At 67.2% G+C, this 89,249-nt stretch carries 75 protein-coding genes and 1 riboswitch (1 of these 76 running past the window's edge); of the genes, 35 read left to right on the top strand and 40 right to left on the bottom strand.

What is annotated here, in order from left to right; all coding sequences use genetic code 11:
• Positions 1–450, top strand: partial view of a c-type cytochrome gene (locus AC3A3X_RS08775; protein WP_487582643.1) — the 3' portion only. Its footprint begins 804 nt before the window's first position; only the last 450 of its 1,254 coding nucleotides appear in the window; its start codon lies off the left edge, out of view; the stop codon is at positions 448–450.
• Positions 451–558: 108 nt separating this feature from the next.
• Here the strand turns inward: AC3A3X_RS08775 and AC3A3X_RS08780 are convergent, their stop codons facing one another.
• Positions 559–1,032 (bottom strand): helix-turn-helix domain-containing protein, encoded by a 474-nt coding sequence (locus AC3A3X_RS08780; protein ID WP_487582644.1) that lies wholly within the window; start codon positions 1,030–1,032, stop codon positions 559–561.
• Between the two features lie 511 nt (positions 1,033–1,543).
• Between AC3A3X_RS08780 and AC3A3X_RS08785 the strand changes: the two genes are divergently transcribed.
• The 3 genes from AC3A3X_RS08785 (at position 1,544) to AC3A3X_RS08795 (ending at position 6,678) form a co-directional block, all read left to right on the top strand.
• Positions 1,544–3,637, top strand: a complete 2,094-nt coding sequence (locus AC3A3X_RS08785) for a glycosyl hydrolase family 18 protein (RefSeq protein WP_487582645.1) — start codon at positions 1,544–1,546, stop codon at positions 3,635–3,637.
• A 354-nt stretch (positions 3,638–3,991) separates the two neighbouring features.
• The gene (locus AC3A3X_RS08790) at positions 3,992–4,402 is read left to right on the top strand and encodes a DUF2946 family protein (protein ID WP_487582646.1); all 411 of its coding nucleotides are present in this window, start codon (positions 3,992–3,994) and stop codon (positions 4,400–4,402) included.
• A 68-nt stretch (positions 4,403–4,470) separates the two neighbouring features.
• Positions 4,471–6,678 (top strand): TonB-dependent receptor, encoded by a 2,208-nt coding sequence (locus AC3A3X_RS08795; protein ID WP_487582647.1) that lies wholly within the window; start codon positions 4,471–4,473, stop codon positions 6,676–6,678.
• Positions 6,679–6,726: 48 nt separating this feature from the next.
• Here the strand turns inward: AC3A3X_RS08795 and AC3A3X_RS08800 are convergent, their stop codons facing one another.
• From AC3A3X_RS08800 to metX, 4 genes are all read right to left on the bottom strand, one after another.
• Complete coding sequence (locus AC3A3X_RS08800) at positions 6,727–7,272, bottom strand: peroxiredoxin (protein ID WP_487582648.1); 546 nt, start codon at positions 7,270–7,272, stop codon at positions 6,727–6,729.
• 800 nt (positions 7,273–8,072) lie between these two features.
• Positions 8,073–9,170 (bottom strand): homoserine dehydrogenase family protein, encoded by a 1,098-nt coding sequence (locus tag AC3A3X_RS08805; protein WP_487582649.1) that lies wholly within the window; start codon positions 9,168–9,170, stop codon positions 8,073–8,075.
• Positions 9,167–10,357 (bottom strand): O-succinylhomoserine (thiol)-lyase, encoded by a 1,191-nt coding sequence (locus AC3A3X_RS08810; protein WP_487582650.1) that lies wholly within the window; start codon positions 10,355–10,357, stop codon positions 9,167–9,169. The genes AC3A3X_RS08805 and AC3A3X_RS08810 overlap by 4 nt, the downstream gene beginning before the upstream one ends.
• Positions 10,354–11,436 carry a homoserine O-succinyltransferase MetX gene (metX, locus tag AC3A3X_RS08815; RefSeq protein WP_487582651.1) on the bottom strand — a complete coding sequence of 361 codons (1,083 nt, stop codon included), beginning with the start codon at positions 11,434–11,436 and terminating at the stop codon, positions 10,354–10,356. Before metX ends, AC3A3X_RS08810 begins: the two co-directional genes overlap by 4 nt.
• Before the next feature lie 77 nt (positions 11,437–11,513).
• Positions 11,514–11,651, bottom strand: a riboswitch (SAM riboswitch).
• Positions 11,652–11,769: 118 nt separating this feature from the next.
• Between metX and AC3A3X_RS08820 the strand changes: the two genes are divergently transcribed.
• From AC3A3X_RS08820 to AC3A3X_RS08835, 4 genes are all read left to right on the top strand, one after another.
• The gene (locus AC3A3X_RS08820) at positions 11,770–12,891 is read left to right on the top strand and encodes a phytase (protein WP_487582652.1); all 1,122 of its coding nucleotides are present in this window, start codon (positions 11,770–11,772) and stop codon (positions 12,889–12,891) included.
• Between the two features lie 4 nt (positions 12,892–12,895).
• On the top strand, positions 12,896–13,816 hold the full coding sequence (locus AC3A3X_RS08825; RefSeq protein WP_487582653.1) for a peptidoglycan DD-metalloendopeptidase family protein: 921 nt from the start codon (positions 12,896–12,898) through the stop codon (positions 13,814–13,816).
• 206 nt (positions 13,817–14,022) lie between these two features.
• On the top strand, positions 14,023–15,627 hold the full coding sequence (locus AC3A3X_RS08830) for a peptide chain release factor 3 (RefSeq protein ID WP_487582654.1): 1,605 nt from the start codon (positions 14,023–14,025) through the stop codon (positions 15,625–15,627).
• A gap of 9 nt (positions 15,628–15,636) precedes the next feature.
• Entirely contained in the window at positions 15,637–15,897 is a 261-nt protein-coding gene (locus AC3A3X_RS08835) for a DUF1294 domain-containing protein (protein ID WP_487582655.1), read from the top strand.
• Positions 15,898–15,960: 63 nt separating this feature from the next.
• Here the strand turns inward: AC3A3X_RS08835 and AC3A3X_RS08840 are convergent, their stop codons facing one another.
• Positions 15,961–16,614, bottom strand: coding sequence for a sulfotransferase family 2 domain-containing protein (locus AC3A3X_RS08840; protein ID WP_487582656.1), 654 nt, complete (start codon positions 16,612–16,614; stop codon positions 15,961–15,963).
• A 113-nt stretch (positions 16,615–16,727) separates the two neighbouring features.
• On the opposite strand from AC3A3X_RS08840, the gene trhA reads away from it, so the two are divergent.
• Positions 16,728–17,426: a PAQR family membrane homeostasis protein TrhA gene (gene trhA / locus AC3A3X_RS08845; RefSeq protein ID WP_487582657.1), complete on the top strand. Its 699-nt coding sequence runs from the start codon at positions 16,728–16,730 to the stop codon at positions 17,424–17,426.
• A gap of 84 nt (positions 17,427–17,510) precedes the next feature.
• Here trhA and AC3A3X_RS08850 read toward each other — a convergent pair whose 3' ends face one another.
• From AC3A3X_RS08850 to mtgA, 3 genes are all read right to left on the bottom strand, one after another.
• A complete protein-coding gene (locus tag AC3A3X_RS08850) occupies positions 17,511–17,939 on the bottom strand; it encodes a CBS domain-containing protein (RefSeq protein WP_200604237.1) in 429 nt (142 codons plus the stop codon).
• Complete coding sequence (locus AC3A3X_RS08855) at positions 17,899–18,915, bottom strand: glycosyltransferase family 2 protein (protein ID WP_487582658.1); 1,017 nt, start codon at positions 18,913–18,915, stop codon at positions 17,899–17,901. The genes AC3A3X_RS08850 and AC3A3X_RS08855 overlap by 41 nt, the downstream gene beginning before the upstream one ends.
• A 232-nt stretch (positions 18,916–19,147) precedes the next feature.
• Entirely contained in the window at positions 19,148–19,906 is a 759-nt protein-coding gene (gene mtgA / locus AC3A3X_RS08860) for a monofunctional biosynthetic peptidoglycan transglycosylase (protein WP_487582659.1), read from the bottom strand.
• Positions 19,907–20,010: 104 nt separating this feature from the next.
• On the opposite strand from mtgA, the gene hslO reads away from it, so the two are divergent.
• From hslO to AC3A3X_RS08875, 3 genes are all read left to right on the top strand, one after another.
• Positions 20,011–20,940 carry an Hsp33 family molecular chaperone HslO gene (hslO, locus tag AC3A3X_RS08865; RefSeq protein ID WP_487582660.1) on the top strand — a complete coding sequence of 310 codons (930 nt, stop codon included), beginning with the start codon at positions 20,011–20,013 and terminating at the stop codon, positions 20,938–20,940.
• Positions 20,941–21,045: 105 nt separating this feature from the next.
• Positions 21,046–21,912: an XOO1806 family protein gene (locus tag AC3A3X_RS08870; protein ID WP_487582661.1), complete on the top strand. Its 867-nt coding sequence runs from the start codon at positions 21,046–21,048 to the stop codon at positions 21,910–21,912.
• 363 nt (positions 21,913–22,275) lie between these two features.
• On the top strand, positions 22,276–25,092 hold the full coding sequence (locus AC3A3X_RS08875; protein WP_487582717.1) for a TonB-dependent receptor plug domain-containing protein: 2,817 nt from the start codon (positions 22,276–22,278) through the stop codon (positions 25,090–25,092).
• A 192-nt stretch (positions 25,093–25,284) separates the two neighbouring features.
• Here the strand turns inward: AC3A3X_RS08875 and AC3A3X_RS08880 are convergent, their stop codons facing one another.
• The 7 genes from AC3A3X_RS08880 to AC3A3X_RS08910 all read right to left on the bottom strand — a co-directional run bounded on the left by AC3A3X_RS08880 (position 25,285) and on the right by AC3A3X_RS08910 (position 33,558).
• On the bottom strand, positions 25,285–26,859 hold the full coding sequence (locus tag AC3A3X_RS08880) for a sulfotransferase family protein (RefSeq protein WP_487582662.1): 1,575 nt from the start codon (positions 26,857–26,859) through the stop codon (positions 25,285–25,287).
• The gene (locus tag AC3A3X_RS08885; protein ID WP_487582663.1) at positions 26,856–28,436 is read right to left on the bottom strand and encodes a tetratricopeptide repeat-containing sulfotransferase family protein; all 1,581 of its coding nucleotides are present in this window, start codon (positions 28,434–28,436) and stop codon (positions 26,856–26,858) included. The genes AC3A3X_RS08880 and AC3A3X_RS08885 overlap by 4 nt, the downstream gene beginning before the upstream one ends.
• A 102-nt stretch (positions 28,437–28,538) precedes the next feature.
• Positions 28,539–29,456, bottom strand: a complete 918-nt coding sequence (locus tag AC3A3X_RS08890) for a DUF4097 family beta strand repeat-containing protein (RefSeq protein ID WP_487582664.1) — start codon at positions 29,454–29,456, stop codon at positions 28,539–28,541.
• 81 nt (positions 29,457–29,537) lie between these two features.
• Complete coding sequence (locus AC3A3X_RS08895) at positions 29,538–30,056, bottom strand: hypothetical protein (RefSeq protein WP_487582665.1); 519 nt, start codon at positions 30,054–30,056, stop codon at positions 29,538–29,540.
• A complete protein-coding gene (locus AC3A3X_RS08900) occupies positions 30,053–30,628 on the bottom strand; it encodes an RNA polymerase sigma factor (RefSeq protein WP_487582718.1) in 576 nt (191 codons plus the stop codon). The genes AC3A3X_RS08895 and AC3A3X_RS08900 overlap by 4 nt, the downstream gene beginning before the upstream one ends.
• A gap of 438 nt (positions 30,629–31,066) precedes the next feature.
• Entirely contained in the window at positions 31,067–32,899 is a 1,833-nt protein-coding gene (locus AC3A3X_RS08905; RefSeq protein ID WP_487582666.1) for a phosphoenolpyruvate carboxykinase (GTP), read from the bottom strand.
• Positions 32,900–32,931: 32 nt separating this feature from the next.
• On the bottom strand, positions 32,932–33,558 hold the full coding sequence (locus AC3A3X_RS08910) for a TetR/AcrR family transcriptional regulator (protein ID WP_487582667.1): 627 nt from the start codon (positions 33,556–33,558) through the stop codon (positions 32,932–32,934).
• 394 nt (positions 33,559–33,952) lie between these two features.
• On the opposite strand from AC3A3X_RS08910, the gene AC3A3X_RS08915 reads away from it, so the two are divergent.
• Positions 33,953–36,421: an acyl-CoA dehydrogenase gene (locus tag AC3A3X_RS08915; RefSeq protein WP_487582668.1), complete on the top strand. Its 2,469-nt coding sequence runs from the start codon at positions 33,953–33,955 to the stop codon at positions 36,419–36,421.
• A 74-nt stretch (positions 36,422–36,495) separates the two neighbouring features.
• The gene (locus AC3A3X_RS08920; protein WP_487582669.1) at positions 36,496–36,972 is read left to right on the top strand and encodes a hotdog fold domain-containing protein; all 477 of its coding nucleotides are present in this window, start codon (positions 36,496–36,498) and stop codon (positions 36,970–36,972) included.
• Positions 36,973–37,041: 69 nt separating this feature from the next.
• Here AC3A3X_RS08920 and AC3A3X_RS08925 read toward each other — a convergent pair whose 3' ends face one another.
• The 3 genes from AC3A3X_RS08925 to AC3A3X_RS08935 are packed head-to-tail and all read right to left on the bottom strand — an operon-like array spanning position 37,042 to position 38,970.
• Positions 37,042–37,434, bottom strand: a complete 393-nt coding sequence (locus AC3A3X_RS08925) for a GFA family protein (protein ID WP_487582670.1) — start codon at positions 37,432–37,434, stop codon at positions 37,042–37,044.
• Positions 37,435–37,448: 14 nt separating this feature from the next.
• Positions 37,449–37,835 (bottom strand): VOC family protein, encoded by a 387-nt coding sequence (locus AC3A3X_RS08930; protein WP_487582671.1) that lies wholly within the window; start codon positions 37,833–37,835, stop codon positions 37,449–37,451.
• A 37-nt stretch (positions 37,836–37,872) separates the two neighbouring features.
• A complete protein-coding gene (locus AC3A3X_RS08935) occupies positions 37,873–38,970 on the bottom strand; it encodes a Gfo/Idh/MocA family protein (protein ID WP_487582672.1) in 1,098 nt (365 codons plus the stop codon).
• A gap of 320 nt (positions 38,971–39,290) precedes the next feature.
• Between AC3A3X_RS08935 and AC3A3X_RS08940 the strand changes: the two genes are divergently transcribed.
• On the top strand, positions 39,291–39,824 hold the full coding sequence (locus tag AC3A3X_RS08940; RefSeq protein WP_487582673.1) for a hypothetical protein: 534 nt from the start codon (positions 39,291–39,293) through the stop codon (positions 39,822–39,824).
• A 76-nt stretch (positions 39,825–39,900) separates the two neighbouring features.
• On the opposite strand, the gene AC3A3X_RS08945 is transcribed toward AC3A3X_RS08940, so the two are convergent.
• The 8 genes from AC3A3X_RS08945 to AC3A3X_RS08980 all read right to left on the bottom strand — a co-directional run bounded on the left by AC3A3X_RS08945 (position 39,901) and on the right by AC3A3X_RS08980 (position 48,475).
• Positions 39,901–40,566: a DUF1287 domain-containing protein gene (locus AC3A3X_RS08945; RefSeq protein WP_487582674.1), complete on the bottom strand. Its 666-nt coding sequence runs from the start codon at positions 40,564–40,566 to the stop codon at positions 39,901–39,903.
• 199 nt (positions 40,567–40,765) lie between these two features.
• On the bottom strand, positions 40,766–41,359 hold the full coding sequence (locus AC3A3X_RS08950) for an energy transducer TonB (protein WP_487582675.1): 594 nt from the start codon (positions 41,357–41,359) through the stop codon (positions 40,766–40,768).
• Between the two features lie 146 nt (positions 41,360–41,505).
• Positions 41,506–44,211 carry a DEAD/DEAH box helicase family protein gene (locus AC3A3X_RS08955; protein WP_487582676.1) on the bottom strand — a complete coding sequence of 902 codons (2,706 nt, stop codon included), beginning with the start codon at positions 44,209–44,211 and terminating at the stop codon, positions 41,506–41,508.
• Between the two features lie 101 nt (positions 44,212–44,312).
• Complete coding sequence (locus AC3A3X_RS08960; RefSeq protein WP_487582677.1) at positions 44,313–44,960, bottom strand: DUF6151 family protein; 648 nt, start codon at positions 44,958–44,960, stop codon at positions 44,313–44,315.
• Positions 44,961–45,007: 47 nt separating this feature from the next.
• Positions 45,008–46,267, bottom strand: a complete 1,260-nt coding sequence (locus AC3A3X_RS08965) for an RNA polymerase sigma factor (RefSeq protein ID WP_487582678.1) — start codon at positions 46,265–46,267, stop codon at positions 45,008–45,010.
• A 4-nt stretch (positions 46,268–46,271) separates the two neighbouring features.
• Positions 46,272–46,625 (bottom strand): YciI family protein, encoded by a 354-nt coding sequence (locus AC3A3X_RS08970; RefSeq protein WP_487582679.1) that lies wholly within the window; start codon positions 46,623–46,625, stop codon positions 46,272–46,274.
• A gap of 117 nt (positions 46,626–46,742) precedes the next feature.
• Positions 46,743–47,093, bottom strand: coding sequence for a DUF1304 domain-containing protein (locus tag AC3A3X_RS08975; RefSeq protein WP_487582680.1), 351 nt, complete (start codon positions 47,091–47,093; stop codon positions 46,743–46,745).
• A 50-nt stretch (positions 47,094–47,143) separates the two neighbouring features.
• Positions 47,144–48,475: an NTP/NDP exchange transporter gene (locus AC3A3X_RS08980; protein WP_487582719.1), complete on the bottom strand. Its 1,332-nt coding sequence runs from the start codon at positions 48,473–48,475 to the stop codon at positions 47,144–47,146.
• 290 nt (positions 48,476–48,765) lie between these two features.
• Here AC3A3X_RS08980 and AC3A3X_RS08985 point away from each other — a divergent pair, with 290 nt between their 5' ends.
• Positions 48,766–50,346 (top strand): GMC family oxidoreductase, encoded by a 1,581-nt coding sequence (locus AC3A3X_RS08985; protein ID WP_487582681.1) that lies wholly within the window; start codon positions 48,766–48,768, stop codon positions 50,344–50,346.
• 204 nt (positions 50,347–50,550) lie between these two features.
• Entirely contained in the window at positions 50,551–51,924 is a 1,374-nt protein-coding gene (locus tag AC3A3X_RS08990) for a serine hydrolase domain-containing protein (protein ID WP_487582682.1), read from the top strand.
• A gap of 369 nt (positions 51,925–52,293) precedes the next feature.
• Here AC3A3X_RS08990 and AC3A3X_RS08995 read toward each other — a convergent pair whose 3' ends face one another.
• The 6 genes from AC3A3X_RS08995 to AC3A3X_RS09020 form a co-directional block, all read right to left on the bottom strand.
• Entirely contained in the window at positions 52,294–52,743 is a 450-nt protein-coding gene (locus tag AC3A3X_RS08995) for a hypothetical protein (protein ID WP_487582683.1), read from the bottom strand.
• A 1,239-nt stretch (positions 52,744–53,982) separates the two neighbouring features.
• The gene (gene gcvH, locus AC3A3X_RS09000) at positions 53,983–54,378 is read right to left on the bottom strand and encodes a glycine cleavage system protein GcvH (protein ID WP_487582684.1); all 396 of its coding nucleotides are present in this window, start codon (positions 54,376–54,378) and stop codon (positions 53,983–53,985) included.
• Positions 54,379–54,588: 210 nt separating this feature from the next.
• Positions 54,589–55,710, bottom strand: a complete 1,122-nt coding sequence (gene gcvT, locus AC3A3X_RS09005) for a glycine cleavage system aminomethyltransferase GcvT (protein WP_487582685.1) — start codon at positions 55,708–55,710, stop codon at positions 54,589–54,591.
• A gap of 210 nt (positions 55,711–55,920) precedes the next feature.
• Positions 55,921–56,442, bottom strand: coding sequence for a hypothetical protein (locus tag AC3A3X_RS09010; protein WP_487582686.1), 522 nt, complete (start codon positions 56,440–56,442; stop codon positions 55,921–55,923).
• Between the two features lie 7 nt (positions 56,443–56,449).
• Positions 56,450–56,884, bottom strand: a complete 435-nt coding sequence (locus tag AC3A3X_RS09015; RefSeq protein ID WP_487582687.1) for an NfeD family protein — start codon at positions 56,882–56,884, stop codon at positions 56,450–56,452.
• Positions 56,885–56,904: 20 nt separating this feature from the next.
• On the bottom strand, positions 56,905–57,858 hold the full coding sequence (locus AC3A3X_RS09020; protein ID WP_487582688.1) for an SPFH domain-containing protein: 954 nt from the start codon (positions 57,856–57,858) through the stop codon (positions 56,905–56,907).
• Between the two features lie 96 nt (positions 57,859–57,954).
• Here AC3A3X_RS09020 and AC3A3X_RS09025 point away from each other — a divergent pair, with 96 nt between their 5' ends.
• The 3 genes from AC3A3X_RS09025 to AC3A3X_RS09035 are packed head-to-tail and all read left to right on the top strand — an operon-like array spanning position 57,955 to position 60,732.
• On the top strand, positions 57,955–58,617 hold the full coding sequence (locus AC3A3X_RS09025) for an RNA polymerase sigma factor (protein ID WP_487582689.1): 663 nt from the start codon (positions 57,955–57,957) through the stop codon (positions 58,615–58,617).
• Positions 58,610–59,458: a hypothetical protein gene (locus AC3A3X_RS09030; protein ID WP_487582690.1), complete on the top strand. Its 849-nt coding sequence runs from the start codon at positions 58,610–58,612 to the stop codon at positions 59,456–59,458. Before AC3A3X_RS09025 ends, AC3A3X_RS09030 begins: the two co-directional genes overlap by 8 nt.
• A 50-nt stretch (positions 59,459–59,508) precedes the next feature.
• The gene (locus AC3A3X_RS09035; RefSeq protein ID WP_487582691.1) at positions 59,509–60,732 is read left to right on the top strand and encodes a PDZ domain-containing protein; all 1,224 of its coding nucleotides are present in this window, start codon (positions 59,509–59,511) and stop codon (positions 60,730–60,732) included.
• Positions 60,733–61,047: 315 nt separating this feature from the next.
• On the opposite strand, the gene AC3A3X_RS09040 is transcribed toward AC3A3X_RS09035, so the two are convergent.
• The 4 genes from AC3A3X_RS09040 to AC3A3X_RS09055 form a co-directional block, all read right to left on the bottom strand.
• Positions 61,048–61,938, bottom strand: coding sequence for a DUF6607 family protein (locus tag AC3A3X_RS09040; protein WP_487582720.1), 891 nt, complete (start codon positions 61,936–61,938; stop codon positions 61,048–61,050).
• Positions 61,939–62,036: 98 nt separating this feature from the next.
• Positions 62,037–64,334 (bottom strand): TonB-dependent hemoglobin/transferrin/lactoferrin family receptor, encoded by a 2,298-nt coding sequence (locus AC3A3X_RS09045; RefSeq protein WP_487582692.1) that lies wholly within the window; start codon positions 64,332–64,334, stop codon positions 62,037–62,039.
• Between the two features lie 208 nt (positions 64,335–64,542).
• Positions 64,543–64,764, bottom strand: coding sequence for a hemin uptake protein HemP (hemP, locus tag AC3A3X_RS09050; protein ID WP_487582693.1), 222 nt, complete (start codon positions 64,762–64,764; stop codon positions 64,543–64,545).
• An 84-nt stretch (positions 64,765–64,848) separates the two neighbouring features.
• Positions 64,849–65,817 (bottom strand): potassium channel beta subunit family protein, encoded by a 969-nt coding sequence (locus AC3A3X_RS09055; RefSeq protein ID WP_487582694.1) that lies wholly within the window; start codon positions 65,815–65,817, stop codon positions 64,849–64,851.
• 349 nt (positions 65,818–66,166) lie between these two features.
• On the opposite strand from AC3A3X_RS09055, the gene AC3A3X_RS09060 reads away from it, so the two are divergent.
• The 9 genes from AC3A3X_RS09060 (at position 66,167) to AC3A3X_RS09100 (ending at position 76,243) form a co-directional block, all read left to right on the top strand.
• Complete coding sequence (locus AC3A3X_RS09060) at positions 66,167–66,727, top strand: TMEM165/GDT1 family protein (protein ID WP_487582695.1); 561 nt, start codon at positions 66,167–66,169, stop codon at positions 66,725–66,727.
• A 130-nt stretch (positions 66,728–66,857) separates the two neighbouring features.
• Positions 66,858–67,994 (top strand): GGDEF domain-containing protein, encoded by a 1,137-nt coding sequence (locus tag AC3A3X_RS09065; RefSeq protein WP_487582696.1) that lies wholly within the window; start codon positions 66,858–66,860, stop codon positions 67,992–67,994.
• A gap of 126 nt (positions 67,995–68,120) precedes the next feature.
• Positions 68,121–69,416, top strand: a complete 1,296-nt coding sequence (locus tag AC3A3X_RS09070) for a NupC/NupG family nucleoside CNT transporter (protein WP_487582697.1) — start codon at positions 68,121–68,123, stop codon at positions 69,414–69,416.
• Positions 69,417–69,429: 13 nt separating this feature from the next.
• Complete coding sequence (locus AC3A3X_RS09075; RefSeq protein ID WP_487582698.1) at positions 69,430–70,404, top strand: ribokinase; 975 nt, start codon at positions 69,430–69,432, stop codon at positions 70,402–70,404.
• 171 nt (positions 70,405–70,575) lie between these two features.
• The gene (locus AC3A3X_RS09080; RefSeq protein ID WP_487582699.1) at positions 70,576–72,693 is read left to right on the top strand and encodes a TonB-dependent receptor; all 2,118 of its coding nucleotides are present in this window, start codon (positions 70,576–70,578) and stop codon (positions 72,691–72,693) included.
• Entirely contained in the window at positions 72,693–73,766 is a 1,074-nt protein-coding gene (locus AC3A3X_RS09085; protein ID WP_487582700.1) for a PepSY-associated TM helix domain-containing protein, read from the top strand. Before AC3A3X_RS09080 ends, AC3A3X_RS09085 begins: the two co-directional genes overlap by 1 nt.
• 26 nt (positions 73,767–73,792) lie before the next feature.
• On the top strand, positions 73,793–74,806 hold the full coding sequence (gene dusB, locus AC3A3X_RS09090; protein WP_487582701.1) for a tRNA dihydrouridine synthase DusB: 1,014 nt from the start codon (positions 73,793–73,795) through the stop codon (positions 74,804–74,806).
• Positions 74,807–74,861: 55 nt separating this feature from the next.
• Positions 74,862–75,695, top strand: a complete 834-nt coding sequence (locus tag AC3A3X_RS09095; RefSeq protein ID WP_487582702.1) for a class I SAM-dependent methyltransferase — start codon at positions 74,862–74,864, stop codon at positions 75,693–75,695.
• A 230-nt stretch (positions 75,696–75,925) separates the two neighbouring features.
• Positions 75,926–76,243 carry a hypothetical protein gene (locus AC3A3X_RS09100; RefSeq protein ID WP_487582703.1) on the top strand — a complete coding sequence of 106 codons (318 nt, stop codon included), beginning with the start codon at positions 75,926–75,928 and terminating at the stop codon, positions 76,241–76,243.
• A gap of 123 nt (positions 76,244–76,366) precedes the next feature.
• Here the strand turns inward: AC3A3X_RS09100 and AC3A3X_RS09105 are convergent, their stop codons facing one another.
• Positions 76,367–77,449: a metal-dependent hydrolase gene (locus AC3A3X_RS09105; RefSeq protein WP_487582704.1), complete on the bottom strand. Its 1,083-nt coding sequence runs from the start codon at positions 77,447–77,449 to the stop codon at positions 76,367–76,369.
• A 199-nt stretch (positions 77,450–77,648) separates the two neighbouring features.
• Here AC3A3X_RS09105 and AC3A3X_RS09110 point away from each other — a divergent pair, with 199 nt between their 5' ends.
• The 5 genes from AC3A3X_RS09110 to AC3A3X_RS09130 all read left to right on the top strand — a co-directional run bounded on the left by AC3A3X_RS09110 (position 77,649) and on the right by AC3A3X_RS09130 (position 84,967).
• On the top strand, positions 77,649–78,293 hold the full coding sequence (locus AC3A3X_RS09110; protein ID WP_487582705.1) for a hypothetical protein: 645 nt from the start codon (positions 77,649–77,651) through the stop codon (positions 78,291–78,293).
• 200 nt (positions 78,294–78,493) lie between these two features.
• Positions 78,494–79,183 (top strand): RNA polymerase sigma factor, encoded by a 690-nt coding sequence (locus tag AC3A3X_RS09115; protein WP_487582706.1) that lies wholly within the window; start codon positions 78,494–78,496, stop codon positions 79,181–79,183.
• Positions 79,180–83,454, top strand: coding sequence for a WD40 repeat domain-containing serine/threonine protein kinase (locus AC3A3X_RS09120; protein ID WP_487582707.1), 4,275 nt, complete (start codon positions 79,180–79,182; stop codon positions 83,452–83,454). The genes AC3A3X_RS09115 and AC3A3X_RS09120 overlap by 4 nt, the downstream gene beginning before the upstream one ends.
• 35 nt (positions 83,455–83,489) lie before the next feature.
• Positions 83,490–83,993 (top strand): response regulator, encoded by a 504-nt coding sequence (locus tag AC3A3X_RS09125; protein ID WP_487582708.1) that lies wholly within the window; start codon positions 83,490–83,492, stop codon positions 83,991–83,993.
• Positions 83,990–84,967, top strand: a complete 978-nt coding sequence (locus AC3A3X_RS09130; protein ID WP_487582709.1) for a hypothetical protein — start codon at positions 83,990–83,992, stop codon at positions 84,965–84,967. The genes AC3A3X_RS09125 and AC3A3X_RS09130 overlap by 4 nt, the downstream gene beginning before the upstream one ends.
• 32 nt (positions 84,968–84,999) lie before the next feature.
• On the opposite strand, the gene AC3A3X_RS09135 is transcribed toward AC3A3X_RS09130, so the two are convergent.
• Positions 85,000–85,824 carry a UDP-2,3-diacylglucosamine diphosphatase gene (locus AC3A3X_RS09135; RefSeq protein WP_487582710.1) on the bottom strand — a complete coding sequence of 275 codons (825 nt, stop codon included), beginning with the start codon at positions 85,822–85,824 and terminating at the stop codon, positions 85,000–85,002.
• Positions 85,821–87,599 carry a bifunctional ornithine lipid synthase OlsF gene (olsF, locus tag AC3A3X_RS09140; protein ID WP_487582711.1) on the bottom strand — a complete coding sequence of 593 codons (1,779 nt, stop codon included), beginning with the start codon at positions 87,597–87,599 and terminating at the stop codon, positions 85,821–85,823. The genes AC3A3X_RS09135 and olsF overlap by 4 nt, the downstream gene beginning before the upstream one ends.
• A gap of 228 nt (positions 87,600–87,827) precedes the next feature.
• Here olsF and metK point away from each other — a divergent pair, with 228 nt between their 5' ends.
• Positions 87,828–89,051, top strand: a complete 1,224-nt coding sequence (metK, locus tag AC3A3X_RS09145; protein ID WP_487582712.1) for a methionine adenosyltransferase — start codon at positions 87,828–87,830, stop codon at positions 89,049–89,051.
• The last annotated feature ends 198 nt before the right edge of the window (positions 89,052–89,249 follow it).

Consider the following 89,249-nt stretch of genomic DNA (forward strand, 5'->3'; position numbering starts at 1 on the left):
GAGATGCTGCGCGTGGTGAGCCTGTCGACCAGTCGCCTGCGCCGCGACGACGTGCATGCGATCGCGGTGTACCTGCTCGGCGACGCTCCGCTGCCGCCGAAGGTGGTTGCTGCTGCCGCGACGGCCACGGGTCCGGGGCATCGCCACTACCTGGATCTGTGCTCCGGCTGCCACGGCCGCGATGGCGAAGGCGTACCCAACGTCGCCGTGAGCCTGCAAAGCAACACCGCCGTGCACGACAGCAATCCGCACAACCTGATCGTCGCGATCCTCGACGGCTTGCCGGAGCACGACTTCCCCGGTCTTGCCCGCATGCAGGACATGCCCGGCTTCGCCGACGACCTCGACGATGCGCAGGTCGCTGCGCTCGCCACCTGGCTGCGACAACGGCACGGCGGGCAAGCGAAGGCGGTCGATGCCGCAGCGGTTGCCGACCTGAGGCAACCGTGAATCAAGTCGAATGTTGTCGCGAGCGTAGCGGGGGACCTGTTTTTTTGCCGCGGAAAACAGATCCCTCGCTGCGCTCAGGATGACAAACAAGACTTGATCAGCGTTGCCTTAACTGCGGCCGACAAGGCGCCGCCGCGGGACCGTCTTGGCGCCCTTTGTCTCGCCGCTCACGACCTTGGCAGCCTTGATGACCTGCGTTCTTCCACCCTTGCGCGGTCGAGGCGCCTTGGCAGTTGGGACCTTTGCGCCCACGACCTCGGTGACAGGCGCCGCACTGCTGATGGCTTCGTGCACCACGTCCGGGCGAATGGCGGCGATCCTGATCAGCGCCCGCGCCGCACCCGAGGGCTGGCGGCGCTTTTGCTCCCAATCCTGCAGCGTGCGCTTGGAAACGCCCAGCACGGCCGCGAACTGGGCTTGGGACAAGCCCAGCCGCTGGCGCGCCTCCTGGGCGATCGACACCGGGACCATGTGCACCTGACCGACGTCGCCGGCCTTCACGCGGCGCACTGCGTCGAGCAGTTCGGCGCCGATGTCGCGCTTCGCGTCTCGCGCCAGCAGCTCTTTCTCATTCATCGGCATGGCCGAATTCCTCCGCAATCTGTCAGTCCTTGGAGAACAGCGGAATGACGGTCAATAGCTGCACGGCGAAACTATACGGCGCTGCCGTATACGCCGCAAGCACCCGCTTCGCCCATGCGTACGCGCTTCCGCGGAGAAGGGAAAGGTCACTCGTGTCCCGCCGAAGTGTCCCGCGGCCTGTCGATTGTCTACAGGACAATTGTTAAGTCGCGACGCTCATCAGGGTTCCAGCACAGGTCAAACGCAGCCGTTCATCGCCTTGCCTTGCGCCGTGACGAAAACTGAGTACATGGACACATATTCGCCTGACCTGAGCTGACAACGTTGTCACCAGACGCACGGCCCCACGGCCGTCGACCTTCCCGGAGGCCAGACGTGTTGGATCAACAAGGATCGGATCAGCACCGCCATTCGCCCCGCGCACGCAGGCACCGCCGCGTCGCCGCATCGACTTCTGCAAGGAAATAGGAGCCAGCCCGGAAGGGCCGGCATGTGTGGTGGTCAATCTCGTATGGGAGGGATGCTCGTGAGATACGCACCAGGGAAAGCTGCACGACCCGCCGGTTTGTTGCTGTCCGGCATGCTCGCACTCGTGGCCTTGCCCACGGCCCAGGCCCAGTCCGCGTCCTGCGCGGCGGTGCCGGCGTGGACCGCCTCCACCATCTACAACCCGGGCGACAAGCTCGTCTACCAGAACCACCTGTACCAGGCCAACATCCAGATCTGGAACGCACCGCCGACCCACTGTCCCAGCTGCGGCTGGTACACGGACCTGGGCGTGTGCGGCACCGGCGGAACCAACCAGCCGCCGAGCGTCGGCCTCACCGCGCCGGCCAACGGCGCCAGCTTCGCCGCCGGCAGCAACATCGCCGTCAGCGCCAATGCCAGCGATAGCGACGGCAGCATCAGCCAGGTCGAGTTCTTCCGCGGCACGGCCTCGCTGGGCGTCGACACCAGCGCGCCGTACGCGGTGACCTGGGCCAACGCCAGCACCGGCACGCACGCGTTCAAGGCCGTCGCCACCGACAACCAGGGCGCCACCACGACGTCGGCCACCAACACCATCACCATTACCGGCACGCCGCCCGTCGATACCACGCCTCCGAGCGTGCCGACCGGACTGGCCGCCAGCGCGCTGTCGTCGAGCAGCATCGGCCTGAGCTGGAACGCCTCCACCGACAACACCGGTGGCAGCGGCGTGGCCGGTTACGACGTCTACCGCAACGGCAGCCTCATCGCCTCGCCCACCGCCACCAGTTACACCAGCAATGGCCTGGCGGCGAACACGACCTACTCGTTCACCGTGCGCGCACGCGACAACGCCAGCCCCGCCAATGCCTCGGCACACAGTGCCGCGGTCAGCGCGACCACGCTCACCGGCGGTGGCGGCGGCAACAAGCGGGTGATCGGCTACTTCGTGCAATGGGGCATCTACGGCCGCAATTACCGCGTCAAGAACATCGACACCAGCGGTTCGGCGGCGAAGATGACGCACATCAACTACGCCTTCGGCAACGTCCGCAACAACCGCTGCGAAGTCGGCGTGACCCAGGCCTCCGATCCGAATACCGGCGTCGGTGGCGATGCGTTCGCCGATTACACCAAGGCGTTCGGCGCGGGCGAAAGCGTCAGCGGCACCGCCGACACTTGGGATCAACCGCTGCGCGGCAGCTGGAACCAGCTCAAGCAGCTCAAGGCCAAGCATCCGAACCTGAAGGTGCTGATCTCGCTCGGCGGCTGGACGTATTCGCGCAACTTCTCCAGCGCCGCCAGCGCGGCCAACCGCCAGGCCTTCGTCGCCTCCTGCGTGGATGCCTACATCAGGGGCAACCTGCCGGTGACCGACGGTGCCGGTGGCCCTGGTGCGGCAGCCGGTGTGTTCGACGGCATCGACATCGACTGGGAGTACCCGGTCGCCTGCGGCCTGAGCTGCGGCACGCCCGCCGACAACGCCAACTTCACCGCGCTGCTGGCCGAGTTCCGCCGCCAGCTCGATGCGGTGCGGCCGGGCCTGCTGCTGACCATCGCCGCCGGCGCCGGCGTCGACAAGGTCCGCGTCACCGATCCGGCGGCCTACTCGCAGTACCTGGATTACATCAACGTGATGACCTACGACTTCCACGGCACCTGGGATCCGCAGACCAACCATCACTCGGCGCTGTTCGACTCGCCCAACGATCCGTCCACCGGCGACCAGAAGTTCTACAACAGCAACGATGCAATCGAGGCGTTCCTGAGCCGCGGCGTGCCGGCGGCCAAGCTCAACATCGGCATCGGCTTCTACGGTCGCGGCTGGACCAACGTGCCCAACGTCAACAATGGCCTGTACCAGAGCGGTACCGCGGCGCCGGGCACGTATGAAGCCGGCAACGAGGACTACAAGGTGCTCAAGGACCGTCCCGGCACGATCTACACCGATGCAAATGCGCGTGCGACCTGGAAGTACGACGGCAACACGTTCTGGAGCTACGACACGCCGGCCATGGTCACCGAGAAGATGGGCTACGCGAAGGCACAGAACCTGGGCGGCGCGTTCTTCTGGGAATTCAGTGGCGACGATGCACAGGGCACGCTGGTCAACACGATGTCCAACGGCCTCAAGTAACCCCCTCTCCAGAACCCTCCTCGGGTTTTGACCCTCAGCGCCGATCCCTTGATCGGCGCTCTTTTTTTTGGTGGGGCTCGTGTCTGCGGAAGGGCGTCGTCCGCCGGGTCGGCGCTTTGTTGCACGGTCTTCGGTGGCCCTCACCCCAACCCCTCTCCCGCAAGCGGGAGAGGGGCTCCGTTACTGAAAGACCGTCATCCCCGCGAAGGCGGGGACCCAGCGACGTTGCTCCCGGCGCTTCGCGAAAGCGTGTCGGGAACACGTGCGCTACGCTCCGGACAAACGATTTTGTGGCAACCGGCGAAACCGTCGCAGGCCGACCAGGCAACCTGGTCCGCTATAATTCGCCACCCCATGCGCCATTCCCCCTTCCACCGTCGAATGAGCCTGCTGGCGCTGGCCGCCATGCTGCTGCTCCTGCTCATGCCGACGGCGGGTCGACTGCTGGCCGGGATGTCCGGCGCCCGCGACGGCGGCGTCTGGACGCAGATGTGCACCATGGCCGGCCTGAAGCTGGTGAAGGTATCGGCAGGAGACGCCAACCACGTCGATCCGATCACGCCCGAACCCGGCGGCGATCTACCGATGCAGGACTGCGCTTATTGTCCGGTCCTTAACACGCTCGTCGCGCTGGTGCTGTGCGTGGTGTTCGCGTTTGCCGCGGCGACGCGGTCACGACAGACGCCTCCGCGACGGACACCGTTGCCCTGGACACGCTGGCACCCCTGCGGACTGGGCTCGCGCGGCCCCCCGCTCGCACTCTGAAACACAAGACGCCTTCCTGATCCCTGCATGCGGCGACGCCGCGTGCTCCTTGTGCTTTGGAGTTTTCCATGTCTTCCATTTTCCGTTCGTCGCGCCTGTGCGCGGCGGTCTCGACCGCGCTTGCCTGCGCACTCCCGCTTCTAACCTACGCGGATATGGCCCATGCCGACGACCTCACCGGCGATGCCAACCGTGATGCCACTACGCTCGATCGCATCGAGGTCGCCGCCATGGCAGCCAATCCACTCGATGCGTCAGCCGCCACCGGCACGCGCCTGAAACTGACCGTGCAGGAAACGCCTGCCTCGATCACCGTCATCGACCGTTCGACCATGGACGACCGCGGCGTCCGCAACACCCAGGAAGCGCTGTTCGGCATTCCCGGGCTGGCGGTGGCCTCGCCGCCGGGCAACGGCAACGCGGTGACCTGGCGCGGATTCTCCGGCGCGCAGATCACGCAGCTGTTCAACGGCATCGGCGTCCAGTACGACGCGATCGCCGCGCGCCCGGTCGATGGCTGGATCTACGAGCGCGTCGAGGCCATCGGCGGCCCGTCCAGCTTCCTCTACGGCGCCGGTGCGGTGGGCGGTTCGATCAACTACGTCAGCAAGGTTGCCCAGCTCGATCGTGACAGCACGCAACTGCTAGCCACTGCCGGCTCCTTCGGCAGCGCCGTGATCGCCGGTGGAACCAACCAGCACATCGGCGGCGACAATGCCCACAACGCCATCCGCGCCGACGCGGCGTGGTCGCACAGCGATGGCTGGGCCGATCGCAACCGGCGTGAGTCGGCCACGCTGGCGCTGTCGTGGCTCGACCAGATCCGCGACAACCTCAGTCATACGCTCGCGCTGGAATACCAGGACGAAGACAGCGAGCGGCCGTACTGGGGCACGCCGGCCTACCGCGAAGACGGCCACCTGCGAGTGCTCGACGCCACCCGCACCAGCAACTACAACGTCGCCGACGGCCATTACGGCCAGCAGGTGCTGTGGGCACGTTCGCTGCTGGAATGGCAAGTGTCGGAGCGCACCCAGCTGCGCAACACGCTCTACCACTACGATGCGCTGCGCGACTACCGCAACGTCGAGTCGTACCGGCTGACGCCCGATCGGCAGGGCGTGATCCGCTCCAGCGCACTGTTGCAACGGCACGACCAGCAGCTGTTCGGCGACCGCGTCGAATGGTCGCACGAGGGCACGCTGGCAACGCTGCCGACGCAGTGGAGCGCCGGCGTCGACGTCAGCTACAACCGGCAGACGCGCTTCCCGCTGTCGCTGCCGGGCGTGGTCGATACGGTGCCGGTGGATGCGGTCACGCCGGGCAGCTTCTTCGACGTGCCGGGCGCGGAACAGGTCTACCAGCCGGACCGCACCAACCGGCTGCACAGCCAGGCGCTGTTCGTGGAGAACCTGACCCATCTTGGCCAGCAACTGTCACTGCTGACCGGCCTGCGCCACGACTGGATCGACCTGGATGTCGTCAACCATCGCGCGGTCAATGCGACCAACCCGGCGCGCTTCCAGCGCGACTACTCGCCGACGACCGGACGTGTTGCGCTGGATTACGCATGGACGCCTTCGATGAGCACGTATGTGCAGGTCGCCACCTCCGCCGATCCACCCGCGGGCATCCTGTCCACGGCCAACTTCGCGACATTGCGCGATTTCGACCTGAGCACCGGCCGCCAAGAGGAAATGGGCGCCAAGTTCCAGTCCGCCGATGCCCGCAACTACGTCACGCTGGCCGCGTACCGGATCGTGCGCGAGAACCTGGCGATCACCGACCCGGCCAACCCGGGGCAGACGCTGCCGGTGGGCCAGCAATCGTCGCGCGGCGTCGAGCTCGCCTTCGGCATGAAGCCGCTGCAGGACCTGTCGATCAACGGTAACCTGGCCTGGGTCGACGCCACGCTCGATGACTTCTACGAGAGCGTCGGCGGCGTGTCGGTGTCGCGCGCCGGCAATCGCCCGACCAATACGCCTTCGCGGATCGCCAACCTGTGGCTGGACTATGCGTTCGCGCCGCAATGGACGGCCGGCATCGATCTGCGCGCGCTCTCGTCGCGCTACGCCGATTCGGCCAATACGACCAAGGCCGCGGGATATGGCGTGTTCGGTGCGCACCTGCGCTGGCAGCTGGATGCGGCCACCAGCCTGACCGTGCGCGGGCGCAACCTGGGCGACCGCGACTTCATCGCCTATGCGATCAGCAACGACATGGCCTATCTCGGCGAGCCGCGCTCGTGGGAACTGGAACTGCGCAAGGAGTTCTGAGTGCAATGCCCGGGGCAGATCCTCTGCCCCGGGCCAGCGCAGCGGAAGTTACTTCTTCAGCGCCTTGACGGCGTCGAGGGTTTCCTTGACGTGCTGGTTCGGCTTGAGCTCGGAGTAGGCATGCACGATCGTGCCCTGCTGGGAGATCACGTAGGACGTGCGATCGGACCACTCCGGCTTCTGCGCCAGGATCGCGTCGTACTGCCTGGCGATCTTGGCGCCGTTGTCGGCGGCGACCGGGAACTTGCCGCCGCAATGCTCGGTTTCCTTCGAGAAGGCGGCCAGCTCGCTGGTGTTGCCGGCGGTGATGCCGATCAGGGTGGCGCCCTCCTTCTTGAACTGGTCGGCGGCCTCGGAGAACAGGTGCGCCTCGAGGTTGCAGCCCGGCGTGTGTGCGGCCGGGAAGAAGTAGACGACGACCGGGCCCTTCTTCAGGGCATCGGCGAGCTTGAAGGTGAAGGGCTCGCCGGCGAGGTAGGCCGGGGCGGTGAAATCGGGAGCCTTGGCGCCGGTCTTGAGCGCGGCGTAGGTTGGTGCGGCGAATGCGGCGGCGGCGATGAAGCCGGCGACGGAGAGCTTGAGCAGGGAGTTCATGGCGGACGTCCGGGTGGCGGGTGCGGCATACGATACGACCGCGCGGGTAAAAAAGGGTTCTTCTCCCAAGCGAGAGAGGGCTTGTAGAGCCCCTCTCCCGCTTGCGGGGTGAGAGGACACTGCTTGCGAGCCACTGGCTCGCGTGTCCTCGAACGCCCGAGCGCTATGCGCTCGGGCCGGGGTGCGGGTTGGGGTGAGGGCAAACGGTCGCGTGCGTGGTCGAGAGGAGGAGGTGGGGTGTATTCCGCGAACCTCCGCTTCGCTCCGTTAACAGTTCGCGAAATACACCCCACCCCCTCCTTCCTGAAGCTGCAGTTGTTTTATCGACTTCACGTGTCGGGTCGGTGCGCTGCCCGCGTGAGTTGGCTGCAAGGGCGGGACTCGGGCTGTGCCGTTACGGGGCGGTGTCCGTGCCCTCCCTCATTCGCACGGCTGCTCGGTGAGGTCGGGCCCGGCCGCCCGCTAGAGGTTCATGTTGTTTCAAACCCGGCATGGAGCAGAGTCACTGGGTTCCCGCCTTCGCGGGAATGACGGGCAAGAACAAAGTCCATGGGTTCCCGCCTTCGCGGGAATGACGGGCATCAGAACAACGTCGCTGGGTCCCCGCCTTCGCGGGGATGACGGTTTTCCAATGACGGTGGAAGCCCCTCTCCCGTTTACGGGAGAGGGGTTGGGGTGAGGGCCGCCGAAGACCGGGAAACAAAGCGCCGAAGCGTCGTCCGCCGGGCCGGGGAGGCAAGCCCACACGCAACGGCAAGTCCTCACTACGTTCGGGACGACAAACAACGCCAACGTTCACGTCATTGAGCGGCCAGCCTCAGCGCGTCGTCCAGCAGTCCCGCCGCGGTGACCTCCGCACCCGCACCCGGCCCCTGGATCACCAGTGGCTGGTGGCAATAACGATCGGACCAGATCGCCACGCGGTTGTCGGTGCCGGCGCCACCGGCCAGCGGATGGTCGGCCGGCAACGACTCCAGGCCGACGCGGGCGACGCCGTCCTGCAGTCGGGCGATGAAGCGCAGCTTCTCGTGCCGCTTGTAGGCGCTGGCGTAGCGGTCGCGCAGCGGCGCATCGAGCGCGGGCAGCGCGGCATCGAGCGCTTCGCGAGACAGGATCGCCAGTTCCGGTGGCACCAGCGAAGTGACCTCGACATCACCGGCGTCCAGTTCGACACCGGCACTGCGCGCAAGGATCAACAGCTTGCGCCGCACGTCCTCGCCAGAGAGGTCATCGCGCGGATCCGGCTCGGTGTAGCCGGCATCGCGCGCCTGACGCACCAGCGAGGAGAACGGTCGCATGCCGTCGTAGTGATTGAACAGCCAGGCCAGCGAACCTGAGAGCACGCCTGCCACGGCATGGATGCGATCCCCGCCCGCCTGCAACTCGCGCAGCGACCGCAGAAGGGGAAGCCCCGCGCCGACCGTCGCGCTGTCGCCGTAGCCGGCATCGCCGATCGCCGCAGCGGCGCGGATCGAGCGCCAGCGCGAGAGCGAGGTCCCCTGCCCGATCTTGCAGGCGGTGGCGACATGGATGCCCTGCTGCAACCAGTGCGCGTGACGCTCGGCGACCACCTCGCTTGCAGTCGCATCGATGACGATTCGGGCACCATCGCCTTTCAGCGCGGCATCGATGGTCTCAAGCGAACTGCGCTGCGGCGCCAATGCCAGCCGCTGTGCGGCCTCGGCGGGCGCCAGGCCGGAACGGTCGCTGGCCGACTTGCGTGAGTTGGCGACATGCACCAGCTGCAGGCGTTGGCCGAGGCTGTTTCCCTGCCACGCCGCCAGACGTGCCAGCACCGCGCTGCCGACCGTACCGGTGCCGAGCAAGGCCACTCGCGCCGGCGCATGGCGCGGTTGCGCGATGACGGCGCGGGCGACGTCGAGCGCGGCGGCGCTCATCGTTTGGCACGCTCTGCGGTGGCCACCGCGAGTTCGGCACGGGCAAGCGCGGCTTCGAGGTCGGCGACCAGGTCGTCGGCATGCTCGATGCCCACCGATAGCCGCAGCAGGCCGTCGCCGATGCCGGCGGCAGCGCGCGCCTCGGCCGACATCGCCGCGTGCGTCATCGTCGCCGGGTGCGCGATCAGGCTTTCAACGCCGCCGAGCGACTCGGCAAGGGTGAAGCATTCCAGTCCTTCGACGAACGCACGCACCGCTTCCTCGCCGCCTTCGAGCTCGACGCTCAACATCGCGCCGAAGCCGAGCTGCTGCCGCGCCGCGAGGGCGTGGCCGGGATGCGACTCCAGGCCCGGGTAATGCACGGTGCGCACCGACGGGTGCCCATCGAGCAACGCCACCACCGCCTCTGTGTTCTCCTGGTGCACGCGCAGGCGCGCATCCAGCGTGCGCAGGCCGCGCAGGGTCAGGAAGCTGTCGAACGGCGAGCCGGTCAGCCCCAGCGCGTTCGCCCACCAGACCAGTTGCTGGTGCTGCTCGGCGTCACGCGCAACCACGGCACCCCCGACCACGTCGCTGTGGCCGTTGATGTACTTGGTGGTCGAATGCAGGACGAAGTCGGCACCGAACTGCAGCGGCTGCTGCAATGCCGGCGACAGGAAGGTGTTGTCGACCACGGTCAGCGCGCCCTTGGCCTGCGCGGCTTCGATCACGAAGCGCAGGTCGGTGATCCGCAGCAGCGGGTTCGACGGCGTTTCGATCCAGACCACGGTCGGGTCGGTGGCGAGCGCATCGGTCAGCGAGCGCGGGTCGGTGAGGTCGGCTGTGATCAGCTCGAACGCGCCCTTGGCGGCAAGTGCATTGAACAGGCGCCAGCTGCCGCCGTAGCCATCGTGCGGCACCACCAGGCGGTCGCCGGGCTTGAGCAGTGCGTGCAGCAACAGCGTGATCGCGCCCATGCCGGTGGCGGTGACGACGCCGCCGGCGCCACCTTCGAGTTCGCTCAGCGCGTCGGCCAGCAGGTCGCGGGTCGGGTTGCCGCTGCGGGTGTAATCGTACTGACGCTTCTCGTTGAAGCCGGCGAAGCTGAAGTTCGACGACAGCACGATCGGCGGGGTGACCGCGCCGAAGGCCGGGTCGCGGTCGATGCCGGCGCGGACGGCGGCGGTACAGCGGTTGCGCGTGCTCATGCCAGCACCTCCGCGCGTGCATCGGCAACGCAGTCTTCAAGGGCCTCACGCAGGACGGCGGCGACTTCGGCTTCCTCCTTGAGGAACGCATCGTGGCCGTACAGCGAACGCAGCACGCGCAGGCGGGTTTCGCCGCGCAGGCGCTCGACCAGATCGTAGGCATCCGACAGCGGCACCAGCCGGTCCTCGGCAACCGCGATCACGGTCACCGGCAGGCGGATCGCACCGGGGTCGAGGGCTTGCAGGTCGATCGACTCGGACAGGCGCAGGTAGGCAGTCGGCGAGGTGCGCTCGACATACGTCGCACCGCAATGGTCGAGGTAGTCCTCGGCACCCACGCGCACGCGGCCGTCGCTGACCTGGGCGGCGTCGAAACGGGCGGCGAATTCCTCCGGCGTGCGGTAACTCAGGATCGCCAGCTGGCGTGCCAGCGCCAGGCCGTGGGTCTCGTCGCACTGCAGCGCGCCCAGCGCGACGGCACGGCGCTGCAATGCGCGCCAGGCACTGGCGTAGGGATGGGCGCGGTGCACGCCGCTGATCGCGACGAGCTGCTGCAGACGTTCGCCATGACGCGCGGCGAACTGCAGGCCGACCATCGCGCCGTAGGAGCAGCCGACGAAGGCCTGCAGGCGGTCGATGCCAAGCACGTCGAGCAGCGCGGCGATCGCGTCGGCCTGGTCGGCCGGATCGATCGGCGCATCGAGGCTACCGTCGGCGCCGAGCCAGTCGAAGGCGACCACGCAGTGCTGGCGCGGATCGATCGTACGACCCTCGCCGACCTGGCCCTGCCACCAGCCGGCTTCGCCGAAGGCCGCGGTGGCGGCGACATGACGGTGCGCGGAAATGCCGCCGGCGACGAACACCGCCGGCAGCGCGCGGTCACCGGCGATCTCGTAGCGCAGAGTCAGGCGCTGGCGACCGGCATGGCGCAACTGCAGTTCGATCGTGCACTCGCCACGCTCGGCAGCAACGGTGGGGGCAATCGCGCCTTTCACCCAGGCAGCGGCATGGGCGATGGCATCCAGCGTCGCCGCGGTGTCGTGTTCGTGGGTGGTGGTGGGGGCGTTGGCGAGACTCATGGCGGGCATCCGAAGTGACGGGGCCATCGAGCCTGCGAGTCGCGGTGCACCCGACCATCAACGGCGGGTGCACGTCGCAACCATCTTCCGACCGGCGCGGACGCCTGTCGCAGGAATTGGCACCTTCACCTCGCTGCCCCTGCAATTGCGGCGGGGTAGCAGGTTGGGTTGCCCCGGCTTCAAAGGGCCTGTCCCTCTGCCGGTCTCGATGGATGGCCGCAGTCTGCCAGCGTCCGTCGGCGAGTGTCAATCGCTCCATCCGCATATAGCGATTTATTATGTCGATCACGTCCTGGCGCCACATTGTTAAGGCCACGCGAATACACTTCGCCCATGACTCCACGCCTCCTTCCCCCCGTCGCCACTGCTGCATTGCTGGCGACCTTGATGTGCGCCTGCTCGACCACGCCGCCCGCCGCCGCACCGGCGCAGACGTCGCCCGTGACCCCGGTCGGCGCGCCGGCGACGCTGACCGTGCCGGAGCGCTATGTCTCGGCTGAAAGCCCCCAGGACGAACTCGATTCGCTGGCCACCTGGACCAGCGAGGAAGGCCGCACCCTGCTGATCGCCTCGGCCAAGTCGACCCACCGCCTGGTCGTGTTCGATGCCGACTCCGGCAAGCGCCTGCGCGAGGTCGGCGGCGAAGGCCAGGCAGCGGGCGAGTTCAACCGTCCCAACGGCGTCGCGGTCTATGGCGACACACTGTTCGTGGTCGAGCGCGACAACCACCGCGTGCAGGTCTTCACCCTGCCCGACTTCAAGCCGCTGGGCAGCTTCGGCGACCAGGAACTGCGCAGCCCCTACGGCCTGTGGCTGACCGAGACCGAGCCGGGCGAGCTGGAGATCTACGTCACCGACAGCTTCATGTACGGCAAGAAGTTCGACGAAGTGCCGCCGCTGGCCGAGCTCGACCAGCGCGTGCGTCGCTACCGCGTCCATTTCGACCAGAACGGACGCCTGCGCAGCAGCTATGGCGGCTCCTTCGGCGATACCACGCAGGCCGCCGGCCTGCGCATGGTGGAGTCGATTGCCGGCGACCCGGGCAACGATCGCCTGCTGGTCGCCGATGAAGACCGCCGCCACGAATCGACCCTGCGCGAGTACAGCTTCAGCGGCAAGTACACCGGCCGCAGCCTGCCGCAGGACAGTTTCGCCGCCGAGGCCGAAGGCGTGGCCCTGTGGACGTGCGCCAACGGCGGCGGCTACTGGATCGCGGTCGACCAGTTGGCGCCGCTGACCGTGTTCCACCTGTTCGACCGGACCACGCTCGCGCCTGTCGGCAGTTTCGAGGGCGAGGTCACCGCGCATACCGACGGCGTCGCCCTGCACGCTGCCTCCACTGCGGCATTCCCCGATGGCGCGCTGTTCGCCGTGCACGACGACAAGTCGGTGACGGCTTTCGACCTGTCCGAGGTCGTGCGCGTGCTGGGTCTGTCGGCGGACTGCACCCGCTAGCGCGATGGCAACCAGGCGCCACCTGGCAGCAGTGATCCTCGGCAGCGCGGCGCTGGTGCTGGCGTTCGGCGCGGGCGCGGCCAAGGTCTACCGCTGGACCGACGATAGCGGCATCACCCATTACGGCGATCACGTTCCCGATGCGCCGCCGGCGCAGCTGCGCACGATTCCGGTGTACACCGAGCCCAGTGCGATCGCGCGCCTGCGCATCGAGAACGACGGCGACCGCTTCCTGGCCTTCGCCGACAACCGGCTGTCGGGCCCGATCGAGGTGCAACTGGACTTCAGCCGCAGCGACAACGTGATCGGCCGGCCATTGCTGCCGGCACGCGCCACCGTCGCCGCGCGCGGCAGCGTGCTGGTGGCGGTGCTGGAGTCGGACGACCCCGAGCGCGGCTTCGACTTCGAACTGAACATGGAAAGCCTGCCCGGCGATCCCGGCGCGCGCCCGCGCAATGTCGACTACCTGCTGCCGCTGCAGCAGGCGACGTTCCGCATCGACCAGGGCTACGGCGGGCACTTCAGCCACAACGACGGGCAGAGCCGCTACGCGGTCGACTTCGCCGCCGACATCGGTACGCCGGTGCTGGCCGCGCGCGAGGGCGTGGTGATGCAGGTCGAGTCGGACTTCGACAAGGCCGGCCTCAACCGCGAGAAGTACGGTGGTCGCGCCAACTTCGTCCGGATCCTGCACGACGACGGCAGCATGACCCTGTACGGCCATCTCAAGGCCGACGACGGCGTGCTGGTGCGGGTCGGCCAGCGCGTCCGCGCCGGCCAGCAGATCGGCCTGTCGGGCAATACCGGCTTCACCACCGGCCCGCACCTGCACTTCGCGGTGCAGGTGAACCGGGGCATGCGGCTGGAGTCGATTCCGTTCAGGATGCTCGGCCCGGCCGGACCGCTGCGGATTTCCGGGGGCTGATCGCTTTGAGCCCTTCCCCCGCGCGCGGGGGAAGGGTTGGGATGGGGGCGAGACGGCGCCTCAGCGCAAGAGCTGCCCTCACCCTGCCTCCCCGCAAGCGGGAAAGGGGACTCGATGCCGAGGGAGCGCCACCGGCCCGCGTATAATCGCCCCCCTCACCCGCTTCCCGACTCGCGGACCGGTCGCCCGACCCGCCCGCTTAAGCCATGTCCGACGTTTCCCTCGAAGCCGCCCGCCGCCGCACGTTCGCGATCATTTCGCATCCCGACGCGGGCAAGACCACCCTCACCGAGAAGCTGCTGCTGTTCGGCGGTGCCATCCAGATGGCCGGCTCGGTCAAGGGCCGCAAGGCCGCGCGCCACGCGACCTCGGACTGGATGGCGCTGGAAAAGGAACGCGGCATCTCGGTGACCAGCTCGGTGATGCAGTTCCCCTACGAGGGCCGCATCGTCAACCTGCTCGACACCCCCGGCCACGCCGACTTCGGCGAGGACACCTACCGCGTGCTGACCGCGGTCGACTCGGCGCTGATGGTCATCGACGTGGCCAAGGGTGTCGAGGAACGCACGATCAAGCTGATGGAGGTGTGCCGTCTGCGCGACACGCCGATCATGACCTTCATCAACAAGCTCGACCGCGAGGGCAAGAACCCGATCGACCTGCTCGACGAAGTCGAGTCGGTGCTGGGCATCCAGTGCGCGCCGATCACCTGGCCGATCGGCATGGGCCAGCGTCTGAAGGGCGTGGTCCACCTGGTCACCGGCGAGATTCACCTCTACGAGCAGGGCCGCAACTTCACGCGCCAGGATTCGACGATCTTCTCTTCGATCGACGACCCGGCCCTGGCCGACCGCATCGGCGAGAACATGCTCAAGGAGCTGCGCGACGAGCTCGAGCTGGTCGAAGGCGCGTCGCATCCGTTCGACCCGGCCAAGTACCTGTCGGGCGAGCAGACCCCGGTGTTCTTCGGTTCTGCGGTCAACAACTTCGGCGTGCAGCTGCTGCTGGATTTCTTCGTCGAGCATGCGCCCTCGCCCAAGCCGCGCGAGACCACCGGCCGCGAGGTCGGCGCTTACGAGCCCAAGCTCACCGGCTTCGTGTTCAAGATCCAGGCCAACATGGACCCGCAGCACCGCGACCGCGTCGCGTTCATGCGCGTGTGCTCGGGTGCATTCCACGCCGGCATGAAGGCCTTCCACGTGCGCACCGGCAAGGAGGTCAAGCTCGCCAACGCGCTGACCTTCATGGCCTCCGACCGCGAGATCGCCGAGAGCGCGTTCCCGGGCGACGTGATCGGCATCCACAACCACGGCACCATCTCGATCGGCGACAGCTTCACAGAAGGCGAGGCGCTGAATTTCACCGGCATCCCCAACTTCGCCCCGGAACTGTTCCGCCGCGCGCGCCTGCGCGATCCGCTCAAGCTCAAGCAACTGCAGAAGGGCCTGGCGCAGTTGTCGGAGGAAGGCGCCACCCAGTTCTTCCGCCCGTTGATGAGCAACGACCTGATCCTCGGCGCGGTCGGCGTGCTGCAGTTCGACGTGGTCGCTTACCGCCTCAAGGACGAGTACGGCGTCGACGCCAGTTTCGAGCAGGTCGCCGTCTCCACGGCGCGCTGGATCCGCTGCGACAACGACAGGAAGCTGGAAGAGTTCCGCGACAAGAACGCGATGAACCTCGCGATCGACGCCGCCGGGCAGCTGGTCTACCTGGCGCCGACGCGGGTCAATCTGCAGCTCGCGCAGGAGCGCGCGCCGGACGTGACGTTCATGGCCACGCGCGAGCACGCGCACGCCACCGCGATCGACTGAGGTCGCGCGGTGCCGGGCTGGGCAGCGTGGTTGCTGGCGTTCAACGCGGTGACCGTGCTCGTTTACGGCTACGACAAGGCCATTGCCGGCGGCCGCCGCCGGCGCGTCCCCGAACGCACTCTGCTCGGCCTGGCCCTGTGCGGCGGCACGCCGGGCGCGCTGCTGGCGATGTGCCACAAGACGGCAAAGCGCAGCTTCCGCAATGGGCTGGCGCTGGCGATTGCCGCGCAGCTGATCGCGGTGATCGCCCTGGCCGCACTCACGCGCTGACTACCCGATCACGTCATCCCGGCGAACGCCGGGATCCATTTGCTGTCGCATGCGGCCGCATGATCAGAACTCATACCCGAACAGATCCAGGTCGCGCCGATAGTACTCGGCAACGCCGTCGATCAATGCCTGGTCATAGTAGTCTCGGTAGCTGCCGCGGCGCGAGCTGTTGACCTGGCCCAGCTGTGCCAAGGGGATGCCAATGCGCTCGCAGATGGCATCGTACGAAGCCTGCATCTCTTCGACGCGACCGACTACGTCGGCCAGCAGCTTGCCGTCCGCATCGGTCACGAAAGTGTGCTGCGGCTGGAACAGGATGTGCTGGCTCGGCCGCGCCTGGAACAGGATGTAGCGCATGACCTGCTGCGGATTCTTCAGGAAGGCACCGTTGGCACGAGTCATGAACGCGCAATAGGAAACAAAACGATCGAACGGATTGCGCACGAAAGCGAATTTGAAATAGCCCGCGAACGCCTCCTCGCCGAGGAACGGCCGGATCTGCTCCAGCGTGATGTGGCCGTGCTGGATCGCTGCCAGTTCCTCGAATGGGAACCGCCTGTTCACGAACAGGCTGACCTGCTCCAGGTCCTCTTCGCTCAGGTGCCCGCGCAACGCCTGCCGTACCGAATGCGTCCCGGTCTTGGGGATCGCGGCGAACACGAAGCGGTGCTGGTGGGAAATGATCATGCAGAAGGTGCCCGGGCGTTGCCGCATCATAGTAGGATCGGTGGCCGCGAACCGTAGTGCCGAAGCCGCCGATTGCGTAACCGGTCACGCCGCACCCGCCCGCTCCCGAGCATTTGCTCCAACCTGCGCTAGGATGCTGGGCCATGCCCACTGCACGCTCCGTCGACGACGGCTCCGCCCCCGCATCCCGCGGGGCCAATTCGCTGCGCGAAGAGTTCTACAGCGCGCTGACCCACGGGCTAGGCGCCACGGCCGCGCTTGCCGGCGGGGCGGTGCTCATCACCCTGGCTGCGCTGTTCGGCGACGGCTGGCAACTCGCCGGTGCGATCGTCTTCGGGATCAGCCTGTTGCTGCTCTACCTGGCCTCGACCCTGTATCACGCGATCCAGCATCCGGTCGCCAAAGCGCGACTGAAGGTGTTCGACCACTGCGCGATCTATCTGCTGATCGCCGGCACCTACACGCCGTTCACGCTGATCGGCCTGCGCGGTCCGTGGGGCTGGGGCCTGTTCGCCGCGATCTGGGTTCTGGCGCTGGCCGGCGTGGTGTTCAAGCTGTTCTACACCGGCCGATTCAAGTTGCTGTCGACCGGCATCTACATCGCCATGGGCTGGCTGGTGATCGTCGCGATCGAACCGTTGCTGGGCGCGCTCGATGGCTGGACCATCGGCTGGCTGTTCGCCGGCGGCCTGTTCTACACGCTCGGCACCGTGTTCTATCACCGGCCTTCGTTGCCCTATTCGCACGCGATCTGGCACCTGTTCGTGGTCGCCGGCAGCGTGTGTCATTACGTCGCGGTGATGGCGCAGGTCGTCTCGCCCGGCCAGACGATGCCGGGCTGAACTGATCAAAGCTTGTCTACTCCCGCTTGATCAGCCCCATCGAACGTGGGGACGAGTCCATACCGGGAGCGAATTTGTTGCGGCTCAGCTGGCGATGTAGCGCTGCAGCTGGTCGAGTTCGATCTGCTGGTCCTCGATCACCGCCTTGACCAGGTCGCCGATCGACACCACGCCCAGCACTTCGCCGTTGTGCAGCACCGGCAGGTGGCGGATGCGGCGGTCGGTGACCATCTGCATGCAATGCTCGGCGGTGTCGCTCAGCGAGACGGTGAGCACCTGGCTGGTCATGATCGTGCGCACCGGCGTGTCGGCCGAAGAGCGCCCCTGCAGGACGATCTTGCGTGCGTAGTCGCGCTCGGAAAGGATGCCTACCAGGTGCCCGCCTTCGATCACCAGTACCGCACCGATGCGCTTCTCGGCCATCAGCCGGATCGCTTCGATCACCGGCGCGTCCGGTCCGATCGCGAAGATCTCAGGCGCTTTGGCTTCCAGCAGTTGTCGTACGGTGCGCATGGCCGTCTCCTTCCGCAAGCGGGGCTTGCCCCGAGGATACTCCTGCCGCCGGCTGCCAGGTGTCGACGAGATACAGCGGCCGCTGCTTGGACTCGTCGTAGAGGCGTCCCAGGTATTCACCGATCACGCCCAGGGCGATCAGCTGTACCCCGCCCAGGAACAGGATCACCGACATCATCGTCGGCCAGCCGGCCACCGGGTCGCCCCAGAACAGCGCCTTCAGGATGACCGCGGCGCCATAGACGAACGCGGTCAGCGCGGTGAGCAGGCCCAGGTAGGTGGCCAGTCGCAGCGGCGCGGTCGAGAAACTGGTGATGCCTTCCAGCGCCAGGTTCCACAGGCGCCAGAAGTTGAACTTGCTGTGCCCGGCCGCGCGCGGCGCGCGATGGTAGGGGATGGCGACACTGTTGAAGCCGACCCAGCCGAACAACCCTTTCATGAAACGGTGGCGCTCGCGCAATTGCCGCAGCGCTGACAGCGCCCGCGGCGACAGCAGGCGGAAATCGCCGGTGTCGGCGGGGATGGGCGTGCGCGACAGGCGGCCGATCACGCGATAGAAGGCGTGCGCGGTGCTGCGCTTGATCCAGCCTTCACCTTCGCGCTCCAGGCGCGTGCCGTGGACGTCGTCATAACCCTCGCGCCATTTGGCGACGAACTGCGGAATCAACTCCGGCGGATCCTGGCCGTCGGCATCGAGGATCAGCGCCCCACCCTCCTCGACGCGGTCGAGCCCGGCCGTCAGCGCCAGTTCCTTGCCGAAGTTGCGCGATAGCCGCAGCACGGCGACGCGGCGGTCGGCGGCGGCCAGCTGCAGCATCGCCCGCCAGGTGTCGTCGCTGCTGCCGTCGTCGACGTACAGCACCTGTGCTTCGAGATCGTGCAGCGGATCGAGCACCGCGGTGATGCGCGGATGCATCAGTGGCAGGTTGTCGGCCTCGTTGAAGGCGGCAATGACGATGGTCAGGCGTTCGCTCATGCGGCGAATAGTAGCCCGTCATTCCCGTATTGACCCGTCATTCCCGCGCAGGGACGTTTGCATTCCGAAGACAGTGCAGCCACTCGCCCAAGCGTCGTCTGCCGGGCCGGGGATTGCGGAGCAGCGGGACATGGATGTCCCGCGCCCCGCCTTCGGACAGGATGTCCGACGAAGGGGCGGAGCAATCCCCGGCCCGGCAGACGACGCCCCGCCGAAGACACCACCCCACAAACTAGTCCAGGCGCTTGAGATACTCGGGGCCGCCGATGTAGCGCATCTGCCGCTGGATCGCCTGCGAGCGTCGCTGCACATACGGCCCAGGCTTGGCCACGCTGTAGCGTCGCGGACTCGGCAGCACCGCCGCCATGCGCGCTGCCTCGGACGGCGCCAGCTGGCTGGCATCCTTGCGGAAATAGGTCCGCGCCGCCGCCTGCGCGCCGTATACGCCATCACCGAACTCGGCGATGTTGGCGTAGACCTCGATGATGCGGTGCTTGGGCCACAGCGCCTCGATCAGCAGCGTGTACCAGGCCTCGATGCCCTTGCGCACGTAGCTGCGTCCGCTCCACAGGAACAGGTTCTTTGCGGTCTGCTGGCTGATGGTGCTGCCGCCGCGGACCTTGCGGCCGCGCGCGTTGTTCTTGCGCGCCTTCTCTATCGCCTTCATGTCGAAACCGAAATGCTCGGCGAAGTTCTGGTCTTCCGAGGCCACCAGCGCGAGCGGCAGGCTGGGCGAGATCTCGTCCAGATCGCGCCAGTCGTAGGCAATGCGGAACGACCACTCGCCCTCGCCCCAGGCCTCCAACTGCCGCGACAGCATGAAGGCGCTGAAGGCCGGGTCGACAAAACGCAATGCCGCCACCTGCGCGACGCTGGCGACCAGCAGCAACAGCGGCAAGGCCAGCAACCACCGCAGCCAGCGACGGCGACGCCGGGCCGGAACGGCCACGGTTTGGGCGGCATTTCCGGCGGCCTCGTCGGTCCCGGTCATGCCTTGCACTGCGCGATCTCCATCCCCATCTTCTCTCGTCACCCTTCACACGGTCGCGTGCATTATCCGCCAATGCCACGCGCCGGCCGCACGAGCACGATGAGATGACCTCAGCCAGCAGCACGCAACCCAGCCCCGCCGGCGACGACCGAGACCAGCTGACCCGATTCCTGATCGAAGGCGCCGGTGTGCGCGGTGTACGCGTACACCTGCAGGACACCTGGAATCAGATTCGCGAGCGCGCCGAGTATCCCCTTGCCGCCGCCGAACTGCTCGGCGAGGCTGCCGCAGCCGCCGCCCTCTTCACCGGCCACGCCAAGGTCGATGGTCGTTTGTCGGTGCAACTGCGCGGCGACGGCGCACTGCGCACGCTGTTCGCCGAATGCACCGCTGCCGGCACACTGCGCGGTATCGCCCAGCTCGCCGACGACGGCGAAGTTTCACGGGACCTGACCCGGCTGGGCCCCGATGCGGTGCTGGCGATCACCATCGAGAACCCCTCCGCCGACGGCCGCGAACCCACCCGCTACCAGGGCCTGGTCGCCCTGGAGTCGGACTCCCTCGCGGGCGCCTTCGAGGGGTACTTCCGCCAGTCCGAGCAGTTGCCGACCCGGCTGCTGCTGGCAACCGACGAACGGCATGCCGCGGGACTGATGCTGCAGAAGCTTCCGGGGGATGATGGCGACGATGACGGCTGGGCACGCGCCTGCGCCCTCTTCGACACCCTCAGCCCGCGCGAGCTCCTGGAATGGAGCGCCGACGATCTCCTGACCCGGCTGTTCCACGAGGACGGGGTGCAGCTGCTGGGCCGCAAACCATTGCGGTTTGCCTGTTCATGTTCACGCGAGCGGGTCGAAGCGATGCTCGTGTCGCTGGGTCCCGATGAAGCCGAGGCAGCCGCGGACGCGGCCGGCGGCGAGGCGAAGATCCGTTGCGAGTTTTGCGGACACAGTTACCGTTTCGATAAACAGGAAATCGCTAGCTTGTTCTCCGTGGCAGCTGCTGAATTGGCGGCTCCGGAGCGGCTGCAGTAGCCCGTCTCAGTTTCATCTGAAATTGTTAAATAAACATAAACGGTCTATAGTCGCGGTCCTAAGGAGAGGGGAACTCCACCGGGTTTACCCGGTCGTAACCAGACCATGTACACGCGCCTGCTTCGACTGCCGATGACCTTGCTGCTCGCCCTGGGCGTGGCTGCGGGCGTTCATGCACAGGGCACGAGCAAGCGCGGGACCAGCGATACGACCTACCTCCCGGTCTGGAACCAGACCAGCGGCAAGCTCGAATACCTGCTGCAGCTCGAACCGGCCAGCACGCCGATCGCCGGCGCCCGCTGGCAGGTCGGCAGCAACACCCTGGGCGCCGCATTCGGGCTGGAAGCCGGCGACACGCTGGGACTGGTCTGCGACCGTCAGACCGGCCTCGCCGGCGCGATCGGCAACCTCGCCAACCACTGCATGCTCGCCACCCTCGACGACGATGGCGAGTACGTCGGCAGCCGCAATGCCACGGTGGGTGCCAGCCTCGCCCGCCCTGGCGGCAAGGTGGGCCTGGCGCTGGGCAGCGGCCGCGACGCGATGCCGGCGTGGCTGAGCCCGAACAACAAGGCCAGCAAGGTCGACCAGAACACCCTCACCGTCTACGGCCAGAAGAACATCGGCCGTGAAGCGACCGTGTCCATCGGCGGTACCTGGGCGCGGGCGCGACTGATCCCCGCCGGCGAAGTGCCGGCGCTTGCCGACCGCTGGAGCAGCAAGAGCGTCTCCATCGGTGCCGGCCTGGGCAATTTCAGCGCCAACATCGTCGGCCGCGTGGTCGACATCCCGGGCGAACCCGGTCAGTGGGAAGGGCTGGGCGTCGGCCTGACCTGGCGCACGCCGTGGAGCGGTCAGCTCACCGTCGGCGCCGAGAACGTCGTGACCCGCGGCAAGAACCCGTTCGCCCCCGGCAACGACGAGAAGGACGAAGGCACCGTGCCCTACGTCCGTTACGAGCAGGACCTGTGACCTGACTCCGGTCGGTCGGCCTCGCCGACCGCCACTCCCAGAGCCCATTCATCCGGCCAATCGCCTTCACGGCGCGGCCACGGGCAATTTTGCTTCCAAATCAATGCGCTGCCGTATCGGCGGGGGGCATTTCCGGTCATTTTCACGAAACACCAACATTTGACGTTAACAACACTTTAATTACTCCAAGGACCCGGCTAGTATCGGTCCGCCTTTGCCGATTTAGGCCACAAGATTTGCGCCAACCGGCTGGCTCCCGCAAAACCAAGATAGCTTGGAGAGAGAGAGATGACCTTTAAGACCACCCAGCTCCGGGACGCGATTTCCTTCGCGATCGCCGTAGGCACTACCGGCTTCATCGGTATGGGCGCTGCCGTCGCGCAGGAAACGCCCGCCCCCGATCAGGCCACCACCCTCGATCGCATCGAAGTCACCGGTTCGCGCATCCCGAAGGCACAGGTCGAGACTGCACAGCCGATCATCAGCATCACCCGCGATCAGATCGAGAAGCAGGGCTTCGCATCCGTCGCCGACATCCTGCAGAACCTCACCTCGGCCGGTTCGCCTGCCATCAGCCGCGCTGATGCCTTGGCCTCCGGCGAAGACGTCGGTGGTTACTTCATCGACCTGCGCAACCTCGGTGCACAGCGCACCCTGATCCTGGTCAACGGCAAGCGCCTCGGCGTTTCCACCTCGGGCCTGCAGGACCTTGGCCAGATCCCGGTCTCGGCCATCGAGCGCATCGAAGTGCTGAAGGACGGCGCCTCGTCGATCTACGGCTCCGACGCGATCGCCGGCGTGGTCAACGTCATCACCCGTCGCAGCTTCGACGGTGCCGAGGCCAACGCATACCTGGGTACCTACGACCAGGGCGACGGCACCAGGCAGTCGTACGACTTCACGCTGGGCGCCACGAACGATCGCGGCAGCATCACCCTCAGCGCCGAGTACACGAAGGAAGATCCGGTCTTCGCCAAGGACCGCGAATTCAGCGCGGCCGGCAACTCCGGTCCGGAGTATCCGTTCTCTGGCTGGAGCGCCATCAGCCACAACGGCGTGTGGCTGGGCAACGTCGACGCCGACGGCAACTTCACCGATCCGTCGTGCTCCAGCGGCCTGTGCACCCTGACCAAGGGCACCGATCCGCGTAACCCGGCCAACTACCACAACATGTCGCTGGCCGAGCGCGCCAACCCGAACCAGGAGATGATGCTGGCCACGGGCCTGGAGCGTCACTCGGTCTTCGTCAGCGGCACGCTGGACATCACCGACGCCGTCGCTTTCCGCGCCGACATCGGCTACACCAAGCGCATCACCGACCAGCAGATCGCCGGCTATCCGTTCAACTACGGCTTTGGCCTGGTGTCCGCCGACAGCTTCTTCAACCCGGCACCGGAAGCGGGCGACGCCTACTTCTTCCGCCGTCTGTGGGAAGTGCCGCGCACCACCCGTAGCGAACTCGACACGTTCCGCGTCGCCATGGGCTTCGACGGCTACCTGAACTTCGGCGAGAAGCAGTGGGACTGGGAAGTGGGCTTCCTGTCCAACCGCAACAACAACAACAAGTACGGCCACGGCGACGCCAGCGTGCTGGCTGCGCAGAATGCGATGGGCCCGTCGTTCCTCAACCCGACCACCGGTCGCGTCGAGTGCGGTACGGCTGCCAACCCGACCCCGTACGGCACCAACTTCGGCGCCGGGCAGTGCATCCCGTTCAACCCGTTCCTGCCGTTCGGTGAACCGGGTCAGGGCTCGCTGGCGGATCCGGACCTGCAGACCTACCTGTTCCCCGAGTACCACGATGCCGGTCGCACCGAGACCACGATCTACAACGCCAGCATCGCCGGTTCCCTCGCCACGCTGCCTGCCGGCGACCTCGGCCTGGCCGTGGGCGTCGAGCACCGCCGCGAAGAGGGCCGCTTCGTGCCGGACGCCTTCAACCAGGCTGGCCTGAACACCGGCCTGCCGGCGACCACCACCGCCGGTGCCTACGATCTGGACGAGGTGTACTTCGAGCTGGAAATTCCGGTGCTGGCCGACATGGCCTTCGCCAAGGAACTGGCGTTCAACATCTCCAGCCGCTACTCCGACTACTCGAACTTCGGTGACACCACCAACAGCAAGTTCTCCCTGCGTTGGCGCCCGATCGACGAGTTGCTGGTCCGTGCGACCTACGCCGAGGGCTTCCGCGCTCCGTCCATCTCCGACCTGTTCGGCGGCATCGGCGGCAGCTTCGAGTCCTACACCGACCCGTGCGCAACCGGTCAGCCTGGCGCAGGCGGCACTGCCTGTACCGCCGCAGGCGTGCCGGCCAGCTACGTCCAGCTGGGCCAGGCCAACCAGCCTTGCACCACGCTGCCGTGCCAGACCAACTTCCAGTTCCTGAGCGGTTCCAACCCGGATCTGCTGCCGGAAACGGCGACCTCCAAGACGGCCGGTATCGTGTGGAGCCCGCGCTGGGTGGAAGGCCTGGACCTGAACCTGGACTGGTACGACGTCAAGATCGAGGACACCATCGCCCAGGACTCGGTCGATGCAATCCTGCGTGACTGCTACGTCAGCAACATCGCGTCGCGTTGCGATGGCGTCGTCCGCAATCCGACCTCGCACGTCATCACCGACCTGTTCTTCGGCCTGACCAACCTGGGTGCCATCCGCACCGAGGGCTACGACTTCGGCGTGAATTACAGGCTGCCGGAGTTCTCGGCGGGCAAGTTCACCATCAACTGGCAGACGACCTACACCAGCGAGTTCGACCAGCTGGTGGACAACGATCCGGCCACCAAGTGGGTCGGCCAGGTCGGTACGCCGGGCTTCTTCCGCGTCCGTTCCAACATGGGCGTGGCTTGGGAGAAGGGTGACTACGCGGTCACCTACATGGCCCGTTACTACTCGGGCATGAAGGAAGACTGCGCCTCGGCACCGCGTCCTTGCGACGATCCGGATCATGTCGACGTGTACGGTGATCCGGAACCGCTGAACCACACCGGCTCCAACACCTTCCACGACCTGCAGTTCTCCGTGAACCTGCCGTGGAATGCCACTGCCGCTCTGGGTGCGAACAACATCACCGACCATGTCGGCCCGATCATGTTCACCGCCCCGAACAGCAGCTTCCCGTACTACGGTGGCTTCGACATCGGTCGCTTCTGGTACCTGAAGTACCAGCAGCGCTTCTGATAGAGCGCCACGCTTGTTGTTCTTGCCACGGCCCCGAAAGGGGCCGTGGTTTTTTCCGGGGCAAGCTTTCGCGGAAGAGATGGCGACGCAGTCGCCGCGAAACGGTCCGCCACGGCGGCACGCCGCGGCCCGCTCTGCACTGTGATTACGCCCAGGATCAATCGACGGCTTGGTCGCCGGTCAATCGCTGCTCTAGTCGACGCGGACGCCGCCGTCTTCCAGCAAGCGTCTGAGCCCGGACAACTGCGGCTCGTAACGCTGCCACCGCGCCAAAGACGAACGATTCAGCGCCGAGCGCACCTGCACCGCACTTGCCGTAGGCACCGGCGCGGCATTGTCCTGGAAGGACAGGCAGGCATCGTCCCAGGGCAGCCCGCAGAATTCGAGCAGCGTGCGGGTAACGGCCTCCTGCGAATCGACCAGATGCTCGTAGTCGATTTCCAGTATCCGGCCCGGAAACAGCTCCTGCCATCGCCGCATCAGGCGATCGAAGCGCAGGTAGTAGCGACCCGTGTCGAGCAGGTCGAACGAGTAGCCGTGAAAAGCGGAGTCCGGCGCGAACAGCTGCCTGAAATTGCTCAGGCATGTGTCCATCGGGTGTCGCCGCAGGCAGATCAGCTTCGCGTTCGGCAACGCGCAGGCGATGAATCCGGCGAAGAGGAAGTTGTGCGGCAGTTTGTCGACGAAGCGGGCGACATGGCCGGTGATCGGCCGCGTGCTGTCGATGTAGGCACGCCCCAGGTCGGCCCAACGCTGGAATCCGGGGTCCAGATTGCCGACGGATTCGATCAGGGTCCGCGCCGGCCGGCCGCTGGCACGCTGCAACGCCGCGACGAAATGCCCCAGCTCGCCCGCCGACTCGACGTCGCGATGCGACGACAGGATCCGGTCGACCAAGGTCGTGCCCGATCGCGGCATGCCCATCACGAAAATGGGTTCCTGGCTGTCGCAGCCGGCCGACGCGGGCATCTTCTCGAAATAGCGCTCGATCGAGTCGAAGAGCGCCGCATCGCGGGCCGATGATCCGCCTACCCGGTCGCGCCAGACCGCTTTTCCCTGCACATAGTGGTCGAAGGCGCGCGCCGGGTCGTCCAGATCCTCGGCTTCCTTGGCCAGCGCCAGGTGGAGATGCAACCTGGCCTCGGGATCGTCGGCATGCTGCAGGAGCAGCTCGCCGATGCGTGCGGTGTGGTTGCGCTCCGGCGTCTGCCTGCGCAGTTGCGACAGGGCCAGATGCGCGCGCCAGTAGCCAGGATCGATCGCGATGCAGGCCTCGTACTCGCGTTCCGCGCCATCGATGTCGCCGTGGTACATGAACGATGTGGCCAGATTGAAGCGATAGTTGGCGCGCCCGGGCGCCTGTTCGACCGCGCGCCGGAATGCTTCTGCCGCCTGCCCATGCGCATTGGCCTTGCTGAAGACGACGCCGAGCGTGTCGTACGTCGTGGCGTCGACCACCGGCAGTGCCATCGTGGCCTCCGCCACGGCGACGGCCGCCGTCATTTCGTGTGCCATGGCCAGGCCGCGCGCGCATTGCGCCGCGTAGTCGGCGCGCGCGGGATCGCATTGCATGGCCCGGCGCAGGTGATTGTTGGCAATCGCGATCGCGTGCAACTGCAACGCCGCCACGCCAGCGACGAAATGCACACCACCGTGCGAGGGAAGGTGGACTGCCGCCTGGGATGCCATGCGGTATGCCTGCGGCCAGTCGCCGCGGTCGTACGCGTCGAGCGCGCGCGCATACAGCTGCCTGGGATCAGCGTTCACGCCGTGCCCGCATCAAGCGCGCGCAGCAGCGGCTCCAGTGCCTTCGAATACGGTTTCCACGCCTCGCCGCGGTTGGTCAGGATGCCCTGCCGTGCCTGCCCGGCGCTGGCGGTGGCGGTGTGTCCACCGGGCCTGGACAGATCCAGCACTTCGGGCACGTACGCGAGCCCGCAATGGTCGAGGATACGTCGGGCTTCCCGCTCCGGATCCTTCACCAGGTTGGCGTAATCGACATCCAGCACCCGTCCTGGCGCCGCATCGTGCCAATGCCGCATCAGGTCGGCGTAGTTGAGGTAATAGTCGGCCAGGTCGTCCTGGTTGCAGGCATAGGGCGCGGCGCCGCGGAATATCGTGCGCAGGTTCGAGAAGCAGGTCTCGACCGGATTGCGCCGCAGATGGACGATCCTTGCCTCGGGCAAGGCCTGGGCGATGAAGCCGATGTTGAGGAAATTGGAGGGCAGCTTCTCCGTCAACCATCGGCGTCCGCCGCCAGCCCAATTGGCATAGGCAAGCATTCGCTGGCGGACGACGTCGATGTCCGCGCCTGGCGCCCTCGCCACGATGGTGGCGTCGATGACATCCAGGCTTCCGTGATCGGTGGCTTCACGCATGGCGGCGCTGAGCTGGTACGTCTCGCCACCATCGGTGACATCAGGGTGCCCCGCCAGTATCCGTTCGATCAGGGTCGTCCCCGAGCGAAACATCCCCACGATGAAGATCAATCCGGACTGACCCTCGGGATGGCTTCGCGGCTCCGGAAGCGCGAGCGTCAGCTGCTTGAGGGCCTTGAAGACGGCGTGGTGGTCTTCGCGTCGGTACGGCGTCATGCTGCGCGCGATCGCCATGCCCTGCTGCAGGGCGCTCCACGCCTCGGAATGACGGCCGACGGCATCCAGCTGACGATGCAGCGCGTAGTAGAGATAGGCCTGCGCTTCCGAGCCCGGCCTCACCCTCGGCAGCGCGCGCAGCATCATGTTGATGCGCGCCGCGGCCATGTCCTGGTTCGACTGCATCGCCACGAGCCAATGCGCATTGGCCATCGCCGGTTGAATCGACAGCGCGCGATCCAGCGCCCGCAGCGACGACTGCCTGTGACCGAGAAACATCGCGAACAGCCCGCGCAGATAGTGCGCATCCGCATGGTCCGGCTGGAACTGGATCAATCGATCGAGGATCCGCGAGGCCAGGTCGTACTGACCGATCGAGCCCAGGTGCAAAGCCAGCTCGGCCAGTATCGCCGGCACCCGGATGGCGCCCCAGTCGCTGCCGGACACGAGCGCCAGCAATGCGGCGGGTTCTTCGAAGCGGCGCAGCAGGCGCACACCTTCAAGCAGGGATTGCGCATCGTCGATCGGCGTCAGCAACGTTTCCAGCGCCAGATTGCGCGATTGCCGGTAATGGCCCTGGGCCAGTCGCGCGTGGCAGGCCAGTATCGACACCTGGGCTGCCGCGGGCCCGGTCCTGCGCAGGCGCTCGATCAACTCCTCGACGCGCCCCCAGTCTCCGCGGGCAGCGCCTGCGCGTGCCAGATCGTAGAGCGCCTGCGACTCCGCGGAAAGCCTGTCCGAACCAGTCATTCGGTCACGGTGACCCGACATGCGTGCGACCTGATGATCCGGCACCTCGCCGTGGCCCCAGAATAACCCGTCGCTGTCGACGCGACCATGAGGCTCCGCGTATCAGTCGAGCTGCAGCGTCGCGTCGCCCGAGAACGTTTCGACACTGATGTCGCCGTCGCCACTGCCATAGCGGTGCTCGAAGCTCGCGCCGGGGCCGTGCTTGGGACGGATGACCTGGGCGCCCGGTGCGGTCAGGTCGCCACTGAAACTCTCGCCGCGGACATTGGCAGACAGGTCGCGCGGCATCACCAGCTCGAGGTCGCCACTGACGGTGTCCATCGTGATCCGGCCATTTCTGGCCAACCCCGTCGAGACGCGGATGTCGCCGGACACCGACGAACCCGACAGTCGCTCCAGGCGGTTCTGCAGCACCGCGACATCGATCCGGCCGGAAACCGTTTCGACATCGACCTCGCCGTTCATGCGACCGCGCAGGGTGAGGTCGCCACTGACCGATTCGGCGCGCACGCGGTTGCTGTTGAGGGTCAGCATCAGGTCGCCGCTGACCGTGTCGACACTGGCTTCGGTCGGCGCGCCGGCGACGGTGACTTCACCGCTGACGCTGTCGATCGACAAGTCGCGCGACGCGATGCCTTCGACGGTGACGTCGGCCGAGACCACGTCGATGTCGAGGTCGGCGCGCACCGGCACCGTCAGGCGCAGGTCGGTCGGCTCGCTCTTGTCGCCGCCGCCGAACATGCCCATGCCGCTGCGATTGGGGTACTTCACGCGCACCGTCAGGTGTTCGCCGTCGCCCTCGATTTCCAGCTTTTCGACGCCCTGGCCGAGGCTGCCCTCGATCTTGACCTCGGGCCGGTCCCAGGTGCGCACATCGACGCGACCCTTGACGTTCTCGATCTCCACCGTTCCTCGCGGATCCAGCGGCCGGGTCTCATTGATCGGGGTGGCTGCCAGGGCGGAGTTCGCCGCCAGCACCGCCAGGCCGAATGCGAGACATTGGAGTTTGGCGCGGGTCATGGAGTTTCTCCGGAAAGATCAGGGCAGGACACGTTGTACAAGGACAGGTTCAAGTTCATCGGTTCTTTGCTGCGGTACGAATCAGGCATAGACCAGGCGCTGTGCAAGTGCCAGTCGGCGTGCATAGGTGCGGCGCAGCTGCTCGAGCAGCAGGCGCGAATCGGGGTTGCGTGCCAGCGCCTGCAGGATCAGGCCGGCGTTGCGGTCGAGGTCTTCGAAAACCGGCTGAAGTTCCATCGGCGCCTGGCCGGCGTCGACTTCACGCAGGGCCGCCTGGTACTGCAGGGTCATGCCTTCGGCTTCGCGCTGGACCAGCGTGGCCCTGGCCGGCGTGACGACCGGCGCGTTGCCGCCGCCCTCGCTCCGCCACAGCCCGACCATGCCGACCGCCAGTGCCAGCGTGGCCGCCATCGATACCGGGGCCAGCCAGCGCGGGCGCGCCCTGGTCACCGGTCGCTGCGCCTGCAGGCGCGCGGCTATGCCGGGCCACAGGTCGTTGCCGGGCTCCGCGTCGCGACGCATCGCGCGCAGCTGCCAGCGCAGGGCCTCGGGCAGCTCGTTTTCGGAGCCGCGGGTGTTGGGGTTGTCGTTGATGTTCATGCGTGTCCTCCCAGCCGCTCGCGCAACAAGCCACGCGCGCGGTGCAATTGCGCCTTCGAACTGCCGACCGCCATGCCCAGTTCGGCGGCGATCTCTTCGTGCTTCCAGCCTTCCACGTCGTACAGCACGAGGACGGCACGGGCCCTTGGCGGAAGTGTTGCCACCGCGCGCTCCAGGTCCATCGTCAGCGCGGTCGTGTGACCGGCCGAGTCGGTGCTGCCGAGCAGGTCGAAGACCTCCTCGTCGGAATCGCCATCGTCCTGCGGCCGGCTGCGGCGACTGCGCATCTCCATCAAGGCGGTGTTGACGGCCAGGCGATGCAGCCAGGTCGAGAACGCCGACTCGAAGCGGAACGCCGGCAATGCCTGCCAGGCCCGCACGAATGCTTCCTGCGTCAGGTCCTCGGCCCGCGCCCCCTGGTGTCCGACCAGGCGGGCGATGACGCCGTGGACGCGACCGGCATGGCGCCGATACAGGGACTCGAAGGCCCGCACTTCGCCACGCGCGGCCGCGGCCACCAGGCCACGTTCGTCGGCGCCGTCGTCACTGGCGGCAGGGGCATCGGTCAGAATTTCGGTCACGACGGTCAGCATGGTCCTTGTGATGCGCCGACATGGCCGCGGGTTTAACCACCGTGGTCGCCGGGACTCAGGGAGCGGGTTGCCGCTCCGGCGGGGATCGCGCCCACCCGGGCCAGACCGTCCAGCCAGGGTTGCAGATGCGCCCGGCAGGGGTTTCCATGCAGGCCCAGGCGGACGCGCGCCACGCCGGTGTGCAGCGCCCGTAAGCGGCGCGTCGATGCGCGTATCGATGAAACCGGAGCGCTCGATGACGGTGTGATCGAGCGTGACGAACGTCGGTCGAGGGCCGCCGGTGCCGACCCGACGGCGTGGCCGCCGACATCGGGCAGGCGCACGCCCCAAACCCGCTGCGGGCGGCCGTCGATCAGTTCACTACGAGCCGCGGACGCAGCGGGATTAATGCTCATGGCGTCCTCAGCCGGCCAGCTCTCAGCGGGAAAGATCCCGGGCGATGCGCTGCTGCTCGTCCTTCAGTGCCTGCGGCATGCGCGGGCCGTACTCGTCGAGGTACTCGCCGATGCCGGCGAACTCGGCCTGCCAACCGGCATGGTCGAAGCCGAACAGCTTGGCGCGTGCCTCCTCGCTCAGCGCGAGGCCGTCGAGGTTGAGATCGCCTTCGGCCGGCAGATGCCCGATCGGCGTTTCGACCGAACCGGCCTCGCCCTTCACGCGCTGGATCATCCACTCCAGCACGCGCAGGTTGTCGCCGAAACCCGGCCACAGGAACTTGCCGTTGTCGCCCTTGCGGAACCAGTTGACGTGGAAGATCTTCGGCAGCTTCGCGCCGGCCTTGTCGAACGACAGCCAATGGCTGAAGTAGTCGGCAAAGTTGTAGCCGCAGAACGGCTTCATCGCCATCGGATCGCGGCGCATCACGCCGACCGCGCCGGTGGCGGCTGCGGTGGTTTCCGAGCCCATCGCGGCGCCGACCAGGACGCCGTGCGCCCAGTCGCGTGCTTCGAACACCAACGGCACCAGCGAGGCGCGGCGACCGCCGAAGACGATCGCGCTGATCGGCACGCCGGCCGGGTTCTCGGCCTGCTCCGAATAGCTCGGGCACTGCCTGGCCGACACGGTGAAGCGCGAGTTCGGGTGTGCAGCCGGGCCCTTGGCGGCGTCGTAGGCATTGCCGCGCCAGTCGGTAACCGGCGCCTGGCCGTTGTCGAGGCCTTCCCACCACGGCTGGTTGTCGGCGGTGACGCCGACGTTGGTGAAGATGGTGTCGTGCTGGATCGAAGCCAGCGCGTTCGGGTTGGACTTGTCGGAGGTGCCCGGGGCGACGCCGAAGAAACCCGATTCCGGGTTGATCGCGTACAGGCGGCCGTCGGCGCCGGGGCGCATCCAGCAGATGTCGTCGCCGACCGTCCACACCTTCCAGCCCTGGGCACGGTAGCCCTCCGGCGGAATCAGCATGGCCAGGTTGGTCTTGCCGCAGGCCGACGGAAATGCTGCCGCCACGTAATGGGTCTCGCCCTGCGGATTCTCCAGGCCGAGGATCAGCATGTGCTCGGCCAGCCAGCCTTCCGAACGGGCCTGGTGCGAGGCGATGCGCAGGGCGTGGCACTTCTTGCCCAGCAGCGCGTTGCCGCCGTAGCCGGAGCCGAACGACTTGATCGTCAGCTCTTCCGGGAAATGCATGATGAAGCGGCGCTCGGGATCGAGCTCGCCGATCGAATGCAGGCCGCGGACGAACTCGCCGCCCTGCTGGCCTTCGCGCTCGATGCGCGCCAGCGCCGGTGCGCCCATGCGGGTCATGATGCGCATGTTGGCGACCACGTACGGGCTGTCGGTGATCTCCACGCCGCAACGCGACAGCGGCGAATCGATCGGGCCCATGCAGTACGGGACCACGTACATCGTGCGGCCCTGCATGCAGCTTTCGAACAGCGCGTCCATCTGCTTGTGGCCGTCGGCCGGCGACATCCAGTGGTTGTTCGGGCCGGCGTCTTCCTGCTCGCTCGTGCACACGAAGGTCAGGTGCTCGACGCGGGCGACGTCTTCCGGGTGCGAGCGGTGCAGCCAGCTGTTCGGGTGGGTCCGTTCGTTGAGCTTGACCAGGGTGCCGTCGGCCTGCATCTGCTTGATCAGCGCGGCGCTCTCGGTATCGCTGCCGTCGCACCAGACGATCGCATCGGGCCGGGTCAGCGCGGCGACCTGGGCGACCCAGGCATTGAGTTCGGCCAGCTTGCTGCCTTCGCTCCCCGGCGCAATGGCAGGTTTCGAGACGTCGTGCTTGGAAACGTCATGGGAAATCGCATTCATTTGCAAACATCCTCCAGCGGGGAGCTGGTCTATCAAGAAGAAGGGATCAGCGTGGCCATCATGTGCTCGACATAGGCCTCGAATTCGTCGTGCTGCATGCGCGCCTGGTGCAGTTGCAGGTTCAGCTGCAGGAAGCCGACGTAGGCGGCGTAGAGCAGGCGGGCGCGATGCTGGGCATCGGTGCGGGCCAGGCCGGCCTGGCGGAACGATGCGGTGAGGTAGTCCAGGCGGCGCTCGGAGACGCGCCCGATCACCGGCTGCACGGCCGGGTGGTCGAGCGCCTTGAGCAGCTCGGAATAGATGACGTGCGACTTGAACTCGTGCGCGACCAGGGTGAACAGCGCGCGCAGGCGCTCACGCGGATCGGAAATGGGTTCGAGCTGGCCGAAGACGGTCTCCTGCTCGACCTTCTCCCAGCGCTCCAGCGCCGCCACCAGCAGGGCGTCGCGCGAGGGGAAGTGCCAGTAGAAGCTGCCCTTGGTCACGCCCAGCCGGCGCGCCAGCGGTTCGACCGCAACCGCGGCGACCCCCTGTTCGGCGATCAGGTCGAGCGCGGCCTGGGCCCAGTCGTCTGCGCTGAGGCGACCGGTACGTTCGGTTCCGGAGCCGTTACGGGCCTGTCCGGGGCGGTCTTGCTTGGGGTGCGCGGTCGAGCTCATAGGCGACAAGTTTAACCATACGGCACCGGCGGGAACAGTATGCATATGCAACGGAACGGGAACCCAGGGCGGATCAGGAAACACCGTAGTGCCCTCGGGGCCCTGAAACGGCCAGAACAAGCACGTTACGCTGGCTTCCCTCCCGGGATCGGCGTCGTCCAGCCCGCGCCGGGCCGGACCGGGGCCGCGCCGGGTTCGCGACTCCGCTTCCACTTCCTTGACAGCGACCGCCGAACCTTACCATACTCGGCCGTATGTTGAGCGTTTGATGCAGTTGCTTGAATGGCCCTTCCCCGGCGTCCGCGGGGCCGGCCCTTTCGCCACGGTCGCTTCGCCTCAACTCAATGGTTAGCCTGCCTTGTGCAGACTTCGTCATCGCCGCTGGAGCGTTGTCATGAGTATTGCGATTCCTTTCATTGCCTTCCTGCTGGTCGGCGCCATCGCCGCCTATCACCGGCTGCGCCTGCCGGTCTGGGCGGCGCTGACCGCGACGGCGCTGGTGGCCTGCTGGCTGCTGGGCGCCAACGGCGCGGCCACCCTGGTTGCCGCCTTCTTCACCGCGCTGATCGCGGTGCCGCTGCTGCTGCCGCAGTTCCGCCTGCCCTTCATCACCAAGCCGCTGCTGGGCTTCTACACCAAGATCCTGCCGCCGCTGTCGGAAACCGAGCGCGTCGCACTGGAAGCCGGCACGGTCGGTTTCGAGGGCGAGCTGTTCTCCGGCAAGCCGGACTGGAACGTGCTGTTGAACCAGGCCAAGCCGACCCTGAGCGCGGACGAGCAGGCCTTCCTCGACGGACCGACCGAAGAACTGTGCCGGATGATCAACGACTGGGAGATCACCCACGTCCATGCCGACCTGACCCCGCCGGTGTGGGAGTTCATCAAGAAGAACAAGTTCTTCGGCATGATCGTGCCCAAGGAGTACGGCGGCCTGGGCTTCTCGGCGCTGGGCAACCACAAGGTCATCCAGAAGCTGGCGTCGATCTCCTCGGTGGTCAGCTCCACCGTCGGCGTGCCCAACTCGCTCGGCCCGGCCGAACTGCTGCTGCACTACGGCACCCAGGAGCAGAAGGACTACTACCTGCCGCGCCTGGCCGATGGCCGCGAAGTGCCCTGCTTCGGCCTGACCGGTCCGTGGGCCGGCTCGGATGCGACCTCGATCCCGGACTACGGCATCGTCACCACCGGTGAGTGGAACGGCGCGCGCGTGGTCGGCGTCAAGCTGACCTTCGACAAGCGCTACATCACCCTGGCGCCGGTGGCGACGCTCATCGGCCTGGCCTTCCGCATGTACGACCCGGACGGCCTGATCGGCGACCAGAAGGACATCGGCATCACCTTGGCGCTGCTGCCGCGCGACACCGCCGGTGTCGAGATCGGCCGCCGCCACTTCCCGCTCAACTCGCCGTTCCAGAACGGGCCGATCCACGGCCGCGAAGTGTTCATCCCGCTGAGCCAGCTGATCGGCGGCGAAGCCTACGCCGGCAAGGGCTGGCAGATGCTGGTGGAGTGCCTGTCGATCGGCCGCTCGATCACCCTGCCCTCCACCGCCAGCGGCGGCGCCAAGATGGCCGCGGTGGTCACCGGTGCCTATGCGCGCATCCGCAAGCAGTTCGGCCTGTCGGTCGGCCGCTTCGAAGGTGTCGAGGAAGCGCTGGCGCGCATCGCCGGCAATGCCTACGCCGCCAGTGCGCTGGCCGAGGCGTCGGCCGCGGCGGTCGCGCGTGGCGAACTGCCGGCCGTGCCGTCGACGATCTCCAAGTACCACTGCACCGAGATGGGCCGCGAAGCCGCGCAGGACGCGATGGACATCCATGGCGGCAAGGGCATCATCCTCGGACCGAAGAACTACCTCGGCCGTGGCTGGCAGGCCTCGCCCATCGCGATCACGGTGGAGGGCGCCAACATCATGACGCGCTCCCTGATGATCTTCGGCCAGGGCGCGATCCTGTGCCATCCGTGGGTGCTCAAGGAAATGAAGGCGGCCACGCTGCCCGATCCGGACGAGCGCCTGCGCGAGTTCGACAAGAACCTGTTCGGCCACATCGGCTTCGCCATCTCCAATGCCGTGCGCAGTTGGTGGTACGGCCTGGTCAACGCCAGGTACGGCGCTGCCCCGGGCGATGCCTACACCCGTCGCTATTACCGCAAGCTCAACCGCTACTCGGCGGCGCTGGCGCTGATGGCCGACACCTCGATGCTGCTGCTCGGCGGCAAGCTCAAGTTCAAGGAATCGCTGTCGGGCCGCCTGGGCGACGTGCTCAGCCACCTCTACATCGTCAGCGCGATGCTCAAGCGCTACGAGGACCAGGGCCGTCCGGTGTCCGACCAGCCGCTGCTGGCGTGGTCGGTGCACAACAGCGTGCACAAGATCGAGATCGCCTTCTCGGCGGCGCTGCGCAACTTCCCGATCCGTCCGGTCGGCTGGCTGCTGTGGATGCTGGTGTTCCCGTGGGGCCGCCGCGCACAGGCGCCGAGCGATCGCCTCGGCCACAAGACCGCGTCCTTGCTGATGTCGCCGAACGAAGCGCGCGACCGCCTCGCCTCCGGCATCTTCATGACGCCGACGGAGAACAACCCGGCCGGCCGCATCAACAGCTACCTGCAGAAGGCGATCCTGGCCGAGCCGGTGGAGCGCAAGTTCCTCAAGGCGCTCAAGAACAGCGACATCGAGGCCCATGATTTCGCCTCGCAGCTGGACGAAGGCGTGCGCGAAGGCTGGATCACCGCCGACGAGCGTCGCCAGCTCGAAGAGCTGCGCGAGATGACCATCGACACCATCAGCGTCGATGACTTCGACAGCGAGGAGCTGCGCTCGGCCGGTTACCGCAACCTGCAGCACGACAGCCGCGCCGCCGCTTGAGGCGGTTGCAAATGAGAGACAACGGCGGGCATGTCCCGCCGTTGTCGTATCTGACACAAGGAGCCCGAATACCCGTGTCCGCGCCCATCCTCGCGCTGTACCGCCGCATCACCCGCTGGCCGGCCGGCCACTGGCTGTTCTCGCGCGCGGTCTGCTTCAAGGCGCCCTACTTCGCCACGATCGCGCCGCAATTCGTCGCGCTCGAGCCCGGTCGCTGCGAGGTACGTATCCGCGACCGCCGCCGTGTCCACAACCATATCGGCACCGTGCACGCGATCGCGCTGTGCAACCTGGCCGAGCTCAGCGCCGGCGTCATGACCGACGCGACGATCCCGGCCAGCATGCGCTGGATCCCCAAGGGCATGACCGTCGAGTACCTGAAGAAGGCGACAGGCACCATGCACGGCGTGGCCGCGCCGGACATCCCTGTGGTCGAGGCCGCAAGCGGCTATGAACTTCCGGTCAGCGTGACCGTCAGCGACGATGCCGGCGACGTGGTGTTTCGCGCACGCATCGCGATGTGGGTGTCGCCGAGGCGCGCGTCGGCATAGGTCATCCGAACTGATGGCGGACGCGGAATTGCGGCGTTCGTCTCGTAACGGCTCCTCGAAGCGCGCCCGCTACTCCTCGAAGCGACCCGTGGCATCACGGTCGCGCTCGTAGCGTCTCGTCAACGGAAACGGCGGCAACCAGGACTCGCGGCGCACGATCCAGCTTTCGTAGGTCGGCATCAGCTGGTCCGGGCCATCCAGCGACCCCAGGTTCACTTCGATCTCGTCCGCGCTGCGCCCGAAGACGGTCGAGCCGCAGCGGGGACAGAAATGACGCCCGGCGTAGTCGCGAGTCTCGCCCTCGATCGTCACCGCATCCTGGGGAAAAATCGCGGACGCGTGAAACAGGGCGCCGTGATGCTTGCGACAGTCGAGGCAGTGGCAAAGGCCAACCCGATATGGGCGTCCGGATGCCACGATCCTGACGTCACCGCAAAGACAACCGCCGGTGAACCGGTCCATGCGCGACCTCCTCCTCACTGCCCCGCAGGGGGCTGCCAGAGTTCGATCTTGTTGCCCTCCGGGTCCATGACCCAGCCGAACTTCCCGTATTCGGAATCGTCCGTCTTCTCCAGGACGTTGCATCCTTCGTCGCGAAGGGCCTGAAGCAGCGCGGCGAGGTCTTCGACGCGATAGTTGACCATGAAGGTCGACTGGCTCGGTGCGAAGTGCCCGCCATCGGCGGCGCCGATGGACCAGATGGTCGTCCCGCCCGTGGGATTTCCCGATGCATCCGCCCACGTGAATGCCGCGCCACCCCATTCCTGGACATCGATCCCCAGGTGCTGCTTGTACCAGGCACGCAATGCGACTGGATCCCTGGCGTTGAAGAAGATGCCGCCGATACCTGTAACCCGCTTCATCCGAACCTCCCAGCTGGCGAAAAGTGCACGAAACCCGTCAAACCAACGACACCGTCTTTCCTGTCCGCACCGACTCGTAGATGGCCTGCATGATTCGTACGTCGCGCAGGCCTTCCTCGCCGGGAACCTTCGTGGGCCTGCGTTCGAGGATGCAACGGGCGAAGTCGTCCATCTCGGCGGCGAACAGGTCGATCTCGGGGAAGCGGATCTCCTTGCCGTCGCTACGCCGCCCGTGGTTGCCGCCGTAGAAAAATGCCGGATCAAGCTCGAACCAGCCACGCTCGGCGTTGACGCGCAGGTTCTGGATGCGGCCGGCCTTGTAGCTGGTGCTGCAATACGCGACCACACCACTGGGGAGCTTCGTGGTCCAGACGATGCTCTCGTCGACCTCGGCGAACTTCACCGGGTCGGTCCTGGTCTCCAGCGCGGACACGGCCATCGGCTCCTCGCCCGTCAGATAGCGCGTGGCCTGCAATGCGTAGATGCCGACGTCCATCAGCGCGCCGTCGCCCGCCAGAGCGCGCTTGAGGCGCCATTGATCGGGCGCGCCGACGTCGATGGCGAAGCCGGCCTGGACGATGGTGGGCTTGCCGAACACTTCTTCGCGCACCAGCCGGATGCATTCCAGATGGTGCGGATCATACTGGCAGCGGTACGCGGTGCCGAGCAGGCGGCCGGCGTTGCGGCAGGCATCGATCATCTGCTGGCAGCGCTCGACCGATATTTCCAGCGGCTTCTCGCAGAACACGTGCTTGCCGGCCTGCGCGGCCTGGATCGTGTGCTGCGCATGCAGCGCGTTGGGCGTCACGACATAGACCAGGTCGATGTCGGCGTTGTCCGCCATCCGATCCATCGTGTCGTACGAATACACGTTGCCCGCGGGCATGCCGTACTTCGCCTTCCAGGCCTCGGCCTTGGCCGGGGTACCGGTGACGATGCCGGCGAGGCGGCAGTGGCTGGTCTTCATCAGCGCCGGTGCGATCTGGTCCGTACTTAGCTTGCCCAGGCCGCAGATGGCGACACCGAGCTTGCCCGACTCCTGCGCACGGGCACGGGTGGAACTGGTGCTGATGAAGGGCGCCGCCATCACGGCGGCAGTGGAAGCCAGGAACTGACGACGGGATACCTCGGGCATGACCGGTCCTCGAGCTGGGCAGGCGAAAGGTACCCTGCGCCGAGGCCTTGCCGCCAGCGGGCGCACGGACTGCCGCCTGCTCGACGACTGCTATCGGCTTCGGTTTCAACCGGTCCCCCGACGGTCCGCGCATTTCATGCAAAAGGACGGCCAACGCGGCCTTATCCCCCGGGGCGGCTCACCTGTCTTGCGCCCGTGGCCGGATAGGACGATGCCGTTGCGTTCGGCTGTATACGAGGCAGCCGGGGGCTGGCTCGCTTACAAGCGGTGCACTCCGGGTTGGCGCAACCAGCCCCACGCTATCTAACAGGAGAGAAACGATGACCAGGTGGGTGACACTGGGATGTACCGCGGCCGTGCTCTGCGGCCACGCAGCATTGCCACATGCGCAGACCGTGACGACGACGCCGGCACCGGTGGCCGGTACCGCCACCCAGGGCGATCGCCTGGTGCTGGCGGATAACGAGTCGTTCCTGATGCCGCTGGACGACATGAAGAATGCACATCCGAGCTACCCGCCAAACCTGCTCGGCCTGCACCTGCCCCCGCGCACGGTGTGCCTGAGGGTGGGCATCGACGAGAAGGGCGCTGTGACCGTTGTTGCCAAAGCGTCGGCCTCTGAGTTCTGTGCCACCAGTGCGGAACCCGAGTTCCTGGCCGCGTCGGAAACGGCGGCCAAGACCTGGAAATTCGACCCTGCACTGCGCTGTGTGTTCCGTAACGCGAAAGACAAGGAACGGGCCGTGGCCAGCTGCGACGGCGGCAAAGGCATTCCGCAGCCAGTAACCTTGGTTTATCGATTTCGGTTCGAACAGGTCGACGGAAAGCCCAAGGTGCATGTGATCGGCGGATAAAGTGCTTCGTGGCGAGGGCCAGACCTGCCCAACGATTGCACCGCCCAACACAATCGACGAGCCGACAGGACGGGCACTACCTGACCGGCCCCTCTGCTTGAATGAATGGTGAGGTGCCATCCGGAAAATAGCGGAAATGACCGGAAATCTGATAAGTGAAAAGAATGTCGTCCTCTGCAGTGCCAGCACCGATGTTGTGAATGATCAGCGGCCTGTCGCTTCGGTGCACGACGCGATCCGAGACGATTCCGATATGCGGAAGTCCGCCAGCGAGGCGCCACGTCACCAGATCCCCGGGGAGGTAGTCGGACGCCTGGGAACTGATCGGCAGTGATGCGCCCTCACGACTCAGGAACGTCTCGATGTTTGGCACCCGTCGATGGTCGATATTCCTGTCCGTTGACTTGTTTCTCCAGAGCTTTGGATAGGCGGAAAAACTCTTGCTCATGTCTTCGTGGATCAGCTGCTGGAAGTCGATCCCAATGTGTCTGTACGCGCGTATGACAACGTCGGTGCAAACGCCCCGATCATTTGGGACATCTCCGCCTGGATAGGCGATGCTGTAGTAGCTCGGATCGTAATACTCACCCAAGTCGATTCTTTCCCGACTGGTCCGGATGATTGTCCTTGCGCCTGGCGGAAGACTGCGTGCCCCGCCTGAACTGAGCGCTGACTTTCGTTCCGGGGTATCGATCTGCGTGGCGGGCTGCTTCTGTTGGCATGCCGATACAGCCAGGGCCATGCAAACGATAAAGGTGCAAGCTGCCATATGGTTGTGCATGGCACCCAAGTGGTAGACGGACCTGCAGGTCCGGTCATGTTCCTGAGCTACGACTGTCATCCAAGTCCCCAGAATTGAGCAGCCCCAGCGTCGCGGCCTGCGCTCCACTTGCATCCCAGCCTATTCGGCCCCCGCCGAGCGACTGCCAGATGACGGACAGTCACCTCACCGAGAATTCAGCCTCGGCAGAATAGCCGTCTTCCGCAGTCATCCTTACGCGATACCTGCCTTCTGCCTGCGTGGAGTCGAAGAGGAAGATGTAGTCGTTTCGCGCCGGAACCAGAGCGCGACTCTCCTCCCCGACGAGGACGAAGCCATCGCCCTCCTCCCTCTCCCAACTGGCCACCAGTGTCATCGGCCTTGGAGGCTGGAACTTCACTTCCGCAAAGACCGGGCCGCCTGCCGAGAACTTCCGCCTCCCTGGAGCGGCAGCGAGCGTCAAAAGGATCGCGGAGCAGTAGTCCGCCTTCTTGCCCGATACGAAATCGACTGGGATGCGAACCCGCGATGGCACGGGGACGCCACGCTCCGTCGATGGAGAGAACCGCCACTGCCTCGCGGCCACCATGGCAGCCGTATCAAACAACCGGTTTCCGCTGCTCTTTTCCACCAGGGGGTCGACTACTACGCCCGCTGTGTTCACGAGCAGGACGAGGGTCGTCGTCGCTGCGAGTCCCGAACAGATGAGTTCGCGTGGATAGGTGGGCTTGGGCTCCTGCGAGACGATCTGTGCGTTGCGCACGTCGCGTGGCATCGGCGGCGGTGGAAGCGGTGGTGGAAGTGCCGAGGCAGTCGCGCAGGTGAGGCAGGTGGTCAAGAGCAAGGATAGGCGCTTCACAAGTCTCCCCGGACTAGCGTGTGAGTAGCGGCGACCGTCCCCGTGGTCGCGAACGGAACGTGTCACAGCCACCGGTCCATCCGCCTGGCCGCTGACTGGGATGCTGCGGAGAAGGCGCGCAACCGCGCACGCAGCAGGACACTCCTGCCGTAGTCGTTGCGGGTGTAGTGCAGCTCGGCCCCCGATACGTGTCGCTGCCAGGCCTTGAGGAACGCCTGCGCGCGTTCGGCGCGGGAACCGAGCACTGCGGGAACGGCGTGATAGTCAAGCTCGCGGCCGACCCTGCGGGAGAGCCTGCGAGTGATGATGTAGCGCGGATGCTCGATCGGCGCCAGGACCTCTCCGACGCAGTCGGCGAACAGCGCCCGTTCCGCCAGGCTGCCACTGCGCAGGGCGACGTAGACACCGCCGTCGAAACGCTCGCCAACGAGAATCTGCGCATGCCTGAGGCTCGCGGGGAGCAGTGCGCAGTCGCAGAGCGCATCGCGAACGGCCAGGCTGATTCCCCGGACCGCACCGTCGACCGGGAGGTACCTTAGGTACAGCCGCATCACCCGCCACAAGCGTGGACCGGTAGCGACGAACGCAAGCGCGGTGGCGATCAGCAGCACCGGCACGAGCGCCGCCAGGCTGCTGGAGCGCGCTCCGAGGAACTGCAACGCGGAAACGAATGCGCCCAGCGCGATCCATACGAGCTGCAACAACAGTGCGGCCAGCGTCCCGCGGAAGTCGAGCGGATTGAAGCGCGGCGGCTTGGGTACATCGACGCTGGGCGAGACCTGGCCGACCTGACCGAGATCCGCGGCGTCCTGCCAACGGCGGGCGATGTCGGAAATCGCGACCAGCCTCGACGCCATGTCCTTGTTCTCGCAGGCCTCGTCGATCGGCGTCCGCAACGTGCCATCGCTCATGAAGCCCGGCCGAAGACGCGACAGGCCACCCTCGATCACCGGGCGATCATGGGCCAGCCCGACGAAGGTTTCGAAACGCGTACGCATGTCCTCCAGGTCGCGCAGGTCCCAGTACTCGTCGGCGACGGAGGCGAAAGCGGCGAGGTGCCAGATGGAGGCGACCTTGTCCGGCTGCCCACGATCGGTGCGGATGGCACGGCCGCGCATCTGGTTCGTGGTCATGAACGATCCGATCGCACTGGCAAGGATCAACGAGTTCACCGGTGGCGCGTCCCAGCCCTCGCCAAGCAGTGCCCGGGTCCCGACCAGCACCTGCACCTGACCGTCGACCAGCATCCGGGTGAACGAGCGAGTCAGGCGCCGGTCGCCGAGCGAGCGCACTTCGACATAGTCGGCCAGCGCGGGCACGTCCAGGACCTGCAGTTGTGGCGTCTCCGACAGCGCCCTGAATGCATCCAGCAGATCGCGATGGACGATGCTCAAGCGACCCGTGTGCAGTGCGATGGCGCCGTGCCGGCACTGACTGGCGCTACCGGCGAGACGGAAGAACACCGGCCACGCTCCCAGCGACAGCGCACCCTGCACCGGCTGGGCGTATTCCTCGTCGCGGATGTAGTCGGTCAGGATGACCTGGCGCAGGTCCTCGCCGCGGACCCTTGACTCCAGCAGATGGATATCGACGCAGGCATCGGCCTTGGCGGCGTCCATGGACAATCGCGGCCAGCGCCGCCCGGCACCGGCCAAGGCCAGTTCGCGTTTCCACAGCAACTCGTCGGCGCGGAGGCGACGCCCGAGACGCTGGCGGCGCTCTGCGGTTTCGGCGCCGGCGGGCCAGCCAGCGCCGAACAGGTACAGGTTCAGCAGCCGCTCCCATTCGCGCTCGTCCATGCGCGGCAGGTCCGCCACTTCCAGGTCTGCTGCCCGCATCAGCGCACCTGGCGGACGACCGGCATGGTTCAGGAACGCACACAGGGCCATCGCTTCGCGTGGCAACTCGACGAGCTCGGGACTGTGCGCTTCCGGCGCCGTTACCCAAGCATGCCCGCGGCAGTCGTCGAGGAAACCCGCATCGATCAACAGCTCGTTGAGCAGGCTCACCACACGTGCCCGGTGCTGCCTGAGCCGAGCGGCATCTCCCCCCTCGCAGCGCACCAGCCAGAGGTAATCCTGATGGGGGCACAGCGTGCCCGCCTTCACCAGTTCGGGGACCGAAATCTCCTCGTCGATCGGCCCGCACAGCTCGACGTAGCGGCCCCACTCCTGACCTGCCACGTCGTACGGTGGCGTGGCCGTCAGAGACACCAGGGTCACATCGCCCAGGCATTGAATGAGGGTCCGCAATGCCGCCCACCATTCCGCGCGCAGGTGATGCGCCTCGTCCAGGATCAGCACCCGGATGCCAGCCGCCTTCAGTCGTGCTGCGACTTCGCCGATCTCCTCCCGGCTCGGGCCGTCACCCTCGGTGTCCGACTCGAGCTCCTCGGCCTCGGCGCCCTCCAGATCCTGCGACTGCGTGCGCGTGCGGCTATGCAGCGCCTGATAGGTGAGCGAATTGAAAAACCCCGGAGCGTCGACGTCGCGACTTTGCCATGGCTGGGCAAACGGATCTTCGCCCTCCGGAAGGAAATCGCGCAGGCGCTCGATCCACTGGTCGCGAATGGTGCGCGTCGGCGAGAGCACCAGCGCCGGCAAGCCCAACCGACGGAATACCTCCAGGCCAAGCACGGTTTTTCCCGAACCCGGTGCGGCCACGATATGGAGGCGACCGTCGGTCAGATGACCGTCGAGCACTTTCAGAACGCGCGCCTGATAGTCGCGCCACGGCCAGCGGAAGCGCAGCGCGGATGCTACGGACATTGGAACGGACCCCGGATTCCCCTCTATCCACTTTGCCAGAGCGAAGGCCTCTTGCGCATCCGTCCGCGGCATCCATCCAGCCCGCCTCCTCCGCGCGGTTGTCAGGCAGCATCCCGCTCCAGCGCAGCACGTTGGTCGCGACTGACCACCTCCGGCTCGCGCAATGGACGACCGCTGGCGTCGAAGAATGGCGTGGCGCGCTCGCGGCGCAAGCGAACGCCGATGATGCCGGCGAAGATGCGCAACGCGCCGGTAATGAAGGCGAGCGGCGTGGCGCTGACCGGCGCGGTGGCTGACTTGTTGCTCAGCACGATCCGACCGGGCGGCCCAAACGCCTTGTTCGCCACCTCCGGCGCAGCATCGAAGCAGGCCGTCACGAGGCCCGCGTAGGGGATCTTCGGTTCGCGCGGCGTATTGCCGAGCGGCGTGCGGCAGCAGGATGCGTACCAGCGCAGCAGTCCGTTCGGACTGAGCGACATGCAGACAATGTGCTCGGAGCCGGCAGTGAAGCGCACGGCTGCCGGTGCCATCGCGACGATGTCGGTGCCGCCGCTGGCATCCAGCACGCCCGGCTGCCCCAGGAAACGTGCGTAGGCACGACAGTCCTTGCAGTAGCAGGTTGCCCGCGTGTAAGCACGGCTGGTGTCCATCTCGCCCATCACCGCCCCGCAGCGACATCGCAATTGCATCGTCTTGCCTGAGGTCTCCATCAAAAAATCCCTCTCCTTCCGGACCGGCAACTCTAGCATTGGCCCTGTCCGCTATCGGCCAGAAGCGGCCATGTTGGGTCGCGCCGTCATCCATCCAGTTCGCGCAGCCTGCGCTCGATGAAGCGCCGCTGCGGCGCCTGCCGCGTCAGTTCCAGCGCGCGCAGGTAGGACGCACGTGCCTGTGCGGTTCGTCCCAACCGTCGGCACAGGTCGGCATGTGCCGAGTGCGCCAGCAGGTATTGATGCAGTTCGCCACGCGCAAGCAAGGCCTCGACCAGGGCCAGCCCCGCGGCAGGCCCGTCGCGCATCGCCAGCGCGGCGGCACGGTTGAGCTCGACCACCGGCGAGGGGTCGGCACGCAGCAGCAGTTCGTAGAGCGCGACGATCTGTGCCCAGTCGGTGTGCTCGGCGCTCGCGGCGGCGGCATGGATCGCGGCGATCGAGGCCTGCAGGCTGTACGGGCCAAACCGGCGCGACGCGCGGATCCGCTGCACCAGCGCCAGCCCTTCGGCGATCAACGGTCGGTCCCACAGGCTGCGGTCCTGCTCGTCGAGCAGCACCAGGTCGCCGCCGGCGGTCGCGCGCGCCGGCCGCCGCGACTCGTGCAGCAGCATCAGCGCCAGCAGCCCCAGCGTCTCCGGGTCGGGCAGCAGTTCCACCAGCAACCGGCCCAGGCGGATTGCCTCGCAGCAAAGATCGTGGCGCGTCAGCGACTCGCCCGACGTCGCCGCGTAGCCCTCGTTGAAGACGAGGTAGATCACCTGCAGCACGTTGTCGATGCGCTGCGGCAGCTCGTCTCGGGACGGCACCTGGTACGGGATTTGCGCCTGGCGGATCTTGGATTTTGCGCGGACGATGCGCTGCGCCACCGTCGGCGCGGAAATCAGGAACGCACGCGCGATCTCCTCGGTGGTCAGGTCGCAGACTTCGCGCAGCGTGAGGGCGACCTGCGCATCGGCGGACAAGGCCGGGTGGCAGCAGGTGAAGATCAGGCGCAGGCGGTCGTCCTCCACGTCCTCGTCGAGGGCGGCGCCGTCACCGATGTCGCTGTAGAGCCGGTCGGCGATCTGCGTCAGCGATGCGTCGAAGCGTGCGCGCCTGCGCAGGCTGTCGATCGCCTTGAAGCGCCCGGCCGACACCAGCCAGGCGCGTGGCTGCTCCGGTACACCCTGCAGCGGCCATTGCTCGATCGCGGCACGGAACGCGTCGTGGAGCGCCTCCTCGGCGAGGTCGAAGTCGCCGAGGAGGCGGATCAGCGTGGCCAGAACACGGCGCGATTCGAGCCGGTAGACGGCGTCCAGCCGGTCGCGGACCGGGTCGCCACTGCGGTCGCCGAGGTCGCTCACGCAGCTACCGCTCGAACTCCATCACCGGCCGCACCTCGACGCTGCCGAACCGCGCCGACGGGATGCGTGCAGCGATGCGGATGGCCTCGTCGAGGTCGCGCGCCTCGATCAGGAAGAAGCCGCCCAGCTGCTCCTTGGTCTCCGCGTACGGACCATCGGTGGTGGAGGTGCGGCCCTGGCGGACCCGCACGACGGTCGCGCTGCTGACCGGTAGCAGAGCCTGGCCACCGAGCAGGTGGCCGCTCTGGCCCAGTTCGTCGGAAAGGGCGAAGTACTCGCCGAGGATGGCGTCGACCTCGTCCTTGGGCATGGCGTCGAACAGCTTCTCGTCGTCGTAGATCAGGCATGCGTATTTCATTGTCGGCTCCTGTGAGGATTGCGCCGGGGCGCGGCAGGGGCGGCCCGTTCGCGCCGCCTACCGGATAGTCGTCCGCGGGGGCCTGGATTCGACATCCCGGTCCGGGCGACTACTACGTCAGCCCACGCACACCGCCACGATTGCCGCCAGCGCCGGCAGCGCCTGGACGAAGAAGATGCGGCGATTCACCGTGGCCGCGCCGTACACGCCGGCCACGACCACGCAGCCGAGGAAGAACAGCGCCACATCGCTGCGATGTCCCGCGATCGACCACACCAGGCCGGCGGTGAGGAAACCGTTGTACAGCCCCTGGTTGGCGGCGAGCACCTTCGACTGTTCGGCCTTCTCGCGCGACTGGCGGAAGACCTTCAGGCCCAAGGGCCGGGTCCACAGGAACATCTCCAGCACCAGGAAGCCCAGGTGCAGCAGCGCCACCAGCGCGATCAGTACCACTGCGAGCAAGGGCATGCCGCTTCCTCCATGACGTCAGCGCGCAGCTTACGCCGGCCGCCCGGCCTTCACGACGAGCTCGAATCGTCGGGCAGCGTGCGCTGCGCACGGATCACCTTCCAGGCACCGAAGGTCAGGCCCAGCGCCACGGCCATGCCGGCCACGAACACCAGCCGCGAGCCGAACACCGACAGCGCCTTGTGCAGCCAGACGAACGTCAGGTCGCCGCCGCGATAGACCACGGTGTCGATGACCGCCTTGGCCTTGTAGCGCGATTCGCGGTCGACGCGGGTGTAGATCGTCTCGCGGCCGGGCTTGGCCAGCGAGAACTCGCCGGCGCGCGTGGCCACCTGCACCATCGCCACCAGCAGCGGCACCGGCGACAGCGCCAGCATCGCGTAGCCGCCGAGAATGGCGAAGGCCGGAATCAGCAGCGTCGGCCCGACCCCGTACCGGCGCAGCAGGAAGCGGGTGAGCAGCAGTTGCACCAGGATGGTCACGGTGTTCACCGCGCCGTCGATGATGGAGTAGTAACGCGTCGCCGCGCGTGCGTCGGGGTAGAACGCCTTCACGATCGCCGCCTGCTCGTTGTAGAGCAGCGTGCCGACGCCGACGCCGAAGAACACGGTGATCGCCAGCGCGCGCAGCAGCGGCCGCTGCCACACCAGGCGCAGGCCGGCCACGATCGAGCCGCCCATGGCGGCCTCGCCGTCGACGCTGCCTGTGAGCTGCTCGCGCCGGATCGCCCACTTGCGCAGTTGCAGGATGCACAGCAGGCACACCGCCAGGAAACCGGCCGACACCAGCAGCAGGTTGGCCACGCCCAGCGTCCCGACCAGGCTGCTCGTCAGCAGCGGGCCGACCAGCGCGCCGATCGTGCCACCGGCGCCGATGTAGCCGTACAGGCGCTTGGCGTGATCGTTGTCGAACACGTCGGCCATGAAGCTCCAGAACACGGCCACCGCGAACAGGTTGAACACCGCCACCCAGATGAAGAACACCGCGCCGCGCCCCGGCACGTCGTGGTCGAAGGCCCAGTAGAAACCCAGCAGGCAGGCGATGAAGACCAGGTACACCGCCGGCAGGAAGACCCGGCGCGGGAAGCGCGACACCAGCGCCCCATACACCGGCTGCAGCAGCACCATCGTCAGGAAGGTGCCGGTGAACAGCACCTGCAGCGTGAAGTCCTTCAAGGCGAAGCCGTGCGCAGTCGCCCAGTCGATGCTGGCCTGCGGAAATACCGTGGCGATGTCGCCCGAGGCACCCATGGCGTCGCGGACCGGGCGCAGCACGTAGTAGCCGCACAGCAGGCAGAAGAAGTACAGCAGCGACCACCACAGCGGCGGCGACTCGCGCAGTGCGGCCTGGAAGCTTCGCAGGTGACCGCCGCGGCCACCCATGCCCCGGCCATCCATGCCCCGGCCACCTTGGCCCGGGCCGTCAGTGACCGCGCCCTCGCCGTGCCCGCCTGTCGCCATGTTCCGGTGTCCTCGCGGCCGGCCGGCGCGCTGTGGGTTGGGCGGATGATAGGGGAGCGCCCGACAAGGCGTGAAGTTGCCGCGGGAGCGGCCGCAGGCGCGGTCGCCGGGCCGGCCCGGCCCCGCACCGTCGGGCGGGAGCATTTGCTCTAATGGCCCCCCTTACGGTCGCTCGGCTGTAGGGCAGTCTCCACGGGCAAGGCGCAGGCAACGTGTTCGATTACATCATCATCGGTGCCGGCTCCGCCGGCTGCGTCCTCGCCAATCGCCTGTCCGCCGATCCCGACGCCCGGGTGCTGCTGGTCGAAGCCGGCCCGCGCGACAGCCATCCCTTCATCCACATGCCCGCCGGCCTGGCCAAGCTGGTCAACAACAAGCGGGTCAACTGGGATTACCACACCGCTGCCGAAGCGCAGCTCGACAACCGCGTGCTGTGGTGGCCGCGCGGCAAGGTGCTGGGCGGTTCCAGTTCGATCAATGCGATGTGCTACACCCGTGGCGTCGCCGGCGACTATGACCAGTGGGCCGCGCTCGGCGCCGATGGCTGGGACTGGAAGTCGGTGCTGCCCTACTTCCGCCGCAGCGAGCGCAACCAGCGCGGCGCCGATGCGCTGCACGGCGACGAAGGCCCGCTGTACGTGTCCGACTTGCGCTACAGCAGCGCGTTGTCGCAGGCGTTCATCGAGGCCGGCCAGCAGGCCGGCTATCGGCTCAACCGTGATTTCAACGGCCCTGCGCAGGACGGCTTCGGTCTTTACCAGGTCACCCAGAAGGACGGTGCGCGCTGCTCCAGCGCGGTGGCTTACCTCGATCCGATCCGCGAGCGTCGCAACCTGACCATCGTCACCGGCGCCCAGGTCAATCGCATCACCTTCGAGCGCGGTCGCGCCAACGGCGTGATCTACACCTCCAGGGGCCGCGCCTTCCACCAGCCTGCGACATGCGAAGTGTTGCTGTGCGGCGGCGCCATCAACTCGCCGCAGCTGCTGATGCTGTCGGGCATCGGCCCGGCCGCGCAGTTGCGACGCAATGGCATCGACGTCATCGCCGACGCGCCTCAGGTTGGCGCGAACCTGCAGGACCATCTCGACATCTGCACGCTGCAGCACGCCACGCAGCCGGTGACCTACGACCGCCTCAACGACGCCAAGGTCGCCTTCGACTACTACCTGCGCGGCCACAGCGGCGTGGGCAGCAGCAACATCGCCGAGGCGGGCGCGTTCGTGCGCTCACGGTTCGCGCCCGACGAGCGTCCTGACATCCAGTTGCACTTCGTCCCGGCGATGCTCGACGACCACGGGCGCCATCGCCTCAAGGGCATCGGCTACACCGTGCATGCGTGCTTCCTGCGTCCACTCAGTCGCGGTCGCATCACCCTGGCCAGCGCGCGCGCCGGCGACAAGCCGCGGATCGAGGCCAACTACCTCAGCGATGCCGAGGGCTTCGACATGAAGATGATGGTCGAGTGCGCCAGGCTGTCGCGCGAACTGCTGGCGCAACCGGCGTTCGATGCCTATCGCGGCGCGCCGATCTTTCCCGCGCGCAACGATCTCGACGATGCCCAGCTGATGGAATTCATCCGCGCCAAGGCCGAGACCATCTACCACCCGGTCGGCACCTGCCTCATGGGCCACGACGATGCATCCGTGGTTGACCCGCAGTTGCGTGTGCGTGGCGTCGAGGGCCTGCGCGTGGTCGATGCATCGGTGATGCCGACGCTGATCGGCGGCAACACCAACGCGCCGACGATGATGATCGCCGAGCGCGCCGCCGACTTCATTCGCGGTAGCTGATCGGCAGGGGCATGGTGGTCCGGCGTTCATTTTGCGCAGCGTGGGCGCGGGCAAAAATCTGAACAGGTGCCAGCGCGACCCACGAAATGAGATGCCCGGCACTTATCCCAGTCAAATCAGTCCGGTGAGCCCCATAGCTGCCACAACCCCTGAGATCGGAGCTAGAATCGGGCCGGATCGCAGCACGAACAGGCGCTCAGGGCCATGAATACCAATAATAAGAAGCGCTCCCGCGCCCTCCCGCGACTCGGGGCCATCGCCCTGCTGCTGCCGTTGACCCTGGGCTCGACTGCACAGACCCCGTTGCACTGGAACCCGCAGGCGAGCACGCCCAGCGTCGCGGCGCAGGGCAGCGTCACTGTCGCCGCCCGCACTGCACCGATTCCGCCGGCGCCGCCGCTCGCAGCCGGTTTCGATGTCCGTCAGTTCGAATCGATGGCGCAGCAACTGGTCGCCGGCCAGCGCGTTCCCGGCCTGGCGATGGCACTGGTGCACAACGGCCAGATCATCAGCGCGCGCGGCTACGGCATCACCGACGTCAGCCATGCCAGCGCGGTCGACTCGCACACCGTGTTCCGCCTGGCATCGCTGTCGAAGAGTTTCGCCGGCACGATGACCGGACTGCTCGTCAACGACGGCTCGTTGCGCTGGGACAGCAAGCTGGTGCGCTACCTGCCAAGCTTCCAGCTCAGCGATCCGTCCGCGTCGCAGCAGCTCACCGTCGCCGACCTGCTCAGCCATCGCGTCGGCCTGACCCACAACGCCTTCGACCGCGATCTCGAGCGCTTCGCCGACTACCGCACCCTGACCCAGAAGCTGGCGTACGCGCCGCTCAAGTGCGCACCGGGCACCTGCTACAGCTACCAGAACATCGCCTTCAGCCTGATCGGCGACGTGGTGTTCGCGGCCACCGGCGACTTCTATGCGCAGGAAGTGCAGCGTCGCCTGTTCAAGCCGCTGGGCATGAACGACGCCAGCCTCGGCCTGGAAGGCATCCAGGCCAGTCCGAGCTGGGCGCGTCCGCATGTGCGCGGTCGCGGCGGCTGGGTGTCGACAATGCCCAAGTCGACCTACTACCAGGTGCTTCCGGCCGCCGGTGTCAACGCCAGCGCCAGCGACATGGCGCAGTACCTGCTTGCCCACACCGGCCATCGCCCGGACGTGCTGCCTGCGCCGCTGCTGGCGACGCTGCACCAGCCGCTGGTCGACACCCCGAGCGAAATGCGCGGTTCGTCCTGGCGCCGGCAGCGCCTGACTTCCGCCGGCTACGCACTGGGCTGGCGCGTGTACGACTACGGCGGCCATCGCATCGTCTTCCACGGCGGCGCGGTGCAGGGCTATCGCGGCATGATCGCGATGGTGCCCGACCGCGACTTCGGCGTCGCCGTGCTGTGGAACAGCGAGAGCTCGCTGCCTTCCGGCCTGGTGCCGACCATCCTCGACCGCGCGCTGGGCCTGCCGGCGCAGCAGTGGCTCGATGACGACATCGACGAGACCCTCTACGCCGACGCCGCACAACCGGCCTCGCCGAACGCACCGGGCAGCCAGGCGCAAACGGCCAGCTCCGCTCCGCGTTGATCGCCTGCGTCGTCCCGGCGATTGCCGGACGACGGACCCTTCGCGGCAGCGTCCGACACCGTCATCCCGGCGCACGCCGGGATCCAGGCTCACAACACGTCAGCCCACTCACCGTCATCCCGGCGAAAGCCGGGATCCACGTTGACGCTGCACGTGTGCGGTGACGCAAAGGCACCCGGCCTTCGCCGGGATGACGGAACTGAAACGGTGACGGCCTGGATCCCGGCGTGCGCCGGGATGACGTGCCCGTAGGCATTCGCCGAATGATGGAATCCGGGGCGACGCATGTTTCCGCATCCCCAAAAAAAACTCTCCCCCCGCCTGGGCTGCGGGGAGAGAGCTGGATTACGGCAATCGGGACTTTCTTATTTAGATCATCGGTGCCGGGGTGGCCGGCATCGCAGCAGCAACAGCCTTCTTGGCCGACTTGCGACGGGCCGCCTTCTTCTTGGCAACCTTCTTCACGGCCTTCTTGGCAGCCGACTTGCGGGCACCGGCCTTCTTGGCGGCCTTCTTGGCAACCTTCTTGACGGCCTTCTTGACGGCCTTCTTGCGGGCGGTCTTCTTGGCTACGGCCTTCTTGGCAACCTTCTTGGCGACCTTCTTGCGAGCGGTCTTCTTGGCTGCTGCCTTCTTGGCGACCTTCTTGACGGCCTTCTTCACTGCCTTCCTGCGGGCAGCTACCTTCTTGACGGCCTTCTTGACGGCCTTCTTCACTGCCTTCTTGCGGGCAGCTACCTTCTTGACAGCCTTCTTGGCTACCTTCTTGGCAGCTTTCTTGGCAGCGGGCTTCTTCTTCGCAGCTTTCTTCATGGCCATGGGATGGCTCCTCGTCAGTGGTTGATCAGAGATTGATCAGTGGTCTTGCAGGTCTATAAAGCCCAGTAGAACTTGCCGAACTAGTCGGGTGCGGCCAGGCCGATGGAGCCGGTCTGTCCGCGCCCGGGCCGCGGGAGTCGGACCCGCGTGCAGCCGCCGACGCGCAACGCGCGCCGGTACGGATGAGGTGCCCACCAAGCGGCGGGCAAACAAAAACCCGGACCGCCGAAAGCGAGCCGGGTTGGATGAAACTCGATACCTGCGCCTTTGCGAAAACCCGTTTCGCGAAGGAAACGATCCCTGCTTCCACCGTGTCGACTGCCCGGTCGGAGGTTCGTTTTGTACCGCGAGTTGTTTCTTTGTTCGTACTCACTCGCTTCCGCAGGAGACGTCTGCTGGGCGAAACCTAATCACGGTTTTTCATACTGTCAACACATTGGCCGATTTTTTTTCAGGCCGCCGCGGCACCCGACCCGGCCGGTCGTCGCCGACAGCGACTCGTCGCGACGCATACGCGTCGCGCGTCGCTCGCCGGTATCGCCAGAATGTTTTTCTGAAACTGCTTTATTTAAGGGGTTTGCGAAAACAGAAACTGGTGCATGCGCGATTGGCGACGCGCTCGCGCGCCTTCCGCATGCCGATCGAAACGCGCTCCGCGGTCGGGCAAACACCCCCTGTCGGAAGGTGCATCGAGGCGCGCCGGTTTCGCGTCGCACAAGCCGATTTGCGCGAAAGTGCGCGAACTTTTCCGGTGCTCGCGGACCGCGCTTCGGCGTCGGTCGAAGCGGTTCGACGTCGCCGACGAAGCATCGTTGGAGTTCGCGCGACCGCTTCGACTCACCCTGCCGACGTCGCCATCGAGGTGCGTGCGACGTCCTTCGACCTGCGTTCGCGGGACTGCCAACATCCGTTCGGGATGTCGGCACGAGTGCGCCGGCGGGCATGGCACCGGAGGCTGCGAATCACCTCATCGTCACTTTCCGAACTCGACTGCGAGGCTTCGGACCGGCCATGTCGGCGACGCTGTCCTCCACTGCGGGCTGGCGACCGAAGCGCAATGCCATGGGTCCCCGCCTTCGCGGGAATGACCTGCGGCGCGGATGCCGCCCGCTCGGGCGCAATCACGATGCCGCGCTCGGAAACGCAAACCGGCCGCACGTGGCGGCCGGTGGCGGGATCGGTCGTGCATCGCACGACCGCCTGTTGCTCGCCACCCCTGCAGGGTGGCGAGGCGGTGACTCAGCTGTCTTCTTCTTCGAGCAGCTCGGCGTAGTCGTCCGGTGCCAGCAGCTCGTTGAGCTGGTCGGGCTCCTCGATCGCGACGGTGAAGATCCAGCCTTCGCCGTAGGCATCCTCGTTGATCGTCTCGGGCTTGTCGGCCAGCGCCGCGTTCACCGCGGTCACCTTGCCGGTCACCGGCGAATAGACATCGGAAGCGGCCTTGACCGATTCCACCACGGCACAGGCGGTACCGGCCTCGACGCGGTCGCCGACATTGGGCAGCTCGACATACACCAGGTCGCCGAGCAGGCCCTGTGCGTGGTCGGAGATGCCGATCGTGACTTTGCCGTCGCCTTCGACGCGTGCCCACTCGTGGGACTTCATGAACTTCAGATCGCCGGGAATTTCACTCATGACTGGCCTCGAACTTTGCGGGGGCTGCTTGGGGACGGCGCCTAGTTTACCGACGCGGAAGCAACATGCGAGAGGTGGGGGACGAAAGGATCGGCTCGGCCAGAATCATGCCGGGTCTCATCGGCCTCATGCCGGTCGTGCCGGGCGCTGCCTGTGCCGTCACCCGACCGGCATCGAAGCCCTGCCCGCCGACCACTCCGTCCCGGCGGCTCAGCCGAGCACGCCGTCCTGGGCCTTGCCGTCGCGCACGAACGGGAACTTGACCACGCGCACCGGCACTTCCTTGCCGCGGATGTCGACGCGGACGTTGCCGGCGGTGCCCAGCGGGATGTCGCCGGCCGGCACGCGCGCGAAGGCGATCGCCTTGCCCAGCGTCGGCGAGAACGTGCCCGACAGGATCTCGCCCTCGCCGTGGGCGGTGAGCACCTTCTGGCCGTGGCGCAGCACGCCCTTCTCGTCCATCACCAGGCCGATCATCTGGCGCGGCGCGCCGGCGGCCTTCTGCGCCTGGAGCACGTCGCGGCCGATGAAGTCGCGGCCTTCGTCGAGCGCCACCGTCCACGCCAGCGCGGCCTCAAACGGCGAGACGTCGTCGTCCATGTCCTGGCCATAGAGGTTCATGCCCGCTTCCAGGCGCAGCGTGTCGCGCGCGCCCAGGCCAGCGGGCTTCACGCCCGCGGCGAGCAGCTCGTTCCAGAAGGCGACGGTCTGGTCCTCCGGCACAACGACCTCGAAGCCGTCCTCGCCGGTGTAACCGGTGCGGGCGACGAACACGTCGGTGCCGCCCTGGGTGCGCGCCTGCGCGGCGGCGAACTTGCCGAGCCTGGCGACGGCGGCACGGTCGTCCTCGCGCAGCAGGCCGAGCACCTTCTCGCGCGCGGTCGGGCCCTGCACGGCGATCATGCCAAAGTCGGGACGCTCGGTGACGGTCACGCCGAACGCCTTGGCCTGCTCGCCGATCCACGCCAGGTCCTTGTCGCGCGTGGCGGCGTTGACCACCAGGCGGAAGAACTCCTCGTCGCGGAAGTAGATGATGAGGTCGTCGATCACGCCGCCGCGCGGGTTGAGCATGCAGGTGTACAGCGCCTTGCCCGGCACCTTGAGCTTGTCGACCGAGTTGGCGACCAGGCGGCGCAGGAACTCGCGCACGCGCGCGCCGTTGAGGTCGACCACGGTCATGTGGCTGACGTCGAACATGCCGGCGTCGCTGCGCACCAGGTGGTGCTCCTCGATCTGCGACCCGTAATGGATCGGCATGTCCCAGCCGCCGAAGTCGACCATCTTGGCGCCGAGGGCGCGGTGGGTGTCGTTGAGGATCGTCTTCTGGGTCATGGCTCGTGGGGTCTTGTCAGGGGCGAGCCGGTGATTATCTCACCTGAGGCGATGTGCCTGCAGGCCGGCCCGGCTGCCCTCACCCCAAACCCGCACCCCGGCCCGAGCGCATAGCGCTCGGGCGTTCGAGGACACGCGAGCCAGTGGCTCGCAAGCAGTGTCCTCTCACCCCGCAAGCGGGAGAGGGGCTTCAAGCGGGGGATTCGCGGACTATTCGCTCGTGCCTTCGTTGTAGCAGCGCACGCGGCTCGGGGCGACACGGACGAACTTGCCGGTGGCGCGGTCCAGTCGCATCGCCCAGCGCGTGGCCGGGAGCATCTCCAGTTCGGCCGCATGGACGGTGCCGGTGTCGATGATCGCGATCAGCCCGGCGTCGTCGACGCCATCGCGCTGGCAGGTGGCGATGACCACCAGTTCGTCGCGGCGCAGGATCGGGTACGGCACCGCATCGGTGATCCGCCAGCGCGGCTCGTCACCGAGGCGATCGACGAACTCCGAGGCGAGCAGTTGCAAGGTGCGGTCTTCGGCGTCGTCGAGGGTGGCGATGCTGCGCGCACAGACCTGGCCGGGCTCGCTGCCCGAGCCGACGCAACTGCCGGTGTTGGACTTCAGTCCGTCCGGCCAGGGCGGCACGATCATGCCGACCAGGCCGGGTTCGGCCGCCGATACCGACGCGGCGATCGCTGCAGTTGCAATGAAACACGACATCGCGAGCAGTGACGATCGCCCCATGTGGTCTTCAGCCTGCGGGCTCGACCTGCAGGCTCATGCCGCGACTGGCGGTGATGCGGACGGCCGAGCCTGCCGGCAGGTCCGGGCCGGTCACTTCCCAGTACGCGTCGGCAATCTGCACGCGACCACGGCCGTTGACGATCGGCTGCTCCAGCGGCACCACGCGACCGACCAGGGCTTCGGCGCGGCGGTTGAGGTTGGGCTGGTCGCTGCGGCGCTCACGGCCGCGAAACCAGGTCCGGTAGACCTGGATCGAAGCGAAGCTCAGCACGATGAACGCCGCGACCTGGGCCAGCACCGGAATGTCGGGGATCAGCAGCACCATCGCGAACACGGCCACGGCGGCAAAGCCCAGCCACAGCATGAACGCTCCCGGCGCCAGCGCTTCGGCCGCGAACAGCAGCAATGCCACCACGGCCCAGGTGAAAACGTGCCAGTTCATGGACGCTCCCCACTGCATGTTCAACCTCCCACGCGCGGCGGCGGCGCGACAGGTGCGCGCACCTGCTGGCGATCGAGCGCTTCCTTGGCCAGCTCGGCGATGCCGGCGAGCGAGCCGATCACGCCGGCCGACTCCATCGGCATCATCACGAACTTCTGGTTCGGCGCCTCGGCCAGCGCCTTGAACGCCTCGATGTACTTCTGCGCGACGAAGTAGTTGATCGCCTGCACGTTGCCCTGCGCGATCGCGGTCGACACCATCTCGGTCGCCTTGGCTTCGGCCTGGGCCAGGCGCTCGCGCGCCTCGGCTTCGCGGAAGGCCGCTTCCTTGTTGCCCTCGGCCTCCAGGATCACCGACTGCTTCTCGCCTTCGGCCTTGAGGATCGCCGCCTGGCGGAAACCCTCGGCCTCGAGGATGTTGGCGCGCTTCTCGCGCTCGGCCTTCATCTGCCGTGCCATCGAATCGACCAGGTCGCGCGGCGGCTGGATGTCCTTGAGCTCGATGCGGTTGACCTTCAGGCCCCACGGGTGGGTCGCCGCGTCGACGGCGACCAGCACCTTGGTGTTGATCTCGTCGCGCTTGGACAGCGACTCGTCCAGGTCCATCGAACCGATCGCGGTACGGATGTTGGTCATCACCAGGTTGAGGATGGCGATCTCCAGCGTCGCCACTTCATAGGCGGCCTTGGCGGCATCGAGCACCTGGAAATAGACCACGCCGTCGACCTTGACCACGGCGTTGTCCTTGGTGATCACGTCCTGGCTGGGGACGTCCATCACCTGTTCCATCATGTTGATCTTGCGGCCGACGCCGTAGACGATCGGGATGAGGAAGTGCAGTCCGGGGTCCATCGTGTGGGTGTACTTGCCGAAACGCTCGACCGTCCATTCATATCCCTGCGGCACCATCCGCACGGTCTTGAACAGCACCACCACGCCTGCCAGCAACAGCACTACGGCCAGAATCGAACCCATGCTTTCCCCTCCCTGTCTGTGGGCCGAGTATAGGCCCAGACCCCCGAGGCAGCGGTCTGCGACGGTTTCGCCGGTCGCCGCATCCAGACCAGTGACATGCCACTGAACCCCATTCCCGCCAGCGCGCCCGCCCCCTGCCCTTCGAGCCCGGCGACGGCGGCCCCGCGCAGCAGTTTCGCCATCGACGTGCCCGACGCACTGCTGGCGCGGGCGCGGGCCGGCGACCGCTCGGCGTTCGAGCAGATCTACCGCTGGTTCGAGCGGCCGGTGTTCAACCTGGCGTTGCGGATCCTCGGCGGCGCCTACGCCGGTGACCGCGAAGAAGCGGCCGAGGTGCTGCAGGAAACGATGCTCAAGGTCTACGGCAAGCTCGGCGAGTTCCGCGGCAACGGCAGCCCGTTCTGGGGCTGGCTGCGGCAGATCGCGGTCAACGAGGCGTTGATGCGGCTGCGCAGCCAGCGTCGCCACGTCCACGACGTGCCGCTGGACGGCGACGACCTGGTGACGGACCCGGGTCCATTGCCGACCGCCGCCGCCGATGCCGCGGCGCTGGGCCGCGCCCTCGCCCAGTTGCCCACCACCACCCGCAGCGTGTTGTGGCTTTACCACGCCGAGGGCTACACCCACGAGGAGATCGCGGCGCTGATGCAGCGCACGGCAAGCTTCTCCAAGTCGCAGTTGGCACGCGGCGGACGCCGCCTGCGCGAGCTGCTCGAACCCGATCAAGCTGGAATGAACCAGGAGAAGGCACATGCCTGATGCCGACCGCCCCCGGATCCCGACGCCTGGCGACTGGAACGAAGCCTTCGCCGCGCTGCCGATCGAATCGCCCGGCAACGACGGCTGGCAGCGACTGACCCGCGCCCTCGATGGTGCCGCAGTGGACGCGACCGCCCGCCCCCATCCTTCGATGCGCCGTCGTAACCGCTGGCCGCTATGGCTTGCCGCCGCTGCCGCCGTGTCCGCGGTGGCGCTGGTGCCGCTGCTGCGCCACGACGATGCACCGGTGTCGACGGGACCTGCGCGAATCGCCGCTGCACCGGCTGCGTCGACACCGACGCCGGCAACGACCGACGTCGCCACGCCTTCGCCCGGCTCGACCGCCATGCCCGAAGTGGCCGTCGCCACGACGCAACCGGTCGAGCGCAACGTCGCGCGGCGCAAGCCTGCCGGCACGCCCACACGCAAGCCGGCCCCGGTGGCCTCACCGCTTCCGGGTCGCAACGACAATGCCACCCGTGTCGCCAGCACCGATGCCACCACGACGACGCCCGACCCGACCGCATCCGTGCTCGCCGACCGTGCCGCCGCGATCCAGTCACTGCAGGCCGAGTCGGCGCAGTTGGAGGCACTCGTCGCCCTCGCCCGCGATGCGCGCGTGTCCTCGGCCAGCGGCGCGGCGCTGGGCGTCGAACTCGACGAACGCATCGGCCGCATCGATGCCTCGCTGTCGCAACCGGGCCTGGCCGACAACGAACGCGCCGTCCTGTGGCAGCAGCGCGTGGCGACGATGCGCGCACTGGCCGAAGTTGAAACCACCCAGCGCTGGCTCGTCACCCGTGGCGAGCGCTACGACGGTGCGCTGGTCAGCGTCGACTGACTCTCATCCCTTCCATTGCAGGACCCTCAGCCATGACGTCGACCCATTCCATGAATTCCCGCACCAGCCAGCGCGCGCAGCCACGCGGGAAGGCGATGTTCAAACCCACCTTGCTGGCAGCATCGATTGGCCTGTCAATTGGCCTGCTGTTCGCATTCGTCGCGACCGCGCAGACCGCCGGCACCAGCGCCGCCGATGCCGCCAAGGCGAAGGAACTGGCGGCGGCCCGCGAGGATCTCAGGCAGGCCGCCAAGCGCGTGGCCGAGCTGTCGGGCGGGTATGACGTTGCACGACAGATGAACCTCGAGCGCCGCTTCGAGCAGCGGCCGGTGATCGGCGTGGTGCTGGCACCGGAGGCCAAGTCCGGCGTGCGCATCGCCGCGGTCACGCCCGACAGCGCGGCGGCCAAGGCCGGCCTGCGCAGCGGCGACCTGCTGACCACCATCAATGGCAAGCCGCTCGCCGGCAAGGACAGCGACCAGCGCCTGACGGCCGCACGCGCCCAGCTCGGCGATCTGGATACGCAGAAGGCGATCACGCTCGGCTACGAACGCGATGGCAAGACGGCTTCGACGAAGGTCACCCCGCAGATCGGCGATCGCGTGTGGCTGATGCGCGATGGCAACGGCGCCATGTTCGCCGGGCGCGGCGAAGGAATGGACGGCCCGCTGATGTGGGCGCCCGACGGCGAAGGCGCCCAGCCGCGACCGATGCCGCTGCCTTTGATCTCGCCGGAGGTTCGCACCGAGATCATCCGGATGGGACCGATGGGCGACTGCAAAGGCGAGGACTGTCGCCTGCCGCTGCTGGCCGAGACGTTCCGTTGGAGCGGATTGAACCTGGCCGCCGTCGACGGCCAGCTGGGCCGCTATTTCGGCACCGACCACGGCGTGCTGGTGGTGAGCACCGGCCCCGAACTCGATGGCCTGCAGGCCGGCGACGTGATCCAGCGCATCGACGGCAAGGACGTGAAGACGCCGCGCGAAGCCATGATGGCGTTGCGCGACAAACCGGCCGACAGCAAGGTCGGCGTGACCTACCTGCGCGACCGCAAGAGCGCCACCGCGCAGATCACCGTGCCCAGGACCGCGATGCTGCGCCTGCCGCCGGTGCCACCGGCACCGCCTGCGCCGCCCGCTGCGCCGAAGGCACCGACTGCGCCGAAGCCGCCGGCACCGCCGGCACCGCCGCAGGCACTGGAGATGCCGGCGCCGCCCGCACCACCGGTGCCCCCCGTACCGCCGACGCCAACGACTTTCTCAGTGCTGCTGTAAAAAGAGGTTTTCGCACGGTTGCCACGTTCCTCACAAGTGTCAGCGAAGCACGGGGAGCAACGTCCATGGGTTCCCGCCTTCGCGGGAATGACGAGCCTCAGAGCAACGTCGCTGGGTCCCCGCCTTCGCGGGGATGACGGTCTTCGGGGGATGACGGTCTTCGGGGGATGACGGTCTTCGGGGGATGATGACGGTCTTGCAGCGACGGTGGGAGCCCCTCTCCCGCTTGCGGGAGAGGGGTTGGGGTGAGGGCCACCGAAGACCATGCAACGAATTGCCTGAGCGTCGTCCGCAGACGCAAGCCTCAACGCCGCATCACATCGACGCCGGCTCGACCCACTTCTTGAACACCGCGTCGATCTTCGCGTCGCCGACCTTCTTGCCCTCCTCCAGCTGCGAGGCCTGTTCGAACAGCGGCATGATCATCGCCATGCCGTCGATCCTGGTCTTCAGGTGCACGCCCGGCGCCTTGCCGAGGAAACCGTCCCAGCGTGCCCGCACCTTGGCCCAGTAGCCATTGGTCGCGTCCCAGTACTTGTATGCGGGAGCGAAGGCGACCTCGGTGGTCTTCTGGTAGTCGTTGAAGCCGAACTCGCGGGCCAGCTCGACCTGCGTGCCGTCGGGCTTGCGCAGCACCTTGGTATTGAACTGCTCGTGGGTCCAGCCCATCGGCGTAAGCGTGTGGCGGTTGATCGCGCTGATGGCGTTGTAATCGCTGCGCTTGGTGTACTCGCGACGCGGCAGCGGACGCCAGCTCAGGTCGCTGGTCCACGTGGCCACGCCATTGTCGTAAGTCCATGCGCCGGTACCGCAGTAGCGCGGCGCGTCGCTGACCTCGTACACGCACTGGGTCCAGGCGCCGCGGGTCAGTTCGGCCGGGACCGGGCGCACCTGCCAGGTCTGCTCGGCGGTGAACTCGAAGCGCGTGGCCGCTTCGTACGACCAGTCCTGGCGCCAGTGCTTGGTGACGTGGCCGCTTTTCTCGTCCACCAGGATGTGCTGCAACACGACCCTGGTCGGCGTGTCCTCGACCACGATCACGACCTCGTTGCCACCGCTGCGCATCGCCGGATGGCGCTCGTAACCTGGCTGCAGCAGCACGGTCTCGTCGAACGCGAAGTCGACGATGTACTCGCCCTTCATCGCCAGGATCGAAGCGCGGTCACGCGCGGTGTCGGTTGCGGCCGGCGCGGCGATGACCTGCATCGGCACGACGGAAAGGACGGAAAGCAGAAGCAGTTGCGGGCGCATGTTCATGGCTGGCTCTTGGTGACGTTGAAAGGAATTGCCTAGCGCGTGCTGCATCACCAGCTCACACTCAGGCTGACGCCGACGTTGCGGCCCGGACTGGTGTAGCGGTCGAGCACGGTGCTGGCCGCCAGCTGCTGGCTGGCGAGCGTGCCGGCCTCCCAGTACTTGCGGTCGGCGAGGTTGAACACGCCGGCATTGAACTCGGCGCCAGGCGCGAAGGCCCAGTGGCCGAGCAGATCGAACACACCGTAACCCGGCGTCTCGAAGCGGCCGGCGACCGGCAGCTCGTCGTCGCGACCGGCGAAGCGCCCAGCCAGTTCGACGCCCCAGGTGTCACGGTCGTAGGCCACGCCCAGTGTCGCCCGAAGCGGATCGATCGACTCCAGCGGCGTGCCGGTGTCGCGATCCTCGCCCTTCGACCAGGCTGCCGATCCGCGCAGCGACCATCCCGCCAGTGCCTCGGACAGCGCGCCCAGGTCGACGCCGGCGCGTGCTTCGGCACCGTAGATCTCGGCGTTGGCGATGTTCTGCGACTGGAAGACGGTCAATCCCTGGGCGTTCTTGCCGGTGTCGCGCAGCGACTCGATGAAGTCGTCGTAGCGGTTGTAGTAGGTGGAGAACTCGGCGAACACGGCCTCATTGGAGAAGCGCACGCCGAACTCGACGCCATCGCTGGTTTCCGGCTTGAGATCCAGATTTGGAATGGCGGTGTAGCCGAACTGCAGGTTGGTGAAGCCCAGGTTGACGTCGTTATACGGAGGCGCGCGGAAGCCATGCTGGTAGCCGCCGAACAGCGACCAGTCCTGGGTGAAGTGCCAGACCGCGCCGAGCTTTGGCGAAACGCTGGTCTCGGTCATGTCGACCACGCCCAGGCCCGGGTTGTCAGCGGAATAGATCGGATCGATCTCGGAGTCGAGGTCGAAGTGGTCCACGCGCAGCGCCGGGATCAGGCGGAAGTCGCCGTCGGCAAACGAAATCTCGTCCTGCACATAGAGCGCGGCCAACGTGGTGGTGCTGGTCGGGAAATCGCGCACCGGAAACACGTCGGGCAGGATCGAGTTGCTGACCGCACCGGTGGTCAGGTTGATCGAGCGGCCGTCGCGCTTCTGCCGGAACTCGGTTTCGGTCAGGTCCAGGCCGTAGGTCAGGCTGTGCTCGACGCTGCCGCTGCTGACGTCCTTGTGCAGCACGGCCTCGGCCCCGACCAGGCGCTGGTCGAAGTTGAACTCGCGTTCTCGGCGCGTCGGGTTGGTCACAAGGCCGGTGCTGCCGATGGTCTCGCGCAGTTCGAAGGTCTTCTGGGTGGTCTCGCTGTCCTGGCGATAGACCTGCCACTGCAGGGAATCGACCAGCACCGATTCGATCGAGTCGACTTCATGCGCGAACGACACGCGGGCGCGCGTCTGCTTGTCGTCACCGAGCAGCGAGCTGGTGCGCGTGCGCGGCGTGGTCGGTGGCGAGCCCGGCGGCAGCGCCGCCAGCACGCGCGAGGTCAGCACGTCGGTGTCGACCTGGTCTTCATTGCCTTCGACGGTGAGCTTGAAGCGCTGGTTCTCGCTCGGTGCGAACACCAGCTTGGTCAGCAGGCTGCGACCGTCGTAGTCCTGCGGATTGGCAGCGGTGCGACTGGCGCCCTCGCTGCGGTCTTCACCCATGCTCTCCGTTTCCTGGCCCTGGTGATGGTTGAGCGTCACCAGGCCCGACCAGCGGTCACCGCCGAAGGCAGCGGTCGCGGCGCCGAACAGGCCGTTGTCTTCGCCCTCGTAGCCGAGCTTGAAGCCAAAGTAGGCGTCCTTGCCCTCCTCCAGGTAATCGGAGGGATCCTTGGTTGCGAACGCGACCACGCCGCCCAGTGCATCGGAGCCATACAGCGCGCTGCCCGGGCCGCGCAGGACTTCGACGCGCTTGAGCGTGTCGAGGTCGACGAAGTTGCGGTTGGCGGTGGAGAAGCTGCCGATCGAGAACGCGTCCGGCACGGCGATGCCGTCGGTCTCGATACGCACGCGGTTGCCGCCCAGGCCACGGATGCGGATGTCGCCCAGGCCGAAGCGGCCTGTGCCGGTGGTGACGGTGATGCCCGGCTCGTAGCGGAACAGGTCCTTGAGGTTGCGCACCAGTTCGCGATCCATCTGTTCGCGGTCGATGGCGGTGACCACCGACGGCACGTCGTCGAGCGCGCGCTCGGTGCGCGTGGCGGTGACGACGATGCGGTCGAACTCGTTGGCTGCCGCGGCCGCGGCAGCAGCACCGGTCGTTGACTGCGAATCGGCGGCAGCGCTGTCGGCGGCACGGACGTGGGCTGGCAGTGCCAGCATCAGGGCAACGGCGAAGGTACTGGGAACGGGATGCATGGACGGGCTCGAGTGGATGTCGAGGCGTGCTGGCAGCCGTTCTTGCGGCGAGCTTGCGGGCCTTGGAGAGAGACGTTGAATGGAGAGCGGCAGCCATCCTGGCGGTCCGCCTTCGCGTTGCCACCCTCCCCAGGGCAGCACGCGGTCGACACGAGGTCGATTGGCGCGCCCGGGTTCCCGGGCGCAACGTTCGGTGGGTTGGGTTGGATTACTTGGTCAGGATCAGCTTGTCGTTGCGCGTGTGGCGCAGGCGATAGACCTCGTCGCCGTGGCGGATCAGGACTTCACGGCCGCCGCGCAGGAGGTCGTCGCTTTCGACCAGCGAGGCGGACAGGGTCAGGCCCGGAGCGGCGAGTGCGATCGGCGGGACGAGGGGCGCGGAACGGTCGGAACGTGGCTTGAGCTGCAGCAGTGGTTGGCGCAGAGACATGTTCGTGGCTCGGTCGGGGTGACGCGAGTAATGATAATGATTCTCATTACTGCGTCAACACCCGGGCCCCGCCCGTTGGTCGGCTCAGCGCACCGCGGCTTCGACCCGCTGCCAGTCGCTTTCCTGCAGGCGCTGCGCCAGCTCCAGCGCCTCCAGGTTCTGCAGCAACTGCTCGGGACGGCTCGCGCCGAGGATGACGCTCGACACATGCGGATTGCGCAGGCACCAGGCGATGGCCAGCGGCGCCGGTGCCACACCCAGCTCGCCGGCGAGTTCGACGAACCGGCGCGCGCGCTCGATCCGCCCTTCGTTCTCGCCCAGCACGCTTCGCTGCAGCCAGCCCAGGCCCTCACGGCCCAGGCGCGCTTCGGTCGGCACGCCGGCGTTGTACTTGCCGGTCAGCACGCCCGACGCCAGCGGCGACCAGGTGGTGGTGCCCAGGCCAACCTCGGCATACAGCGGCGCGTATTCGAGTTCGACGCGCTCGCGGTGCAACAGGTTGTATTGCGGCTGTTCCATGGTCGGCGCAGCCAGGTGCTGGGCGCGGGCGATCTTGTGGGCCTCGCGGATCTGCGCCGCGGTCCACTCCGAGGTGCCCCAGTAGAGGACCTTGCCCTGGCTGATCAGCGAATCCATTGCTCGCACGGTTTCCTCGATCGGCGTGTCCGGATCGGGGCGGTGGCAGTAATAGAGATCGAGATAGTCGACGCGCAGGCGCTTGAGGGCGGCATGGCAGGCATCGGTGACGTGCTTGCGCGACAGTCCCCGCTGCGTCGGCCGCGGCTCGGCGACGGAGCCGAAGAAGACCTTGCTGGACACACAGAAGCCATCGCGCGGCAGGCGCAGGTCGGCGATCACGTCGCCCATCACCTTCTCCGCCTCGCCGTTGGCGTAGGTCTCGGCGTTGTCGAAGAAATTGATGCCGTTGTCCCAGGCGGCGGCGACCAGGTCGCGAGCGGTCGAGCGGCCGATCTGCGAACCGAAGGTGAGCCAGGCACCGAAGGACAACGCCGACAGTTGCAGGCCGGAGGAACCGAGGCGGCGGTATTGCATGAGGGAGGCTCCTGGGACGAGGCGTTCAGTTTAGCGACGTGTCCGCCCGGCGATGGCATCTGTACAATGCGCGCCATCCCTCCTCCGGGGAGTAGCCCACCGGCGCCCGTCAGCGACTGACGATCCGCCGGGACCTGCGTCAACACACTTGGCCCAACGGCCATGGCGCAGGAGCGGCAGCCAGCCGGCACACGCCGGCGAGCGACCACGGGCAAGACCGAAGGCAGGCGTCACGCGAGCAACTGGCATATGCCGGGTCGGGCCGCGTGGCGTTTGCCTTTCGCGTCCACGCGGAAGCCCGACCTCCGGAGTCTCCATGGATCACTTCACACTGGGTAACGTCCCTTTGATGACCGCTGCCGTCTCGACCGGCACCGTCGCGCTTGCCGAAATCGGCGACAAGACCCAACTGCTGGCGCTGCTGCTCGCCGCGCGCTTCCGCAAGCCTTGGCCGATCGTCGCCGGCATCCTCGTCGCGACCCTGCTCAACCATGCCCTCGCCGCCTGGTTCGGCACCCTGGTCGCGCAATGGCTCAATCCCGAGGTGCTGCGCTGGGTGGTGGCGATCAGCTTCCTCGCGGTGGCCGTGTGGACGCTCAAGCCCGACAAGCTCGACGACGAGGACAGCGCCCTGCCCGCGCGCAGCGCCTTTGTCGCCACCACGATCGCCTTCTTCCTGGCCGAGATCGGCGACAAGACCCAGGTCGCGACTGTGCTGCTTGCGGCCAGGTACCAGCCGTTCTGGGAAGTGGTCGCCGGCACCACGCTGGGCATGCTGGTGGCGAACGTGCCGGTGGTGCTGCTGGGCAGTCGCCTGGCCGACCGCCTGCCGCTGAAGACCGCCCGCACCGTCGCCGCGATCGTGTTCCTGGCGCTGGCGGCGTGGGTCGGCCTGCGCGGCCTCGGCTGACCGACCGGTAGGAGCGAGCTTGCTCGCGATGGGCGGGTCCGACCCGGAAGCGGCAATCGCGAGCAAGCTCGCTCCTACAATTCGGGCGGGGCTGCGCGTTATGCTCGGCCCGGGCATCCAGGGGACACCGATGCACATCACCGGCGGTAGGGTCCGCGAGGTCGTCACTTCGCTGCTGGCGCGACCGGACGAAATCATGCTCGAGATCGGCGCCGGCGGCGAACTGCTGGTGGCACGCCTGCGCGCGGCCCTCGCAGCGATGCTGCTGCTATTGCCGCTGGCCAACGCGCTCGGCGGCGGCGGCATCAACGAGACCATGATCGGCCTCGGTGGCGCCCTGGTCGTCAACATCTTCGCCCAGCTGTGGCTGGCGTTGGCCCGGCGCCGCCGCCTGTTCCGCTGGCTGCCCTTCGCTTCGTCCGCCTTCGACGTCACCGCAACCACGCTGGTGCTGGTCGCGCTGGCGGCCAACCACCTGCCGGCCGGGCTCAACAGCCTGATCGTCTGGTGCGGTTACGTCCTGGCGATCCTGCTGACGGCGCTGCGCAGCGACGGTCGTGTCGCCATGTTCGCCGGCACCCTGGCGTGCGGCCAGTATGCGCTGCTGGTGCTGGCGGTGTTCGCCCTGGCCAGTTCACCCGAGCAACTGCTGTCGAGCGATTACGGTTCGGTCACCCTCGGCAGCCAGGCCCAGCGACTGGTGCTGCTGATGATGTTCACCCTGATCACCGCCATGGTGGTCTACCGCATGCAGCGCCTGGTGGAGCTGTCGGGCACCGACGGCCTGACCCGCCTGCCCAACCGCACCTGGCTGCTGCACCGGGTGCCGCGCCTGTTCGACAGTGTCCGCCACGACGGCGACAGCCTGACCCTGGCGCTGATCGACCTGGATCACTTCAAGCGCATCAACGACGCCCACGGCCACCACGCTGGCGACCGCGCCCTGCGCCACGTCGTGGCGGTGCTGCGCGAGCTGGCCGAGCCGGGCGAATGGCTGGTGCGGATCGGTGGCGAGGAATTCGTGCTGCTGTTGCGCAAACCCATCGGCACGGCCTGGGAGCGGGTGGACGCGATCCGCCGGGCCTTGGGCGAGCGGCCGTTCCAGCCCGAGCGCGGCGCCGACGCGATGCCGTTGAGCTTCAGTGCCGGCCTGGCAGGGTTTCCGCACGAGGGTTCGGACCTGTCACGGTTGCTGCGCCGGGCCGACGGCCGGCTGCAGCAGGCGAAGCTGCAGGGGCGCAACAAGGTGGTGGCGCGGGACGGCTGAGTCCACGCCTCCGCCCCTCTCCCACAGGGGCAGAGGGGCCGGGGTAAACTACGCCGCGCCGCCGCTGCGGCGGGCCTATAACGACAACGACGCGCTGCCGACTGCCGGTCGCCTGGGGAGAACTGAGTGGAAGCAATTGCGCGCGTGGCATTTGGCCTGTTCGGCCTGTCTGTACTGATCGGCATTGCCTGGTTGTTCTCCACCAACAAGCGCCGGGTCGACTGGAAGCTGGTCGCCACCGGCGTGTCGCTGCAGATCGCATTCGCCGCCGTCGTGCTGCTGATGCCCGGTGGCCGCGAGGCGTTCGACGCCATCGGCCACGGCTTCGTCAAGGTGCTCAGCTTCGTCGGCGAAGGCTCGAAGTTCATCTTCGGCAGCCTGATGGACACGTCGACCTATGGCTTCATCTTCGCCTTCCAGGTGCTGCCGACGATCATCTTCTTCGCCGCGCTGATGGGCGTGCTCTACCACCTGGGCGTGATGCAGGCGGTGGTGCGGGCGATGGCCTGGGCGATCACCAAGGTCATGCGCGTGTCGGGCGCGGAAACCACCAGCGTCTGCGCCAGCGTCTTCATCGGCCAGACCGAGGCGCCGCTGACCGTGCGCCCGTACATCCCGAAGATGACCGAGTCGGAGCTGATCACGATGATGATCGGCGGCATGGCCCACATCGCCGGCGGCGTGCTCGCCGCCTACGTCGGCATGCTCGGGGGTGGCGATCCGGAACAGCAGGCGTTCTATGCCAAGCACCTGCTGGCGGCATCGATCATGGCCGCGCCGGCGACGCTGGTGATCGCCAAGATCCTGGTGCCCGAGACCGGCGAGCCGCTGACCCGCGGCACGGTCAAGATGGAAGTGGAAAAAACCACTGCCAACATCATCGACGCCGCCGCCGCCGGTGCCGGCGACGGCCTGCGCCTGGCGCTGAATATCGGCGCGATGCTGCTGGCCTTCATCGCCCTGATCGCGCTGATCAACTGGCCGCTGACCTGGCTGGGCGATGTCACCGGCATTGCCGCGGCGATCGGCAAGCCGACCGACCTGGCGACGATCTTCGGCTACGTGCTGGCGCCGCTGGCCTGGGTGATCGGCACGCCGTGGGCGGATGCGCCGATCGTCGGCAGCCTGATCGGGCAGAAGGTGGTGATCAACGAATTCGTCGCCTACCTGCAGCTGGCCGACATCGTCAACGGCAAGGTCGCCGGCGTCGCGCTGAGCGAACAGGGTCGCCTGGTCGCAACCTACGCGCTGTGCGGCTTCGCCAACTTCAGTTCGATCGCGATCCAGATCGGCGGCATCGGCGGACTGGCACCGGAGCGTCGCCAGGACCTGGCCCGCTTGGGCCTGCGCGCGGTACTCGGCGGTTCGATCGCGACCTTCATGACCGCGACCATCGCCGGCGTGCTCACCTGGTTCAGCTGAGCCCGGCGCAGGCATGAGCGACAGCGCGCGCGTGGTGGTGGTCGGCTCGTTCAACGTCGACCACGTGTGGACGGTGGCGACGCTGCCACGGCCCGGCGAGACCCTCGCCGGGCACTACCGCACCGGGCCCGGCGGCAAGGGCTTCAACCAGGCCACGGCCGCCGCGCGCGCCGGCGCGAAGACCAGTTTCGTCTGCGCGCTCGGCGACGATCTCGGCGGCCAGCTCGCGCATGCACTGGCCGTTGCCGACGACATCGACCTGCATGACCTTCCCAGCCATGCGCCTACAGGTACCGCCGGCATCTATGTCGATCAGGCGGGACGCAATTCGATCGTCATCGGGCCCGGCGCCAACGCCGAGCTGTCGGCCGATTTCGTCAGCCAGCAGGCAAGCACCATTGCCCTGGCACAGGTCGTGCTGGCGCAGCTGGAATCACCCGAGGCCGCCGTCGAGGCAGCGTTCGCCGCGGCGCGCGCTGCCGGCGTGATGACCGTGCTGAACCCGGCGCCGGCCGACGCCCAGGCGCCGACGTCGCTGCTGTCGCTGTCGGATGTGATCACGCCGAACGAAACCGAGTTCTGCTCACAGCTCGGCCGCCACACGACTCAACAGGTCGATGCCGCCACGCTGGCCACGCAGGACGATGACACCCTGCACGCACTGTGCCGGCGCCTGCTGCCACACGGCACGGTGGTGATCACGCTCGGCGCGGCCGGTTGTTTCGTCTCGCACGCCGACCCGTACCTGCGCAACGACGCGCGCAGCCATTACCGCGTCGCCGCGGCGACGGTGCAGCCGATCGACACCACCGGTGCCGGCGACGCCTTCAACGGCGCCCTCGCCGCCTCTCTGGCCCGTCGCGGCGACGCGGCCTTCGCCGACCACGTGCACTTCGCCAATCGCTATGCCGGCCTGTCGACCGAGCGCGCAGGCGCGGCCGCGGCGATGCCGCACGAGGCCGAGCTGCGGGCGCGCTTCGGCGTCTGAATGTCGGCCCTGTAGGAGCGAGCTTGCTCGCGAACCCGCAATCGAGGGGCCGAAGAGCGATCGCGAGCAAGCTCGCTCCTACATATGGGCAACCCGTCGGGCCGCCCCTGTAAAACGAGAATGGTTCGCATTACCATATGCGCCTGATTCGTCGTCCGGACCCCCTCCCCCATGCTTCGTCGCCACCTCCTCGCCAGCGCCCTGCTGGCTGTCCTTGCCGCGCCTGTTGCCCACGCCGACGATGCCGTCGACATCGACCGCGTCACCGTGTCGGCCAGCACCAGCCGCATCCCCGATTCCGATGCCGCGCTGCCCAACACCATCACCGTGATCGACCAGAAGCAGCTGCAGCAGCAGCTGGCGCTGACCCAGGACATCTCGCAGGTACTGGCCAACCTGATCCCGTCGTTCTCGCCCTCGCGGCAGAAGCTGACCAACGGCGGCGAGACCCTGCGCGGCCGCAAGCCGCTGTACCTGGTCGACGGCGTGCCGCAATCGACGCCGCTGCGCGAAGGCGGCCGTGACGGCCACACCATCGACCCGGCGATGATCGAGCGCATCGAGGTCATCCACGGCGCCAATGCGCTGCAGGGCCTGGGTGCGTCCGGCGGCATCATCAACATCATCACCAAGCGCGCGCCGCGCCAGGACGGCGAGACGTTCCAGGACGTCAACGTCGCCGCCAGCAGCGCCCTGCCGCACGAGAGCGACAGCACGGGTTACCGCGCCTCGTACGTGTTGGGCACGCGAAGTGGCGCGTTCGACTTCGTCGGCGGCGCCTCCTATGCCAGCGAAGGCCTGTACTACGACGGCGATGGCAACGCGATCGCCGTCAACGACGTCCAGGGCGACCTGATGGACGCGCAGTCGTGGAACCTGTTCGCCAAGGGCGGCTGGAACATCAACGAAGAGCAGCGCCTGCAGCTGACCGTCAACCATTACGAGCTGCAGGGCAACAACGACTACGCCACCGTCAATGGCAACATCGTCACCGGCCTGCTGGCGACCTCGATCCGCGGCGAGAAGGAAGGCGATGGTCCGCGCAACCGCTCGACCTCGCTGAACCTGGACTACACCGACAAGGCGATGGCCGGCGGTTACTTCCAGGCGCAGCTGTACTGGGTCGACTTCGAGGCACTGTACGGCGGCAGCGACTGGGGCGATTTCTGGGGCGACGGCCGCGATCCGAACTGGTTCGACCAGTCGCAGAACGTGTCCGAGAAGCTCGGCGGCAAGTTCAGCTGGTCGCGCGGCGACCTGTTCGGCCTGCGCCTGCGCGTGACCACCGGCCTCGACCTGGCCCGCGACACCACCCATCAGGAACTGGTCGTCAGCGGCCTCGACTGGGTGCCCGAGACCAGCTACGAATCGGTGTCGCCGTTCGTGCAGGCCGAATGGTGGGTCGCCGACCGGGTCATGCTCAGCGGCGGCCTGCGCTACGAGCGCGGCAAGCTCAAGGTCGACGACTTCACCACCATTCCGTCCAACAACGGCGGCCAGTTCGTCGAGGGCGGATCGCCGACGACCAGCGAAGTGCTGCCCAACTTCGGCGCGGTCTGGGAAGTCACCGACGCGCTCAAGCTCTACGCCTCGTATTCGGAAGGCTACAGCGTCGCCGACATCGGTCGCGTCCTGCGCGGCATCAGCACGCCCGGCCAGCGCGTGGACACGCTGGTCGACCTGTCGCCGGTGATCGCCGACAACCAGGAAATCGGCGTCGACTACGACGACGGCCGCTGGCTCGCGCACCTGGCCTTCTACCGGTCCGACTCAGACCTGGGCTCGCGACTGGCCTTCGACCAGGGCAGCCAGAGCTACAACGTCGTGCGCGAACGCACCGAGATCGAAGGCATCGAGGCCAACGTCGCCTGGCAGTTCAGCGAGACCACGCGCGTCGGCCTCGGCTACGCCCAGACCGACGGTCGCTACGACAGCAACGGCGACGACCGCGTCGACAGCGACCTGCCCGGCATCAACGTCAGCCCCGACCGCATCACCGCGTTCTGGGACCAGGACTGGACGCCGGGCATCGCCACGCGCCTGCAGGCCAGCCAGTCGCTCGATCGCGAGTTCGACCTGCGCGGCGTCGAGGTCGCCGATTTCGACGGCTACACCACGGTCGACCTGCAGACCCGCTTCCAGCTGCCGCTGGGCCAGCTCAACGTCGGCATCGAGAACCTGTTCGGCGAGCAGTACGTGACCTATTACTCGCAGAGCACGCCGCGCAACGACACCTACGTCGCCGGTCGCGGCCGCGTGCTGACCCTGAGCTGGGCCAATCGCTTCTGATGAGCGGCTCCGCGCCACGACCGTATTCGCGCCGCCTGCGGGCGGTGCTGTCGTGGCTGCACCTGTGGATCGGTCTCAGCGTCGGTGCCGTGTTCGCGCTGGTGGCGCTGACCGGCACCGTGCTGGTGTTCCACACCGACCTGTTGCGCCTGCAGCACCCGCAGCTGGCGCAGCACTCCGCGGTTGCCGATGGCAGGGTGCTGGCCGCCCTGGTCGAACGCTGGAGTCCCGAAGGCCTGCGCTCGCTCGACCTCCCGCATGAGGATCTGCCGGTCTGGCAGGGGTTCTTCGAGGACGGCCACCGCGCCTACTTCGCGCCCGAGGACGGCGCGCTGCTGCTCTACCGCAGCCATGAAGACGACGTGCTGATGTGGCTGCACGACTGGCACACCCATTTGCTCGGCGGCGAGACCGGCGAGGAAGTGCTCGGCGTGTTCGGCTGGATCGCACTGGGCCTGATCGTGACCGGGCTGTACCTGTGGTGGCCTCGACGCGGCCAATGGCTGGCGCACCTGAAGATGCACTCGGGCCCGCCGGTGCGACGCTGGCTGAGCTGGCACCGCAGCAGTGGCGCATTGCTGTTTCCGCTGCTGTTGCTGGCGACGCTGACCGGCGTTGGCATGGTGTACTCGAAGGGATTCCAGTCGGTGCTGGTGGGAGCGTTTGGCGGCGACACGGTCAAGCCGCCCAAGCTGACCGGTGATGGCGCGGTCGACTGGCCGCGAGTCCTGCGTCAGGCCGATGCCGCATTGCCGCGTGCGCGGCTCAGCCGGGTCTCGGTGCCCAAGGCCGGTGACGGCGTGGTCTCGTTCCGCGCACGTGCCGACGGCGAATGGCATCCGGTCGGGCGCAGCACGATTGCTATCGCCAAAGCCGGCGCGGGCGTGCTGCAGGTGAACGATGCCACCGCCAATCGGCTGGGCATGCGCATGAGCCAGGCGATCTTTCCGCTGCATGTCGGTGCGGTGGGCGGCAGCGTGATGAAGTGGGCGACGGCGGTGGTTGGCTTGCTGCCGATGTTCCTGCTGGTGACCGGGTTCCTGTTCTGGCGGCGGCGGCGCGGGCATCGCTGATACCCCCTCCCGCTACAATGCCCGCCATGGCGGACACGTCCTTCCATATCGGCCCCTACCAGATCGCGCCCAGGGTCATCCTGGCGCCCATGGCCGGCGTTACCGACAAACCGTTCCGGGTGCTGAGCAAGCGCCTCGGCGCAGGCCTGTGCGTGTCGGAGATGACCACGTCCGACCCACGCTTCTGGAACACCGCCAAGTCGCGCCATCGCATGGACCACGACGGCGAGCCCGCGCCGATCAGCGTGCAGATCGCCGGCACCGTGCCGGAGGTGATGGCCGAGGCAGCGCGCTACAACGTCGACCACGGCGCACAGATCATCGACATCAACATGGGCTGCCCGGCCAAGAAGGTCTGCAATGCCTGGGCCGGCTCGGCGCTGATGCGCGACCAGGCGCTGGTCGCGCGCATCCTCGATGCGGTGGTCGGGGCCGTCGACGTGCCGGTGACGCTGAAGATCCGCACCGGCTGGGCCGCCGACCAGCGCAATGCGCTGGCGATCGCGAAGGTCGCGCAGAGCGCCGGCATCGCCGCACTCGCCGTGCACGGCCGCACGCGCGACCAGCAGTACACCGGCACCGCCGAGTACGACACGATCGCCGAAGTGAAGGCGGCGCTTTCGATCCCGGTGTTCGCCAACGGCGACATCGACTCGCCGCACAAGGCCGCCGAGGTACTCGCGCGCACCGGTTGCGACGCGGTGCTGATCGGTCGTGCCGCGCAGGGCCGGCCATGGATCTTCCGCGAAATCGCGCATTACCTCGCCAGCGGCGAACTGCTGCCCGAGCCGACCGTGCAGGAGGTGCGCGATGTACTCATCGGCCACCTGCACCACCTGCACGAGTTCTATGGCGAGGTGTCGGGCGTGCGCATCGCCCGCAAGCACCTGGGCTGGTACGCCAAGGATCGCCCGGAGAACCAGGCGTTCCGCGCCGTGGTCAATCGCGCTGAAACCGCCCAGGCGCAACTGCACCTGACCGGCGAGTACTTCGATGCCCTGATCGCGGGCGTCACCCCGGAGCTCCCGGCCGCCGCCTGAGGGCATGCACATAGCGGCATGCACATAGCGGCAATAGCTCCGCATTGGAGGTCACATGAGCGAATCATCCAGCGCCACCGAGTTTCCGTACCTGCACGGGTTCTCGCAGACCGAGCAGGCACGCCTGATGAAGCAGGCGCGGCTGGCCGAATCGACGATCTTCCACGACATCGACTACAGCGGCGCCCGTCGCCTGCTCGAGGTCGGCAGTGGCGTCGGCGCTCAGACCGAGATCCTGCTGCGGCGGTTTCCGGACCTGCACGCGACCTGCGTCGACCTCAACGAAGCCCAGCTCGGCGCCGCCCGCGCCAACCTCGGTTCGATGTCGTGGCTCGAAGGTCGCTACGACCTGCACCTGGCCGATGCCACCAACCTGCCGTTCGAGCCACGCAGCTTCGATGCCGCCTTCCTGTGCTGGGTGCTCGAACACGTGCCCTCGCCCGCGCGCGTGCTCAACGAAGTGCGGCGCGTGCTCGCGCCCTGTGCACCGGTCTACATCACCGAGGTGATGAACTCCTCGTTCCTGCTCGACCCGTACTCGCCGAACGTCTGGCGCTACTGGATGGCGTTCAACGATTTCCAGTACGAGAGCGGCGGCGATCCGTTCGTCGGCGCCAAGCTTGGCAACCTGCTGCTCGCCGGCGGATTCCGCGACGTCTCCACCGTGGTCAAGACCTTCTACTTCGACAACCGCGAACCGGCGCGACGCAAGACCATGATCGCATTCTGGGAAGAGCTGCTGTTGTCGGCAGCCGACCAGCTGCTCGCGGCAGGGCGCGTCACGCCAGACGTTGTCGACGGCATGCGTCGCGAGATGAACCAGGTGCAGAACGATCCGAATGCGGTGTTCTTCTATGCGTTCGTACAGGCGCGCGCGACCGTGTATTGACGTGGTTTTCATCGATTTCCGATGAAACCAATGCGCAGAACCCATACGCGCATTGCGTGACGATTGTGCTGCAGTTGTGATTGCGATGAGTGGTGCAGGTCGAAAGTCACAGGCCCCTATGGCCGATGCAATATTGGTTGCCTTTATCCGAATCTAGTCCATGCCGGGGCGTCCCCACTGCGGACCCCGCCGCAACGCCCCGGTGGATCGATCCGATCAGGAGGCAACTCATGAAAGCGAAGATTGCGTTCATCGCGCTGGCGCTTGCGGCATCGATGCCGGCGTGGGCGGAGCAGAGCAAGGACCCCATCGGCGACCTGTCGCAAGCCACCGGGCTGAGCGAGCGCAAGGTCAAGATGATCGTCGGCAACCGCACCGCATTCCCCGAGTATCACTACACCTACGATCGCGCACTCGAAAAGTTCGTGGGCGCCATTGGCGAAGTCAGGTACGAGCTGCTGATGAAGGGCGAACCCGTGGCGATCACCGGCAAGGACGGTCGCGAGTACATCGTCCAGATCAAGCGCGAGTTCAAGGGCGCCCTGTAATCCCGCTCAACGCATCCCGCGATTGCTTGCGGGAACCGAGGCTGGCACGTCCCGAGGCGGACAACCATGACGTCACTTTCCACTCAAGGGCCGTGTGCGTAACACGCGGCCCGGGTGGTTGGTTCAGCGTTTGACCGTGGTGCCCACTGCCGCCCTCACCGACGGCCGTTCCATTGCCGCGCCGCTGACATCGGATTCGTTCGCCGGCGCACTCCAGATCCGCTGCCACATTGCACTGAGCCTGCGGCTGGCCTGCCAGGGCCAACTCAGCTGCTCGGGCGGCATCTCCTGCCAGGCCTCGCCTTCACGGCGGGCCACGGCGAAGCGGAAGCTGTAGTCGGGTTCGGCGCCCATGCGCAGGTCCGACAGCACCAGCACGCCATCGCGCTCCTGTGCCTTCATGAATCCGCGATTGAACCAGTTCAGTCGCTGCACGCTGGGATAGTCGAAGACCTCGGCCAGTGCCTGCACATCGGACGGGTACTCGCGCAGCCGCATCGGCCCACGATCGGCCACCAGCGAACGCTCACCTTCGACGAATCCCTCCGGCGTCATCGCCACCACACGCCATAGCAGGATGTTGAACGGCATCGGCACCGAGAAGCGTGGCGCATCCTCGAGGTTGTGGGCGGCCAGCGCGCGCTCGGCCTCACGTTCGACCTGCTGCTTGGCCCACAGGGAGGCGCCCAGGTAGAACGTGCTCAGGGCCAGTCCGGCCAGCAGCGCCGGCTGCACCAGGCGCCTTTCGCGCCAGAACCAGGCGATCACGCACGCGAGCAGCAACCAGATCGTGTACAGCGGATCGATGATGAACACGCTCGACCACATCACCGGCCGCAACGGCAGCGGCCAGAGCAACTGCGTGCCGTAGACGGTGAATGCATCCAGCAGCGGATGGGTAACCAGCGCCAGCGAGATCGCCCAGAACCAGCGTCGCGGCGACGCCGCCACGCGTCCGCCACGACCGCGGAACCACGCCCAGATCGCCCAGGCGACGAACGGCAGCACCAGCAGCGAGTGGCTCAGGCTGCGGTGCCAGGTCATCCGTTCGACCGGATCGCCGGTCACCAGGTTGACTGGCAGTACGTCGAGGTCGGGCAACGTGCCCAGGGCAGCGCCAGCCAACAGCGCCGCACGTCGATGCCCCGGCGGGGCGATGGCGGCGGCGACGGCGGCGCCGAGCAAGATCTGGGTCAGGGAGTCCATCCAACGAAGTTAGCAGACCGGCCGGCGCGACAGATGCGCCGACGGCGGTTCGTCGCACGACTTCGTAATCGACCGTCACGTTTCCGGCATACCAGTGTGCCAGTCCGGCGCTGCGAGGGTCGCGATGCCGGGGCGGCCACGCACAGGAGGCAGAAGAAATGAAGACGATCACCAGGCTGGACGCGCGGATGGAATGGCGATGAACGACCGGACCGCACGCAGCACGACGTTCCCGCATGGGTTCCTCGATTTCCTGAAGATCAGCCAGGAGCGCCGCCATTTTGTCGGCGACTACGAACTGCAGCCGTCGGGACTGGCCCGGTTCAACCTGGCCCTGCGCGAACTGAGCCCGCAAGCGCCGCAACTGACCATGGACCAGGTTGCCGGCGCGGCCGAGCGCGCATTGCTGCGCCACGCCGACGGAAGCACCCCGCCGTTCGTGGCGTCGCGGATGCTTGCGCTGGCTCGACTGCAATCGATGCTGCAGGACCCGGGATGGTCGGCAGACATCGCGGCACGACACCTCGTGCAGACGCTGCAGGCCTATCGCTACGAAGCAGGCGACCTGATCCCCGACACCCTGGCTGTGGTGGGGCTGCTCGACGATGCCGTGCTGGTCGACGTCGCATTGCAGCTGCTGCACCACGAGGTGGGCGACTACGAGGACTTCTGTCGCTTCCGCAAGGTCGCCGCCGACTTTTCCGGCGTGTCCGAGATCGAGACCGGATTGACCCGTGCGCAATGGCTGGAGGCCATGCTGCAGGCCCACCGCGGAGGTGATCGGCTCGCGCCCCCGCAGCGCTATGTCCCCGACCCGCGTGTGAGCCTGTTTCATATCGGCTAGGGCATATCGGCTAGGGCATATCGGCTGGGCCTTGCAGGGGCGCATGCAGGCGGTTCCGCGCCGGGGCCGTCCTGCCCGACTGGACGGATGGCCCTGCATGGGGCCCGGTCGCGTTCTGGCTGTTGCCACCTGCAAGGATCGTCGATGGACCCACGCTGATGAGCCTGCTCTGATGAGTCTGTCCTGATGAGTCTGTCCTGATGAGTCTGTTCCGGACCACCCGCTGGAGCCTGATCGCGGCCGCCCGTGACACGCCGTCGCGGGCCCGGGCCGCGCTGGACCAGTTGTGCCAGGCCTATCGCCCTCCGGTGTTGGCGTTCATTCGCCACAGCGGCTACGGCAACGATGCCGAAGACCTGACCCAGGCCTTCTTCCTGCGCTTCATCGAACGCGGCTGGTATGCCGAGGCCGACCCTCAGCGCGGCAGCTTCCGCTCGTTGATGCTGACCGCGCTGCGCCATTTCCTGTCCGACCAGTACGAACGCGCCGGGGCGCTCAAGCGCGGTGGCAGGCCGGTCGAGTCCGAGGCTTCGCTGGAGACGATCGCCGACGATGGCGAATCGCCCGAGGATGCGTTCATGCGAGCGTGGCTGGGCACGGTGCTGGCACATGCGATGCAGCGCCTCGAAGAGGAATGGACGCGCGCCGGCAAGCTCGACCAGTTCCGGCAGCTGGCACCGCTGCTGCTCGAACGCGCCGAAGGCGACGAGCTCAGGGCGATTGCCAGCGCCAATGGATTGCGCACGAACACCTTGGCCGTGCAGACGCACCGGATGCGCCAGCGCCTGCGCCAGCTGGTGCGGCTCGAGCTGCTGCAGACCGTCGGCAGCCCGGAGGCCCTGGAGCGCGAACTGGCCGAACTTCGTCGCGCGCTGGACGAAATGGCGTGAACGACGACGGCCAGCGCGACGCGCCAGGCACTCGCTGGTGGCTGAACCCGGCATTGGCACGTGTGGCGTTCGGCGCGAGCACCCGGGACCGCCCGGTCACGCCTTCGATGTCGATCACCACGGCGATGAAGCAGACGCTGGGGGATGCGTGCGGACCCGACCTCGACGACCCGGCACAGCGCGCGTTCGGCGACTACGAACTGCTGCAGGTGATCGGCCGTGGCGGCATGGGCATCGTCTATCGCGCACACCAGCACAGCCTCGGGCGCGAGGTGGCGATCAAGTTGCTTCCGGCTGGCGTCATGGCACCGGAGGCGCTGGTCGACAGCCTCCGCCGCGAGGCCCGCCATGCCGCGCTTCTGCAGCATCCGAACATCGTGACGGTGTACGAGATGGGCGAGCACGAAGGCCAGCTGTACTACGCGATGCAGCTGGTGCGTGGTCGCAGCCTGTCCGAGCAGCTCGACGCGGATGGAACAATGGCGCCGCATGCGGCCGCGCGACTGTTGCGTACCGTCGCCGAGACCGTCGATTACGCCCATCGCCTCGGCGTGCTCCACCTCGACCTCAAGCCCGGCAACATCCTGATCGACGAACGCGGCGCGCCGCTTATCGCAGACTTCGGCCTTGCCCGGCGCCTGGAACAGGCGCTCGAACTCGACCACATTGCCGGTACACCGCAGTACATGGCGCCTGAGCAGGCACGCGCAGGCGATGCGTTGTCGCCGGCGACCGACGTCTGGGCGCTTGGCGCGGTGCTGTACGAGGTCCTCACCGGGCGCCCGCCGTTCGAAGGCGACGACCCCGGAGAGAGCCTGCGCCGCCTGCTGCACGATGACGTCCCGCGACCGTCGCTGCTTGCCGTTGTGCCGGCCGACCTCGACGCGATCTGCGACAAGTGCCTGCGCAAGGATCCGCTCGATCGCTATGGCAATGCGCGAGCGCTCGCCGATGACCTCGGCCACTTCCTCGAAGGCCGCCAGGTCAGCGTGCGCGGATTGAACATCGCCCAGCGAACCGGACGCTGGATTCGACGGGAACCACGGCTCGCCGCCATGGCCGGCGCCGCGGCGACGGCACTGATCGTCGGGGTCGCCGCCACCACATTGCAATGGCAACGCGCAGAATCCAACGCCGCTGCCGCCAGTGCCCGCCTGTGGGAAGGCCGGCGCGAAGGCGCACTGCGCGCCGCCGCCGACGGCCACGGCCTGGATGCGGTCAACCAGCTTCTGCAGAACATCCAGGAGGAAGAATCCGGCGGTCGCGACAACCTCGGCGAACGGGACCGGCGCCATCTGGGCATGCTGCTCGGCCAGGGCGCGGTGCTGATCGACAGCATCGCCATCGCCGATGCCAACCCCCTGGCGGTAGCGCTCAGCGACGACGGCAGCCGGCTCGCCATCGCCTTCAATGACCGCAGCGTGCGCTGGTACGACACCGCCACCCTCGGCGAGCGCGGGCGCGTCAGCCTGACCGACCGGATCGCTTCCGACGGCCATCCACGCTCGATCCTGCTGCTGCGCTTCGCCGGCAACCAGCGCCTGATCGCAACCCTGGAGTGGTATGCCAACCTGGTCAGCCCGGCCAACATCGACAGCTGGCTGATCGATCTGCACAAGGCGGCGGTGGTCGAACCTCCCCCGGCCTTCAGCGACTTCGCCGACGCCAGCTTCAGCCAGGACGGGCGCTTGGCGATGCTGCGCGATCACCGGCTGCAGATGCAGCTGTGGCAGGTTGATCCGTGGAAGGCCGTCTCGGTCCTGCGCGATCCGCGCAAGGATCATCGACGCGAATACCTGCCCGTGCTGGTCGGTCCGGGTGGCCGCTACGCGGCCGTGCTGCACATCGCCATGCGCGAGATGGAAGTGCTGCGTCCGCCACAGCTGAGCGTCCGCACCGTGACCTTTCCCGGCAATGCCGGGATCTCGGCGTGGGCACACAGCCACGACGGGCGCGTGATGGCGCTGGGCGACTTCGAAGGCCGCGTCTTCCTGTTCGACCCGGACACCCTGGCGATCAGGACCCTGCCGACCACGCGTGGCCGCGAAGTAACCTGGATCGCCTTCAGCGAGGACGACCGCTGGCTTGCCGCCGGGCGCCACGACGGCACCGCCTATGTGTTCGACGCGCAAACCGGCGATTCGCTCACCGCCGGGCTGATGCAGCACGATTTTGTCGTGCAGCGGGTCGCCATCAGCCGCAGCCAACGCCTGGTGATCGCCTCCGGAGAGGGCATGTCGGCGTTGTGGCGACTGCCCGACAGCGCCGGTCCGCGCGCCCTGCCCGCGCAGCGCATCGCCGTCTCGCCATCACCGCACGGCAGCGCCGGCCGCTATCCGCTGGCGTGGTCGCTCGACACCGGTCTGCTCGCCAGCGCCGGTATCGACGGCCAGGTGCGGTTGTGGCGGCTACCAGCGCCGCGCATGCCGATGGCGGTCGCGGCGCGGCAACTGCCGGAGAAGACCTGGTTCGATGGCAAGCGCCTGGTGGACGTGGAGTGGAACCGGCTGCGGATCGCCGCCATCGACGGCAGGGCACTGACGCCGTGGATCGAACTGGCGCAACCGCCCGGATTCGCCGAGCTGGTCGACGATGGTCGCAGCCTGGTAGTGACCGTCGGTCCCGAGCTGCGCGTCTACGACAGCGCAACCATGCGCCTGCGTTTTCCGCCCGTCGCGCTGCCGGAGAGCCCGCAGCGCCTGTTGCCGAGCAACGACGCGCGACGATTGCTGGTCGGCTATTCGAGCCGGAGTACCGCGGGCTTCCACAACAGACTCTGGCTATACGACCTGCGGACTGGCCGCCGCCTGCCGGGCGAAGCACGGTTGTTGGCGCCACTGCGCACGATTGCATTCTCCCCTGACGACCAGCGCATCCTGGCGGTCGGCCCGGTCGAAGGCGTCACCACCGTACTGGCCAGCAACGGCCTGGGCACGATCGGAGAGTTCCCGCACGACCCGTTCCAGCCGGTGCTGTGGGCGGACTTCCAACCCGGCCGCGACGACATCTGGCTGGTGACGCACGCCGACGATCCACGGCTGGGCAACGACCTGCTCGTGTCCTGGGATCCTCGCACCGATACCGTGCACCGCAAGACGCCCACCGGGCAGGCGCGGCCGATTGGTGTGCTCGGCACGCCGCAGGGCGCGTTCGTGGCCGGCATGGCACTGGACCAGCTGCATGCGTCCGGTGGCATGCGCAACCTGGCCCGCACCGCCAACAACACCGCCACCGCCGTCCTCGCACTGAGCCCGGACCAGCGGCTGGTGGCCCATGCCCACCTGCACCACGTCGTGTTGTTCGACAGCGCCAGCGGCAACGCCGTCGGGCCGCCGTTGCGCGGCGAGAGCAACGCCATGGACGTGATCACGGGGTTGGCATTCGCGGCCGACGGCAAGCGCCTGCTGGCGCGCACGCTGCAGGGACGCTGGATGGTGTGGTCGATCGCGCCGGAACGGCAATCGGTGAAGGAGTTGTCGCGGGAGGTCGCGCGCCTTGGCATCGACAACGAGAGTGCGCAACGCGCGCCCGCTTCCACCGCCCCGGTCCGCGCGATGCAACGTGCACGCGACCCCGGCCGCTGGCCAGTGCCCGATACCCGCCCGGCGCCGCCGCCGGCCCGGCTGACCCGCGACGGATTTCCCATTCCCCGGCGAGGCAGCGCGACCGTGCCGCTGCAACTGGACCTGACCCAGGCCTACAACCGTACCCCCGACGGCATACGCAACACCTTCTTCAGCATCCGCTCGCAGATGCGCCCGTACCCGGCGGGCGTCCAGCGAATTGCCGGCGTCGACTATGACCTGCGGGGCATGTCGGAGGTCGGGGTCGTCGACTTCAACCAGGCCAACGCAAAACCCATGCCATGCGTGCCGGTTCCCGCCGTGCCCGTGGCCGCGGTCCACGCGCTGCTTACGCCGGTGCTGCTGGTCCCGGTCGCTGGCGAGCACACCATCATCGCGATCCGCCTGCGCTACCGCGACGGCGGACAGGCGGTCCTGCCCCTTCGCACCCAGCGCGAAGTGCCCGGCTACGATGGCCATGACGATGCGGTGCCCTATGTATTCGGCCCGTTCCTGGCGACCACGGCATTGGGGCTCCAGAGCGAGACACTGGTGGCGCCCCGCCTGGCCAATCCCGAGCCGGCGCGCCTTGTCCGCTGCCTCGAAGTCCTGACGTTGAGTGGACGTGAGCCGGTGCTGCTGTACGCCGTGACCGTCGAACCGGCGACGGCGGTAATTTCCGCCGGGGTTTCCCGTACTGACAGGTAGCCGCAGCCCCGTCCTGCGTCCACCAGGAGGACGCCATGAAACACCGTCGACTGTCCCTGTCGATCCTTGTCGCCGCCTGCTCTTTCGGTCTTGCCGCTCCGGCCGCGCTCGCCTGCGGCGAAGGCATCTTCAACATGGGCCAGGGCCTGCGTTACCAGGGCTACCTGGCGCCGCGCCCGGCCGCCGTGCTGATCTACGACGACAACCCCATCGAGCGCCGCAGCGTTTACATCGGGCTCTATCGCGCCGGCCACCGCCTGACCCTGGCGCGCAATCCGCAGGACCTCGCGCAGGCGCTGCAGCACTCGCGCTTCGACGTCGTGATCTCGTCACTGGAACAGGTCGATGCGGTGACGCGCACCGCTGCGCAAGCGGCGCCGAGCCTGTTGCCGGTGGTGCAGCGGCAACAGCGCAATGCCCCGGAAGTGCGCAGCCGGTTCGCCGTGTTCCTGCTCGACGGCGCCAGCCTCGGGCAGTACCTCAAGGGAATCGACCAACTGGTGAAGAACGCCGGGATGGTGAAGGACGCCCGGACTTGAAAGGCCGGGAGCGACGTCCCCGTTTCGCTGTCCGCTGCAACTGCCTGATCGCCGTTGCGAGCATCGCGCTCGCCGGCAGCGCCCACGCCCAGGCCATCCCGCGCAGTTCCACCGCCGACGATCTGTTCACCATCTGGGGCGACGAACCGGGCGTGCACGGGCAGATGTCGGTGATCTACCAGCAACTGCACACCGAAGGCCTGATCCTCGACAGCGGCGTGAACAACCACGGCGCGATCACCGATACCCGCAGCATCACACTGACGGTGGATTACCGCGTATCGGAGCGCTGGCAGGCGCATGTGAGCCTGCCCTTCGTGAACAAGCGCTCGCGGCGCGATCCGGGCAACCACAATCCAGCCGCGCTCGATTCGCCGCACCCGGAGTCGGAGTTCCTCGATGACGGCCAGTACCACGGCGCCTGGCAGGACTGGGTGCTGGGTCTGTCGTACGACACGCAGCTCGGCAGTTTCCATGTCGAGCCGCACGTCGAACTGGTCTGGCCCAGCCACGACTACACATTCTTCGCCAATGCCGCCGTCGGCCAGCGCCTGCGCAGGCTGCGCCTGGGCGCCGATGCGTTCTATCGCCTGGAGCACAGCAACCTGTATTTCTCAGCCGGCTACAGCTACGAACTGGTCGAACAGGTCCTGGGTATCGGCCTCAACAAGAACCACCTGCGCCTGTCGGCCGGCTACTACTTCAGTCCGCAGCTTTCGTTGCGTGCCTTCGCCCAGTCGCGCCACGGCCAGGGCAGGGACAGCAGCTACAGCGGCTTCGTCGACCGGCGCAGCGAAGCCTGGTACCGGCACGACCCGCTGTCGCGGCACGACTACGCCATCGCCGGACTGGGCGCCACCTGGCGCTTCAACGATACCTGGGCGGTGACGCTCAACGCCGCGACGATGGTCTGGGGTCGCACCGTCCATGAACTGGAATACGCCTGCGACCTGCAGGTCGCCAGGGCGTTCTGAACCATCGCCGGCCCGGCTTGCCGTCGCGGCCGCTACGCGGCGCGAGGTTGCTCCGGTACCGCCAGCAGCCGTTGTGGCGGCGCATGGACGGCGAGCGTCTCCCCCGTATGCGACAGCAGGCGCAGGGTGCCGTCGGGATCTTCGGCCAAGGCGGTCAGGCTTTCGACCCAGTCGCCATCGTTGGCGTACAGGCGCCCATCGCGTTCGAACAGCGCGGCGCGATGGATATGGCCGCAGATCACGCCGTCGAGCCCCCGTCGCGCGGCATCGTCCATGCCCGCCTGCACGAAGCGCTCGATGTAGCGCTCGGCCGCGCCGCTCTGGCGCTTGAGGAACTCCGACAACGACCAGTAGCGCCGGCCGAAGTGGCGACGCACGCGATTGAGCCACTGGTTGCCGGTGAGGATGCGGTAGTAGAGCCAGTCGCCGAACTGTTCCTGCAACCCGCCGAAATGGGTCACGCCGTCGTAGTCGTCGCCGTGCGTGACCAGCAGGCGGCGACCGTCGGCGGTGACGTGGATCGCGCGCCGGCGCACGGTCATGCGCGGCAGGGTCAGGCCGCAGAAGCGGCGGATCGGCCGGTCGTGGTTGCCCGGCACGTACACCAGCTCGGTGCCGGCGCGACGCAGCGCGTGCAGCGCTTCGATGACGCGGTTGTGGGCATTGCCCCAGCTCGGCCGGCGCTGCGCCATCCACCACAGGTCGACGATGTCGCCGACCAGGTACAGCCGGTCGCAACGAAGCCCGCCGAGGAAGTCGGCGAACTCGGCGGCATGGCAGTGTTTGGAACCCAGATGGACATCGGACACGAAAACCGCGCGGCGGCGCAAAGGCAACGCAGTGGGCTGCTGTGTCATCCACCGGTCTCCGAGATGGCGGGGGTTTGGCGGCAATGTCCTTCGAGGTAGCGTTCGCGCTTCTTCGGTCGCAGCAGTTGCAGGTCGACCTCGATCAGTCCGTCGACCGCATCGCTGAAGGCCGGATCGACGCCGAACGCCAGGAAACGCGCTCCACCCGGTTCACACAGGTCGGTGTACTGCTTGTAGAGCATCGGCAGCGTCGCCCCGAGCGCGTCGAGGTTGGCCTTGAGCACGCGGAAGGCGGTGGCGGCATCGACGGCATCGAACTGCGGCGGCGCGACGCGGTAGACAAACGGTTGTTTCGACACGGCGTCGGCCTGGCCGGAACCGTAGAAGCGTGCGTAGTAGGCGACGATCTGCTCGCGCGCCTGCTCAGGCAGTGCTGCGCTGATCGACACCGGGCCGAACAGGTAGCGCACGTTGCGGTGTCGCGCCAGGTAGGCGCCGATGCCCTGCCACAGGTAGTCGATGCTGCGGCTGCCCCAGTAGTCCGGGGTGACGAAGCTGCGTCCCAGCTCCATGCCCTGGGCGATGCGTGGAATCGCATCGTCGGCATAGCGGAACAGCGAGGCGGTATAGAGCCCCGACAGGCCGCGTTCGGCCAGCACGCAGGCGCCGCGGGCGACGCGGTAGGCACCGGCGATACGCGAGGCCTCGTCGTCCCACAGCACGATGTGTTCGTACCAGCTGTCGTAGAGGTCGACGTCCAGGCGCTGGCCGGTGCCCTCCCCGACTGCGCGGAAGGTGACCTCGCGCAGCCGTCCGATCTCCTGCAACAGCGCCGAACCCGCCGCCAGGCGTCCGGCCCGGATCTGCTTGCCATCGAGCGTGCAGCCCAGCAGCGCGAGCGCCTCGACGCCGGCGCGCACCTGCTGCGGCTCGATCGCGTCGATCACCGGGGCAGGCCGGCCGGGCGCGGCGATGTCAGTCGCAATATTGGTCGCCAACTCGACAGCCATCCCGGTCCCGCTGCGACGACGTCCGTTGCCGAGCGAGAAAAGTTCCCGCCGGACCTGGCGCATCAATCGTTCGGGGTCGCCATCCGCCGGCAGCGAAAGCGGCGTGCCGATGCGCATGGCGATGCGGTGCGCGCGGCGGGCAAACATCTCGCGCGCCAGAAGCGCCGTGCCGACCGGCTTGAACAGGGCCGACGCGCCGTAGAACAGGGCCGAGTTGCGGGCCTCGATCCGCACCGGCAGCACCGGCGCGCCGCTGGCGCGGGCAAAGCGCAGGAAGCCGCGGCGCCAGCGTCCGTCGGTGACGCCCTGCAGGCCCAGTCGCGCCACTTCGCCGGCCGGAAACACGATCACGCACTGTTCGGCCCGGAGCGCGTCGTCGATCGCCTGCAGGCTCTGCGCGCTCGGCCGGCCGCCGAGGATCCGCACCGGCAGCAGCAGGCCCGACAGCGGGTCCAGGGCCGACAGCAGATCGTTGGCGACGATCCTGACGTCGCGGCGCACGCGGCCGACGACGTCCAGCAGCGCCAACGCGTCGATCGCGCCGGAGGGATGGTTGGCGACGATCAGCAGGCGGCCGCTGGCGGGAATGCCGGCCACCTCGGCCGGGTCCGACAGGTAGCGCACCTGCAGGTGGTCGAGCGCGGCCTCGACGAAGGCGAAGTCGCGCAGGTGGTCGTTGGCCTGGAGGAACGCCTCGATCTGGTCGAACCGCGACCAACGGCCCAGTGTGCGCAGCAACGGACGGGCGATGGACGCCCGGCGCCCGTTGAACCAGTGCGGGTAGCGTTCCTGCAGGCGGCGCTCAAGCGGCATTCGGGCGTCACGGCTCGCCCCGACGGGGCGTCTCGCCGCGCAGCCTGCTGCGACGCGGCGACAACGACGTGGCGGTTTCGGGTCAATCCCATGACACCGCCGGGACCCGCGCCCGGCAGGGCGAAATTAACCCTCAGCCAACACCTGAATGTCGCACAATGCGCCGACCCGGCCGAGGCTGTATTATGCGCGGCCATCCTTTCATCCGAATACGGGGATAAAGCCTCGATGTCCAGCTACCTCTTCACCTCCGAGTCGGTCTCCGAAGGCCATCCGGACAAGATTGCCGACCAGATCTCCGATGCCGTCCTCGATGCCATCCTGGCCCAGGACAAGCGCGCGCGCGTGGCGTGCGAGACGATGGTGAAGACCGGCGCGGCGATCGTCGCCGGCGAGGTCACCACCAATGCGTGGGTCGACATCGAGGCGCTTGCGCGCAAGGTCATCAACGACATTGGCTACAACAATTCCAGTGTCGGCTTCGACGGCCACACCTGCGCGATCATCAACATGCTCGGCAAGCAGTCGCCGGACATCGCCGCCGGCGTCGACCGCAAGAAGCCGGAAGAACAGGGTGCCGGCGACCAGGGCCTGATGTTCGGCTACGCCTGCAATGAAGCGCCGGAGTTCATGCCGGCGCCGATCTACTACTCGCACCGCCTGGTCGAGCAGCAGGCCAAGATCCGCAAGAAGAAGAACTCGCCGCTGCCGTGGCTGCGTCCGGACGCGAAGTCGCAGGTGACCCTGCGCTACGACGCCAACCACAACGTGGCCGGCCTCGATGCGGTGGTCCTGTCGACCCAGCACGATCCGGGCATCAAGCAGAAGGACCTGGTCGAAGGCGTGTACGAGCACGTCCTCAAGCCGGTGCTGCCGAAGAAGTGGCTCGAGTCGCTGCCCAAGAACAAGATCCACATCAATCCGACCGGCATCTTCGTGATCGGCGGTCCGGTCGGCGACTGCGGCCTGACCGGCCGCAAGATCATCGTCGACAGCTACGGCGGCATGGCCCGTCACGGTGGTGGTGCGTTCTCGGGCAAGGATCCGTCCAAGGTCGATCGTTCGGCTGCGTACGCTGCGCGTTATGTCGCCAAGAACATCGTCGCCGCCGGTCTGGCCGACAAGTGCGAAGTGCAGGTCTCCTACGCCATCGGCGTGGCCGAGCCGACGTCGATCTCGGTCACCACCTTCGGCACCGGCAAGATTCCGGACGAGAAGATCGAGAAGCTGATCCGCAAGCACTTCGATCTGCGCCCGTACGGCATCGTCAAGATGCTCGACCTGATCCACCCGGTCTACCAGGAAACCGCTGCCTACGGCCACTTCGGCCGCAAGCCGCACGAGGTGACCTACGTCGACGGCGCCGGCAAGAAGCACACTGCCACCGCCTTCTCGTGGGAAAAGACGGACAAGGCCGACGACCTGCGCAAGGATTCGGGCCTGAAGAAGTAATCCGCTCTTGAGCCCCTCTCCCGCGTGCGGGAGCGGGGTTGGGGTGAGGGCAAACGGACCGCATGGCGGTCCGTTTTCTTTTGCGCGCTCGGTGGGGGAGGAGGTGGTTTCAAACCCACCGGAGCAGAGTCACTGGGTTCCCGCCTTCGCGGGAATGACGGGCAAGAGCAACGTCCATGGGTTCCCGCCTTCGCGGGA

This window comes from Lysobacter sp. Soil_N_23, assembly GCF_057656135.1.

Excerpts from the sequence above, each read along its gene's own strand:
- AC3A3X_RS08780 (WP_487582644.1), bottom strand. The coding sequence starts at position 1,032 with ATGCCGATGAATGAGAAAGAGCTGCTGGCGCGAGACGCGAAGCGCGAC.
- AC3A3X_RS08785 (WP_487582645.1), top strand. The coding sequence starts at position 1,544 with ATGGGAGGGATGCTCGTGAGATACGCACCAGGGAAAGCTGCACGACCC.
- AC3A3X_RS08790 (WP_487582646.1), top strand. The coding sequence starts at position 3,992 with ATGCGCCATTCCCCCTTCCACCGTCGAATGAGCCTGCTGGCGCTGGCC.
- AC3A3X_RS08795 (WP_487582647.1), top strand. The coding sequence starts at position 4,471 with ATGTCTTCCATTTTCCGTTCGTCGCGCCTGTGCGCGGCGGTCTCGACC.
- AC3A3X_RS08800 (WP_487582648.1), bottom strand. The coding sequence starts at position 7,272 with ATGAACTCCCTGCTCAAGCTCTCCGTCGCCGGCTTCATCGCCGCCGCC.
- AC3A3X_RS08805 (WP_487582649.1), bottom strand. The coding sequence starts at position 9,170 with ATGAGCGCCGCCGCGCTCGACGTCGCCCGCGCCGTCATCGCGCAACCG.
- AC3A3X_RS08810 (WP_487582650.1), bottom strand. The coding sequence starts at position 10,357 with ATGAGCACGCGCAACCGCTGTACCGCCGCCGTCCGCGCCGGCATCGAC.
- metX (WP_487582651.1), bottom strand. The coding sequence starts at position 11,436 with ATGAGTCTCGCCAACGCCCCCACCACCACCCACGAACACGACACCGCG.
- AC3A3X_RS08820 (WP_487582652.1), top strand. The coding sequence starts at position 11,770 with ATGACTCCACGCCTCCTTCCCCCCGTCGCCACTGCTGCATTGCTGGCG.
- AC3A3X_RS08825 (WP_487582653.1), top strand. The coding sequence starts at position 12,896 with ATGGCAACCAGGCGCCACCTGGCAGCAGTGATCCTCGGCAGCGCGGCG.
- AC3A3X_RS08830 (WP_487582654.1), top strand. The coding sequence starts at position 14,023 with ATGTCCGACGTTTCCCTCGAAGCCGCCCGCCGCCGCACGTTCGCGATC.
- AC3A3X_RS08840 (WP_487582656.1), bottom strand. The coding sequence starts at position 16,614 with ATGATGCGGCAACGCCCGGGCACCTTCTGCATGATCATTTCCCACCAG.
- trhA (WP_487582657.1), top strand. The coding sequence starts at position 16,728 with ATGCCCACTGCACGCTCCGTCGACGACGGCTCCGCCCCCGCATCCCGC.
- AC3A3X_RS08850 (WP_200604237.1), bottom strand. The coding sequence starts at position 17,939 with ATGCGCACCGTACGACAACTGCTGGAAGCCAAAGCGCCTGAGATCTTC.
- AC3A3X_RS08855 (WP_487582658.1), bottom strand. The coding sequence starts at position 18,915 with ATGAGCGAACGCCTGACCATCGTCATTGCCGCCTTCAACGAGGCCGAC.
- mtgA (WP_487582659.1), bottom strand. The coding sequence starts at position 19,906 with ATGACCGGGACCGACGAGGCCGCCGGAAATGCCGCCCAAACCGTGGCC.
- hslO (WP_487582660.1), top strand. The coding sequence starts at position 20,011 with ATGACCTCAGCCAGCAGCACGCAACCCAGCCCCGCCGGCGACGACCGA.
- AC3A3X_RS08870 (WP_487582661.1), top strand. The coding sequence starts at position 21,046 with ATGTACACGCGCCTGCTTCGACTGCCGATGACCTTGCTGCTCGCCCTG.
- AC3A3X_RS08875 (WP_487582717.1), top strand. The coding sequence starts at position 22,276 with ATGGGCGCTGCCGTCGCGCAGGAAACGCCCGCCCCCGATCAGGCCACC.
- AC3A3X_RS08885 (WP_487582663.1), bottom strand. The coding sequence starts at position 28,436 with ATGACTGGTTCGGACAGGCTTTCCGCGGAGTCGCAGGCGCTCTACGAT.
- AC3A3X_RS08890 (WP_487582664.1), bottom strand. The coding sequence starts at position 29,456 with ATGACCCGCGCCAAACTCCAATGTCTCGCATTCGGCCTGGCGGTGCTG.
- AC3A3X_RS08895 (WP_487582665.1), bottom strand. The coding sequence starts at position 30,056 with ATGAACATCAACGACAACCCCAACACCCGCGGCTCCGAAAACGAGCTG.
- AC3A3X_RS08905 (WP_487582666.1), bottom strand. The coding sequence starts at position 32,899 with ATGAATGCGATTTCCCATGACGTTTCCAAGCACGACGTCTCGAAACCT.
- AC3A3X_RS08910 (WP_487582667.1), bottom strand. The coding sequence starts at position 33,558 with ATGAGCTCGACCGCGCACCCCAAGCAAGACCGCCCCGGACAGGCCCGT.
- AC3A3X_RS08915 (WP_487582668.1), top strand. The coding sequence starts at position 33,953 with ATGAGTATTGCGATTCCTTTCATTGCCTTCCTGCTGGTCGGCGCCATC.
- AC3A3X_RS08925 (WP_487582670.1), bottom strand. The coding sequence starts at position 37,434 with ATGGACCGGTTCACCGGCGGTTGTCTTTGCGGTGACGTCAGGATCGTG.
- AC3A3X_RS08930 (WP_487582671.1), bottom strand. The coding sequence starts at position 37,835 with ATGAAGCGGGTTACAGGTATCGGCGGCATCTTCTTCAACGCCAGGGAT.
- AC3A3X_RS08935 (WP_487582672.1), bottom strand. The coding sequence starts at position 38,970 with ATGCCCGAGGTATCCCGTCGTCAGTTCCTGGCTTCCACTGCCGCCGTG.
- AC3A3X_RS08940 (WP_487582673.1), top strand. The coding sequence starts at position 39,291 with ATGACCAGGTGGGTGACACTGGGATGTACCGCGGCCGTGCTCTGCGGC.
- AC3A3X_RS08945 (WP_487582674.1), bottom strand. The coding sequence starts at position 40,566 with ATGGCCCTGGCTGTATCGGCATGCCAACAGAAGCAGCCCGCCACGCAG.
- AC3A3X_RS08950 (WP_487582675.1), bottom strand. The coding sequence starts at position 41,359 with ATGCCACGCGACGTGCGCAACGCACAGATCGTCTCGCAGGAGCCCAAG.
- AC3A3X_RS08955 (WP_487582676.1), bottom strand. The coding sequence starts at position 44,211 with ATGTCCGTAGCATCCGCGCTGCGCTTCCGCTGGCCGTGGCGCGACTAT.
- AC3A3X_RS08960 (WP_487582677.1), bottom strand. The coding sequence starts at position 44,960 with ATGCTAGAGTTGCCGGTCCGGAAGGAGAGGGATTTTTTGATGGAGACC.
- AC3A3X_RS08970 (WP_487582679.1), bottom strand. The coding sequence starts at position 46,625 with ATGAAATACGCATGCCTGATCTACGACGACGAGAAGCTGTTCGACGCC.
- AC3A3X_RS08975 (WP_487582680.1), bottom strand. The coding sequence starts at position 47,093 with ATGCCCTTGCTCGCAGTGGTACTGATCGCGCTGGTGGCGCTGCTGCAC.
- AC3A3X_RS08980 (WP_487582719.1), bottom strand. The coding sequence starts at position 48,475 with ATGGGTGGCCGCGGCGGTCACCTGCGAAGCTTCCAGGCCGCACTGCGC.
- AC3A3X_RS08990 (WP_487582682.1), top strand. The coding sequence starts at position 50,551 with ATGAATACCAATAATAAGAAGCGCTCCCGCGCCCTCCCGCGACTCGGG.
- AC3A3X_RS08995 (WP_487582683.1), bottom strand. The coding sequence starts at position 52,743 with ATGGCCATGAAGAAAGCTGCGAAGAAGAAGCCCGCTGCCAAGAAAGCT.
- gcvH (WP_487582684.1), bottom strand. The coding sequence starts at position 54,378 with ATGAGTGAAATTCCCGGCGATCTGAAGTTCATGAAGTCCCACGAGTGG.
- gcvT (WP_487582685.1), bottom strand. The coding sequence starts at position 55,710 with ATGACCCAGAAGACGATCCTCAACGACACCCACCGCGCCCTCGGCGCC.
- AC3A3X_RS09010 (WP_487582686.1), bottom strand. The coding sequence starts at position 56,442 with ATGGGGCGATCGTCACTGCTCGCGATGTCGTGTTTCATTGCAACTGCA.
- AC3A3X_RS09015 (WP_487582687.1), bottom strand. The coding sequence starts at position 56,884 with ATGAACTGGCACGTTTTCACCTGGGCCGTGGTGGCATTGCTGCTGTTC.
- AC3A3X_RS09020 (WP_487582688.1), bottom strand. The coding sequence starts at position 57,858 with ATGGGTTCGATTCTGGCCGTAGTGCTGTTGCTGGCAGGCGTGGTGGTG.
- AC3A3X_RS09025 (WP_487582689.1), top strand. The coding sequence starts at position 57,955 with ATGCCACTGAACCCCATTCCCGCCAGCGCGCCCGCCCCCTGCCCTTCG.
- AC3A3X_RS09030 (WP_487582690.1), top strand. The coding sequence starts at position 58,610 with ATGCCTGATGCCGACCGCCCCCGGATCCCGACGCCTGGCGACTGGAAC.
- AC3A3X_RS09035 (WP_487582691.1), top strand. The coding sequence starts at position 59,509 with ATGAATTCCCGCACCAGCCAGCGCGCGCAGCCACGCGGGAAGGCGATG.
- AC3A3X_RS09040 (WP_487582720.1), bottom strand. The coding sequence starts at position 61,938 with ATGCAGGTCATCGCCGCGCCGGCCGCAACCGACACCGCGCGTGACCGC.
- AC3A3X_RS09045 (WP_487582692.1), bottom strand. The coding sequence starts at position 64,334 with ATGCATCCCGTTCCCAGTACCTTCGCCGTTGCCCTGATGCTGGCACTG.
- hemP (WP_487582693.1), bottom strand. The coding sequence starts at position 64,764 with ATGTCTCTGCGCCAACCACTGCTGCAGCTCAAGCCACGTTCCGACCGT.
- AC3A3X_RS09055 (WP_487582694.1), bottom strand. The coding sequence starts at position 65,817 with ATGCAATACCGCCGCCTCGGTTCCTCCGGCCTGCAACTGTCGGCGTTG.
- AC3A3X_RS09060 (WP_487582695.1), top strand. The coding sequence starts at position 66,167 with ATGACCGCTGCCGTCTCGACCGGCACCGTCGCGCTTGCCGAAATCGGC.
- AC3A3X_RS09065 (WP_487582696.1), top strand. The coding sequence starts at position 66,858 with ATGCACATCACCGGCGGTAGGGTCCGCGAGGTCGTCACTTCGCTGCTG.
- AC3A3X_RS09075 (WP_487582698.1), top strand. The coding sequence starts at position 69,430 with ATGAGCGACAGCGCGCGCGTGGTGGTGGTCGGCTCGTTCAACGTCGAC.
- AC3A3X_RS09080 (WP_487582699.1), top strand. The coding sequence starts at position 70,576 with ATGCTTCGTCGCCACCTCCTCGCCAGCGCCCTGCTGGCTGTCCTTGCC.
- AC3A3X_RS09085 (WP_487582700.1), top strand. The coding sequence starts at position 72,693 with ATGAGCGGCTCCGCGCCACGACCGTATTCGCGCCGCCTGCGGGCGGTG.
- dusB (WP_487582701.1), top strand. The coding sequence starts at position 73,793 with ATGGCGGACACGTCCTTCCATATCGGCCCCTACCAGATCGCGCCCAGG.
- AC3A3X_RS09095 (WP_487582702.1), top strand. The coding sequence starts at position 74,862 with ATGAGCGAATCATCCAGCGCCACCGAGTTTCCGTACCTGCACGGGTTC.
- AC3A3X_RS09100 (WP_487582703.1), top strand. The coding sequence starts at position 75,926 with ATGAAAGCGAAGATTGCGTTCATCGCGCTGGCGCTTGCGGCATCGATG.
- AC3A3X_RS09105 (WP_487582704.1), bottom strand. The coding sequence starts at position 77,449 with ATGGACTCCCTGACCCAGATCTTGCTCGGCGCCGCCGTCGCCGCCGCC.
- AC3A3X_RS09110 (WP_487582705.1), top strand. The coding sequence starts at position 77,649 with ATGAACGACCGGACCGCACGCAGCACGACGTTCCCGCATGGGTTCCTC.
- AC3A3X_RS09115 (WP_487582706.1), top strand. The coding sequence starts at position 78,494 with ATGAGTCTGTTCCGGACCACCCGCTGGAGCCTGATCGCGGCCGCCCGT.
- AC3A3X_RS09125 (WP_487582708.1), top strand. The coding sequence starts at position 83,490 with ATGAAACACCGTCGACTGTCCCTGTCGATCCTTGTCGCCGCCTGCTCT.
- AC3A3X_RS09135 (WP_487582710.1), bottom strand. The coding sequence starts at position 85,824 with ATGACACAGCAGCCCACTGCGTTGCCTTTGCGCCGCCGCGCGGTTTTC.
- olsF (WP_487582711.1), bottom strand. The coding sequence starts at position 87,599 with ATGCCGCTTGAGCGCCGCCTGCAGGAACGCTACCCGCACTGGTTCAAC.
- metK (WP_487582712.1), top strand. The coding sequence starts at position 87,828 with ATGTCCAGCTACCTCTTCACCTCCGAGTCGGTCTCCGAAGGCCATCCG.